An 81,791-nucleotide genomic window follows, 5' to 3' on the forward strand; every position below is an offset into this window, starting at 1 on the left:
GTTCGGCGTTGAGGAGATCCTTCGCCTCAGCCGCGGTGGCGACCCAGGCCGCCTCGTTGCCCCAGGAGCCTTCGAGGTTCGCAGCGTTGAAGATCGGCTTCGCGCCTTCGCCCACGACGATGGTGCGAGTGATGTTGAGGCGCACGACGAGTTCGCCGATCTCCGAGTGCGCGGACACCGAATCGGACCCGAGTTCGAGCATCTCGCCGAGCACGGCGAAGGTGCGACGCGGGCTGGTCTCCTCATCACCGCGGCCCATCGAGGCCAGGGTCTTCAGCGAGGCCCGCATGGATTCGGGATTCGCATTGTAGGCGTCGTTGAGCACTGTCACACCCGACGGCGAATCGATGAGCTCCATGCGCCAGCGGCTGGCCGCCGAGGAGGTCGACAGGGTGGTGACGATCGACCTGGCCGCGACGCCGCAGGCGTGGGCGATGGCGGCTGCCGCCAGAGCGTTGCCGACGTGGTGTTCGCCGATGAGCGCCAGGCGCACATCGCGGGGCTCCTCACCGGGCAGGGTGAGGGTGAATGTCGGATGACCGGAGGAATCCGTGGACACCGAGGTGCCGCGCACGACCAGGTCGTCGGCGCCGACCCATTCGGGCAGGGACTCACGCTGTGAGAACCACAAGGTGGTCACGTCCGAAGCGAGCACCTCGCGCATCGCCGACACGCGGGTGTCGTCGGCGTTGAGCACGGCAGTGGATCCGGCCGTCAGGGACTCGACGAGTTCGGCCTTCGCCCGCGCGGTGTTCTCGATCGAACCGAAGACTCCGGAGTGGGCGGTGCCCACGGCCAGCTCGACGGCGATATCGGGGCGGATGAGGCTGGTCAGATAGGCGAGGTTGCCGATCGACCGAGCCCCCATCTCGAGGACGAGGAAACGGGTGGATTCGACCGCCCGCAGAGCCGTCAGCGGGACTCCGACCTCGTTGTTGTAGGAGTTCGGCGGCCACACGGTCTCGGCTACACCTGCGAGCAGGTCCGCGGCGAGGTCCTTCACCGTGGTCTTGCCGACGGATCCGGTGATCGCGATGACGGTGAGCTCACCATCTGTGCGCAGGCCTTCGATGCTGTGCTTGGCCAGCTGGCCGAGCGCTTCGGTGGCATCGGCGACGACGACGACCGGCAGCGGTTCGTCGTCGATGGTGGGGACGGATTCGCCGATGATCAGGGCCGCTCCCGCCTCAACGGCGGCGGCGGCGAATTCGATGCCGTCAAAGCTCTCGCCTCGGCGGGCGACGTAGATATCGCCGGGTCCGACTTCTCTCGAGTCGGTCACCACACCGGCGGTCAATGGGGTCTCGGGGTCGATGCCGTACAACTCGCCGCTCAGGGCGGTTGCGATTTCGGCTGCAGTCAGTCGCTTCATATCATCTGTGAACTTTACCTGGTTGTGCGCCGCCCAGTCGCATGGACAGCGCTGAGCGTGTCCTGGCCCGGTCGTCGAAATCGATGACCGTGGTGCCCACGGTCTGGCCTGTCTCATGTCCCTTGCCCGCGATGAGCACGGTCGCCGAGGCGTCTGCTTCGGCAATCGCCTCGTCGATGGCGGCACCGCGGTCGGGGACCTCGATGATCTTTTTCACACGAGCTCGTCCCGAATCCACCTCGGCGTCGATTCCCTGCCTGATTGCAGCGCGGATCGTGTCGGGATCCTCGGTGCGCGGGTTATCGTCGGTGAGAACGATCACATCGGCTTCACGTGCCGCCGCCTGACCCATGCCGAAGCGCTTGCCGCGATCGCGGTCGCCTCCGGCGCCGAAGACGATGATGAGCTCTTCGGAGTCGGCGTGGAGCGTTGACAGCGCCTTCGCGATCGCGTCGGGAGTGTGCGAATAGTCGACGATGGCGCGCGGCAGGATATCCGGGTGGGATTCGCTCAGCGCCCGCGGACCGGAGACGTCGATGATCTCCATTCGTCCGGGCACCGTGGCCACGAAGCTGCGACCGATCGCATCGATCTCTTCGGCGCTGACGCCGGCCTCGATGAGCATCGAGGCTGCCAGGGCCGTATTCGTGACGTTGAAATCGCCGGGCAGCGGTGAGCGGAGCCGGACGCTCTCCCCGTCGTCGAGGTGGAGCACGAAGTCCGAAACGCCTGGGGTGTGTTCGATGCGCCACTGGCTGCGGTCGTCGCGTCCCAGAGTGCGCACGGGCACCTGTGCGGCCTCCGTCATCCGCTCGCCCCATTCGTCTTCGACGACGATGACGGCCCTATCGGAGAATGTGCGGGTGAACAGCTGGGCCTTGGCCTCGAAGTACTCCTCCATCGTGTTGTGGAAGTCGAGGTGGTCCTGGGAGAGGTTCGTGAACCCTGCGACGCTGAAGTGAGCCCCGTCCACGCGGTGCTGGATGAGCGCGTGGGAGGAGACCTCCATCGCACAGGTGTCGACCTCGGCCGCGCGCATCTTCTTGAACAGGGCATGCAGTTCGGGGGCCTCCGGAGTGGTGCGCACGCTGGGCACGGTGTCACCGGCGATGAGAATGGCGACCGTGCCGATGACGGCGGTGCGATGGCCCAATGCCGCGAGCATCCCGTCGGCCAGGTAGGTCGTCGTCGTCTTCCCGTTCGTTCCCGTGACTCCGATGAGCTCCGGCACCGAGGTGGTCCCGTAGACGGCGGCGGAGACGAACCCGAGCACGGCGCGGGGCGCTTCGACGATGAGAGCGGTGACACCGGCGAGCAGGTCCCGGTCCGCCTCGTCCGTGCTCAGCTCTTCGGTGATGAGCTGCCAGCCGGCGTCGTCGGTGAGGATGGCGTCGACCCCGGATCGGATCAGCTCGGGGGCGAACTTCGCACCGTGGACGTTCGCACCCGGCAGGGCGGCGTAGAGCTGACCCGGTGAGACCGCGCGCGAGTCGTGGAAGACCCCGGTGACCTCCGTCTCGGGGTCACCGTGGAGGGTGCCGGGTGCGATCGGCAGCAGCTGTGAAAAGCGCATCATTTCCATTCTCGGGCGGGCAGGTCGGGCTTCTGCGTCGACGGTGGGATCTTGAGATGCCGCATGGCGAAGCCCGCGACGTCGGAGAACACGGGGGCTGCGGCCTGTCCACCGTAGTAGCCGTTCCGAGGTCGTTGCAAAGTCACGGAGATCGCGAGTTCGGGATCTTCGGCGGGCAGGACGCCGACGAAGGAGGCGGTGTATCCGTCATAGCCTCCGCCCTCGGCTGCCGGCGCCTGCGCGGTGCCGGTCTTGCCGGCGACCCTGTAGCCGGAGACCTGGGCGGACTTTCCTGTGCCTTCGGCGACGACGCCTTCGAGCATCCGCAGGGTCTCGTCGGCGGCCTTCTTGCTCACGACGCGTTCCTTCTCTCCTGCGGGAGTGGAGATGGTGCGTCCGTTCGGGGAGATCATTCCGTCGACGAGGCGGGAGGGCACGTGGACTCCCCCGTTTGCGATGGTGGAGATGACATCGGTGGTCTGGATCGCGTTCGCGGCCACGCCCTGACCGAACATCACGGTGTACTTCGTGCGTCCGTCCCACTCCTCGTACGGATGCAGAATGCCCGAGGTCTCGGCGGGGAAGTCGATTCCCGAACTGGTGCCGAAGCCGAACTTCTTCATGTATTCGTAGCGCTGCGCCTCGGTGAGTTCCTTGCCCGCCAGCACGGTGCCGGTGTTCGAGGATTGGGCGAGGATTCCGGCGAAGGTGAGCTTCTCGTCGGGGTGTTCGTGGGAGTCGCGGAACTCCTCGTCGTTCGGTGCCTTCCACTTGTCCGGGACGGTGAACTCCTGTTCGGGAGTGACGAGACCCTGGTCGAGCAGCGCTGCGGCGGTGACCATCTTCGCGGTCGAACCGGGTTCGAACATGTCGGTGAAGATGCGCGAACCGCGGTCGGGCCCGTCGACCTTGCCCGGGGAGTTCGGGTCGACGGTGGGAGCATCCGCGGCGGTGATGATGCGTCCCGTCTTGATCTCTTTGATGACGATCGACGCGGATTCGGCTTCGTGCTTCTTCCGCTGCTCTTCGATGGCCTGCTGTGCGTAGTACTGCATCGCCGGGTCGATCGTCGTCTGCAGACCCTGCCCGTCGACAGCGTCCTTCATGTTGTTGTCGCCGAGCGGGATGATCTCTCCGCGTGCTCCGCGTTCGTACTGCTGCTGGCCGTCCTTGCCCGACAGCTGTTCGTCATAAGCCGATTCGAGACCGGCCTGAGCCGTGCCGTCGGAGCTGAGGAATCCGACGAGGTTGCCGGCGACGCCTCCGGCCGGGTACGAGCGTACCGAGTACTCCTCGGCGGAGATGCCGAGGACCTCGAGTTTCTTCACCGCGCTCCAAGTTTCCGAGGTCAGTCCCTTGGCGACGGGGTTCCAGCGTTTGTCGCCGACGAGTTTCGGATAGAGCACACCCGGATCGGTCTTCAGCGGCTTCGACAGTGCTTCGGCTGCGCCCCAGGCTCCGACGAGTTTGCCGTCGACTTCGTACTGGGCGACGTTCTGCTGATCGACGACGAGCTGGTAGCGGGAGACGCTGTCGGCGAGCACGGTGCCGTCGGCGGCCAGGATCTGTCCGCGATCGGCAGGCAGGGTCCGGGTGACGAGTCGGTTCGACAGCGCCTTCTCAGCCAGCTTCATCGAGTCCATACCCTGGATGGATACGAGGCGCACGGAGGTGATGAGGAGGACGAGGACCGACACCGCGGCGATGAAGCCCATCCGCCACCGCAGATTCGGGCCACCGCCCTTGCGCTTCTTCTTCAGTCGGGTCTTGGCTGAGCCCATAGCTGGCGTCCTCGGTCCTTGGCGTGGTCGGCGAATGTTTCGGTCAGGCCGTTCCCTGGTCCCGGTGAGCTCGGACTACTTCGGCGCCTCCTGGCTCGGAGCCGCCACGTCCTGGCTCGGGCTGCCCCCGACGACCGGGAGCTTCTCATCCGATCGTAGATTGGGTCGGATGTCATCTCGTGTATCGGCGCGCGGGCCGGGCACGACTGTGGGCTCTTTCTCACCGCTGACGTCGATTCCGGGGGCGTCGATCATCTTCCCGGTCTTCGCGTCGAGGAATTCCGGTGAGGAATCACGGACGAGGCCGAGCTCCTCGGCGGCCAGGGAGATGTTCTGCGGGGACTCGCGGTACGAGTTGTCCTCGACGAGGCGGTCTTTCTGCTCGGCCAGGGCTTCCTTCTCGCTCGTCAGCTGGTCGACCTTGTAGGAGGTGTTGGCGACGAAGATGTTGAGCAGCAGCACGGCCACGAGGGTGGCCAGCAGGATCCCCACGCACAACATGGAGAAGGGCAGACGGGACTTCGGCAGTTCTAATTTGAGCAGCCTCAGCTTCGCACCGCCCTGCTGACCACCGGCCTCTTCGAGCCGGCGAGGACGTTCGGGGAAGTTATGCTGACCAGCTCTTGCCGAGGAATTGCTCACGATCGTGCCTCCCTGATCTTCTGCACTGCCCGCAGTCGGACGCTTGCCGCCCGCGGGTTGATCTCTGCTTCTTGCTCATCAGCCATTTCGGCTCCCCGGATGATCTCGGTCAGCCAGGGCTGGTGCTCTTCGGGCACGACCGGCAGGTCCGGCGGTGCCGAGGAGGTCGTGGCCGCTCGGAAGGTCTTCTTCACGATCGTGTCCTCCAGTGACTGGTAGGACTCGATGACGGCCACTCCCCCGAGGTGCAGCGATTCCAATGCCGCCGGCAGTGCGGTGCGCAGCACCCCGAGCTCGTCGTTGACCTCGATGCGCAGGGCCTGGAAGGTGCGTTTGGCGGGATGCGACTTCTTCTTCGTCTGCGGGATCACTCGGGAGAGCATGGCCGCGAGCTGATCCGATGTCTCCCACGGGGTGTCGACCCTGTCGGTGACGATGATCTTCGCGATCTTGCCGGCGAGCTTCTCCTCGCCGTATTCGCGGAGGATGCGGCGCAGCTCGGATTCCGAGTAGGTGGCCAGCACCTTCTCGGCGGTGAGCTCCTGGGTGCGGTCCATGCGCATATCCAGTGGCGCAGGTCGGGAGTAGGAGAATCCGCGTTCGTCCTCATCGAGCTGCAGCGAGGACACTCCCAGGTCGAGCAGGATCGCGCTGATCTGTGAGATGCCGAGGTCGTCTAGGACGTCGGGCAGCTCGTCGTCGACCGCGTGGACGATATCGATGCGGTCGGCGAAGCGGGCCAGGCGTTTCGTGGCGATGTCGATGGCCTGCAGATCGCGGTCGATGCCGACGAGGTGGACATCGTCGAACGCTGTGAGGACGGCTTCGGCGTGCCCGCCCATTCCGAGTGTGCCGTCGACGACGACCGGGGTGAGCCCGGCCTCCCTGGCGGCTTCGACCCCGACGCCGATGAGTTCGACCACGCGCGTCAGGAGCACCGGTACGTGCTGAGCTGTCATTCGTGGGTCCTTCATACGGGGGTGGTCGGGGGTGCGCTGCTGGAGCCAGAACCTTGACCGCCGTGGCCCTGCCACCGGGGAAGTGTGTCAGGACGTCCGAGCTTCGGAAACGGGGAAGTTCCCCGAAACTCGAGCACGGCGGGCAAGGATCAAACCCGAGCAGAATCAGATCACTCCGGGGATCACCTCCTCTTCGCGTTCGGCGAAGGCCTGTTGAGCGCCGACGAGGTAGTCCTCCCAGGTCGGTGCATCCCAGATCTCGACCCGGTTGCCCATGCCGATCACTGCGACTTCCCGATCAAGTGATGCGTACTGCCGCAATATGTTCGGGACCGTGATGCGTCCCTGTTTGTCCGGTTGTTCCGCAGATGCCGCCGACAGGAACACACGCTGGTAATCGCGGGCTTCCTTATTCGTCTTCGGCGCGTTCTGGATTCGCGCGTGCTCGGCTTCGAACTCCGTGGTGGGGAACAGGGTGAGGCAGTTCTCCTGGCCACGGGTCAGAACGAGTCCGGGCGACAGCTCCTCGCGGAACTTTGCGGGCAGGATGAGGCGACCTTTGTCGTCGAGCTTCTGCATATGAGTGCCCAAGAACATGTCGTCTCACCCCTTTCGAAACCCATCGGCTCCGATAGCAACCACAGTACTCCACTTCCCTCCACAGATTCCAGCTCTTCTCCCCACTGATGCTCTGGATCCATTGTTTTCCCAGGTCAGATAGGTGGAGGAAAGTGGGGAAAATTTCTCAGAGGCGCGTCGCGGGAGTGTCGGACACGGGGAGAACGGAGGGTCCACCGAGGCGGTGGGCCGCCTCGGCGAAAGTATTGGAAACGGCGCAGATCCGCGAGAATCCGGGGATCACGGGCGAGACCCGCGCCGAGGTGGAGGCGAGTGGGGAGGAAAGTGGAGGGTCCGCGTGGAGGAAAGTGGGGAGGGTGGTGGGGAGTGGGATGGGGCGCCTCGGGGAGGGAGTGGGAGCGGGGAGGAGAAGGGAGTGACGAAGCTGAAAGAAACTCGTGTGGCTGGGGTGCGGGCTTTAAGGGACAATGGAGGGTATGTCGACCAGCCAAGAAGGTACACAGACCAATTCCGTGATCGGCGCCGAACACATCGAGTGGGTGCAGAATCTGACCTCGCGGGCACGCACCGCGATGAACTCGGTGCTCGAGGGCAAAGATGAGGCCGTCGGGCTCTCGCTCATCGCACTGCTCGCCGGCGGACATGTCCTCCTCGAAGACGTCCCCGGCGTCGGCAAGACCCTGTTGGCCCGTGCCATGGGCAAGGTCGTCGACGGTTCCGTGCGCCGCATCCAGTTCACTCCGGACCTGCTGCCCACCGACGTCGTGGGCGTGAACCTGTTCAACCAGGAGACTCGTCACTTCGAGTTCCGACAGGGACCGGTGTTCGCGAACATCGTCATCGCCGACGAGATCAACCGCGCGTCCCCGAAGACGCAGTCGGCGATGCTCGAGTGCATGGCCGAGGGTCAGGCGACGATCGACGGGCAGACCTATCCGATGCCCACGCCGTTCATCGTCGTCGCCACTCAGAACCCGATCGACATGGAGGGCACCTACGCTCTGCCCGAGGCGCAGCGCGACCGCTTCCTCACCCGCATCTCCCTGGGATATCCGGCGACGTCCGATGAGGTCGATCTGCTGGACAACCAGATCCAGAACGATCCCCTCGAGACCGCTGCCGCGGTGACGAACCTCGAGCAGATCACTCAGGCCCGCACCATCGTCCGCCATGTCTCCGCCAGCCGGGCGCTGCGCGAGTACATCGTGGCGATCCTCCACGCCACCCGCAACGATCAGGCGATCCTGCTCGGCAGCTCCCCGCGCGGCGGCGTCCACCTGTTGCGCGCGGCGAAGGCCCGCGCGGCCCTGTCGGGGCGCACCTTCGTCACTCCTGACGATGTGCAGGCCCTGGCCCCGTACATCCTCGCCCACCGCATCATCCCCCGCGACGGCGACGACGCGGACCTGGCTGCCGACCTCATCGGTCGGGTGCTGTCCCGCGTGCCCGTCTCGGCGAACCAGTGACCGCATGCGACTGAGCACTTCGGGCATCATCTTCGTCCTGGCCGGGGCGGCCCTGATCATCACGGCCTACCGCTTCGCCCTGCCCGGCCTGCTGCCGGCCGGTCTGCTGCTGCTCGGCCTGGTCCTGCTCTCGGCGCTGCTCATCCTGTGGGGCACCCGTCGGGTATCGATCACGATGAGCACGAACCTCCACGAGGTGGCGCTGTCTCCTTCGGGAGACCGCTACCCGCTGGCAGCCGAAGGCAAAGAGGTCGAAGTCCAGGCGCGCGTGACCAATATCGGCCAGCTCGCGATTCCCGCCGCGACGATCGATTTCACTCCGGCCGAAGGGTTCGGCGACTCCACCTCCGGTGATGTCCCGGCTCTGGCCCACGGGTCCTCGCAGACTGTGCTGACGTCGTTCACCCCGAATCGCCGTGGGGTCTCCGGGATCGACGCGGTCCTCATCACCGTGTTCGGGCCCTTCGGCCTGGTGAAGATGAAGAAGAAGGTCCACGGGGCGTTCCCCGTGGCCGTGTCCGTGCCGATCCTGCCCGCGCGCATCCCGCAGGATTCGTCGATCCGGCCCGCCCGCCTCGACGATGGCAAGGTCCGCACCGGTCATACCACCCGGGACTTCCACACACGTGAGTACGTGCCCGGCGATGACCTCCGGCATGTGCACTGGCCCTCGACGGCGAAGTCCGGCGAGCTCATGGTGCGACACGAAGCCGATGAGGAGACGCTCCATTCGCTCATCCTCATCGACCTCGTCGCCGATGCGGGCGCCGAGGAGCCGAGCGATCTCGAGATCGAGTTCCTGCTGGCCGCGGCGACCGCGGCCGGAACCGCGTTCCTCAAGGCCGACTACGAGGTCAACGTCGTCGCTCCCGGACACCAGATCAGATTCAAAGGAGCCCGCGAGATCGACAAGCTGCGTCTGCTCTCCGCCCTTGTGCGCCCGGGCAGGGTCGAACTGCCCTCGCACGACAACCCGAACCACATCGTCATCTGCTCCGTCGGCGACCAGCGCGGGCAGGAACTCGCCTCGCACTTCTCCCGCCGTGTGCCAGTGACTCTGCGCACTCTCAGCGAGATCGACGATCTGACGATGCTCGGTCTCAGCGAGGACCTGCCGGAGTCGTGGACGACGTTCGAGTCCAAGCGGTCTCGCAGCGGCACCGGTCGGGCCTCGGCCGAACCCGGACCGGGAACCGTCGGCGCCGGCAGTACATCCGCGGCTCCGGGTGGTGCGAGCTCGACTCCGCAGGGGGTGCGCCGATGAGTCTGAATACTCCTGACACACGTCCGCGCGGAGTCGATGCCGAGTCTCCGGCGAACGACTATTCAGCTCCCGCGTCGACGGGCGATGAGCGTCCGAGCACGGGGTGGCTCGAGGCGATCGTCGTCTTCGTCGCCATGGCTCTGACCGCTGTCGCCGTATCGGCAGTCTTCAAGGACTTCACCTGGGTCTCGCCCGTCCTGGTCGCCGTCGCCGTCGTCGTCATCGTCGGCGCCGTGTTCCGCACCGTTCGGGCACTGCGCTCGAGCGGAACCGCGGTCATCGCCCAGTGCGTGGCCGGCCTCATCGCGGTCTTCATCGTCTGCGCCGGGGATTCGCTGCTGCTCGGGTTCATCCCGACCGGTGAGTCCTTCGGAACGGTGATCGATCTGCTCTCCGAGGGGGTCAGCGACCTCTACGCGACCGCTCCCCCGGCGGCGAGCACACCGGGCTTCATCGCGATGCTCACAATCGCCTTCACCCTCATCACGATCCTCATCGACGGCCTCGTCTCGGACCTGAGGGCACCGAAGGTCGGCGGCGTGCTGCTGCTCGTGCTGTGGATGATCCCCGTCTACTTCGCCGCGCAGGAGGTGAAGTGGTGGCATATCGTCGCGATCCTCGCGGCGTTCCTGCTGCTCATGCTCAGCCCCTATCTGCCGGCGACCCGGTGGCGCGGAGGGATGACGGCGATCCTCGCCGGAGCTCTGGCTCTGGCGATCGGCATCGGCCTGCCCCTTCTGCTGCCCCCGGTGCCCACCCTGCCCGACCGGGCCTCGAAGGGCCAGGGCGATCTGACGGTGACGAACCCATTCCTCAACCTGCGCCAGAACCTCGGTGACCGGGATGACAAGACGCTGTTCAGCTACCAGACGACGGACGAGGACGCGGATCCGATCCGGTTGACCTCGATCGATGACTTCGACGGTGAGAACTGGGCCCCGAGCCCGTTCAGCCTCGATCCGTTCGCGATCGCCGCCGACGGCATGCCATGGCCCGCGGGGATGCCGCGGGACAAGAACTTCAAGGAGCAGACGATCAGCGTCGCCGTCGGCGACAGCTACGACCAGCAGTACCTGCCGTCTCCGTATGCTCCGCAGCAGCCGAAGGATCTGAGTCGTCGGTGGATCTTCGACGAGAAGACCTTGACGGTCGTCGGCAACGGTGAGAAGACCGGTGGACTGCAGTATTCGATGGACTACCTGTCCCCGAATCCCGACGTCGAGGATCTGCAGTCAGCGACTCCGGTGTCCGAGAGCGACTTCGAGACCGAACTCGCCGTCCCCGATTCCCTGCCGACCAGCGTGAAGGAGACCGCAGAGCGGGTCACCGCCGATGCGGACAACCAGTGGGAGGCCGCAGTCATGCTGCAGGCGTACTTCCGCGGCGGCGATTTCGAGTATTCGCTCGATGCCCCCGAACGGGCCAGCGGCGACGCGATCTCGGACTTCCTGGCCGATAAGCAGGGCTACTGCGTCCAGTTCTCCTCGGCCATGACGATCATGGCCCGGACGATGGGAATTCCGGCCCGCATCGGCGTCGGATACGCCGGCGGGGACGAATCCGAGAACGGCGTCGATGTGAGCATGCAGGATTCGCATGCCTGGCCGGAACTCTACTTCGAAGGTGCCGGCTGGGTGCGCTTCGAACCCACCCCCGGCGGTCCTGCCGGAGATCCGCCGAAGTGGACCCTCGCCGATGGCGCCGACCAGCAGGAGGACGGCGACGAGTCGGAGTCCGCGAGCCCGAGCGAAGAGCCGAGCGAATCTGCTTCGCCGACCGGTGGCTCCGAGGAACCCACCGAGGAGGAGACGAGCACTCAGGCCGCAGAGCCGGCCGGTTCAAACCTCGGCACTGTCTTCGGCATCGCAGCCATCGTGCTCGTCCTGCTGCTTCTCGCCGCACTGCCCGCGATCTGGCGTTCGATTCTGCGCTCGCGCAGAACGAAGGATCCGCAGAATCTCGAAGCGGTGTGGACAGAGGTCCGTGCTCTGGCCACCGACTACGGGCAGAGCTTGGATTCGAGTCGGACGTTGCGCTTCAACGAGCTCGTGCTCGCCGGTGCCGCCCCAGCAGCCGGTGCTGCCGGCGGTGGTGGCACCGAGGCTGCAGATGCCTCGAGCTCGACCGGTACGGATGCCGGCCCCACGGCACCAGAGATCGATCCGGACACCGGCGAACCGATCCGAAAGTCCGCCGCCGAGGCCGCAGCCGGCTCCGGTGCCACCGCACAGAACGCAGAAGCCGCCGGTTCCTCGACGTTCGATCGTTCGGATGAACGGCTGCGGCGTCTGAGCAGCCCGGCCCCATCACGTCCTTCCGAGTCGGCTCATGATGACTCTGCGCTGGGAGCGTTCGTCGATGCTCTCGAAGCTCAGCGCTACGGTGCCGCTCCCGAGTCGCTCGATGACTCGGAAGTGCAGGCGCTCGTCGACGAGGTGAGGACGGACTTGTCGGAGAGGGCCACGCCGGGCAGTCGGATCTCTGCGAAGATCTGGCCGGCCAGCCTGTTCAATCGACCGAAATGACGAGGAGCTGACGATCCAGGCCGATACCTGGCGGTCCTGGTCGATGTGCGAAGAGGCGGTCCTGCGGGGCCGCCTCTTCGCTGTCTCGCAGAGCCTGGGCCCTCCATGCGAGAGTCTGGGACCTCAGCGCCCTGCCGCGTGTTTCGCGTTCTCTCGATCGAGTGCGCGCAGGGCGAGCAGGCCGCGCACGGCGGCGATGGGCTTCACCAGCGGCTGTTCACCGAATCGGTAGTCTCCCCCGCGGACCAGTCGTCGGGCCAGGTCCGGGCGCATCTGCCACAGGTGGTCACGGGCTTTCTCGGCATGGTAGGAGTTCGAGACGATGCTGATCGTCGTGGCCGGGGTGAGCTCGCGGTCGATGATGGGGATCGCGTTGGCGATGTTCTCCCACGTCGTTGTGCTCTGCTCTTCCAGCACAGTTCGGCCGGTGAAGCCGAGTTCGTCCCGGGCGAAGCGTTCGAGGATGAGGGCCTCCGGTGTTCGTCCTGTGACGGCCCCTCCGCAGAAGATGAGGAGAGTCGACCGGGCTGCCGGATCGATCGACCGCAGACCCGCGCGGACCCTAAACCGATTGATTCCGTTCGGTCGCTGACCGCGGTTGTCATATCCGAGGACGATGATGATCTGGTCGCTGTCGGCTGCGGTCTCGTTTCTGCCTGCCGCGGTCAGGGCCCGAACGCCTGGGCTCGACCACCGAGCGCTCCGTGGTCGCCGGACACCAGAGGATTCACAGTCTCCCAGACGACGGCGGCTCGATCGCCAGTGGGCCGCCTCGGCGAAAGCGAAGACACCGGCAAAGACACCAAGGACGGAACCGGCGAGTACGCGCACCGGGATTGAAAAAGGCACCCTCATGTCGAGAGTGCCTTGATCGCCCTGAGCAGGATCATTCGCCGCGCTGGCGCTTCTCCCACCGGTCTTCCATTCGGCTCATGAAGCCGGAGTTGCCCTTGGCACCGGTCTTCGCTCCGGAGTTCCGAGAGTCCGTCTGAGTGGTGTGCACCTGGCCGGGACGGCTGAATGCCCAGTACATTCCGGCGACCATGAGGCCGAAGCCGACGACGCCGAGGGCGATCCACCAGGCGGAGCTGGAGACAAGCGAGATCGCGAGGATCGTCGCGGCCAGCCCGGCGAGTGCGATGAGGATGCCGAGGACGAAGCGCTTCGCCGAGAACCCGGGACCGGTGGCAGCGGCCTGGGTTTCCGAGATATTCCGGGCAAAACGAGGGTCTTCACTGCGCAGCTGCTTCTCAAGTTGATCCAACAGCTGCTGTTCGTGATCGGAGAGTGGCATCTCGAACCCCCGTTTCGCTTCCCGAGTCTTTCCCTCAATCATAGTCTCTGAGGGCCGAAAAAACATCTCCGGGGGTCGTCAGGAGGCGGATTCCCACGGGGTCTTCAGACTGTGCTCCCGCTCACCCGATCTCAGGCCTCGGGGCGTTTGCGCAGAAGCGAGGCCTGCGAGATCGCTTCGCTGCCGAATCGCCGCCTCACCTCGTCGAGGGCGACCTCGGCTTCACGTCCGGAATGAACTGGTTCGTCCAAGGTGGCCTGCCGTCCGGTGACGGCGAAATCGCTGAGGCCGGCGGCTCGGACTCCGAGCAGCCTGACTCCCTGGGAGCGCTGCTCGCGCAGTTTGCGCAGAGCCGGGCGCAGCGCCTCGTACATCTCCCGGGCCAGATCCGTCGGCGCCGACAGAGTCACAGACCTCGACAGAGTCGTGAAATCCCCGAGTCGGTACTTCAGTCCGAGGCTTGTGGCGACCTTTCCTTCTGCACGGACTCGGTAGGCGACCTTGTCGGCGAGGCGCAGCAGTTCGTGTTCGAGCACGGCGACGTCCCAGATGTCCTCGCCGAAGGTGTTCTCCGCACTGATCGAGTGTTCCTTGGCCTGGTGGTCGAAACCGGACGAGTCCTGACCGTGGGCAGCCCGCCACAGCTGATGGCCGTGCGCGCCGAAGACGCGTGCGGCCCAATCCTCGTCGACTGCGGCGAGGTCGCCGATGAGGCGGATTCCATAGCGGAGGAACCCCTCCTGCGTCTTCTCCCCCACCCCGGGCAGTGCTTCGATCGGCATCGGGTCGAGGAACTCCTGGGTCGCGGCCGCGGGAACGAGCAGCTGACCGTTCGGCTTCGCCCTCGTCGAGGCGAGTTTGGCCACGACTCGGCTGACGGCGATGCCGACCGAGGCGCTCAGACCGGTGCGCTCCTGGATCTGGGCGCGCAGCTGCCTGGTGATCTCCACCGGGGAGCCGAGCCGGCGCACGGCTCCGGAGACGTCGATATAGGCTTCGTCGACGCTGACCTGCCGCACATCGGGGGTGACTTCGGCGACGAGATCGAAGACTTGGCGGGAGTACGAGGAATACAGGCCGTGGGAAGGTGGGATCACCTCGGCGACGGGGCACAGGTTCATGGCCCGCGACATCGGCATCGCCGCATGCACTCCGAACTCGCGGGCTTCATAGCTGGCCGAGACGACGACTCCGCGACCACTGCGTCCGCCGACGATGACGGGGCGGCCGACGAGATGCGGGCGACTGAGCAGCTCGACGGAGACGAAGAACGAGTCCATATCGAGGTGGAGCATGGTGGCACCGGTGTCGTCCGTGCCCAGACGGCTCAGATCACCTCCGGATCGTGCCAGCTGCTTCCGACTCATCGCCTGCCCCTCGCGCTTGTTACTTTCGGCTCCGCCGAACAGTCCAGGTACTCTTGAAGCATGGTATCGCGCACCGCTGTCATGACACTGCCCATCGTTGCCGCGCTCGCTCTCGCGGGCTGCTCGGGAAACGGTGGAGACACGGCCGAATCGACCCCTTCGGCTTCTCAGGAGGCCTCTGCCTCCGCTTCCCCGGCCGAGTCCGAGACCGCCTCGGCCCGAGCATCGACCGAGGCCACAGGCTCGGACCCCGATACATCGAACGATGTGAAGGATCTGCCCGAGTACATCAAGCCGTACCCGGATTCCGAGGTGCTCTCGGCGTCGAGTGTGAAAGCTCACAACGACAAGGACAAGAAACTGCCCGAACAGGTCAGCCTCGTCGTTCGGGCGAAGGCCGATGCCAAGGACATCTTCGAGTTCTACGAGAAGGAGCTCGGCAAGGCGGACTTCGAACGCCTCGGCGATGAGGTGAAGACGAAGAGCGCCCGCGTGGTCAACTTCAAGCACAAGGACAACGACAGCGTCCTCGTCGTCACGGTCGCCGAGGACTCGGAGGACAAGGCGAATTCGATCGTGACCGTCGGCGGAAACATCGGTTCATGACCTCGCACAGATCAGGGATGACCGGCGACGCCCCTGAGCCCGCCCCGTCCACCGCGCCCGGCTCGGCCGACACCCTTCCCACCCTCGTCGACTCCCTCGACTCTCCCGAGTCCATCGCTGCCGAGGTGTCCGCCCAGCTGGAGGCCTTCCTCGCTGAGAAGGCTGCCGAGTTCGAGGCGATCTCACCCGATGCGACAGCGATCGGCGACGCACTCATCGAGTTCACCCGCGGCGGCAAGAGGATCCGTCCCGTCCTGCTGTGGTGGGGCTTCCAGCTCGCCGGCGGTGACGTCCGTGCCGGCGAGGCAGACGGGACCACAGCCGACCGGACAACCGGCGCCGCAGCCGACGTCACCGCGGGTCTGGCTCAGGCAGCCGGTTCGCTCGAGCTGCTCCACGCCGCCGCGCTCATCCATGATGATGTCATCGACAACTCGGACACCCGTCGCGGCCGGCCGGCCCTGCACCGACAGTTCGAGGCCCGTCATCAGCGCTCCGGCTTCCACGGCGACGGCGCGTCCTTCGGCGTCTCCGCGTCCATCATCATCGGCGATATCTGCCTGGCGCTGAGCGAGGAGCTCTTCGAACGTTCGCAGGAGGCCCTGGGCAACAGCCGCACGGCCCTCGAGCTGCACGGAACCGTGCGCCGAGATGTCATGGTCGGCCAGTACCTCGATGTACTCGCCGAGGTCATCCCCCTCGGCGACAACCGGATCGCCGAACGCGCATGGGAGGTCCTGAGCTATAAGTCCGCGAAGTATTCGGTCGAACAGCCGCTCCTCCTCGGCGCGGCCCTGGCCGGAGCGGATGCTCAGCAGCTGCAGGAGATCTCCGCTTTCGGTCTGCCCCTCGGACAGGCGTTCCAACTGCGCGACGATGTGCTCGGAATCGCTGGTGACCCCGAGGCCACCGGCAAGCCCGCCGGCGACGATATCCGTGAGGGCAAGCGGACCGTGCTCATCGCCGAGACCGCGGCCCGGATCTCGGCGGACCAGCTCGAAGTCCTCGCCGCGCGGTTGGGCGATCCGGATCTCAGCGACGCCGAGGTGGCCGAAAGCGTTGACATGATCACGGACTCGGGCGGACTCGCCGCCGTCGAATCCTTCATCGCGGACAAGCATGCCCACGCAGCGACGATCGTCGATACGTGGGCAGAAGCCGATGCCGGTGCAGGTTCAGCGGCAGGGCCGACCGCCTCGGCGCGGGTGCGCATCGGATCGGCCGCACAGGAGCGACTCAAGGGATTCGCGAAAGCGCTGAGCTACCGCTCCAGCTGAGGCCGGCGAGCAGGTCTGCTCCCTTCGAGGGTCCCGCGTTGACCACGTCAAACGCTGCTCACCTCAAGGGTGCTGCGCTGCTCTCCTCGAGCCCGCGCAGATCAGAACGCGAGGGCCTGGGCGCGGCGGCGCACTTCCTTCTTGTTACCCGAGCGAAGCAGGTCGATGGGTCGGCCGGGCAGAGACTCGTCATGAGTGAAGAGCCACACGATGGCTTCTTCGTAGTCGAATCCGGCGTCATAGAGGGTGTGCAGGGTGCCTTTGAGCGGTTTGACGACCTCGCCGTCGACGAAGAAGGCCAACGGAACCCGCAGAACCTTCGGATTGCCGATCTTGATTCCGCAGATGGCGCCGTCTTCGAGCAGCCTCCGCACCTGGGAGATGCCGAGCCCGGTGAGCTCTGCGATGTCGGGCAGCGGGGCCCAGTCCTGGACGAGTTCTTCGGTATTCACGCCCTCAAGCGTAGCAATATTCGGCAGAAACACCCCGCCATGCGGTGCCGAATGCTCGGGTCGGGCCCGGCTACTCGTTAGGCTGGAGACCGTAGCTTCCCCACTCGACATGAAGTCAACAGGTGACAGATGACACGACCGCGACGGCACAGGCCCGTCACCGCCGCTCCTGACATCCGCGCCGCATCGAAGGTGAATTCGACCGGTCCGATCCCAGGAGCCGAACGGGTCGACCCCGAAAACGACTCCCCCGCCGAGGTGGCCCCCACCACCGAATCCCCCGACGATCAGTCCGGTGACGGTGCCGAGGACACATCCGACCGTCGCTCCGCTGACGAGGACGCAGCCACCTCGAGCACCGGTCCACAGTGGATCTCGGGCACCGCGAGTGCCACCGTTCCCGTCACCCACGGCGGCCGCACATACAAAGTCAAGCAAGGCGACACCCTCTACGGTGTGGCCAGCAAACACGGGGTCTCAGTGCCCGCACTGGCCGAACTCAACCGCATCTCGCCGCGTCAGAACCTCCACCAGGGGCAGGTCCTGTCCCTGCCGGAGAAGAACGATCTGCCCGATGATGACCCTTCGCATGTCGTCGCCCCGGGTGACACCCTGCAGGGGATCGCGGCGCGGCACGGAATCTCGCCGGCGACCCTGCGGCAGGCCAACGCCATGGGCGATGACTCGTTCATCACGGTCGGCGAACTCCTCCTGCTGCGTCCGTCGAAGGCCCGCCCGCGTCGCACCCCGACCGAACCGCCGAGCGACGTCCCCCGCGTTGCCGCCAGCGCGCAGGTCGAGGGCATCCGCCCCTCGGTGCTCCACGCGGCGCGACTGAACAAATACACTCTGCTGCACCGCCGCCATCCGGCCCCGGCGCAGGCGAAGCTGCTCGTCGCCTCGCTGGCTGTCGAGCTTGGTGCCGATCCCGCCCTCATGCAGGCCGTCGCCGCTGCCGAATCCGGTTTCCAGCACACGACGGTCTCGGCCGGCAACGCGATCGGGATCATGCAGATCACTCCCCGATCCGGTCGCTGGGCGTCCGATATCGTCGGTCGCGGACTCGACCTGCTCGACATCGAGGACAATATCGTCGCCGGCACCGTCATCCTCGGCTGGCTCATCGAAACCGCCGAATCGGAGAACGAAGCCATCGCCGGCTACTACCAGGACCTGCGCTCGGTTCGCGCCGACGGACTGCTGCCGGAGACGAAGGCCTTCGTTCGCGCCGTCCAACTGCAGCGTGCGCGTTTGGAGGAGGCCCTGTGACCGCCCGCCGAGATCCCCTCATCGGCACGGTGCTCAATGACCGCTACCGCATCGATGCCAAGATCGCCCGCGGCGGCATGGCCATGGTCTACCGCGGCACCGACCTGCGACTCGACCGAGAGATCGCGATCAAGGTCATGCATGAGCACCTCATCTCCGATGACACCTTCGTCGAACGCTTCCGCCGGGAGGCCATCAACGCCGGTCGGCTCACCCACCCGAACCTCGTGGCCATCCACGATCAGGCGCGCGACGGCGACATCGTCTACCTCGTCATGGAATACCTGCCGTCGGTGACGCTGCGCCGCGAGCTCAAGCACCGCGGAACCTTCACTCCCAGACAGGCGATCGTCGTCCTCGATGCGATCCTCGCCGCGCTCGAGGCCGTGCACTCGACCGGTATCATCCACCGCGACCTCAAACCCGACAATGTGCTGCTGGGAACCGACGGTCAGGTCAAGCTCGCCGACTTCGGTCTGGCCCGTGCCGTGACCACAGCAACGACGACCAAGACCCTCATCGGCACGGTCGGCTATGTTGCTCCCGAACTCGTCACCCGGGCCGGAGCAGATGCCCGCACCGATCTGTACACGGTCGGCATCATGTTCTACGAGATGCTCACCGGTGCCCAGCCGTATACCGACGACGTCCCGATCCAGGTCGCCTACCGTCACGTCCACGACACGGTTCCGCCGCCGTCGGACGTCGTCACCCGCCTGAGTCCGCGCCTGGACGCGCTCGTGCTGTGGGCGACATCGAAGGACCCCGAGGACCGACCTGCCGATGCCGCCGAATTCCGCTTGGCGTTGGCGGAAGCGCGTGCGGAGATGTCCGAGGCCGAGCTCGACCTCGGAGATCCGCAGATCGCCACCGGTGAGCACTCCCCCGTGCTCACCGCGAGCATCGACCTCGGCGAGGAGGTGCCGAAGGAGAAGCGCTCCCGCACCGACGAGATCCCATATCTCGAAGGCGAAGAGGACGACACCGAGGCAGACACTGGTGCGGCCGGTCCCGACGATGCCGATGACGATGAGTCCTCCGCCGAGGCGGCTGCCGCAGAAGCTTCCCGCGACGATGCCGACGGGGTCGACAGTACCGAATCGGACGACTCTGATCCTGACGATGACGCCGACTCCGATGACTCAGGTCGTGGCGATGACGACCACACGGACCGTGCTGACGGCGCGGCCGCCGTCGCTGCGGCCGGAGTCGGAGTAGCCGGTGCCGCGGTTGCCGGTGCCGGTGCCGCCTCGGAATCCTCGGACGCAGACACGACGGGTGCGGAAGCCGCAGGCGCTGCCGCCGAGTCAGCTGATTCTGACGCTTCGGACGGTTCCGCTGATCGAGAGGACTCCGACGACGAACCGGTGTCGAAGGATTCGGATTCCGACCGCAACGATAAGGCTGCGGTGGTCGCCGGCTCTGCGGCCGCCTCGGCGGGGGCATCTCCCGTCCGACGTCGCCGACGTCGTGTCCTCACGGGACTCGTCGCCGTGGTTGCCGTGCTCGCTCTAGTCGCCTGGTTCGTGGTGGCGAACCTGCCGACACCGAAATCCATCGTTCCCGGTGAGTTGGCGGGTAAACCCGTCGGTGAAGTCACCTCGCAGCTGGAGGACAACGATCTCAAGGCTGAGCCCAAAGAGGTCTTCGACGACAAGGTTCCCGCCGGGACTGTCATCGGCACCGAACCCGTCAGTGGTGCGGAGCTGGCCCCCGACTCTTCCGTCACGGTCGTCGTGTCCAAGGGTGAGGAGAAGTTCGCGGTTCCGAAGCTCGAGGGCACGACCCGCGACGAAGCAGAGGCCGCGCTCAAGAAGGTCAACCTCGAGGTCGGCAAAGTCGAGGAGAAGTACAGCGACACTGTCGCCAAGGACTCCGTCATCTCGGCATCGCAGAAGGCCGGAACCAAGCTGTCGAAGGGCGAGAAGATCGATCTCGTCGTGTCCAAGGGCGTCGAGCCGATCCCGGTTCCCAACGTTGAGGGGCTGACCTTCGACGCCGCCTATGCGACCCTGGCCAAGCGCGGATTCCGCGTCGGCAAGGACGAGGTGTTCTCCGACGACGTGCCCAAGGGCAAGGTCGTCTCGCAGTTCCCGAAGAGCACCGAGGCAAAGCCCGCGAACTCTCTCATCATCGTCCGCGTGTCCAAGGGCAAGGAGAAGAAAGAAGACTCCGGCTCGAAGGATGACAAGAAGGACGAGAAGAGCGATTCCAAGGACAAGAAGTCTGACGACAAGAAGGACGACGACACAGACAAATAGGACTCGTCGGTCAGTCACGCCGGTCGATCAGGCACGACAGTCGGACAGGTACGACGGGTCGGTCGGGCGAAGATGATTCCCGTCGATCAGACGACAAAGCCGGGGGCTCGCAGAGATTCTGCGGAGCCCCCGGCTTTGTCAGCTGTGGCGGTTACTGGCGACGGGTGAGGTACTCGGCGACCTGGAACGCCATCTCCAGCGACTGATCGTGGTTGAGGCGCGGGTCGACGAGGGTCTCGTAGCGGCGACGCAGACCTTCGTCGTCAATCTCGGTGGCCCCGCCCATGATCTCGGTGACGTCATCGCCGGTGAGTTCGATGTGCAGTCCACCGGGGATCGTGCCTGCATCGCGGTGCGCGTTGAAGAATCCTTCGACCTCGGCCATGACGTCTTCGAAGCGGCGGGTCTTGTACCCGGTGTTCGAGGTGATCGTGTTGCCGTGCATCGGGTCGCAGACCCAGGTCACATGCGGCAGACGGTCGCCGATTCCCGACAGCAGAGCCGGCAGCGACTCACCGATCTGACCGGCACCCATGCGGGTGACGAAGGTCAGGCGGCCGGGCTCGGCGTCCGGGTCGAGTTTCTCGGCCAGGGCCAAGGCGTCATCAGCCGTGGCAGTGGGTCCGAGCTTGACGCCGATGGGGTTGCGCACCTTGGACAGGAAGTCGACATGGGCGCCGTCGATCTCGCGGGTGCGTTCGCCGATCCACAGGAAGTGTCCGGACACGTCGTAGGCTTCACCGGTGCGTGAGTCGATGCGAGTCAGTGCACGTTCGTATTCGAGCAGCAGCGCCTCGTGGGCGGCGTAGAACTCGGTGGTCTTGAGCGCATCGAAGTCGGCTCCGCAGGCATCCATGAAGCGGATGGCACGGTCGATCTCGGCAGCGGTCTGCTCGTAGCGCTGGTAGCCGGGGTTCGATGCGAGGAAACCGCGGTTCCAGTCGTGGACGAATCGCAGATCGGCGAAGCCACCCTGGGTGAACGCACGGATGAGGTTCAGTGTGGAAGCGGAGATGTGGTACGCCTTGAGCAGACGTTCCGGATCGTGGCGGCGGGATTCCTCGGTGAACTCGTAGCCGTTGACGATGTCGCCGCGGAACGACGGCAGGGTGACTCCGTCACGGGTCTCCATATCGGCCGAACGCGGCTTCGCGAACTGCCCGGCCATGCGGCCGATCTTCACCACGGGCATCGATCCACCGTAGGTCAGCACGGCCGCCATCTGCAGAACCGTCTGCACGCGGGCCCGGATCTTGTCCGCCTGGGCTCCGTCGAAGGATTCGGCGCAGTCGCCGCCCGCCAGGACGAAGGCTTCTCCGCGCGAGGCGGCGGCGATCCGCTGCTTGAGCACATCGGCTTCACCGGCGAAGACCAACGGGGGTGAGTTGCGCAGATCGGTGAGCACCTCGTCGAGCGCAGCACTGTCGAGATACGTCGGCTGCTGCTTCGGATCCATCTCTCGCCAGTCGTCGAGACCGCGCAGATTGTCGTGGCCGGCAGCGGCGATTTCTCTGTTGGACAGGACCGGATCGGTGTGGAGACTCAATGTTTCACTTTCATGGGTTTTCGGTACCGGTCTCGAAGTCCTCGGCAGAGACATTGTCGAGGAAGTCCCTGAACTGTGCGACTTCCTCTTCATCGGCCTCGGGGGCTTCGATTCCGGACTCTTCAAGCAATTGTGTTTCGACGAACACGGGGCAGCCGGCTGTCAGCGCCAGAGTCACCGCGTCCGAAGGGCGCGCGGAGATCGACTTCCCGTCATTCGTGTGCAGCTCTGCCAGGAAGATCTGACCGTCCTTGCCGGTGATCGTCACGTCCTGCAGCTCGGCCCCGTACTTCTCGAGGACGTCGAGCAGCAGAGCATGTGACATGGGGCGCGGCGGGGTCAGTCCCCGCTGCGCGATCGAGAGCGCATTGGCCTCGATCGCACCGACCCAGATCGGCAGATAGTAAGCAGGTTCGCTGGCCTTGAGCAGCAGAATCGGTTGGTTGGCGGGCATTTCGATGCGGACGCCGACAACCTCGACTTCGACTTTTGACATTATCCCCCGGTCAGGAGCGCGGACGCTGCTGGAAGATCATTCGGAACTTGCCGATCTGCACATCGGCTCCGTTCTGCAGTTCGATGGAATCGATGAGCTGACGGCCTACATAGGTGCCGTTGAGCGAACCCGTGTCGCGCAGAGTGAACCCGCTGGGAGTGCGGATGAACTCGGCATGCTTACGCGAGACCGTGACGTCATCGAGGAAGATGTCGGCATTCGGGCTTCGCCCCACCGTGACCACATCGGTGTCGAGCAGGATCTGAGAACCGGAGTCCGGTCCGGAGACGACGACGAGCAGAGCATCGGCGTCCTGCAGACCGTCGAGGTCGGGCACAGGGTGGATCTCGCCGGTGTGCGGATCCAGGATTCCCTGGAATTGCTGGCTGCCCGAATCGTTCGACGGGCCCTGTCCGCCGTTGGTCGGCGCGCCCTGCGGCTGACCCGACTGAGCCTGACCGGACTGGGGCTGACCATACTGGCCGGGGCCGGGCTGGCTGCCCCGCTGCTGGTTGGGATCGAATTGGCCGTACTGGCCGGCCCCGTTCGAACCGTACTGCTGCTGGCCGCCCTGCTGCGGATAGTTCTGCTGCTGACCTTGGCTGCCCTGAGGCTGCGCAAACTGACCGGCACCATTGGAACCGTACTGCGTCTGACCTTGGCTGCCCTGAGGCTGACCGCTCTGCTGCTGGCCGTAGTTCTGAGGCTGATACTGCGGCTGCCCCTGGCTGCCCTGACCCTGTCCGGCATACGGCTGACTCGCCGGCTGCGACGCACCATAGTTCTGTCCGCCCTGCGGGGTGCCGCCGAACTGCTGGCCGTTGCCGTACTGCTGGCCGCCCTGGGGCGTGCCGCCGTAGTTCTGTCCGCCCTGAGGCGTGCCGCCGAACTGCTGGCCGTTGCCGTACTGCTGGTCGCCCTGCGGCGTGCCGCCGTGATTCTGGCCATTGCCGTACTGCGGTGCCGGCGGGGCATCGTCGGCAGGCTGCTGACCGTAGGGAGGTGTGTTCCCCCGACCGTTCTGGTCGACCTGAGGGTTCATCCGAGTCGCCGACTCGTCAGCGCCATTGCCGTTTCCGGCCCCGAACGGGAACTTCTTCGACTGCGGGACCTGTCCGTTGTCATACCAGGGCTGCGAGGGGGTCGGACGATTCTGATCGTGGTTCTGCGACATTACGCCTCCTCGCTCTGAATGAGCTCTTTGTACGCCTCGCTGTCCATCAGCGATTCGAGCTGTGTGGGGTCACTGAGTTCGACGAGATACATCCACCCGTCTTCGAAGGGAGACGAGTTCACCGTCTCCGGTGAATCGTCGAGTGAGTCGTTGACCTCTGTGACGGTCCCCGACACAGGTGCGATCAGGTCAGAGACACTCTTCGTGCTCTCAACTTCGCCGCAGGACGCCCCTGCGGTGACCGAATCCCCGGTTTCAGGCAGGTCGACATAGACGACGTCACCCAGCTGTTCCTGGGCGAAATCAGTGATACCCACACGGACTACTGCGTTGTCTTCCGTGGTCGCAACCCACTCGTGGTCGCGCGAGTACCGCAAAGACACTGGATAATCCAGATCTGCCATGTCGACTCCTCTAGTTTGTCGGTGTACCAAGCATAGCCGCCTGGGCCACTTTCATAACAATCACGAAACGGAAATGTTACTGAGTCACCCGGTCAGGCATCTGCAGGACCCGATTCTTCGGTATCTACCTGGGATGATACCTGTTTTTCGAAGGTCACGGAACGCGGTTTTGGCAGTTGGCCTCCGATCGGTATAAGCTAGTTCTCGTTGCCCACGAGGGAGTACGGTAACGGGCTATGGCGCAGCTTGGTAGCGCGCTTCACTGGGGGTGAAGAGGTCGTGGGTTCAAATCCCGCTAGCCCGACCACCCGGGTCATCACCCGCTTTCAATAGAATGTGTCGCCACTTCGCTGAGACGAAGGAGCGGCACATTTTTCATTCCCGCACTCGTCAGGTCCGACGGACGTCCAAGCGGTTCGCGAAGACCACCGTCAGGAGGCCGACGAGCACGAGGATGCCGAGTCCCCACCGCAGTCCCCCTCCGGTGGCGACAACCCCGACCAGCGGACTGGTCCCGAGGTACCCCACCCGCATCAGCCAATTCACCAGCGTCACTCCCCCTGCACGCCCGACCCCGGGCAGACGAGCGGCCGCTCCCAGTGCTCCGGGCACGAGCGTCGCTGACCCGAATCCGAGCGCTCCCATCGAGACGAGCAGCAGAACGGGCTCCTGCGCTGCGATGACGCCGATTCCGCCGCATGCGATGAGACCGCCACCGAAACCCGCGATCCGGCCGGCCCCGAACCTCGTCACGAGCACGTCCCCGCTGAATCGTCCGAGGCATTGGCTGCCGATGACGACGCTGAAAGCGATCCCCGCCGAGGCGGCCGGAACTCCTGCGAATTCGACCGCGGCCAGCCCCGCCCAGTTGTTCGCAATGTCCTCGACCGCGGCACCGCAGATCGCGACGATCGCCAAGGGCAGCGCCGCCCAGAGGACCATCCGTTTCGAACGCCCCACGGCCCCGTCTCCGCTACGGCCCTCAGGTGCGGCATCGGAATCGGCGACCCGCCTCGGCGAGGCATAGTCTCCGATGAGGCGGTGCCCAACGATCGTGATGACCACGGCGGCGACGCCGATGAGCCCCAGCCACGCCCGCATGTCGGCACCGGAGCTGGCGGCCGCGGTTGCGGCGGCTCCGCTGAGCAGACCGCCGAGGCTCCACAGCGCATGCATCGACGACAGGATCGTGCGACCGGCCCGTTCCTGGACGGAGATGCCGACGACGTTCTGCGCGACATCGACGATGGCATCGCAGCACCCCAACAGGAGCAGGCAGATCGCCATCATCACGCCGTTGACCGACCACGCCGTCGCCGAGGCGGCCACACCGAGCATCACCGTCCCTCCGATGACGACCCGGTGGGCTCCGAATCGGGCGATGAGGGCTGCGGGCAGGGCCGAGGACAGCAGCGATCCGACGGCGAAGCAGGCGACGACGAGACCGAACTGCCAGGAACTCAGTCCGAGTCGGTCGACGAGCAGCGGATACCACGGCAGGAGGGCGGCGAAGACGGCGCCGTTGCCGGTGAAGTAGAGGCCGACCCCGGCCGCGCCCCTCACTCTGCCTTCACGACTTTCGCCGCGCGCAGGTCACGCCCTGCCTGCCCGAGGATCACGAGCGCGACCAGGACTCCGAGCAGAATCCACCACAGTGAACCGGTCATGAAGATGAGCACCATCGAGGCGAGTATCGGCACCAGGCGGCGCAGCGACCACCACACGTAGCCGCCGAAGCTCGGCATCGCCACGTTCGCCGAATCTGCGACGGACTTGACCATGAAGTTCGGTCCGTTGCCGATGTAGGTGATGGCCCCACCCATGACGGCGCCGAGCGAGACCGCGATGAGCAGCGTCTCGGGCACTCCCGCCACCTTCGGTTCGCCCGGCACCCGCGCGGCCATCTCGAAGAAGGTGACATAGGTCGGAGCATTGTCGAGCACGGAGGAGAGACCGCCGGTGAAGATGAACAGGGAGATCTCGCCCAGCGGGATCTTGTGGGCGATCTGTCCGAGGTACTGCAGGGCCGGCATCATCGTGAGGAAGATGCCGATGAAGAGCGACCCCACCTCGAGGATCGGCGTCCAGGTGAACTTGTTGAGGTTGAACCGGGCACCGCGGTCACCGACCAGGAATGACGTCACCGCGGAGACGAGCATGACGAGCTCACGCCACGGCACGAAGTCCGAGGCGCTCGCATGTCCTGTCTCGATCGCATGCATGTCGACCGAGGGGATGAACGCGACGGCCACGATGATGATCGCGAGGAACAGCAGACCGCTGGCACCGCGCAGGCCGAGTTTCGTCGCATGCTCGGCATCCTTGGCCAGCGCCTCGGCCGGCTCCTTGGCGTACATCTTCTTATCGAGTGCGAAGTAGCTGATGAGCAGCAGGGCGTTGACGAACAGCCAGTACGGCCAGAGCCCGAACGTCCACTCGAAGGGCACTCCGCGCAGCATTCCGAGGAACAGCGGCGGATCGCCCAGCGGTGTGAGCAGACCGCCGCAGTTCGCGACGATGAAGATCGTATAGATGACGGTGTGGGTGCGGTGCTTGCGGTCCTGATTCGTGTTGAGGATCGGGCGGATGAGCAGCATCGCCGCACCCGTGGTGCCGATGAATGAGGCGAGCACACCGCCGACGGCGAGGAAGATCGTATTGTTCCGCGGAGTCGCCTTGATGTCGCCGACGAGGAAGATGCCGCCCGAGGCGACGAAGAGGCTGCCGATGAGGATGATGAATTGGAAGTACTCGAGCAGCGCGTGGATGACGGTCGTCGACTCTCCGCGGAGCAGGAACCACACGGCGATCGGCACACCGAGGATGAGCGCGACGATGAGCTTGACGAGGTTGCGATCCCAGATCTTCTCCGTGGCCGGAATGAGCGGGAGCACCGCGATGCACCCGAGCAGCAGCACGAACGGAATGATGCTCCACCAGGCCACGACCATCCGGGGACTCCTTTATTCAGTGTCGACGAGCAGACTCGTCCAGTCGACGTTGACGCTGTCTTACTCTACTGAACTCGTACGGCGCACCGGACCACGGTCTGCCACACAGACGCAGCTTGCCGCATGGACACAGAGAACCGTGGGCGATGTTCGTTGAGTTCACCGAGGCGGCCGGCAGGTCGGCAGGGATGCCGTTCAGTTCGCCGAGGCGGAGGCCGATTCCTCGGTGGGGGTGTGATCCTTGCGCAGTCCGATGAGCAGACCGCCGATCGCGACGATGAAGACGAGGCCGAGCCCGACGGTCAGCCCCGGTTCGGCTTGGTAGGCCTTGGCCACCGCCTTGAAGCCGAGGAACCCGACGGTCGAATAGATGAGCGCCCACAGCGATCCGCCGACGGCGAGCGCCGGGAGGTAGCGGCGGTAGCGCATCCCCGTGGTTCCGGCAGCGAGGTTGACCACGGTCTGCAGCCCGACGGTGAGGAAGCTCAGGGCCACGACGGGTGCCCCGAAGCGGTCGATGGTGTCCTCGGCGCGGCGGTATTTGGGTCCGGCCATGATCTTCTCGACTCGGTGGAACTTGCGGATTCCCTTGCGGGCGAAACGGCCGAGGGCGAAGGTGCCGCCGGCGCGGACGACGATGATGCCGAACATGATCAGCCATGTCACTGCGATCGGAAACGACCAGTCGAGCGGATTCATCGGTGCGGCGCACTCCTCTCTCTGGGCGTTCCGCTGCGCGGACGCACTGCGGCTTCACGGATCGGTCTCGATCATCATAGCCCCGTTAGGTTAGGTTTCCCTCACAGAGCGGCCGGTCGAGACCGATCTCACCCACCGAGGCGGTGAACCGCTCAGACGAGCCCACCGTCGAGGTAGACCGAGTTGACCCGGTCCTCGATTCCACGGACGTCGGCGGTGCGCAGGTCGCCGTCCACGACGACGAGGTCGGCCAGTCCGCCCTCGCTGATTCGGCCGACCCGATCGTCATCGAGCAGGCGGGCGGCCACGGAGGTTCCGGCGGCGAGCGCCTCCGTCGTGGACAGTCCCACCTCGGCCAGCAGGCTGATCTCTTCGAGGTTCTCCCCGTGCGGTCCGACTCCGGCATCGGTGCCCAGCGCGATCGGGACTCCTGCTGCGTGGGCCCGGCCGATCGACTCCTGATGGGCGTCGACGACGCGACGGGCCTTGTCGACGACGGAGGCGGGCAGTCCGGCCCCGGCGTCGGCGGCCTTGATGACGGCCTGCGGGGCCTGCAGTGTCGGGACGAGGAAGGTGCCGTGTTCACACATGAGGTCGATGGCTTCGTCGTCGAGGTAGATGCCGTGTTCGATCGAACGCACCCCGGCGCGGACGGCGTTCTTGATTCCCGGTGCGCCCTGCGCGTGGGACATCACGTGCGCACCTTGGGCGGCCGCCTCGGCGACGATGACAGCGATCTCGGCTTCGGTGAACTGGGAGTGACGCGGATCGTCGCGTGGGGAGAGCACTCCCCCGGTCGAGCAGATCTTGATGTGGTCGGCCCCGGCTCGCAGCATTTCGCGGGTCTTCTTCTGCACCTCTTCGAGTCCGTCGGCGACGCCGGACGGCCGGCCGGGGTGAGGGGCCAGGAAAGGAGACTCCGCCCCGGAGACGAGGTGGAAGTCTCCGTGGCCACCGGTCTGGGACATGATGTTGACGGCGATCGTCAGCCGCGGACCGCGCACCACACCGGTCTCCACGGCGACCTTCGCACCGAGGTCTGTGCCTCCGGCGTCGCGCACGGTCGTGACTCCGCCGTTGAGGGTGGCTTCCATATTCTTCACGGAGTTGAAGAACTGGAGCGAGAACGGGTCGTGGAAGTTCGAGGTGGCTGCCGCGCCGCTGCTCGTGAGATGGACGTGGCAGTCGATGACTCCGGGGATGATCGTCCTCCCCGTGCAGTCCACGTAGTCGTCACCTGCGTTGTGCGAACCCTGCCCTCCTTCCGCCACCGAGGCGATCCGTCCGTCGTCAATGACGACGTCGCGGGTGCCGGGCAGGAAGCGGGTTCCGTCGAAGACCGTAGCCTGGGTGAGAACTGTGACCATGGGCGTGCTCCTCATCGTTGAAAATTATCTGGACGACCGTGGACGGTCGGCTCCTCACATCTATCACGGACGCTTGCTCTGTGACGAGAGGGACCGCTCCGCGCTGTGACGAGAGCGACCTCTCCGTGACGATCAGGGCGGTATCGAAGAGAACTGTGACTTAAGATCAGACATCGGAACCGGAATGCGCACTGTTCGCGCCCCGACCCGTGTTCACGTCCGCGACACCTTCTTGGGTTATGGTCACCGGCGGCACCGGTCAGCCCGGCGCCGATCAGCTCCCGAGCGACCCGGAAGACACGTGAGAGAATACGCACCGCAGTTCCCGTCCCCCGCATGGCCCCGTGAGGACCGCACCCTCATCGACGTCCTCCTCGAGTCGGCCGCCGCGCATCCCGATCAGCCGGCTCTCGACGACGGCACCCGGGTGCTCAGCTATTCGGAGCTCATCACCGCGATCCGCGATCTCGCACTGGAGATGGCCGAGACCGGGATCGGCCCCGGTGACAAGGTCGGCGTCCGTGTCCCTTCGGGGTCGGTGGATCTGTACCTGGCGATCCTCGCCACGCTCATGCTCGGCGCGGCCTACGTCCCCGTCGACGTCGACGATCCGGATGAGCGGGCGCGCACCGTGTTCGCCGAGGCGGCCGTGACCGGAGTGATCACCGCCGGACCGCACATCGAATCCCGCACCGACCGCGGCCCGCTCGACCGTTCCGAGCTGCGGTCTCCCACGCCCGATGACGACTGCTGGGTGATCTTCACCTCCGGGTCGACGGGCACCCCGAAGGGCGTTGCCGTCGCCCACCGTTCGGCCGCGGCCTTCGTCGACGCCGAGGCGGCCCTCTTCTGCGTCGAGGAGCCGCTGGGTCCAGGCGATCGCGTTCTCGCCGGACTGTCCGTGGCCTTCGACGCCAGCTGCGAGGAGATGTGGTTGGCATGGCGGCACGGCGCATGCCTGGTCCCGGCCCCGCGTGCACTGGTGAAGTCCGGCATGGATCTGGGGCCGTGGCTGTCGTCGCGGCAGATCACCGTCGTCTCGACCGTGCCGACCTTGGCCGCGCTGTGGCCGGCGGAGAGTCTCGACAATGTCCGCCTCCTAATCTTCGGCGGCGAGGCGTGTCCGCCCGAGCTGGGGCGCCGGCTCAGCGATGACGACCGCGAAGTGTGGAACACCTACGGTCCCACCGAGGCGACCGTCGTCGCCTGCGCCGCCATGCTCGACGGTTCCGAGCCGGTGCGCATCGGCCTGCCGCTCAAGGGCTGGGACCTGGCCGTCGTCGATGCCGAGGGCGTGCCCGTCGCCGATGGAGAGACCGGTGAGCTCATCATCGGCGGGGTCGGTCTGGCCCGCTATCTCGATCCGGCGAAGGACGCCGAGAAGTTCGCTCCCATGCCGAGCCTCGGCTGGGAGCGGGCGTACCGGTCGGGTGACCTCGTCGTCAACGATCCGGCCGGGCTGGTCTTCGTCGGTCGCGCCGACGAGCAGATCAAGCTCGGAGGCAGGCGCATCGAGCTCGGCGAGATCGATGCTGCGCTGCAGGCTCTGCCCGGTGTCGAAGGCGCTGCCGCGGCAGTGAAGAAGACCGCGGCCGGCACGGACGTCCTCATCGGCTATCTCGCCCCCGGTGCCGGTTCCGGCGAGGCCGACCTTCCCGCCTGGGAGGCCCGGCTGCGTGTCGAACTGCCGACCGCGCTCGTTCCGCGTCTGGCTCTCGTCGAGGACCTGCCCACGAAGACCTCGGGCAAGGTCGACCGCAACGCCCTGCCGTGGCCGCTCGATGACGGCGCCGAGGCCGCCGGATCCGATGAGGTCTTCGATGAGGACACGGAGTGGGTCGCCGAGCAGTGGGCCGCGGTCCTCGGTGCCCGACCCGGCAGCGATACGGACTTCTTCACCGCCGGCGGCGGTTCCCTGGGAGCAGCCCAGCTCGTGTCCCGGCTGCGCACCCGCCATCCCAGCGTCACGGTCGGCGATATCTACGCCCACCCGCGCTTCGGCGCCCTGTCCAGGCTCTGCCTCGGCGAAGAAGGGTCCGGCATCGGACCGACGGGACCCAAGCGCACGATCACACGGACTTCCCGGGGGATGCAGGCTTTCCAGGTTCTGCTCGGGATCCCGGTGCACATCCTCGGCGGGGTCCGGTGGGTGGTGCTGGCGATGCTGGCGGCCAATATCGGTGTCGGACTCGGCGCGGATCTGCCGCTGACTCCGTGGCCGGTCGTCGCCGTCCTCTTCCTCGTCTTCGTCACCGCCTGGGGGCGGATGCTCATCTCAGCCGGAGCAGCGCGTCTGCTCATGATCGGGATCCGGCCCGGGGACTATCCGCGATCGGGCTGGGTGCACAAGCGGCTGTGGCTGGCCGAGCACATCGCCGATCTTGCTGCGGCGGTATCGGTGGCGAGCGCACCGTGGGTGACCTGGTATGCGAAGCTGCTGGGCAACCGGATCGGGCCCGATGCCGATCTGCACTCGGTGCCGCCGGTGACCGGCTTCCTCACCCTCGGCGAGGGTGCGGCGGTGGAACCCGAGGTCGATCTCAAGGGCTGGTGGGTCGACGGCGATCTGCTGCGCATCGGACGAATCGACATCAGTCGCAATGCCACGATCGGTGCCCGGTCGACGCTCATGCCCGGCGCCGAGGTGGGCGTCGGGGCCCTCGTCGAAGCCGGATCCTCGGTGACCGGTCGGGTGCGGAAGAATCAGATCTACTCGGGTTCGCCGGCCGTTCGCGTCGGGAAGGCGAAGAAGTCCTGGCCTGCTCCCCCGCCCAGGCGGCGTCTGCCGTTCCTGTTCTACGCCGTGGGCTCCCAGATCAATGCGCTCCTGCCGTATCTCGCCGTGGTGCCGGGCGTCGCGCTCATGCTCGGAGTCTCCGGGGTGGAGGTCGTCGAGTCGCCCTGGCTGCTGGTCGCGTGGTCACCTGTCGTGGCCTGTCTGTGGTTCTTCACCACTGCACTGTTCATCCTCATCGCAGTGCGGATCCTGGCGATCGGCATGGAAGAGGGAGAGTTCCCCGTCCGCTCGGCGCGCGGCTACCGGGTGTGGGCGACTGAGCGGCTGCTCGACATGGCGCGGGACCTGCTGTTCCCGCTCTACGCGTCGATGCTCACCCCGTGGTGGCTGCGCTTCCTCGGTGCGAAGGTGGGGCCGGGCACTGAGATCTCGACGGTCGTCTTCGTTCCGAAGATGACGACGATCGCGGCCGGTGCCTTCCTTGCCGATGACACGATGGTTGCCAGCTACGAGCTCGGCCACGGCTGGATGCGCGCCGGCCGCGCAAAGGTCGGCAAACGTGCCTTCCTCGGCAACTCGGGAATCGCCTCCCCCGGTCGCAGGGTGCCGAAGAACTCCCTCGTGGCGGTGCTCTCTGCTGCACCGGCGAAGGCGAAGAAGGGATCGTCGTGGCTCGGTTCTCCCCCGGTGCAGCTGCGCCGCGCCGCCGTGGAATCCGACGAGTCGCTCACCTACGCTCCGACCTTCGGGGTCAAGGCCGCCCGTGCCTTCTGGGAGACGCTGCGGATCTCATCGATCATCGCCGGCGGTGTGCTCATCACCGCTGTCGTGCTCACCATCTGGTTCTTCCTCGGACTCCCGGGCGGGGTGGCCGCTCAGTCGACGACGTTCCTCGCCTCCGTGCTGCTGGCCCTGCTCACCTCGGGGATCGTGATGATGGCCGCCGGTGCCGTGGCGGCGGGACTGGCCGTGGCTGCGAAATGGATCCTCACCGGTCCGATCCGGCCCGGGGAGCATCCGCTGTGGTCGTCATTCATCTGGCGCAACGAGGTCGCCGACTGCTTCGTCGAGCTCGTGGCCGCTCCCTGGTTCGCCCGGAATGCCGTGGGCACGCCGGCGATCGTGTGGTACCTGCGGGCGATGGGGGCGAAGATCGGTCACGGCGTGTGGTGCGAGTCGTACTGGCTGCCGGAGGCCGACCTCGTCGCTCTCGGGGACAACTCGACAGTCAATCGCGGCTGTGTGGTCCAGACTCACCTGTTCCACGACCGGGTGATGAGCCTCGATACCGTTCAGCTCGATCCCGGTGCCACTTTGGGACCCAACAGCGTCATCCTCCCGGCCTCCGCCTTGGGTGAGAACTCCACTGTTGGAGCGACGTCGCTGGTCATGCGCGGCGAGTTCGTGCCGGCCCATGCCTACTTCAGCGGCAATCCTGTCATACCCTGGGTAGATGCCCCAGAACTTCCCTCACTCGAAGAAGAAGGCCGAGACGAAAACCGATCGAGCCGATCGCATGCTTGATACCTATACCCAGGGCGTCGGCAATGCGGACCTTCACATCGACCACTACGATCTCGACCTCGACTACCGGATCGGTCCGAACCGGCTCTCCGCCAGGGCGGTGCTCAAGGGACGCGTCCTCACGGACACTTCGTCGATCGTCCTCGATCTCACGGGTCTGCGCGTGACGAAGGCCAGCGTCAACGGCAAGAAGGTCCGCTTCTCCGCACGAGGGAAGAAGCTGCGGCTGACGACCCCGGTGCTGAAGAGCGACCAGCCGGTGGTCATCGACATCAGCTACACGGGCAATCCGGAACCGGCGATCGGCACCTGGGGAGACATCGGCTGGGAGGAGCTCGAAGACGGTGTGCTCGTGGCCGGTCAACCCGTCGGTGCCTCGACCTGGTTCCCGTGCAACGACCATCCCTCGAACAAATCCCAGTACAGGATCTCCGTGCTCGTCGAGTCCGAGTACACGGTGGTGTCCAATGGATCGCTGACGAAGAAGACGCGCAAGGCCGGACGGACCCGCTGGACGTATGAGTCGACGACTCCCCTGGCGACCTATTTGGCGACGGTGCAGATCGGTCGCTACAAGTACGGGCAGATTCCATTGAGCTCCGGTGCGAAGAGGTTCGACGCCGCGATGCGCGGGGCGGCGAAGGATGCCGTTGCCGGTTCCGCCAGAGATGCCCTCTCCAGCGCTGTCCGAGGAGTCGCCGGCGCCACCGACAAGGACGTGTCTGTTCACGATTCGTCGGGCAAGCGAACGAGGCACAGCCGGACCGAATCCCCTGTTCCACTCGGCGTCTATGCCGATGATCATTGGGATGTGGCAGTCGAACGCCTCGGTGTCCAACACGGAATGATGAACCTGTTCATCGACCGCTTCGGACCCTATCCGTTCGACGTCTATGACGTGGTCGTGACCGATGATGTGCTCGAGATCCCGCTCGAGTCACAGCCGCTGTCCGTGCTCGGGCCCAATCATCTGGGACCGGAGTGGGAGGCCGAACGTCTCGTCGCCCACGAGATGGCGCACCAGTGGTTCGGGAACTCGCTCACGCCGTCCCGGTGGAAGGACATCTGGCTCAACGAGGGCTTCGCCTGCTACGCGGAGTGGCTGTGGTCGGAGGAGTCCGGGCGTGCGAGTGCCGATGAGCGTGCGCGGCAGTGGTGGGAGGAGCTGTCCGCTCAGCCGCAGGACATCATGCTCGGTGATCCGGGCGGGCCGGACATGTTCGATGACCGCGTGTATAAGCGCGGTGCCCTGTGCCTGCATGCTCTGCGCCTCGAACTCGGCGATGCGGAGTTCTTCGCCGCTGTCGCCGAGTGGACGAAGCGGTACCGTCATTCGTCGGTGAGCACCGAGGAGTTCATCCGCTGCGTATCCGAGGTGGCAGAACGTGACATCGCCGAGGTGGTCCGGCCTTGGCTCGAGGAGCTGGAACTTCCGAAGCTGCCGGAGCTTCAGTAACGGCCTGGTTGCGGCTCAGCCGGGTCCGGTCTGCTGCGGACGGGGCCGACCGCACCTCAGCGCAATCGCCTCACCCGAGGGAACTGATGTGCCTCGGTAGAGTCCAGCTCCCGAAGCTGTTGCGAACTCTCCGGTGTGCCTCAGCCGAGCTTGCGGACGAGCACGTCCGAGTCGCCGTTGCGTCCGACGGACACGAATCCGTGGTCGGCGTAGAGTTTCGCCGCCCCGTTGCCGTCCTCGACGGACAGGCTGACGGCGGGAAAGCCGCTCATCCGCGCCAGTGCACAGACCGTGTCGAGAAGGGCTCCGCCGATTCCCTGCCCCTGGTGGTCGGGCAGCACTGCCATCGAGAGTTCAGGAATGTCGGCTGCGACCCAGCCGTACCCGGTGAAGGGTGCCTGATCGTCGCTCGGCGTCAGATCGGCGGCCGCTGACCCAGCGGCCGCCGACTCAGTTGCTGCCGGCTCAGTGGCTGAGTTGTCTGCGTCAGCGGACTCGTCGGTGTCGGTGCCCGCCGGTACGTCTGAACCTGAGCCAGCCCCAGACTCCGCGTCGGTCTCGGAGTCGGCCCCCGCCTCCGCATCACCCTCGGGCACGACCTCGCTGCGGACCACCTCGGTGCCGGTCTTGTCCAGGGCTGAGGCGAAGTCTCCACCCACCTTTTCGTCGGCCCTCCCGACGACGTCGTCGATATCGGCCAGGCGCACCCAGGCGAGTCCGACGATCGGTGACTGCGCATCGGCTTCGGCGTGCGCGGCGACGGCGATGTCTCCCTCGCGTCCCCAGCCGCGGTAGTAGAAGACGGCATCGCTGCGGAATCGGAGGTCCTCGAGTTCGATTCGGGGCCTGTCCATCGACCAGTTGAAGCACAGGTCGAGGAAGGGCAGGAAGGTCTCGTCATCGGTCTCGGACGGGAGCGGACGGATCCGTCCGCGCAGGGAGGCGGCGGCCGCCTCGGCGGAGTTGTTCTGCGAATCAGCGGAAGTGTTCTGCGGATCATGAGCGTCAGTGTGTGCAGCGTTCATGAGATTCCTTTCTCGACGGCGCGTTCGATCCACGCCCGGTTGCGTACTCGCCAGCCCAGTGTCAGGGCGCGGAAACCGACGAATCCGATGCAGAAGCCAGCCCAGAGCCCAGGTGCTCCCGGCCAGATGTTGATGATCGGGATGAGCAGAATCGCGTATCCGATCACAGCGACCAATTGTGCCAGAGCCAGATATTTCGCGTCCTCAGCTCCCATGAGCACTCCGTCGAGGACGAAGACAAAGCCTGCGATCGGCATGCTCAAGGCGAGGACCGGCAGGAGGGCGGCCAGTGCCGACACCACGGCCGGGTCGGAGGCGAAGGCGCGGGGGATGATTCCGGAGCCGGCGAAGAGGACGACGCCGACGACGATGCCGAAGACGATCCCCCACAGGCACAGTCGGCGATTGATGGCGGCGACCGCCTCGGTGTTCTTCGCACCCAGCTCAAGTCCGATAATCGCCTGGCCCGCAATGGCCAGCGAGTCGAGGGCGAGCGCGAGAGCGAAGAAGATGCTCTGAGCGATCTGGATCGCGGCGAGGTCCGTCGTGCCCATCGCCGTCGCCAGGAAGACGAGGATGATAAGGGCCGCACGCAGCGAGGCGTTGCGCACGAGCAGCCACCCGGAGGTCTTCGCCGAGGTGAACACGCCCGTCCAATCCGGGCGGATGCTGGCGTGGAGGCGGCGGGCTGCGCGGATGGATATGGTGAGGTAGACCGCGCACATTCCGGCCTGCGCGAGGACTGTGCCCATCGCCGATCCGGCGACTCCCATGTCGAGGCCGTAGATGAAGATGGCGTTGAGGCCGATGTTGGCGATGCAGCCGGCGGCCGCGACGATCAGCGGGGTCTTCGTGTCCTGAAGTCCGCGCAGCAGTCCGGTGGCCGCGATGACCATGAGCATGAATGGCAGCCCCCACCATGAGATCGCAAGGTAGGAGTGTGCGCCCGCAGTGATGATCGGATCCGGGTCGAAGGCCTCGATCGCTGTATTCAGCAGGGGCAGCCCGATCATGATGAGCAGGAAGGAGGTTCCCAGTGCCAGCCAGATTCCGTCGAATCCGGCCGTGATCGCGCCCGGCCGGTCCCCCGATCCCATCCGTTTCGCGACCCGCGGCGTCGTGGCATAGGCGAGGAAGATCATCAGTCCGAGCACCGTCTGCAGGATCGTCGAGGCGATCGCCAGCGATCCCAGGGCACCGGCACCGAGGTGGCCCACCATGGCCGTGTCCGTGAGCAGGAAAATGGGTTCGGCGATCAGGGCTCCGAGTGCGGGAAGGGCCAAACGGAGAATGTCTTTGTCGATCGCTGCCACGCCCCGATTCTAGCGAACCGGTTGTGCGGTGAGCCTGTCGGGAACCGGTTGTGCGGTGAGCCTGTCGCGAACCGGTGGTGCGGTGAGCCTGTCGCGAACCGGTGGTGCGGTGAGCCTGTCGCGAACCGGTGGTGCGGTGAGCCTGTCGCGATCGGTCACTGCAGGTCAGTTGTGGGTTCGAACCCGATCGCGATGTCGTGTCAGTGCCGAACTGTAGATTCAGAGGACAAACAGGTCAGTCTCGATTACTTTGAGATCGAACTGGTTTTCATAAGTCCTAATAGATTTATTGTTCTATTTGTAATCGGATTGTGACATCTGTTTATAACGACAGATCATATGATTGAGATAAGCGACCTTCCTGACGACTGACTTCCACAGAGGCGTGGAGAGGTGAGAAACCGATGAAGAACATCGGAGACAGCGACGGACAGGCATTCGGCCTGCCCACCGCTCCCCCTGCAGGGTCTGACCGTCGGGCTCTGTCCCAGTTCCGCCGTGCCCACGGACGTCGCCTGGAGATCGCCGAGGAGAATGAGCTTGTCGACCTGCTGAGCACCTATGCGCAGAGCAGCCTCGCCCAGGTCAATTCCTTTATCGCCACCAGCCATGTCGTGGCCCAGGATGTCGCCTACGCGTTGGGGCTCATGGGCACTCAGCTCGATACGGTCTACGAGTTCGCGTCTTTCACCAGAACCGCTGCACGTCACCGTCTGGCCGAGGACAAGGGAGCCGATCGTGAGTCCGACAGCGACGACTGCATCGTCGACGTTGCTGACGACGATGCCTTCTCATCGAACAGAACCTGGACCCGAAGAGAGACACGTGCATGGACGCAGGCAGTGGCCGCTGTCGAGGCCGAAACCGGCATCAAGCTCGACGCAGGCAGAGGACGGAAGAAGGACCGCGCCGCCGGTCGCCGCACTCGTCGCGTGAAGAAGCTGGCGAAGCAGCTGTTGACCGACCCTGCTCTGCTGCCTGATTTTCCCGGCTATGACCCGAAACTGACGTTCTTCACGTGGCTGCGCGGCAGCATCGAACCGACCGAGGCCGGGGTCTATTCGAGTCTCCTCGGCGCAACGACGAGCAACTCGCTCAGGCATATGACCTCGTCGATGACGTTGACCCAGGGACTTCCGAAATTCCTCAAGCGATGCCTCGACGGAGACTTCACGATCGAGCACGTCGATTGTGTTACTCGCGCATGTCGTGACCTGCACTTCGAGCACCTGCCGGAGTTCGACGACTACCTGGCGCACAGGCGCGCCGACATCACGATCGAGACGTTCAAGCGCTCGGTCGCGCTGAAAATCGCGGTGATCCAACCGGCCGAGGACACTCTGAAAAGTGTTTCACTGCGTCGTCGGGTCGACTTCAGCAGCGGCGACGATGGGACTGCGTACCTCACCCTGACAGGGCCCGCACCGGAGCTTCAGGCCTGCTTCAGAAGGCTCGACGCCTTTGCCCGGGCAGTGCATAAGAGCAATACGAGTGCGTTCTCAGGTCAGTTGAAGGCTGGAGACTGCTTTGATGAGGAGCGCACGATCTCGGCTCTCATGTTCGACATCCTCACGCGCACGCGTCCACAGCTGAAGCTGCGCATCATCAGCACGAACGACGCCGACAACTCGTCGACAAGCACCGATTTCCCTCTCGACGGCCTCTTCGCCGGACCCGACGGCACCCCAATGCACGAGGGTGAGTCCCTACTCGACTACATCGAGCGGGTATTCGACGACATGGACAAGAGCGGTTACGAATCACCGGCGCAGCCTGCGCCAGAGGGCGATTCCTTCTGCGCGACGCAAGCTGAGCCTGAGGACGACTCGTTCTGCGCGGCGACTACGACTCCGGCCGATCGTATCTTCGAATCCCAGCTGCTCGAGGCGATCCTCAGCAGCAATAGCGCCACAGACCGCGACAAGGTCGACGCGCTCTCACCTTTCATCGGATCGCGTGCCATTGGAGCTCGCCCCGAAGTTGAGGCCGCCGGAGCAAAGACAGCGGGAGCTATCGATGCTTTCGGCAATCCCATCCTTGACGTCGGCGAGCGCCGCATCAGTTTCGAGTTCCTGCTTGATATGCCGACCAGTGAGTCTTGGCTGGCAAATCAGGCAAGCACCTTCATCACCGTTCCGCTGCTGACTCTGCTCAGCCAATTCCAGTCGGAAGACGGCAACGTTTCGCCGCCTACTGCCGATCCCCCGGGCGCGCCGCCGACAAACGATCCGCCGGGTCCACCGCTGCTGAGCACCGATCCCCCGAATGCGCCACCGCCGCCCACGAGTTCCTCGGACCTGCCACCCACTTCAGAACCACCGACCGCACAGACCAACTCAAACACACCGACCGCACAGACCGACTCAAACACACCGACTACAGGACCTGACGGACCGCTGACCTCAAATGAGGTGTGCGATCTGGCGGGCATGCTTCCAGACGGGTCGCCGATTCCCGCCGACATGGCGCGGCGGGTCGCAGGGTATTCCACCACCTGGACCCGGTTACTGACCGACCCTGCGACCGGAACACCGGTCGATGCGAAAGCAACGTCCTACGCCATTCCCAACAGCGTGCGCAAAACTCTCGTCGCTCAGTTCGTGACTTGCACGTTCCCTGGATGCACTCAACCCGCCGAGGTGTCAGAGGTGGACCACATCGACCCGTTCAATCACACCGACCCGACCCAGGGTGGTCTCACTCGCTTCGGAAACCTCCATTGCCTGTGCAAAGCCCACCACATGCAGAAGACCAACGGCAGCTTCGACGTGCGGATGACCGAGCCCGGCCACCTGGAGTACGTGTTCCGGCAGGGTGTCACCGCAGAGGTCATCTCCCCGGACAACCCCATCAGCGTCGAGCATGCGCGGCTGTTCCTCGAACGGTTCGGCAGGGGCCTCTCCCGCATGGGACGAGCAGCAGCACCGGCGGAGTTGAGCACAGAAGGTCCTCTGACCCGCGAGAGCGCTCCAGCAGCCGAGCACGAGTCCGGCAGCGGTCCTGGGTCCACCGGCGGTCCTGGGTCCGGCAGCGATCTTGAGTCTGGCGCCGAGACGTCGTCTGCACAGGGCGGCGATGCACACAGCGGCGATGCAGACACCGCTGATCCCGCGCCCGGCGATCGGAAGCGAGCACGGGAATGCCCTGAACCAGCGGCGGTCGACGGATCCCCTGGCTGGAGGGAGCTCACCGCCGACGACCTCTTCGCTTTCACACCCACGCCTGCTCCGAGCAGTTCCGGCACCACATCTGGCACCGCGCGTGCAGACGAGGACAACACCGAACTGCGCAGCTGGTTCTGGGACAACGGCGAACCTCCACCGTTCTGAGACGACTCCGACAACCCCGCAATGCCCTGAGGCAGGCCCTCTCAACCTGAGAGTCGTCGCTCTCCACATCAACGGAGCACGCAGAAAGGGCCGGCGATTCTCAGTCAGAATGACCAGAGAATCGTCGGCCCTCCGTTCCTGCTGGGCTGCCGGCGGAATGCCTCAGCAGACCTCGAACAGTCCGGCTGCGCCTTGGCCGCCACCGATGCACATCGTGACGACGACGTACTTCACTCCGCGGCGACGTCCCTCGATGAGAGCGTGACCGACGAGACGAGCGCCGGTCATCCCATAAGGATGTCCGACGGAGATGCCACCGCCATCGACGTTGTATTTCTCCGGATCGATGCCAAGCCGATCACGGCAGTACAGTGCCTGCACAGCGAACGCTTCGTTGAGTTCCCACAGGCCGATGTCGTCAATCGACAGACCATGGGACTTCAGCAGCTTCGGAATGGCGAAGACGGGCCCGATGCCCATTTCGTCCGGCTCACAGCCGGCCACGGCCATACCGCGGTAGATGCCCAGCGGTTCGAGTCCGCGTCGGCTGGCCTCATCGCTCGACATGACCACCGAAGCGGAGGCTCCGTCGGAGAGCTGAGAGGCGTTGCCGGCGGTGATGCTCGGAACCTTCGACGCCACACCGGGTTCGAGCACCGGGTTGAGTCCGGCCAGGCTCTCCAGAGTCGTCGACGGGCGATTGCCCTCGTCGGCTTCGAGCAGCACATCCTGACGCGAGGTCTCCTTTGTCTCCTTGTCGACGACGACCTTCGTCGTCGGCAGAGGCACGATCTCGTCATCGAACCGTCCGGCCTCCTGAGCGGCGGCGGTACGCTGCTGCGAAGACAGGGAGTACTCGTCCTGAGCTTCTCTGCTGACGCCGTAGCGTTCGGCCACTACCTCGGCCGTGGCCAGCATCGGGTAGTAGATGCCCGGGATGCGCTCCACGAGCCACGGATCCTTGGCCCGAAACGTGTTCATCTTGTCATTCTGGACCAGCGACACCGACTCCACGCCACCGCCGACGGCGATCTCCTGGCCGTCGAAGAGGACCTGCTTCGCCGCGGTCGTAATGCCCATCAGCCCGGAAGCGCACTGCCTGTCGATCGACATGCCCGGAACCGTCACAGGAAGCCCGGCTCGCAGTGCCGCCTGCCGAGCGACATTCGTTCCTTGGCTGCCCTGCTGCAGAGCGGCACCGAAGACGACGTCCTCGACCTCACCGCCTTCCAGACCGGCGCGCTCCACAGCATGCTTGATCGCATGGCCGGCCAACTCCTGAGCCTGGGTGTCGTTGAAGGCACCACGGTAGGCCTTGCCGATCGGCGTGCGAGCCGTCGACACAATCACTGCTTCTCTCATGGGTCTCACCTTTCGAAGATGTTCGTGAACTCGTCGTGAGGACGGTGGCGATCAGTCCTTCGGACCGCCGGCGACGTAGATGACCTGACCGGAGACGAATCCGGCGCCCTCAGAGGCGAGGAACGATGCGGTGTGGGCGATGTCCTCGGGCTTGCCCGATCGCGCCACGGGAATCTGCTGGACTGAGGCTTGGACGAACTCGTCGAAGCCCATGCCTACGCGCTCGGCGGTGGCCTTGGTCATATCAGTTTCGATGAAGCCGGGAGCAATGGCATTCGCGGTGATGCCGAACTTGCCGAGCTCGATCGCCCAGGTCTTCGTGATTCCCTGGATACCGGCCTTGGCAGCGGAGTAGTTCGTCTGTCCGCGATTTCCCTGAGCCGAGGTCGACGACATCGAGATGATGCGGCCGAACTTCTCTTCGACCATGTACGACTGCACCGCCCGCGCCATGAGGAACGCTCCCCCGAGGTGGACGGAGAGAACCTTGTTGAACTCCTCGTGAGTCATTTTGAACAGGAGGTTGTCACGCAGGATCCCTGCGTTGTTGACCAGAACGGTCGGCGCGCCGAGGGTCTCGGCGACCTGCTTGACCGCAGCGTTGACCGAGTCTTCGACAGAGACATCGGCTTCGAGGCCGAGCGCTTCGCCGCCGGCTTCCTTGATGGCGGCAACGGTCTCATCGGTGGGGCCCATATCAAGAACGGCGACCTTGAGTCCGTCGGCTCCGAGTCGCTTGGCGATGGCGGCTCCGATGCCGCGGCCTCCACCTGTGACGATTGCTGTACGAGTCATGAACAAGCTCCTAAAGATGATGTTGCGTCATTGCCGTGGGGAACCGAGTGTTCGACTGCGGTTCGCGTCTGCACCGGAACCGATGTGACACAGCTCTCCCATGCAGCTAAGGCCACTGTAGACCAATTCCGTCACTGAACGATTGTTTGCTCACCTTTCAGACAGATAGCCGCTTCGAACATGTCAGCGACCCGAAACAGCTCTCGACGGTTCAGCGCGCATGTAGCCCGACCTCGCCTTATGCTCTCCAAGCCAGGTCCGATCCCGAAGATTATCGAACGTTCAAAAATCTAGCTCAAAACCATTGACTTCACCAGAGTGATTTGGAATTGTTCACATCAGTCGAAGTCCATTACGGATTGACGACGACTCTGAGAACTGTCATCGACGACGTCTCGGACACCGTATGGAGCAAACGTGTTCCAAGAGCTTTTCAAAGGAGAAAAGATGAACTCTGTCTCGCGAAGTCGCCGCCGCAGACTTTCGGCAGCCGCAATCATGGGTGCCATCGCATTGACCGCCACAGCCTGCGGAGGCGGTGGTGGCTCGGGTGAGGGCGACACGGTCGTCATCGGCTACACCGGACCGCTCAGCGGAGGCGGTGCCGCGTACGGCGAGAACGTGAAGATCGGTCTCGAAATGGCCATCGACGACCTCAACGCAGACGGCGTAGAGGTCGACGGCAATCCCGTGACTCTGGAGTTGAAGTCCCTCGACGACAAATATGCACCATCCACCGCCGCAAGCAATGCTCAACGATTAGCCGATCAGGACAAGGCCCCGGTCGTCGTCTCCCCGAACGCCGGAGCCATCAAGGCGATTCAGCAGATCAACAGCGGCAGGTCGAACTTCCTCATCTCCGCCTACACCTCTGACCCGGCAATCGTGCAGGCCGGCAACCCTCTGACGATGATGATTCCTCCGAACTTCGAGTCCTATGCCGAGGAATTCTCCGAGACTGCCATGGAGCACGGAGGCAAGAAGCTCGCTCTGCTCGGAACTCAGAGTGAGTACGGACAACAGTGGACCAAGTCGATCACGGATGCCTGGAGTGAAGCCGGCGGGAAGATCGGCGGCGACAACAGCGTCGACTACGCCACCGTGTCCGACTTTGCGGGCCCCGTCTCGAAAGCCCTGTCGGAGAAGCCCGACGCAATCTTCGTCGGCGGACCTTCCCAACCGACAGCGCTGATCATGGAAGAAGCTCGAAAGCAGGGCTTCGAGGGCAGTTTCCTCGTCATGGACCAGGCGAAACTGGATGAAATGGCCACGGTGACGAAGCTCGACAATCTCAAGAATTCGGTCGGTGTCCTGCCGGTCTCCGAATATGAGGATCCCGGTACCGAAGACTTCCTGAAGAAATTTGCTGAGAAGGCCGGAGAAAAGAAGGTTCCGACCAGTGAAACTGCCCTGAACTACCAGGGAATTGCGATCATCGCGAAGGCGATGGAAACCGCTGGGACAACCGACGACCCCGAGAAGATTCGCGAAGCCATCAGCGAGGCACTGCCTGAGGTCGATGACAAGTACAAGGTCAATGGCTTCCCCGACGAGATCACAGAACAGGGCCACCTCCTCAATCCCAACCTGGAAGCAACCTTCCTCAACGAGGACGGCAAATACACCAAGGTGCCGATCGAACAGGTATCCGACGACAAGTAATCTCCGTCAGCGGCCGTTCTGGAGGTGAGGCGCATCGGTGCGCCTCACCCGGGCCGCTCTCATGCCTGCAGAGGACCCGACAATCATGACCCTCTTCATCCAGCAACTCTTCAATGGCCTCGCGCTGGGCGGTGTCTACTGTCTCGCTGCAATCGGTCTGACATTGGTGTTCGGAGTGCTGCGCATTCCCAACCTGGCACACGGTGCGTTGTATATGCTCGGCGCCTACATCACCTACTTTTTCCTGACAACCGTCGGCGTTCCCTATATCGCCGCAATCGGCATCGCTGCGATCGTGCTGTTCGTTGTCGGAGTCGGTCTCGAGCGCCTCGTCTTCCACCCCTTGCGCAACTCCCCGCATACTCACCACATGATCGCGGCCGTCGGTGCGATGTTCTTCTTCCAAGCACTGGCTCAAGCGATCTGGGGCGCTGACTTCCGCCGCATGGACACACCGATCACCGGCGAGCTCCGCATTCTCGGCGCCGAGATCTCTGCGCAGCGGATCGTCATCATCGTCACAGCGGTGATCGTCTTGGCGCTGTTGGCGCTGTTCATCAAGCGGTCCATCCATGGCCAGACGATCGAAGCGATCGAACAGGACCGCGTCGGTGCATCGCTGGTCGGCATCAACCCGTCGATGGTATCGATGCTGACGCTGGGGCTGTCCGCCCTCCTGGCCACCATCGCGGCCGGCCTCGTCGCACCGATCAATCTCCTGTCCCCGACGATGGGCGACGCGCTCAATCTCAAGGTATTCGCAATTATCATCCTCGGTGGTCTGGGGTCGCTTCCCGGCGCCATCGTCGGCGGTTTCGCACTCGCTATCGCAGAGACGATGACGGCGACCTACATCTCCTCAGCGCTCGGAGAGGCCGTGGCATTCATCGTTCTCGTCGCTGTGCTGGCCATCAAGCCGAACGGACTGTTCACGAAGGCGGTGCAGCGATGAGCTCAATGAAGAATCCTCGAATCATCGGCACCATCGCCGTCATCATCCTGCTCGGCCTCACGCCTCTGGCGTTTGCACAGGAGAACTACGCGATGCGAGTGATCACCGTGGGCATGTGTGCGGCGATCGCTGTCTACGGCCTCAACATCATCCTCGGTTTCACGGGACAGCTGAACCTGGCCCAAGGCGGGTTCTTCGGAATCGGTGCCTATGGAGTCGGGCTGCTCACTACCGATTACGACTGGAGCTTCTGGGCGGCGTTCGTCGTGTCCGTCATCGGGACTGCGGTGATCGGCTACCTCTGCGGGCTGATTGCCCTGCGGACCAAGGATGAGTACTTCGCCATCTTCACAATGGCAATCGGCTTCATCATCTTCCTCGTCATCAGCCGCTGGGAGCCTGTCACCCATGCCCATTCCGGAGTCAACAATGTGAAATTCCCCGAAGGCGGAGGACTCATCGACTTCGAATCTCCGGTCGCGATGTTCTACCTGGTATTCGCAATCCTGCTCATCTGCGTCTACACGACCTACGCGATTCGGCGCTCCAGCGTCGGCCGCACACTGCTGACTATCAGGACGAGCGAAGACCTGGCAGATGCGATCGGTGTGCGCGTCGGATTCAGCAAACAGCTCGCATTCGCCGCGTCGGCGGTCTTCGGAGGCGTCGGCGGCGGTCTCTACGCAACTGTCGTCGGCTTCATCGGACCCGACGCGGCATCGATCGACAAGACTTTCGAATTCCTCATGTTCATTCTCGTCGGAGGCATGGGCACTGTCGCAGGTCCTCTGCTCGGAAGCATGATCGTGACATTCCTGTTCGAACTCTTCCAGGACTTCCAGGCCTATCGATTCATCGTGCTGGGTCCCATCATCGTCGCCCTCGTGATCTTCGCACCGCGGGGAATCGTCGGGTACCTCGGCGGGTTCGTCGACAGACGCAATCGACGGCGCAGGGCCGAAGTTGCCCGTGGTGCCGACGACGATCTCGATTCGACAGGTGCTTCGACCTCCGGCGGAACAGGCGACCACCACGCACGGAACGTCGCCGACGGGACCGAATCGGGTGCCGGCCGGACCGGAGGCACCCCCACTTCCGAGGAGACGAAATGACAATGCTTGAAATACGAGACCTCGGTAAGCGCTTCGGCGGGCTCGATGCGGTCAAGGACGTCAGTCTGGACGTCGAGGCAGGTCAGATCACCGCAGTCATCGGTCCCAATGGAGCAGGCAAGTCAACGCTGTTCAACCTTGTCCATGGTTTCTATCGGCCCACAGCCGGGACCATCAGCTTCAAGGGTGAGGACATCACACATTCGTCCCCACACCGGACTGTCGCCGGCGGCATTGCCCGCACATTCCAGACAACGAACCTGTTCGATGACAGCACTCTGTTGGAAAACGTCTTGGCCGGTCGAATCGTCCGTTCGAAGTCCAACGTCTTCGACGCGGTCTTCCACACGCCTCGCCATCGTCGTGAATCACGCATCAACGAAGACAAGGCGATGGAAGCTCTTGAGTTCTGCGGAGTCGTGGAATATCGGCACGATCTCGCGTCCAATGTTCCGCAGGAGGTGCAGAAGCGCACCGCAGTGGCCATGGCGCTGGCCACTGAGCCCGAGCTGCTGCTGCTCGACGAACCCGCCGGCGGCATCCCCGAAGAGGAGACCGTCGATTTCGGCAACCTCATTCGGTCGTTGCCACAGCGAGGCGTCTCCGTCCTCCTCGTCGAACACAAGATGACGATGATCATGGACCTCGCGGACACGATCCTCGTCCTCGACCATGGGCAGAAGCTGGCGCTCGGCGCACCGGCGGAGATCCAAACGAATCCGGACGTCATCCGTGCCTATCTCGGTTCGACAGCACAGGAGGAGAACTGATGCTCACGCTCGACAATGTCAGCACCGGGTACGATGCCACGAACGTTCTCCACGGGGTGAGCATCACGGCGAATCCAGGAGAGCTCACCGTGGTCCTCGGAGCGAACGGGTCAGGCAAGACGACACTCTTCAGAACCATCAGCGGACTGATGCGTGTCCGTGCCGGGTCGATCACCTATGAGGGCCGTCAGCTGCAACGAGCTCGCCCGAATGCCATCGTCAAGGCCGGTATCGCGCACTGCCCCGAAGGTCGCCATCTGTTCGGCAAGATGTCGGTGGAGAAGAACCTGCGTCTGGGGTCCTATCCTCACCGGAACAGATCGCGGACGGAAGAGGTCTACGCTGAGGTCCTCGATATGTTCCCGATCCTCAAAGAGAAGGCGAAGCAACCGGCAGGATCCCTGTCCGGCGGACAGCAGCAGATGGTCGCAATCGGACGAGCGTTGATGTCCGACCCGAGCCTGCTGATCCTGGATGAGCCGTCGATGGGCTTGGCTCCCATCGTCGTCGAGCAGGTGCTCGAGTCAGTCGCCCAGATCAATCGAAACGGCATCGGCGTCCTGCTCAGCGAGCAGAACGCGAAGGCATCACTGGCGATCGCCCACAGAGGATACGTCCTTGCGGAGGGGCGGATCGTTCTCGCTGACGATGCCTCCCGGCTGCTCGACAACCCTGAGGTGCAGGCGGCCTACCTCGGCCTCTGACGAACGGACGCCTCCCACTCGTGCAGGGAGACTGCGCAGCACAAAGATCTCGCCGAGGCGGCCCGGCCACCTCGGCGAGATGTCGTTGAGTTCATCTGTCCGGTCGTTCCGGATATCGGTCACGCACTTTCGGTCCGACAGAAACGGCCAGTGCCGTCAGAACGGCTGAGACGGCTCGTACCGTCGGAGCGGCGGACACGGTCGGTACCGTCAGCCCGGCCCGGTCAAAGCGACCAACGTTTCAGGTGTCTCACTCATCCTGGAACCGGGAGACGTCCCCGGCTCCGACGCGAGCTACCTCGGGGTACCGTCCGGTGAAGTCGATGACCGAGGTCGGCACGACTCCGGGGACACCGGATTCGATGACGATGTCGAGGTCATTGCCGAGCTGGTCGATGACATCCTCGGCGTGAGTCAGCGGATCCTCATCGCCGGGCAGCAGCAGCGTCGAGGACAGAATCGGCTCCCCCATCGCCTCGACGAGGGCGAGTGCCGTGACGTTCTGCGGAATCCGAGCGCCGACCGAATGCTTCTTCGGGTGCATCATCCGGCGCGGAACCTCCTTCGTCGCCTTCATGATGAACGTGTACGGCCCCGGCGTCATCGATTTGATGGCTCGGAAATCGGAATTGTCGACGATGACGAACTGACCCAGCTGGGCGAAGTCATGGCACATCAGCGTGAAATGGTGCTTCGAGCCGAGATGACGGATGCGGGTGATCCGCTCGATGCCTTCCTTGTTGTCCAAGGCACAGCCGAGGGCATAACAGGAATCCGTCGGATAGGCGATCAGGCCACCGTTCCTGAGTGACTCAGCAGCCTTCGCGATCAGTCGGTCCTGCGGGTTCTCCGGATGGATATTCAGTAGTGTCGCCATACTTCATGCTAACCACTCTGCCGCCACAGTGCGAGGGGTTCACGGACAACCGACCCTAAAGCGCAGGATCGCAGGACTCATCCGGCCGTAAAGTCGAGCATGACCAGGCTAAACGCCGGGCGTTCTGTCCAGGCCCGCTGGACTCGTCAGGCAGAGGTGACTGGCTTCTTCAGCCCTTTGACCAGTTCGGCTCGGCCGGTGCGCGGATCGGAGGCGAGAAGGATATTGACCCACTTGGCCCGCGGATCCGCGTCGACCAGCAGAGCCTTGATGAGCAGTGTCGCCGGCAGTGCGAGCAGCGCGCCGAGCCAACCGAGGATCCACACCCAGAACAGCAGTGACAGGAACGAGATCAGCGGAGTCACTCCCACCGACTCACCGGTGAACTTCGGCTGGATGATCGCCTGGATGACGAAGTTGAGCACGCTGTAGGCGATGACCACCCACAGGGCCGACTGCCAGCCGCTGTCGACCAGCGCCAGCAGAGCCGGTGGGATCAGGCCGATGACGAATCCGATGTTCGGGATGTAGTTCGTCAGGAATGCGAGCACTCCCCACACCCAGATGAGCGGGACGTCGATGATCGCCAGGGCGATGACATCGAGGAATGCGACGATGAGGCCGAAGACCGTGGCCACCACCCAGTAGCGGCGGACGCCACTGGCGAAGTCGCCGATCGACGCCGACAGCGAGGGCTTCACATCGAGCAGCATCGCCATCCGCTTGTCGATGCCCATCGAGTCCATCGCCACGAAGAACACCGCCATGATCACCGTGGTCAGCAGGCCCGCAACCGATGACAGGTTCGTCAGCAGCGGGTAGACGGCGTCGAGGACGGAGCGGACGTCGAAAGCCGAGAGCTGCTGTTGGATCACCGAGGAGGTCACCCCGATGTCCGACAGCAGTGCCAGAGTGCTCTGGTAGGTGGCCACGAGTTCGTTGCTGTAGCTGGGGATGAGGATGACGAGCTCGGCGACTGACCATGCCGTGAGGCCGAAGAACGCGAAGATCATGCACAGCACGAGCACGACCGAGATGCACGCCCCGATCGCCCGCGGCACCTTGATCCGGGTGAGCGCCCGCTGCACCGGGTAGACGACGATGTAGAAGTTGAGCGCGAGGAACACCGGAGCCACGATGTCCTGGAGTCCGCGGAAGAACATCAGCGCGTACGCCAGCCCTGCCAGCGTCACCGCGATCATCAGCGCTCGCGCCGGTGGCCGCGCGTGCCAGGGCCGTGCCTCGCCCGCTGCGTCGGAGTCGGCACCGGATGCTTCATCGGCCGCCGCGCCCGCCACAGTTCCAGAAGCCGTGCCCGCCGTTGGATCTGAAGTAGTGGATCCCACTGTCGCCGAGGCGGCCGAACCGGTCCGGTCCCCCGCTGAGGCGGAACTCCCGGAAGTCTCCCCCGCCGTTTGTGAGGACGGCGCAGGCTCGGCCGGGCGCGCGGCATCGCCGGCTGATCCGGCCGCACCGTCAGCGGCGCCCGACGCCTTCGCCTGCTCGTCCTCGCTCATTCAGCGTCCCCGACGCTTCTCGCGGATGCGCATCGACACCTCGATCGGGGTGCCCTTGAAGCCGAAGGTCTCGCGCAGGCGGCGGATGATGAATCGGCGGTATCCGGGATCGAGGAAGCCGGTGGTGAAGAGCACGAACTTCGGCGGACGCGACTGCGCCTGAGTGCCGAAGAGGATGCGCGGCTGCTTACCGCCGCGCACCGGGTGCGGGTTGGCTGCGACCAGCTCACCGAGGAACGCATTGAGTCGTCCCGTCGGAATGCGAGTGTCCCAGCCTTCGAGAGCGGTCTCCATCGCCGGCACGAGCTTCTCCGCATGACGTCCGGTCTTCGCCGAGATGTTCACGCGCGGTGCCCATGCCACGTGGCCGAGATCCCGTTCGATCTCCCGCTCGAGATAGAAGCGACGTTCGTCATCGAGCAGATCCCATTTGTTGAACGCCAGCACCACGGCACGTCCCGCCTCGACGGCGGTCGTGACGATGCGGACGTCCTGCTCGCTCGGGGGGTCCTGGACCTCCATGAGGACGAGGGCCACCTCGGCGCGTTCGAGCGCGGTCTGCGTGCGCAGCGCTGCATAGAAGTCGGCACCGCTGGCCTGATGGGCGCGACGGCGGATACCGGCAGTGTCGACGAAGCGCCACTGCTTCCCGCCGAGCTCGATGAGCTCGTCAACCGGGTCACGAGTGGTGCCTGCGACATTGTCGACGAGCACCCGGTCGGAGCCGATGAGCTGGTTGAGCAGGGACGATTTGCCGACGTTCGGGCGACCGACGAGGGCCACACGACGCGGTCCGCCCTCCTCGACGCGGGTGTCGACGGCCGAGACCTCAGGCAGGATCGTGAGCACTTCGTCGAGCAGGTCGGCGACTCCCCGACCGTGCAGAGCCGAAACAGTCCACGGCTGGCCGAGGCCCAAGCCCCAGAGTTCGGCGGCCATGAGCTCGCCGCGCTCGTCGTCGACCTTGTTCGCGGCGAGGAGGACCGGCTTCTTCTTCTTGCGCAGCATCTTCACGACCATCTCATCGGTCGAGGTCGGGCCGGTCGTGGCATCGACGACGAGGAGCACGGCATCGGCCATGTCCACGGCGACCTCGGACTGGATCGCGATGCGCGAGGCCATGCCCTTCGAGTCCTGGTCCCAACCGCCGGTGTCGACGAGGGTGAATTCCTTCGTGTTCCATTCCGCCCGGTAGCTCACTCGGTCACGAGTGACGCCCGGAACGTCCTCGACGACGGCTTCGCGGCGGCCGAGGATGCGGTTGACCAGCGTCGACTTGCCGACGTTGGGGCGACCGACGACGGCCAGCACCGGTGCGGCACCGAGCGCTTCGTCTTCGTCTTCATCGAAGCCGTAGGCGCGCAGCAGCGCACGGTCCTCGTCTTCGAGCTCATAGCTCTCGAGTCCGGCCTCGAGCGCGGTCGCCCGCTGCTCGGCCTCCTCGTCGCTGATGCTTTCGACTCGATCGACAAGGTCTTCGTCAGGTGTCTCGTGGAATTCGGATTCGCTCATTGTGCGTCCTTCACCAGCTGCAGCACCGTCTCGACCACCTGGTCGAAGTCGATGTCACTGGTATCGAGTGTGAACACTCCGTCGGCGGCCTCTAAGAAGCTCGTCGTGGCGGAGTCCTTGGCGTCACGGCCCGTGACGAGGTCTTGGGTGGCGGCGATCGCCTCGGCGTCGGCATTGCCGTGCACTTCCTTGGCCCGCCGGGCCACGCGGACCTCGTCGCGGGCGGTCATGAGGATGCGCACATCGGCATCGGGGGCCACCACTGTGGTGATGTCCCGCCCCTCGACGACGATGCCCTCGGGTGCGGCGGCGATATAGGCCCGCTGCATCTCGATGAGCTCCTCACGGGCGTCGATGACACCGGAGACCGTCTGCACGTTCGCCGAGACGTCCTCACCGCGGATGTCCTCGGTGACGTCGATGTCGTCGACGGAGACGAAGAATTCGTCGGGGCTGAGCGAGATCTCCAGATCCGCTCCGCGCACCTGCTCGAGCACGTCGACGGGGTCGGTGACTCCGCGGTTGAGGCACAGCCACGCCATCGCCCGGTACATCGCACCGGTGTCCAGGTACTGGCAGCCCAGTCGACGCGCCACCTCCTTGGCGGTGCTCGACTTGCCCACTCCGGACGGTCCGTCAATGGCTACGACGCTCATGCAGTTCCTTCTTTCTCGATGGCGGATTCGGGGATCTGCCATCCCTTCGACAGCAATCCGATCTCCAGCTCCTGCTGGATGGCCGGGACCACGGACACGTCGACCATGCCCAGTTTCCGACCGGAGGCGTGATCCATCCGGAAGTCCTCGACATTGACGCCGAGGTCGCCGATGTCCTTGAACAGCCGGGCCAGCATTCCGGGCGTATCCGGAACCAGGATCGTGACAACAGCATAGGTGGTCGGCGGCTGCCCGTGCTTGCCGGGAATCCGGTCGTGTCCCTCGTTGCCCAAAGCGATCGCCTTGGCGAGCAGTCCCGTCGACCCGGGCCCGAGTTCGAGGGCGCCGATGACCTCATCGAGTTCGGTGCGCAGATCGATGAGCACGGAACGGACCTCTTCGGCGTTTCCGGTCAGGATCTGCGTCCACAGACCCGGGTCCGAAGCGGCGATGCGCGTGACATCGCGCAGCCCCTGCCCGGCCAGTGAGATCTCCTCCAGCGGTGCGTGACGCAGCTGAGAGGCGACGAGGGAGGACACGATCTGCGGCACGTGCGAGACCTTCGCGACCGCGGCATCGTGGATGCGCGGATCCAGGTGGAGCACCGAGGCACCCGTATCTTCGGCCATGGCGATGACCTCGCCGAGGCGGTCGGCCGGGGTCTGCTCATCCGAGCAGATCACCCAGGGCCGGGCCGTGAACAGGTCCGACTGGGCGGCGATCGCCCCGGACTTCTCACGTCCGGCCATCGGATGGCAGCCGATATAGCGATCGAGCTGAGGTTCCGTGACCAATTCGCGCACCGCTTCGAGGAGGCGGGTCTTCACGCTGGCGACGTCGGTGACCGTGGCGTTCGGGTAGTCCTCGAGCGCCGAGGCGATGACTCGTGCGGCGACGTCGGGTGGGGTGGCCACGACGACGATGTCCGGGTGCGCGGCAGGCGATGTCGCATCATCGGCGACGGTCGGGTCGGCCGCCTCGGCGAGGGCGGCCGTCGAGTTGAGCACCTGACCAGCACCGAGATCCGCGGCGAGCTGCTGAGCCGTCGGCGAGGTGTCTTCGAGGGTCACCTGATGGCCCTTTGCGCTCAGCGCCAACCCCAGGCTGGCACCGAGCAGGCCGGTGCCGATGATGTGGACTCTCACAGACCGACGGCTTCGAACAGTGCACCGACCTCGTCGGAGCGCAGCGGGCGGATCTTGCCCTGCTTCTGCTCGTCGAGGACGATCGGTCCGAACTTCAGCCGCACGAGGCGCTCCACCGGGTGACCGATCTCTGCGAGGAGGCGGCGCACGATGCGGTTGCGGCCGGAATGGAGGGTGAGTTCGACGACGGACTTGCCCGGGGTCGAATCGACGAGCTTGAAGTCGTCGACCTTGACGAACCCGTCTTCGAGGTCGATTCCGGCCTTGAGGATCGCACCGGCATCCTTCGCCAGCTGCCCCTTGACCTTTGCGAGGTAGGTCTTCGGGATCTCGTAGCGCGGGTGGGCCAGGCGGTTGCTCAGCTCCCCGTCGTTGGTGAGCAGGATGATGCCCTCGGTCTCGGTGTCGAGACGGCCGACATGGAAGAGGCGCTCGTTGTTGTTCCGCACGTAGTCGGCCAAGCAGGGACGGCCCTCGGGGTCGCTCATGGTCGACACGACTCCCGCGGGCTTGTTGAGCACGAGGTAGACCTTCTTGGTCTGTGTCGAAATTCTCACTGTGTCCACGTACACGGACTGTGTTTCGGGGTCGATCCGGGTGCCGAGTTCGGTGACGATGGACCCGTCGACCTCGACGCGGCCATCGGCGATGAGCTGCTCACAGGCACGGCGCGATCCCAGACCCGCCTCGGCGAGCACCTTCTGCAGCCGCACACCCCCGCTGACGTGGGCGTCTGATGTCCGACCGGCTCCCGAACCACCCCGGTTGGAGGCCTGATTCGCCGTCGCTGCGCGCTGTTTTCGGCTGGGTCGGTTCTGGCGCCCGCCGGGGGCGCGGTGATCACGGTAGGGACTCATACACCCATTCTCTCAAATCAATCAGCGACTCGTGACATCTCGGCGGCCGAATCGGAGTCATCGTCGAGATCGTCGTCGAGGGCGCCGTCGATCTCGGCGAGCACTTCGGTGTCTTGGGCGCCGAGTTCGGCGACGTCGGCGTCTTCGGGCAGGTAGGGGGCGATATCGGGCAGGTCATCGATCGCGTTCATGCCCATCGTGTCGAGGAACTGCGGCGTGGTGGCGTAGAGCAGCGCCGAGGTGGACGCCTCCTTGCCGGCTTCGACGATGAGTCCGCGCAGCAGCAGAGTGCGGATGACGCCGTCGACGCTGACTCCGCGGATGGCTGCGATGCGGGGCCGGGAGATCGGCTGCCGGTAGGCGATGACTGCCAGAGTCTCGAGCGCGGCTTGGGAGAGCTTCGCGCTCTGCCCAGCCGTGAGGAAGTCTTTGACCACCTCGTGATAGTCGCCGCGGGAGAAGATGCGGAAGCCGCCGGCGACATGGCGGATCTCGAACCCGCGCTGCCGGTGGTGCTCATCCCCGTCGTAGTCGGCTTTGAGCGTCTGGATTGCTTCGAGGACGGTCTCCTCGTCGAGGCCGAGGGAGCCCGCGAGGTCTTCGGCGGTCACGGCCGAATCGGTGATCATCAGCACGGCTTCGATGCCGGCGAGGATCTCGTCATCGATCATGATTGTTCCCCTTCTTCTTCGTCTCCGCTCCAGTCGCCTTCGGTGCGCAGGTCGACTCCGTCTTCGTTCATCTCCGTGCGGTGGATGAGCAGCCGTCCCAGAGGTTCGGGCTGGTCGAAGTCGCACAGGCCGACCTTGAACAGTTCGAGCAGGGCGAGGAACCTCGCCACGACGACCAGGGTGTTCTCGGCTGTTTCGAGCAGATCCTGGAAGTCGACGTCTCCGGCGCGCAACAGGGACAGGATGTGCCCGCGCTGCTCGGACACGCTTACGAGCGGCAGGTGGATATGGTCGACGGCGACGCTCGGCGGGGTGTGGTCGCGTTGGAGCACTGTGGCGAAGACGCCGGCGAGCTCACCGGGACCGATGTTCAGCTCCAGCGGCGGCAGCACATCCTGGAACTCCGGTTCGAGGTCGACATCGCGAGGGGCCCGGATCGAGCCGGCGGCCATCGCTTCGGCCAGGTACACGGATACGGACTTGTACGCCTTGTACTGCAGCAGCCGGGCGAAGAGGAGGTCGCGCGCTTCGAGCAGTTCGAGGTCGAGGACCTCTTCACCGTCTTCGTGGGGCAGCAGACGTGCTGTCTTAAGATCGAGCAGGGTCGCGGCGACGAGGAGGAACTGGGAGATCTCGGCGAGGTTCGCCTGATCCTTCAGCTCTGTGGTGTAGGCGATGAACTCATCGGTCACCTCGGCCAGCGCGATCTCTGTGACGTCGAGGCGTCGTTTCGAGATCAGTCCGAGCAGCAGGTCGAAGGGACCGGTGAAGTTGTCCAACCGCACCTGGAACCCCTGTGCGGCGTCATTCTCGGAGGCCGTGTCATCGCCGGACACGATGTCATCGCCGGAGGCGGTCTCGGTCGGATCAGATGCCGCTTCCTCCACGTCAGCTGCAGGGTCGCTCAGGGTGCGCCTCCGCGGGCGATGAGCTCCCGGGCGAGTCGGCGGTAGGCTTCGGAGCCGGCGTGCTTCGGGGCGAAGCTCGTGATCGGTTCGGCGGCCACGGAGGCGTCGGGGAACTTCACGGTGCGGTTGATGACGGTTTCGAAGACCTTGTCGCCGAAGGCTTCGGTGACTCGCGACATGACTTCCTTCGAGTGCAGGGTCCGCGAGTCGAACATCGTGGCGAGGATTCCGTCGACCTCGAGCGAGGGATTGAGCCGATCCTGGACCTTCTCGATCGTCTCGACGAGCAGGGCGACGCCGCGCAGGGCGAAGAACTCGGTCTCGAGCGGGATCACGACACCGTGGGCGGCGGTCAGAGCATTGACGGTGAGCAGTCCCAGCGAGGGCTGGCAGTCGATGAGGATGACATCGTATTCGTCGGCGACCTTCGACAGGGCACGGGCGAGCACCTGCTCGCGGGCGACCTCGCCGACGAGCTGGACTTCGGCGGCGGAGAGGTCGATATTGGCCGGCAGGATGTCGATGTTGTCGAATTCCGTTTCGACGATGACCTCGTGCGGGTCCAGTCGCGGGTTCATCAGCAGGTTGTAAATGCTGATGTCGAGCTCATAGGGGTTGAGGCCCAGCCCGACGGACAGTGCGCCCTGCGGGTCGAAGTCGACGAGCAGCATCTTGCGTCCGTAGGCGGCCAGAGCTGCACCGAGGTTGATCGACGAGGTCGTCTTGCCGACCCCGCCCTTCTGGTTGACCATCGCGATGATGCGGGCGGGTCCGTGCGAAGCCAGGGGTGCAGGCTCCGGGAAGTCCTGGGGCTCGTTTGCGGTCCGCTGCTGGGGGATATCCAACGCCTCTTGCGTATTCATCTCTCGGATGGCCACCTTTCGTTGCTCTTCATCCAACCCTACCGCGCTCGGGGGTGCGAGGTCGCGTACACTTCCCGCAGTGTCTCCTCGGAGACTTTCGTATAGATCTGCGTCGTCGTCACCGAGGCATGGCCGAGCAGCTCCTGGACGACGCGGATGTCCGCACCGCCCTCGAGGAGGTGCGTGGCGAACGAGTGTCGGAACGTATGCGGAGACACCTCGGCGTCGATCTTCGCAGCCGTTCCGGCATCCTTGACGATCTGCCACGCCGAGACCCGGGAGAGCCTGGTTCCGCGTGCATTGAGGAACAGTGCCCCGGCCGGGGCCGAGGATCTCGCCTTCGCCGCCATCGACGGACGCACGCGTGACACCCACGCTCCCAGGGCGCGGGCGGCGTGGGATCCGAAGGGCACGATCCGCTCCTTCCCGCCCTTGCCGTAGAGCCGGACGAGCCCCGAGTCGAGGTCGAGATCGTCGAGGTCGACACCCACGGCCTCGGAGATGCGCGCTCCCGTGGCGTAGAGGAGTTCGAGCAGGGCCGCGGCCCGGATCTGCACGGGTTCCTCACCGTCGGTGGTCGCGATCATCGCTTCGATCTCGTCGAGTGCCAAGGCTTTGGGCAGCCGCAGTCCTTCCTGCGGTGGGCTGACCTCGGAAGCGGGGTCCGTGGGCGCGAGGTTCTCCCCTAGCGCGAAAGTATGGAATCGCCGCACCGCGACGAGCGCGCGTGCCCGACTCCGCGGTGCCAGGCCCGAATCGAGCAGGTGGAGCGCAAAGTTCTCCACCTTCTGTCGATCGACCTCGCCGAGGCGGCTCACCCCGTCATCGGTCAGCCAGCTTCCGTACCGGGCGAGGTCACGAGCATAGGCGTCGATCGAGTTCATCGACAGTCCGCGTTCGAACCGCAGGGAGGCGAGATAGGACTCGAAGGCGCGCCGCAGGTCTCCGGGCAGATTCTCCGGCAGGAGTTCGGCGCCGTGCCGAGCCACAGGGTCTCAGTCCTCGCCCGAGCCGACCTGTGCGGACTGCGCGTCCCCGCCACCGGAGCCGGTCGTCTCCGCCGTTGCCGAACCGGTCGTCTCGACCTGAGCACCACGGCCGAAATCGGGGCGGCCGTCGACGAGTCGCCTCGGCGCATCGACGGAACGGAACTCCACCGGTGCTCCCGCCGCTTCGGCGCGCAGCACCCGGTCGACTTGGAAGATCGCGAGCTGGGCGATCGCGTTGGTGATCCGTCCATCGGTCACGGCCGCGAGTGCGTCGTCGATGCCGACCCAGGCGTAACGGAAGCCCGCCTCTTCTTCGCCGCGTTCGTGACGGTCGGCTTCGGGAACGGAGGACAGCCCGCGGGCCAGGTAGAGACGCATCGTCTCCGAGCTGCCGCCCGGGGTCAGGCAGGAGTCGCTGAGGACGTCCCAGTGGTCGGCCGTGAGGTCGGCTTCCTCGATAAGTTCCCGCTTCGCCGCATCGAGCGGGTCCTCTCCGGGAACGTCGAGCAGACCGGCCGGGACCTCCCACAGCCTGGCCCGGACGGGGTGCCGGTACTGCTGGGCCAGCAGGATCCGCTGCTCGTCATCGACGACGGCGACACCGACGGCACCGGTGTGCGCCATGAGATCTCGGACGAGCCCGGACGCCTCGGGCAGGTCGAAGGTCTCTCTGCGGATATCCCACACTGCGCCTTCGTAGACGACCTCGGAGGAGGTGATCGGCGGAATCACCGGATCGTCCTGCAGGATCTCATCGTGCTGAGTGCTCATCGGCTGCCTCCCGAAACTCGACGGTGGTGGAACGGCGAATGCCGCCGGCGCTCTGGCCGACGGCATTCGCTGTGACGATGGACAATGGTCACTGACGCTCGAGAGCGGCGGCGACCAGACCCGCGAACAGCGGATGCGGAGAGGTCGGACGCGACTTCAGCTCAGGGTGCGCCTGAGTGGAGACGTAGAACGGGTGCGTCTCGTGCGGAAGTTCGACGAATTCGACGAGCTCACCGTTCGGTGAGGTTCCGGAGAACTCGAGCCCCGCCTCGGCGAGCTGATCCCGGTAGGTGTTGTTGACCTCGTAGCGGTGACGGTGACGCTCACTGATCGTCGTGTCACCGTACACGCCGGCCACGACGCTGCCTTCGGTGAGCTTGGCTTCGTAGGTGCCCAGGCGCATGGTGCCGCCCAGGTCGCCTTCGCCTTCGACGATCGAGAGCTGCTCGGCCATGGTCGCGATGACCGGAACTGTGGTCTCGGGGTCGAATTCGGACGACGAGGCCGCCTCGATGCCGGCGACGTTGCGTGCGTATTCGATGACCATGCACTGCAGACCCAGGCACAGGCCGAGGGTCGGAATGCCGTTGGTCCGGGTGTATTCGAGTGCGCCGAGCTTGCCTTCGATGCCGCGGATGCCGAAGCCGCCGGGCACGCAGATCGCGTCGAGGCCGGACAGCGCCGCTTCCGAGCCGGCTTCGGTGGAGCAGTCATCGGACTGGATCCACTTGATCTTGACCTTCGCGTCGTTGGCGAAGCCGCCGTGGCGCAGCGCCTCGGTGACGGAGAGGTAGGCGTCGGGCAGGTCGATGTACTTGCCGACGATGCCGATGGTGACTTCCCGGGACGGGTTGTGCACGCGTTCGAGTACCCAGTCCCACTTCGTCCAGTCGACGTCGCGGAAGGGCAGGTTGAGGTTGCGGATGACGAACACGTCGAGGCCGCCGTCGTGGAGGACCTTCGGGATGTCGTAGATGCTCGGGGCGTCGACGCAGGACACGACAGCTTCGGTCTCGACGTCGCAGGCGCCGGCGATCTTCGCGCGGATCGAATCCGGCAGCTCGCGGTCGGAGCGCAGCACGATCGCATCGGGCTGGATGCCGATGGAGCGCAGGGTGGCCACAGAGTGCTGGGTCGGCTTCGTCTTCAGCTCTCCGGAGGGTCCGAGGTAGGGCACGAGGGAGACGTGGATGAAGAACACGTTGTCCCGGCCGATGTCGTGACGGACCTGGCGGGCCGCCTCGAGGAAGGGCTGGGATTCGATATCGCCGACGGTGCCGCCGATCTCGGTGATGATGACGTCGGGGCGGTCCGCCTCGGGGCGTTCGGCCTGGGCACGCATGCGTGCCTTGATCTCATCGGTGATGTGCGGGATGACCTGGACGGTGTCGCCGAGGTACGCGCCGCGGCGCTCCTTCGCGATCACCGAAGAGTAGATCTGTCCGGTGGTCACGTTCGCTGCGCCGTCGAGGTCGTTGTCGAGGAAGCGCTCGTAATGGCCGATGTCGAGGTCGGTCTCGGCACCGTCCTCGGTGACGAAGACTTCACCGTGCTGGAAGGGGTTCATGGTGCCAGGATCCACGTTGAGGTAGGGATCCAGCTTCTGCATGGCCACGGTGAGGCCGCGCTGAGTAAGCAGATGGCCGAGGCTCGATGCCGTCAGACCCTTGCCCAACGAGGAGGCGACGCCTCCCGTGACGAAGATGTGCTTTGCCGTATGTGTGCCGCCAGGGCCAGTTCGATTCACCACGGAATTTGATTCTATCAAAGTCCGGCTCACGAATCCGAGACGGCGTCGACCTCGGCGTACAGATCGAGCAGCGTCTCCGAGATCGCCGCCCCGTTGCTCACGTCGATGACCCGCTTCTTTGCTGCCACGGCGGAGGTTCCGCGTCCGGCCGGGTCGTCGAGAAGATGATTGATCTCACGCAGCAGCGCCTCCGTGTCGTCGGCGGGAACGGCCTTCGCGGCCTCTCCCCAGATGCCGGCGCGGCGTTCGCTGCCGATGAAGACCGCGGGCTTCGACAGCTGCATGAGGTCTTCGTGGGACAGTCCCGTCATCGTCTCGCTGGCGATGACGACATCGGCGGCGGCCACGACATCGACGAGGTCTCCGGCCGGTGCCACGAGGACTCCGCGGTCGGAGAATTCGCGGGAGATCGTCGAGCGGTCCTTGCCGGTGCCGGTGAGGACGAAGACGACCTTGCGGTCGCGGCGGCGCTGGTTGATCTGGTCGGCGGCGTCGAGGACCGTCGCCAGGGCAGTGTGGTCACGCAGCGCGATGGGGCTGGCGACCATCCAGGTGCCTTCGGACAGGCCGAGTTCGCGACGGACCTCGGCACGCGGGGTGCGCACGGTGAGGTCGGCGTCGATGTCCGGGTGGACGAGTTCGGCGCGTTCGACGACCGGGACGCGGCCACCGTAGTAGTCGACGACGGGTTCGGTCGTGCCGAGCACTGCGGTGGCCGTGCGTCCGACGATCTCGGCTCCGGTCTTCTCGATGACGTTGGCGGAGTCGAAGGATTCGATGGTGGCGACGACCTTCGGATGCAGGCGGGCGGGCAGACCGGTGAAGGCCAGTCCGGCGAGCGTCGCCGCATGCAGTCCGTGCGCGTGGACGATGTCCACGTGCTGGTAGTACTTGTGAAGAGTGAAGGCGGAGCCGGGGTCAGCGGTCGTGAGTCGGCGACGGGCGGTGAGTTCGATCTCGCGGAATTCGTCGGCCAGTTCCTCAGGAACTCCGAAGGTGCCCAGCAGTGACCGGTGCGCGGCGACGGCGACCTTGAAACCGGCCCGGAGGTGACCGAGCACGGCGAGCTTCGCCACTTCGACGACGGGACCGGTGGTATCGGCGAGCACGTGCAGAATCCTCGTGTCTGCGCTTAGTGGGTTGACCTCGCCGGATTCGCTCATTTCCTCATCCTCTACTTTCGTTCGACGCTGGTTCTAGCCTACCTGGGCAGACAGGAGTTCCGTGTAAAGACCTGCGAGTTCTTCGGCGACTTCCCTCTCATCGGGAAGCTCCGCTCCGCGCGCCCGGGCATTGGCTCCGAGTTCGGCGCGGCGGGCCGGATCGACGGCGAGTTCGGCCACGGCTGCGGCGAAGGCGGCATCGTCGTCATGGTCGATCAGCATCCCCGCGTCGCCGACGAGTTCGGCGCTGCCGCCGGTGGCGGTGGCCACGATCGCCTTGCCCGAGATGAGCGCCTCCTGGAGCACGAGCGCTCGGGCCTCCCACACGCTGGTGAGCGCGTAGATGTCCGCAGCCGCCGCGAGTTCGGCGATGTCATCGCGGGGACCGAGGAAATGCAGAGCCGGAATCGCCGAGGCGGCTGCGGCGGCGTCGTGCTGAGCGCGGACGTCAGCGAGCACCTCCTCGTCGGCGGCACCGGCGACGAGGGCGACGATCTCGTCGGGGTGGTTCTCCTCGCCGAGGCGGGCGAGCCCGCGTACGAGCATCGGGTAGTTCTTCTGTTCGGCGACGCGACCGACGGCAAGGACGATGAGTGCCCCAGGATCGAAGTCGAACTCCTCGGCCAATCTCGCGCGGGTAGCGGCGGCCGCCTCGGCGGATATGTGAATCACCTCGGGTGCGGCGGCCGGGAGGAAGCGGGCGGTCTGCGCACCGAGTTCGCGGGCGCGGTCGACGAGGTCGGTGCTCGCGCCGAGGACGAGGTCGGCCCCGCGGGCGAGCATCGTCTCGACTCGGGTTTCGACTCGTCCGCGCAGCCCCTGTCCGCTGGCCTGGTTGTGAAGGCTGAGGACGAACTTCGGCTGGGTCTTCAGCGTGCGCAGGGTCAGCAGGGTGATGAGCCCGGCGCGGAAACCGTGGGCGTGGACGATCTGCGGGGAGAAGCTGCGCAGCAGTGTGCGCTGTCGGCGGATGAGGGCGGCGTCGGAGGCGCCGATTCCGGTGCCGAGTTCGAGGACGCCGAATCGGACTCCGGGCAGCAGTGAGAAGCCGAAGTGTTCGTCGGTGGCGGCCGGTCCGATGACGCCGATCTCATGTCCGGCGGCGGCGAGGTCGCGGGCGAGTGCATGCACGTGGGTGCCGACTCCCCCGGTCGAGGTGCCGATGGTGAAGACGATTCTCATGAGTCTTCCTCCCTGTCGGTGTCGCTGGTCCTGTCGGTGTCGCTGGGTCCGTGGTCTCCATTGTGCGTGCCGGGTCTGCTGTCGGTGCTTGATGCAGCCGAATTCGCCTCGGCGGCATGCACGGTCGTCTCGTCGTTGACGCCGGCCCGGTTCCGGTCGGCGAGCAGGCCGCGGACCTCTCCGAGGAAGCCGCGGTCGACGACGAGCACGATGAGTCCGAAGACGATGCAGCCGAGGAGGGCAGCGACGATTCCGGCGATGACCGCGGAGCTTGCCGAGTTGTCGAGGAGTCCCCCGAACCACTGCGAGGTCACGACTCCGGCGGTGCCTGCGACGATGGCGGCCCCGAGTGCGAGCAGCGATCGGCGTCCGACGAGGGCGAGTCCGGTGGGGCCGAGGACGCGGCGCATGTTCACGAGCAGGAACACTCCGGCGACGGTCATGCCCAGCACATATCCGCTGCAGATGCAGATGAGGGTCAATCCGGGATTGCCGTTCGAGCCGGTCACGAGGATGGCTCCGACCATCCCGACGATGACGAGGATCCACCCCGTCGTCGTGGCGGCAGCCGAATAGCGCGAGCGTTCCACCGCATAGAAGACGCGGGTGCCCCACGCCACGAAGGACCACCCGGGCACGGCCAAGGCCATGACCATGATCGCCGTGGCCATGGAGTCGAAGGGGGCAGCGGATTCGCTTTCGGCGTCGATGGCGATGAAGAAGGTCTGCAGGGGGCCCGCTGCCGAGAGCAGGACGACGGCGCCGAGTCCGCCGATGGCGATGATGAGGGCCGTCGTCGTCGAGGTCACCGACCGCATCCGCGCCCCGGCTTCCGCACGTCTGTGCTCGGTCGCCTCGGTGTCGGTGGATCGTCCCACCCAGGTCGACAAGGTCGGGAAGACCACCGTCGCCACGGTCACGGCGAGCACCGCGTAGGGCAACAGGTAGACGGCGTTGATGTAGCTGAAGAGGACGAGTGTGCCGTCCCCGCCGACGTGGTTGGCCAGGCTCAGGGTCGCGAGCACAGCGGCCTGCTGGGCGAGCAGGGCCGACATTCCGGCTCCGGCCAGGCGCAGCGCACGGCGGGCGACTCCGGGCGGGAAGGAGAAGGTGGGGCGCAGCTTCAGCCCGGTCGTGGCCATCGGCAGGGCGAGCGGCAGCGCGAGGGCTGCGACGCCGACGGTGGTGCCCCAGCCGAGCCAGCCGAGGTGGGTCTGCCAGGTATCGTCGCTGCCGCCGACGGAACTGTAGGCGATGTAGCTGCCGATGACGATGAGGCTGGAGAGCAGCGGGGCGAACGCCGGCCACAGGAACTTCCGGTGGGCCTGCAGCACTCCGGTGAGAACGGCGCCGATTCCGTAGAGGACGAGCTGCGGGGAGAACATGAGCAGCAGCTCCACGGTCGCCTGCACTCCCGCGGCGCTCGTCTTCTCATCGACGAGGATCCTCGCGATCTCCGGAGCGAACACGGCCAGCAGGATCGACAGGGGCAAGGTGACGCTGACCGCCCAGGTCAGCAGGCCGGAGGCGATGCGTCCGGCGGTCTCCCGGTCCGATCTGGCCAAGGGAACGGCGAGCAGCGGGATGACCGCTCCGGCCAGGGCGCCTCCGGCGACGACCTCGAAGAGGATGTTCGGGACCTGGTTGGCACTCTGGTAGGCGGTGCCGACGGTGCCGGCGCCGACGTTTGCCGAGAACACCAACCAGCGTAAGAAGCCGACCAAACGGGTCAGCAGGGTGATGATCGATACGAGCAGCGCCGTGGAGGCGAGGACTCGAACGAGCTTGTTCACACGACCTCGCGGCCGAACGAGTCGATCTCCCGCAGTCCCGGAGTCGATTCGATGACGGAGGTGAACGAGACCTTCTCGCTGGCCAGGGTGAGTCCGGCGAGGACAGCGAGGATGAGTCGTCGCTGTGCCGGTGTGGCGGTTTCGGCGAGGATCACGCCGATCGCCGCTCCCAGGGAATTGGCTCCGGTGTCGCCGAGCATCGAATCACCGGCGAGGTCATCGGGCCAGGCTGCGGCCGTCGCTCCCGCGATCGCTCCGGCTGGTGCCCAGGACACGCGGCGATGGTGGTCGGTGAATGCCAAGGTCAGTGCTCCGGTCTTGAGAGCCCGGCCCGGCCGCAGGTCGAGGAGGTTGAACAGGTTCGCAGAGCCCGCGATCACTCCCCCGGTGACGATGACATCCGCGGCGGCCGCGTACCAGGGCCGGTCGCTTGGCGAGTGCGTGGAGCCGAAGAGTCCGGACGGCCGGGTGCGGCTGCGCAGAATCGCGGCGGCCGCGATCGAGGCGAGCGGAATGCCGGTGACCTTGATGGCCCCGGTTGTGATCTCCCCGCGGGCAAGGGCCGACAGATGACCGCGCAGTCCTTTGGAGGATCCGGATTCGCAGAAGTCGTCGACGGCGCCGAGGCTGCCCGCCGCGGCCGTGGCCAGCAGAGTCGCCGACCGCTGCCGTGAATCTTCGATGAGCAGGCTGCCGGCCAGCAGTCCCGCCGCGACGGCAGGGCCTTCGGCGAGCGAGACGTCGTGTCCGGCGTGGTTGGTGCGCACCACGGAATCGTGGGTGCGCAGCCGTGATCTGAGCACGGCTTTCGTCGCGGCGAAGCCGGCGAGTCCGGCGACGGCGGTGCTGACGATGGAGCGGATCATTTCTCGTCTCCGTTCGAAGTGTCGTCGGACTGCTTCTCTTCGATCTTGGCCGGCAGGATGCCTTCGGCGTCCTCGGCGAATCCGAAGTGTCCGTGCTTTCCGGCTTCTCCGGAGGCCAGCGCGCGCACGGTGATGACGGGACCGGCGCCGAGGCCGAGGCCGTCGACGGTGCTGGCACGGGACTTCTCCGTCCGCAGCACGTTGACGAGTCCGTTCTGTGCCGATCCGGCGTCGCCGGCGACGACCACCGAGTTCGCTTCGGCGGTGAGCGCGGTGATGAAGTCGGTGACGAGGGTGCGGGTGCCCTTGTCGTCGGTGGCTTTCGGGCTGGGTTCGGTGTCCTCGGCCAGTGTCGAGTTCTCATCGTCGATGACGATGAACAGCGAAGTGGTCTTGTGGTCCGTGTCGGTCCGCAGACGGTCGGCTTCGACGAAGACGTCGTAGAGCTTCGCCGCCTGCTTCTCCGCATCGGCCCGGTCGTCCTCGTCTTCGAGCATCGAGGCGTCACCGGTCAGGGCGATGACGAGGGCGGCGCGGATCGCGGTCGAATCGTCCTTCGGCAGGCTCGGCACAACGGTGCGAAGCCTCTTGAGGAACTGAGTGGAATCCTCGAGGCTGAGCGTGTTCGGCACAAACGAGACGTCGCCGGCGATGGTGCCGTCGGCTTCCTTGACCCGGTTGCTGACCTCTTCGACCTGTTCGGAGTCCGCCTCGGGGGCGGCGATGATGCTCACTTCCTGCCCGTCGAGGGTGCCGTCGATGAGTTCCGGGGCCGCGGCGGTGACGAATTCGTTCTGCTTGTCGATATTGCCCTTGGCGGCGTCGAGGTCGGAGCGCAGGTTGTCGCGGTCCGAGCGCAGGGCGTCGACCTGGCTCTGCAAGGACTCCCCGATCGGTTCCTTCAGCGGTCCCGCACCGAGGACGATGCCGACGGCCAGCGCCAGGAACACCGAGACGAGGGAGACGAGGTGGTAGCGGAAATCAATCACTGGTCAGTCCTTGGATGAGGCCGGCGGAGTCGGTCGATGCTGCGGGGTCGCCGCCGAAGAGGGAGCCGATCCAGCCGAAGAGGCCGTCGAGTTGGGCGCCGATGAGGCCGAGGAAGGTCTGTCCGGCCGAGGTCGCGGTCATCGCCACACCGAGGGCGACGAGTCCGGCGATGATGAGCACGGCCAGCTGCAGGCTGGAGATGCGCTGCCGGTAGAGCAGGGAGACGCCCTTGGCGTCGATGAGCTTCGAACCCACGCGCAGTCGGGTGATGAAGGTCGAGGCCATGCCCTTGCGGCCCTTGTCGAGGAACTCCATGACGGTGTCGTGGGTGCCCACGGCGACGATGAGTTCGGCACCCTTGTCATCGGCGAGCAGCATGGCGATGTCTTCGCTCGTGCCCGAGGCCGCGAAGGCCACGCATTCGACTCCGAGGGCTTCGACCCGTTCGGTGCCAGGTGCCGTGCCGTCACGGTAGGCGTGGACGACGATCTCGGCACCCGAGGTCAGAGCGGTGTCGGACACGGAGTCCATGTCCCCGACGATCATGTCCGGTCGGTAGCCGGCTTCGATGATGGCATCGGCTCCGCCGTCGACGCCGATGAGCAGTGGTCGGTATTCGCGGATGTAGGAGGCCAGCATCGCCAGGTCCTCCTTGTAGTGGTACCCGCGGACGACGATGAGCACATGCCGGTCGGTGAACGTCGTCTTGACCTCGGGCACGACGAGTTCGGCCGAGAGCAGGTCGGAGTCCTTGCGGATGTATTCGATCGTGTTGTCGATGAAGTCCACGAGCACGGAGTTCATTCCGGCTTCGGCGGCGTGCATGTCCTCGGAGATCGTCTCGGCGGTCTGCAGGATTCCCGTGGCCACCTCGGTTTCGCCTGCGTATACGGTGGCGCCTTCGATGGAGATCTCGGCATTTTCGTCGACCGCATCGAAGATGTCGGCACCGGCGGCGTCGATGAGGGGGATGCCGGCGTCGACGATGATGCTCGGACCGAGGTTCGGGTAGCGGCCGGAGATCGACTTGTCGGCGTTGATCACCGCGGCCGGCCGGCAGGCGACGAGGGCTTCGGCGGAGATGCGGTCGATATCGGAGTGCTTGATGATGGCGATGTCGCCTGCTTGGAGGCGTTTCGTCAGATTCTTCGTGCGTCGATCCAAGCGTGCAGGAGCGGGACCGTACCGGGTCGGTGCGGTGAGGTTCTCACGGTGTCTGCGCACTTTCATGGTCCGCCCATTCTCTCATCTGCTGCCAACGCCGGCCTCCTTGACCTGCCGAGCGTTGTCGAGCAGTTCGGCCGCGTGGGCCTTCGCCGAGGCGGAGTCGTCCATGCCCGCCAACATGCGGGAGAGTTCGACGACGCGTTCTCCGTCGGTCAGTTCCTGCACGCCGGAGCGCACGGTCTCGGCGTCATCGTCCTTGACGATGGTCACGTGGGTGTCGGCCCAGGCGGCGACCTGCGGCAGGTGGGTGACGACGATGACCTGAGCACCCTGGGCGAGTTTGGCCAGCCGACGGCCGATCTCCACGGCCGCTTTTCCGCCGACCCCGGCGTCGACTTCGTCGAAGACGTAGGTGGGGATGGATTCGCTGGCGGCTCGGACGACTTCGATGGCGAGCATGACGCGGGAGAGCTCGCCGCCGCTGGCGATCTTCGCGATGTCGTCGGGGATCGAGGATTCGTGGGCGGCGAAGGTCAGCCGGACCTCGTCGGCCCCGTGGGTGGTGGGTTCGCGTTCGGAGATCTCGAAGGCCACCGTAGCTTTCGGCATCGACAGGGCGGTGAGCTCTTCGCTGACCGCTGCGGAGAATTCGTCCGCGGTGGCCTTGCGGATCTCGGTGAGCGCCGAGGCGGCCGCCTCCATGGTCTCGCGAGCTGAGTCGAGTTCGGCGTCGAGTCCGTCGAGGTCGCGGTCCTCGGCTTCGAGTTCGGCGAGTTCCGCGGCCGAGCGGGTTTCGAAGTCGAGGACTTCGGCGACGTCTTGACCGTAGGGAGCCAGGGTGCCGAGTTCCGCGCGTCGTGCTTCGGTCTCTTCCAGCGATGTTTCGCCGAGTTCGTCGAAACCGGAGAGGTAGTTCGACAGTTCCGCGGCGGAGTCGGAGAGGCGCAGCACGGCGTCGCCGAGGGCTTCGCGGATGGTGACGAGTTCCTTGTCGGAGCCTTCGACATCGGCGATCGTGCTGATGGCCTGGTGGACGAGGTCGACGGCGGCGCCGGCATCGTCGATTTCGGAACCGAGCAGCAGGTCGTGGGCGGCGCCGACGGCGCGGGTGATCTCGGCGGCGGCACCGAGTTTCGCCGACTGCGCGGCCAGGGTCTCGTCTTCGCCGGGTTCGGGGCGGACCTTGTCGATGGTCTCCAGGCAGCCGCGCAGCCACAGGATGCGCTCGCGGCGGGCGGCGGTGGAGTCTTTGATGCGGCTGACGCGGGCTTCGGTCTCGCGCCAGTTCTCGAAGGCGGCACGGTAACGATCGGCCACCTCGGCGAGAGCAGTGCCACCGGCGGCGTCGAGGAGGTGACGCTGTTGGGCGGCGCCTTTGAGGCGCAGCTGTTCGGATTGGCCGTGGAGGGTGATGAGGTCGGAGGAGATGTCGGTGAGCACGGAGATCGGCACGGTGCGGCCGCCGGCGGTGGCTCGGGCACGGCCCTTGAGCGCCACGGTGCGGGAGATGATCGCTTCGTCGTCGGCACTGCCGCCGGCATCAATGATGCGTTCGCGCACGGGTTCGGCCACATCGGTGAAGATGCCTTCGACTTCGGCTTTCTCTGCGCCTTTGCGCACGACTCCGGAGCCGACCTTGCGGCCCATGAGCAGGGACAGGGCGGAGACGAACATGGTCTTTCCCGCACCGGTCTCACCGGTGACGACGGTGAAGCCGGTGTCGAGTTCGACGGCGGCCTCGGCGATGACGCCGAGGTGGGAGATGCGCAGTTCGGAGATCATTCAGGCCTCCTTGATCGGTCCTCGCCAGCCGGAGACGGGCAGGCGGAACTTCGCAACGAGTCGGTCGGTGAAGGGGCCGGTGTGGAGGCGCGCGAGCCGGATCGGTGATTTCGAGCGGGTGGCTTCCACGCGGGCCCCGGACGGCAGTTCGAGGGCGCGGCGGCCGTCGCACCACAGCACTGCGGAGAATTCGGGGTTCATCTGGGAGATCTCCACGCCGAGGCGGGAGGTCGGGTTGACGACGAGCGGTTTGGAGAACAGGGCGTGGGCGGAGATCGGGACGAGGATGAGTGCTTCGACCTCGGGCCAGACGATGGGTCCGCCTGCGGAGAACGAGTACGCGGTCGAGCCGGTGGGGGTGGCGAGGATGACGCCGTCGCAGCCGAAGGAGGACACGGGGCGGGCGTCGACGCCGAGGACGACGTCGATCATCCGGGATTTCGAGGTCTTCTCGATGGTTACCTCGTTGAGTGCCCAGGCGTTGAAGATGTTCTCGCCTTCGTGCCACACGGACACGTCGAGCGCGAGCCGCTCCTCGACGGAATAGTCACGTTGGGAGGCGCGGTGGACCGCCTCGGCGAGGTCTTCCTTCTCACTTTCGGCGAGGAAGCCGACATGGCCCAAGTTGATGCCCATGAGCGGGGCACCGGACCCGTGGAAGCGTTCGGCGGCGCGCAGGATCGTGCCGTCGCCGCCGAGGACGATGACGAGTTCGCAGGCGTTCTTCCACTCACCGAGTTCGGAGGGGTCGATGATGACGCAGTGGTTGAGGATGGGTTCGTCGTCGACGGCCTCGGCCTGGCGGGCACGGATGCCGACGATCTCATCGGAGAGGACGACGGGGGTGACTCCGTCGTCGAGGAGGGCCTTGAACACGCTGACGGCGGCCACGGCCGACTCATCACGTTGGGGGTGCAGCAGCACCATGATGTGTCTGGTCACGACTCTCCTCTCATCATTTCGTCCAGGTGGGCGGGGATGTCTGCTTGATCGAGCCTATCGGACTGGTGATGTGTTCGGCCTGGGCGAACACGCAGGAAGTACTCTCGGTTCCCGCTGGGGCCCGGCAGCGGTGAGGGTGAGATGTCGGTGACGCGTCCGGCGTGTTCTCTCACGGCGTCGAGGACGGAGTCGATGGCGCGGCGGCGTTTCTCCCTGCTGGTGACGACGCCGTGTTTGTCCAGCGATGCTCGTGCCAGTTCGAATTGGGGTTTGACCATGAGGAGGAGTTCCCCCGTCGCGGCGGTCGCGGCCAGCAGCGGTCCGATGAGCAGGCGCAGAGAGATGAAGGAGACGTCGGCGACGACGAGGTCGACGGTCGGTACGTCGGAGTCGGTCAGTTCGCGGAGGTTGAGTCCTTCGCGGACGTGGACGCGCGGGTCGTCGCGGAGGATGGTCGCGAGTTGATCGTGGCCGACGTCGACGGCCCAGACGTGTGCGACATCGTGATGGAGGAGGACTTGGGTGAAGCCTCCGGTGGAGGCGCCTGCATCGAGGGCCGTCAGACCCTGAAGTCGGTCGGTGAGGTCGAAAGCCTCGAGCGCGCCGAGGAGTTTGTGGGCGCTGCGGGCGACCCAGGGGTCGGGTTCGGTGACGGTGACGTCGTCGGTGTCCCTCACCTCTTGGGAGGCCTTGGTCGCGGTGCGGCCGTTGACGCTGACGCGACCGGCGGCGATTTCACGGGCGGCGCGAGAGCGGGAGTTCAGCAGCCCGCGGTCGACGAGTGCCCGGTCGAGTCTGCTCACAAGGAGCCCACCTGCGCGTCGAGGTCGCCCAGCAGGGAGTTGAGACGTTCGTGCCGCTCGGCCGCCGGTGCTTCTTTGGCCTCGGCGAGGCTGGACCGCCAGGTCTCGATCGGCACGTCCCCGCTCACCGAGGCGGGTGTCGGGGCAGAAGCAGGGCCGGCTGTCGGGGTCGAGTTCGTGCCAGGAGTCGGTCCGGGTGTCGGGGTCTCGCTCATTTGTCCCCTCCGATCCGGCGGGGCAGGCGTCCTTCGGCCAGGACCGCCTCGGCGTCGGTCTCCCCCGCATCGATGGCTGCCCAGGCTCGGCGGAGTTCGGCTTCGATCCGGGCGGACTCGCCGCGGTCGGTGCCGGTGATGAGCGCTTCGAGTCCGCGCAGATTCGGCAGGATGAACGTCGGTCGACGCTCCGGGCCGGCACGCAGGGCATCGTGGATGTCGTGGATTCCGGTGAGGACGAGGGCGGTGTCGATGCCGGCGGCACAGCCGCCTGCGATATCGGTGTTGAGGCGGTCGCCGACCATGAGGGGCCGGTGCGCGCCGAGGCGGCCGGCTGCGAAGTTCATCATGTGCGGTGCAGGTTTGCCGACGATGACTGGGGCGGCGTCGGTGAGTCGGGCGATGAGATCGACGAAGGCACCGTTGCCGGGGACTTTCCCGGTTTCTGTGAGGAGGGAGAAGTCGGGGTTGCTCGCCCACCATTCGGCGCCCGAGCGGATGATGTCGCAGGTGCGGACGATCTTCGCGTAGTCGATCTCCGGGTCGAGTCCCTGTGCGACGGCGACGGGTGACGCGTCGAGTGAGTCGGTGATCTCGAGGCCCGCCTCTTCGAGTGCGACCCGCAGTCCGGTCGTGCCGAGGAGGTGGACGCGGGCGCCCGGCCCGAAACGTTCGGCTAAGCGTTCGGCGAGCACCTGCGCCGAGGTGGTCACTTCGTCCGCAGAGGCGTCGACGCCCATTCCGGTGATCTTCTCGGCGGTGGCTGCGGCCGTGCGAGTGGCGTTGTTCGTGACGTAGTTGACCGGGATCGACTGGGAGTGGAGCCAATTGATGCCGTCGACGGCGCCATCGACGGCGTGGGTGCCGTGGTAGACCACTCCGTCGAGGTCGAACAGGACGCAGTCGATGGGCGTGCCCGATGATTCGGGCAGGCGCCCATCTGCTGAGTTGTGCTGTTCAGCGGTCAGTGTCACTGCTCTCCGTCGGCCTCGGCTGCTGTTGCGTCGGGCTCGGAGCCTGCGTCGGCGTCGGCTTCTGCATCGGCGAGGATCTCGTCGAGTTCGGCTTCGATCTCATCGTCGGAGACCTTGACCGACTTCAGTTCCTTTGCCGAGACATGTGTCTTCGACTTCGGCGCTGCGGCTGGAGCCTCGGTGCCGGCCCCAGCTTCTGCTCCCTCCGCGGAAGCGTCGACAGCGTCGGATTCCGTCTGCGGTGTCTTAGCTTCGGGCTCGCTGGCCGAGCCTACTTCGGCTTCGGCCGTCTCAGCGGTTTCAGCGTCGGCAGCCTCAGGGTCGTCCTCGACTTCTTCGACTGTTTCGATTTCAACGCCGGCGTTGAGGTCGGGCTCTTCGTCGCCGAACAGGGTGCCGGTCGCCTTGGCCGTCCGGCGGGAGAGCTCTTCGTACTTGTCGGCGAGTTCCGTTTCGCCGTCGATGCGCAGCACCTCGGCGTAGGCGGCCATGAGACGGACCAGTCCGCCGCCGGGCTTCTGGGTGAAGTCCTCGGCTTCGATGAGTCGGCGCGCACCGGCGATGTCGTCGAGGTCGGACTTGGCGCCGGCCGCGACGATGACGAGTTCGGTGCGGGTATCGTTGTCGAGGTCGAGCTCTTCTGCGTTCTTCAGCAGCTCGATGGCCTTCTCGGGCTTGCCGCGACCGCGTTCGGCGTCGGCGATCAGCGCGATGTTGTCATTCGAACCGGAGATGCGGCGATGGGTGCGCAGTTCGCGGACGGCTTCGTCATAGTTCTCCACGTAGTACGCGGCGATGCCGAGTGCTTCGCGGACGACGGCGACACGACCGGCGCGGGCCATAGCGGCCTTGGCGTGTTCGTGGGCGCGTTCCGGGTCGAGGTCGAGCAGCCCGCCTGCGGCGACGAGGTGCTTGGCGACCATGTCGGCGTTCTCTTTGTCGAGGGAACGCAGCTGTGACGAGATCTCTTTGTCGAGTTCACGGCCGGTGACGCCCTCGGGAATCTCGGGTTCCTGAATGCGCGGACGGCGGGCACGCTGTTCGCGTGCGTAGTCGCCGGTGTCGGTCTTGCGGGATGCACGGCGATCGTTGTCGTTGCGACCGTAGCCGCCGCGGCCTCCGCGGTTGTCATCCCGTCGGTTTCCGCGGTAGCCGCCCCGGTGATCGTCACCATCACGACGATCCCGGTTGAAGCCGCCTCGGCGGTCGTCATCGTTCCGACGATTGCCCTGGTAGCCACCGCGGCGGTCGTCGTTGTTGCGACGATTACCTTGGTACCCACCTCGGCGGTCATCTCTCTCACGACGATCTCGATTGAATCCGCCACGACGATCATCATCGTTGCGGCGGTTCTGACCATAGCCGCCTCGGCGATCATCGTCGTTACGACGATTGCCCTGGTAGCCACCGCGACGGTCGTCATCGCGACGATCTCGATTGAATCCGCCACGGCGATCGTCATCACGGCGATTCCGGTTGAAGCCACCATGACGATCGTCATCACGGCGATTCCGGTTGAAGCCACCATGACGATCATCGTCATTCCTGCGGTTCTGACCGTATCCTCGGCGATCGTCGTCGTTGCGACGGTTGCCCTGGTAGCCAGCCCGACGGTCGTCGTCGTTGCGACGACTACCTTGGTACCCACCCCGGCGGTCATCACCGTTACGGCGATCTCGGTTGAATCCGCCTCGGCGATCATCGTCGTTGCGACGATTGCCCTGGTAGCCGCCTCGGCGGTCGGACTGGCGTGGCCCGCGACCGTCCCGGTTGTCCGGTCGACGGTTGCGATTGTTGTCGCGATCTGAGCGGTGACCGCCATCTGCGCGGCGGTTGTCCTGGCTGTCTCGCGAATCCCCTTGGGCCACGATTCTCCCTATGATGTCTTTTCGGTGTTCCGCTCTATTCTAGTCCACTCACCGCTTCGTCGCCGTGTGGGCGGGGACACGTCAGCACCTCGATTCCCCTCAGCACCGTGCCCGTTGTTCTGTGGGTCAACGCCCAGGTCACCGCCTCAGCGCTCTGTTAGAATCAAGGCGAATCCAGTGGAACGGCCGACGGCAATCGAAGAGGTTCGGCGGCAGCGGATGTCCGCGCCGCCTCGACACCAGGGGACGAATGACACCTGACGTGGAAGCTCATTGTGCGGATGACGGATGTCTCCGCGATTCCACGATCAGAATTTCCGGCCCCGTTGCCTGCATGTCCCCCATTGCGGTTAGTGCCTGCCTGTCCCCCAGGGCCGCCGCCGTCCCCCGCCATGTGATGACCAAGATCACCTGCCGGTGTGACCAGCATCATCGGATTGCGCATTCGGCCCCTGATTTCGCCTATTGTGATTGCCGGAAGCATGTGAATGAATGCCGCCGGAGCACTTCGCATCGCCAGTCGAACGGCAGTTCTGCGGCAGTCCGGAAACTCCCCGACATCTCAGGCTCCACGGCAGCGACTGCGCGCTCGGCCCTTCAGATCGCACAACCATTCACCCGCTAGGAATAGGAGAAATCGTGCCAAACACACTCTTCATCGACGGACAGTGGGTTTCAGCCGTCAACGGTGGAACCCGAAAGATCCATAACCCGGCCGACGGCAGCTTCGTCGCCGAGGTGGACGAAGCCAGCCCTGAGGATACCGAGCTGGCGATCAAGGCCGCTCGCCGTGCCTTCGACTCCGGTGTCTGGTCCTCCGTGCCCGCCAGCGAACGCGGCGACCTGCTGCTGAAGTTCGCCTCCGCTCTGCGTGAGCGCAAGGACGAATTCGCGCGTGCCGAGTCCCTCGACACCGGCAAGCGCTTCGTCGAATCGCAGATCGACATGGACGACATCGCAAACTGCTTCGACTACTTCGGCAAGCTCGCCGCCAACGATGCCGGCCGCGTCGTCGACGCCGGCACCGACACCGTTGCATCGAAGATCGTGCACGAGCCCGTCGGCGTCTGCGCGCTCATCACCCCGTGGAACTACCCGCTGCTGCAGGCCGCGTGGAAGATCGCCCCGGCCATCGCCGCCGGCAACACCTTCATCCTCAAGCCTGCCGAACTCACCCCGCACACGGCGATCCTCACCATGCAGGTGCTCGAAGAGCTCGGTCTGCCAGCTGGAGTCGGCAACCTCATCCTCGGTGCGGGTGCCGATGCCGGTGCTCCGCTTTCGACGCATGAGGACATCGACATGGTCTCGTTCACCGGTGGACTCGTCACCGGTCGACTGCTGTTCCGCAACGCCGCCGACTCGATCAAGAAGATCGCCCTAGAGCTCGGCGGCAAGAACCCGAACGTCATCTTCGCCGATGCCGACTTCGATGCAGCTCTGGACAATGCGCTCAACGGCGCCTTCGTCCACTCCGGTCAGGTGTGCTCGGCCGGTGCCCGACTCATCGTCGAAGAATCCATCGCCGAGGAATTCGTCAACCGCCTCGTCGAGCGTGCCGAGCAGATCCGCCTCGGCGGTCCCTTCGATGAGAACGCCGAGACCGGTCCCCTGATCTCCGCAGCACACCGCGATAAGGTGCACGCCTATGTGGAGAAGGGCATCGCCGAAGGTGCGCGTCTGCGCTGCGGCGGCAAGTTCGGCGAAGGTGACCTGGAGAACGGGTTCTACTACCTGCCGACCGTGCTCGACCAGGTCAAGCGCGGAATGTCCGTCGTCTCCGATGAGGCCTTCGGTCCTGTCGTCACCGTCGAGACCTTCTCCACTGTCGATGAGGCTGTCGAGATCGCCAATGACACCTACTACGGTCTGGCCGGAGCAGTGTGGAGCCAGGATGCGGGCAAGACCCAGCTGGTCGCTCAGCGTCTACGCCATGGCACCATCTGGATCAACGACTTCCACCCCTACCTGCCGCAGGCCGAATGGGGCGGTTACAAGCAGTCCGGCTTCGGTCGCGAGCTCGGCCCCACTGGTCTGGCCGAATACCAGGAAGCCAAGCACATCTACCAGAACCTCGAGCCGGCAGTCACCGGCTGGTTCCCCGATCACACCAAGTGATCCGCCGCAGCCTGCAGACGAATACCGCAGTTTAAGGAGAGATGAACAGTGAAGACTACTCATAGCTTTGATTACGTCGTCGTCGGCGGCGGCTCCGCCGGCGCAGCGGTCGCGGCCCGACTGAGCGAGGACCCCGAAGTCACCGTCGGACTGCTCGAAGCCGGACCCACCGACACGGATAAGGACGTCGTCCTTGAGCTCAACCGCTGGATGGAGCTCCTCGAATCCGGCTACGACTGGGACTACCCGATCGAAGAGCAGGAGAACGGCAACTCGTACATGCGCCACGCCCGGGCCAAGGTGCTCGGCGGCTGCTCCTCCCACAACTCATGCATCGCATTCTGGGCTCCGCGCGAGGATCTCGACGAGTGGGAAGAGAAGCACGGCGCAGCCGGATGGGGTTCGAAGGACACCTTCGGCCTGTACAAGAAGCTCGAGAACAATGAGCTGCCCGGTGACCACCACGGCCATGACGGCCCCGTCCGTCTGATGAATGTGCCCCCGGTCGATCCCTGTGGTGTTGCGCTCCTCGACGCCTGTGAGCAGGCCGGCATCCCCCGTGTGCAGTTCAACGAGGGTCAGACCGTCATCAACGGTGCGAACTTCTTCCAGGTCAACCGCAAGGACGACGGCACCCGGTCATCCTCCTCGGTGTCCTACCTCCACCCGATCCTCGACCGTGAGAACCTCACGATCCTCACCGACACTCAGGCCAAGGAGCTCGAGTTCGACGAGGACGACAACTGCACGGCTGTGCTCGTGGTCAACAATGCCTTCGGCAAGACCAACCGGATCGAGGCGAAGAAGGAAGTCATCGTCTCCTCCGGCGCGATCAACACCCCGCAGCTGCTCATGCTCTCGGGCATCGGCCCGAAGGCCCACCTCGCCGAGGTCGGCATCGAAGCTCGCGTGGATTCGCCGGGAGTCGGCGAGCACCTGGGCGATCATCCGGAGGGCGTCATCTCGTGGGAGGCCAAGAAGCCGATGGTCGAGGATTCCACCCAGTGGTGGGAGATCGGCATCTTCTCCCCCACCGAGGACGGGCTCGACCGTCCGGACCTGATGATGCACTACGGTTCGGTGCCCTTCGATATGCACACCCTGCGGCAGGGCTACAAGACCTCGGAGAACTCCTTCTGCCTCACTCCGAATGTCACTCATGCGAAGTCGCGCGGCACCGTGCGCCTGCGCTCGAAGGACTTCCGTGACAAGCCGAAGGTCGACCCCCGATACTTCACCGATCCGGAAGGCCATGACATGCGCGTCATGGTCGCCGGCATCAAGAAGGCCCGCGAGATCATCGCCCAGGACGCCATGTCCGAGTGGGCCGGCGAAGAGCTGTTCCCCGGCAAGGACGTCCAGACCGACGAGCAGATCGCCGACTACATCACCCGCACCCACAACACCGTCTACCACCCGGTCGGCACGGCTCGCATGGGTGCTCCTGATGACGAGATGTCGCCGCTGGATCCGCAGCTGCGGGTCAAGGGTGTCAACCGTCTGCGCGTCGTCGATGCCTCGGCGATGCCGGAGATCACCACGGTCAACCCGAACATCACCGTGATGATGATGGGTGAGAAGTGCGCGGAGATGATCAAGAACGGTCAGTGATCTGACCCGATCGTCTGAATTCCCGATCACCGAGGCGGCCCTGTGCTGACTCAATGACCAGAGTGGGAACTTCGGCCCAGACCCGAAACGAAGGGGGCGCTGCGATCGCAGCGCCCCCTTCGTCATGCCCGAGCTCGGTCAACCGCCTCAGTCGGTGCCAGCGTCCCCGCCCTTACCTTGACCGTGGCTGGTCGCACGGCTGCCAGTGCGGGTGGCCAGCGTCCCCTCACGGCGTCCCTTCTTCTCGCGAGGGATTTCGACATAGGGGTCACGGAACTTCGGTGCCGGTTCGACCGCTTCGGGTTCGGTGACGACTTCCTCATCATCGTCGTATTCGTGACCGAACTGTTCGTCTCCGCCCTGTCGGCGTTCGACCTCCTCGGGTGGCAGGACCTTCTTCCAACGGCGCATGCGCACCCGCGGCAGAACGCCCGCATCCTCGCGCAGGGCTCGCATGAGAGCGTAGATCTGGAAGTAGGCGATGATGAAGAACGGCAGCCCGACGAGGATGATCGTCGACTGCAGCGCTTCGAGCCCTCCCGAGCCGGAGAACACGAGCAGTGCCGCCGTGACGACGGCGACGGCAAGGGCCCAGAAGATGCGCTGCGGCAGCGGGTTGAAGTCCTCATGGCCGTTGTTCATCGTGTCCACCACGAGAGCCGCGGAGTCGACCGAGGTGACGAAGAAGATCACCACGAGGACGATCGCGATCACCGACACAGGTCCGGCCAGCGGGTAGTGGTCGAGGAACGCGAACAGCGCTCCCGGGATGTCTCCCTGGTCGACGACTCGGTCGACCAGTCCTCCGCCTTGGTTGAGCTCGATGTCGAATGAGGCGTAGCCGAAGATGCCGAACCACAGGATCGAGAAGGCGGAGGGGATGGCGAGTACGCCGATGACGAACTGGCGGATGGTGCGTCCGCGGGAGATGCGGGCGATGAAGATGCCGACGAACGGCGACCAGGTGATCGTCCACGCCCAATAGAAGACCGTCCAGGTGTTCTGCCAGCCGGTGTTGGCGAATGTGTCGTTCCACAGCGCGAGTTCGGGCAGCTGTTGGATGTAGGTGCCGAGGGATTCGAAAACGCCCTTGGCCATGAACAGGGTCGGGCCGAAGACGACGATGAAGACGAGCAGCAGCACAGCCACGACGATGTTGAGGTTCGACAGGACCTTGATGCCTTTGTCGAGGCCCAGCGAGACCGAGATCGTGGCGAGTCCGCAGACGACGCCGATGATGATCAGCTGCCACAGAGCGTTCTCGGGGATGCCGATGACCTGGGCGAGACCGCCGTTGATCTGCAGCGTACCCAGACCGATCGAAACGGCGATGCCGAAGACGGTGCCGATGATGGCGACGACATCGATTGTCTTGCCGATGGGACCGTGGATCTTCTCACCGAGGATGGGCTGGAAGATCGAGCTCACGCGCGGCGGCAGGTTCCTCTTGTGGATGAAGTAGGCGAAGCACAGCGCGGGCAGGGTGAAGATCGCCCAGGTGTGCAGGGTGAAGTGATAGTACGTGAAGTTCATGGCATCTACCGCGGCGGCAGGCGTGCCCGGTTCGATGCCGAGGGAAGCACGCGGTGGATCGCCGAAGTGGCTGACGGGTTCGGCAACGCCCCAGAACATGAGGATCGAGCCGATGCCGGCGGCGAAGAGCATGGCGAACCAGGCGCCGTTGGAATGCTCCGGCGGTTCGTCGTCAGGGCCGAGTTTCGCTCGCCCGTAGCGGGAGGCGGCGATGTAGATGAGGAACGCGACGAAGACGGTGACGCCGAGGATGTAGAACCAGCCGAGGTTCGTCAGCAGCCAATCCGAGGCGACCGAGACGCCTGCGTCGAGCTGATCGGTGAAGAAGATCGTCCCGAGGACGAAGATGATGATCACGGCCGCTGAGGAGAAGAAGATGGCCGGGTTGGTGCGGAGTCGAAGTGCGTCGTGCAGCTTATCGAGCATAGGGTGCCTTCCTTAGGATCTTGCCGTACACACTACAGAAGCATCAATCGATTTCAACGCAACCGCTTGTCACGAATACGTCTCACTGCGCTCGAGCGAGAACCCGCGCGGAGGCGGCCTTCCCATGCGAAGCACGATCGCTTGCAGTGCCCGGAGGTCCGAGACCAACGAGACGGTGCCCGAACCGTGGGTGGTTCGGGCACCGTCTCATCTGACTCAGGCCGACGATGTGTCAGTGCCTCGGAGCTTCGGGGTCCCCTCCGTCATCGAGCGGATCCACCCTCCGATCGCCGCGAGCGTATGGGTCTTGAGTGCCGCGTTGGTCGACTCGAGGATCGTACTCCTCGGCCAGCGGTTCCTCGGTTCGCTGGACCGGTTCGTCTGGCCGCCGCCCGGTCTCCGATGCGGTTTCGTCGCGACGGTGCTCAGTCTGGTGGTTCGTCGACATCCCATGAGCCCCAGCCGCCCCAGCGGAACCCGAGTTGTCTGCACGACGAGCGTCACCGGCACCACGAGGTGTATCCGGGTCCAGTTCGTCGGCATGTTTCAACCTGCGGTCGTGCTCGATCCGTTCGGCTTTCACAGCTTCTTCGCGTTTCGCAGCCTGAGAATCCAGCTGCTCGGCCTGTGCCGCCTGACGATCAGCTTCAGCAGCTCGAGCATCGGCTTCGGCTTTTGCGCGCTTTGCCTCTGCTCTCTGCTTTTCGACTTCGGCTTCTCGAGCACGAACATCATGTTCGGATTCGGCAGCCTCCTGCCGAATCTGCGCGGCCTCTTGCCGCTGGTGTTCGCGCTTCTTCGCTGCCGCCTTGCGGCTGACTGCGATGATGATCCCGACGATGATCAGGACCACGACGATGGCGACGACGATCCAGATGATGGTTGATGCGTTCATGCGGTCTCTCCCTTGCTGTCTATTCGGATGTCGCTATTCACTTGCATCCGACCCAGCGGACAGTTTCATCGTGACATGCAAAACATCTATCGACAAGCATTTGGACTTCAGAGGGAGTTCGCGCGTCCACCTATCCGGAGGGATCTGTCCGGTGGGCCACCGGCTTGATGGCCGTCATTTGACCGCTGGTCGCAACGTCAGATCGGGTTGCCGCGTTCCATCAGTTCCATAACGATCCATTTGGCGAGGACTTCAGGATCGACCGTGAGCATATGCGGGAGGCGCAGGGTCCGCCTCCGGTCAGGCGTGGCCGGAGTTCTGATGCTCACGTCGATATAGGAGCTGACGTTCACCTTGGTGATGTGGACTTCGAGAATACGGGCCCATGGCACGCCGCCTTCGGGGAATCCGTCCACGGCAGCCCACAGACCGAAGTTGTTGACGATCACCTGTGGTGCGGGCGGAGAGGAACGGCGCAACCCGAGAAAACCGGCAGGGTTCCGCAGAAACTGTTTCGCCCGGTTGAACCCGATCGCGACCTCACCGTCGCGAGCAAGCTCGGTTCTGAGAGCGTCAATTGTCTTCGTCTCCATCCCATCCCCTCCTCCCCTAATTACTACCTGACGGGGGTACTGCTACCTGGCGCGGGGTTGCTGGGCCGCCGTCAGGTAGCAACAAGCACCAGCAATCACACCCACACGCGAAAGCACCAGTACGTGAATACAGTAATGGCCCCACCCAACACAGTTGGACGAGGCCACCACCCTTAAAAAATATTGCGGCAGTCACTTACTCTCCCACAACCACCAAGTTGCAGTACCATCAGCGCGAATGGGCTTAGCTACCGGGATCGGAACGGTTAACCGGGCGTTTCCCCACCAC

The 81,791-nt window shown here is 65.1% G+C and carries 67 protein-coding genes, 1 tRNA gene and 1 rRNA gene (1 of these 69 cut by a window edge); 20 read left to right on the top strand and 49 right to left on the bottom strand.

Translation table 11 applies throughout. From position 1 onward, the window contains the following. From HK353_RS04660 to mraZ, 6 genes are all read right to left on the bottom strand, one after another. A protein-coding gene (locus HK353_RS04660) for a UDP-N-acetylmuramoyl-tripeptide--D-alanyl-D-alanine ligase (RefSeq protein WP_173153001.1) crosses the window boundary here: on the bottom strand, positions 1–1,372 show its 5' portion. Its footprint begins 95 nt before the window's first position; 1,372 of the gene's 1,467 nt are visible here — the first part of the coding sequence; its start codon is at positions 1,370–1,372; its stop codon lies beyond the left edge, outside the window. Position 1,373: 1 nt separating this feature from the next. After that, positions 1,374–2,945 (bottom strand): UDP-N-acetylmuramoyl-L-alanyl-D-glutamate--2,6-diaminopimelate ligase, encoded by a 1,572-nt coding sequence (locus HK353_RS04665; protein WP_245395769.1) that lies wholly within the window; start codon positions 2,943–2,945, stop codon positions 1,374–1,376. Continuing rightward, a complete protein-coding gene (locus HK353_RS04670) occupies positions 2,945–4,726 on the bottom strand; it encodes a peptidoglycan D,D-transpeptidase FtsI family protein (protein ID WP_173153007.1) in 1,782 nt (593 codons plus the stop codon). Before HK353_RS04670 ends, HK353_RS04665 begins: the two co-directional genes overlap by 1 nt. 75 nt (positions 4,727–4,801) lie before the next feature. Further along, complete coding sequence (ftsL, locus tag HK353_RS04675) at positions 4,802–5,368, bottom strand: cell division protein FtsL (protein WP_173153014.1); 567 nt, start codon at positions 5,366–5,368, stop codon at positions 4,802–4,804. Continuing rightward, positions 5,365–6,327 carry a 16S rRNA (cytosine(1402)-N(4))-methyltransferase RsmH gene (rsmH, locus tag HK353_RS04680; RefSeq protein WP_173153017.1) on the bottom strand — a complete coding sequence of 321 codons (963 nt, stop codon included), beginning with the start codon at positions 6,325–6,327 and terminating at the stop codon, positions 5,365–5,367. The genes ftsL and rsmH overlap by 4 nt, the downstream gene beginning before the upstream one ends. 165 nt (positions 6,328–6,492) lie before the next feature. Then, positions 6,493–6,924, bottom strand: a complete 432-nt coding sequence (gene mraZ, locus HK353_RS04685; RefSeq protein ID WP_025777975.1) for a division/cell wall cluster transcriptional repressor MraZ — start codon at positions 6,922–6,924, stop codon at positions 6,493–6,495. 458 nt (positions 6,925–7,382) lie between these two features. On the opposite strand from mraZ, the gene HK353_RS04690 reads away from it, so the two are divergent. From HK353_RS04690 to HK353_RS04700, 3 genes are read left to right on the top strand one after another with little or no spacing between them, the layout of a single operon-like run. Continuing rightward, positions 7,383–8,372, top strand: coding sequence for an AAA family ATPase (locus tag HK353_RS04690; RefSeq protein ID WP_173153020.1), 990 nt, complete (start codon positions 7,383–7,385; stop codon positions 8,370–8,372). 4 nt (positions 8,373–8,376) lie between these two features. Beyond that, entirely contained in the window at positions 8,377–9,636 is a 1,260-nt protein-coding gene (locus HK353_RS04695; RefSeq protein ID WP_173153023.1) for a DUF58 domain-containing protein, read from the top strand. Beyond that, on the top strand, positions 9,633–12,161 hold the full coding sequence (locus HK353_RS04700) for a transglutaminase TgpA family protein (protein WP_173153026.1): 2,529 nt from the start codon (positions 9,633–9,635) through the stop codon (positions 12,159–12,161). The genes HK353_RS04695 and HK353_RS04700 overlap by 4 nt, the downstream gene beginning before the upstream one ends. Before the next feature lie 123 nt (positions 12,162–12,284). Here the strand turns inward: HK353_RS04700 and HK353_RS04705 are convergent, their stop codons facing one another. The 3 genes from HK353_RS04705 to dinB all read right to left on the bottom strand — a co-directional run bounded on the left by HK353_RS04705 (position 12,285) and on the right by dinB (position 14,822). After that, entirely contained in the window at positions 12,285–13,016 is a 732-nt protein-coding gene (locus tag HK353_RS04705; protein WP_173153029.1) for a YdcF family protein, read from the bottom strand. Positions 13,017–13,047: 31 nt separating this feature from the next. Then, positions 13,048–13,455 (bottom strand): DUF3040 domain-containing protein, encoded by a 408-nt coding sequence (locus HK353_RS04710; RefSeq protein ID WP_173153032.1) that lies wholly within the window; start codon positions 13,453–13,455, stop codon positions 13,048–13,050. Positions 13,456–13,586: 131 nt separating this feature from the next. Beyond that, positions 13,587–14,822 (bottom strand): DNA polymerase IV, encoded by a 1,236-nt coding sequence (dinB, locus tag HK353_RS04715; RefSeq protein ID WP_173153049.1) that lies wholly within the window; start codon positions 14,820–14,822, stop codon positions 13,587–13,589. Between the two features lie 60 nt (positions 14,823–14,882). Here dinB and HK353_RS04720 point away from each other — a divergent pair, with 60 nt between their 5' ends. After that, positions 14,883–15,428 carry a hypothetical protein gene (locus tag HK353_RS04720; protein WP_245395770.1) on the top strand — a complete coding sequence of 182 codons (546 nt, stop codon included), beginning with the start codon at positions 14,883–14,885 and terminating at the stop codon, positions 15,426–15,428. Continuing rightward, complete coding sequence (locus HK353_RS04725; protein WP_245395771.1) at positions 15,425–16,705, top strand: polyprenyl synthetase family protein; 1,281 nt, start codon at positions 15,425–15,427, stop codon at positions 16,703–16,705. The genes HK353_RS04720 and HK353_RS04725 overlap by 4 nt, the downstream gene beginning before the upstream one ends. 101 nt (positions 16,706–16,806) lie before the next feature. On the opposite strand, the gene HK353_RS04730 is transcribed toward HK353_RS04725, so the two are convergent. Then, positions 16,807–17,157, bottom strand: coding sequence for an Rv2175c family DNA-binding protein (locus HK353_RS04730; protein WP_101546273.1), 351 nt, complete (start codon positions 17,155–17,157; stop codon positions 16,807–16,809). 129 nt (positions 17,158–17,286) lie between these two features. Here HK353_RS04730 and HK353_RS04735 point away from each other — a divergent pair, with 129 nt between their 5' ends. Next, on the top strand, positions 17,287–18,426 hold the full coding sequence (locus tag HK353_RS04735; protein ID WP_173153052.1) for a lytic transglycosylase: 1,140 nt from the start codon (positions 17,287–17,289) through the stop codon (positions 18,424–18,426). Beyond that, entirely contained in the window at positions 18,423–20,687 is a 2,265-nt protein-coding gene (locus HK353_RS17410) for a protein kinase domain-containing protein (protein ID WP_173153055.1), read from the top strand. Before HK353_RS04735 ends, HK353_RS17410 begins: the two co-directional genes overlap by 4 nt. A gap of 151 nt (positions 20,688–20,838) precedes the next feature. Here the strand turns inward: HK353_RS17410 and HK353_RS04745 are convergent, their stop codons facing one another. Genes HK353_RS04745 through gcvH form a run of 4 tightly spaced genes read right to left on the bottom strand, consistent with a single transcriptional unit; the run spans position 20,839 to position 24,307 of the window. Next, complete coding sequence (locus HK353_RS04745) at positions 20,839–22,233, bottom strand: class II 3-deoxy-7-phosphoheptulonate synthase (RefSeq protein ID WP_173153058.1); 1,395 nt, start codon at positions 22,231–22,233, stop codon at positions 20,839–20,841. Between the two features lie 10 nt (positions 22,234–22,243). After that, positions 22,244–22,729: a bifunctional nuclease family protein gene (locus tag HK353_RS04750; protein WP_173153061.1), complete on the bottom strand. Its 486-nt coding sequence runs from the start codon at positions 22,727–22,729 to the stop codon at positions 22,244–22,246. 10 nt (positions 22,730–22,739) lie between these two features. Further along, positions 22,740–23,903, bottom strand: a complete 1,164-nt coding sequence (locus HK353_RS17540) for an FHA domain-containing protein (RefSeq protein WP_173153064.1) — start codon at positions 23,901–23,903, stop codon at positions 22,740–22,742. Next, positions 23,903–24,307, bottom strand: coding sequence for a glycine cleavage system protein GcvH (gene gcvH, locus HK353_RS04760; RefSeq protein WP_173153067.1), 405 nt, complete (start codon positions 24,305–24,307; stop codon positions 23,903–23,905). The genes HK353_RS17540 and gcvH overlap by 1 nt, the downstream gene beginning before the upstream one ends. 230 nt (positions 24,308–24,537) lie before the next feature. Between gcvH and HK353_RS04765 the strand changes: the two genes are divergently transcribed. Continuing rightward, a tRNA-Pro gene (locus HK353_RS04765) sits at positions 24,538–24,614 on the top strand. 83 nt (positions 24,615–24,697) lie between these two features. On the opposite strand, the gene HK353_RS04770 is transcribed toward HK353_RS04765, so the two are convergent. The 4 genes from HK353_RS04770 to HK353_RS04785 all read right to left on the bottom strand — a co-directional run bounded on the left by HK353_RS04770 (position 24,698) and on the right by HK353_RS04785 (position 29,324). After that, positions 24,698–25,870, bottom strand: coding sequence for an MFS transporter (locus HK353_RS04770; RefSeq protein ID WP_173153070.1), 1,173 nt, complete (start codon positions 25,868–25,870; stop codon positions 24,698–24,700). Beyond that, positions 25,867–27,258, bottom strand: a complete 1,392-nt coding sequence (locus HK353_RS04775) for a sodium:proton antiporter (protein WP_173153073.1) — start codon at positions 27,256–27,258, stop codon at positions 25,867–25,869. Before HK353_RS04775 ends, HK353_RS04770 begins: the two co-directional genes overlap by 4 nt. Positions 27,259–27,453: 195 nt before the next feature. Further along, positions 27,454–27,957: a DedA family protein gene (locus HK353_RS04780; RefSeq protein ID WP_173153075.1), complete on the bottom strand. Its 504-nt coding sequence runs from the start codon at positions 27,955–27,957 to the stop codon at positions 27,454–27,456. A gap of 152 nt (positions 27,958–28,109) precedes the next feature. Next, the gene (locus tag HK353_RS04785) at positions 28,110–29,324 is read right to left on the bottom strand and encodes a metal-dependent hydrolase family protein (protein WP_173153086.1); all 1,215 of its coding nucleotides are present in this window, start codon (positions 29,322–29,324) and stop codon (positions 28,110–28,112) included. 301 nt (positions 29,325–29,625) lie between these two features. Between HK353_RS04785 and HK353_RS04790 the strand changes: the two genes are divergently transcribed. Both HK353_RS04790 and HK353_RS16925 read left to right on the top strand, forming a co-directional pair. Then, entirely contained in the window at positions 29,626–33,585 is a 3,960-nt protein-coding gene (locus HK353_RS04790) for a Pls/PosA family non-ribosomal peptide synthetase (protein ID WP_173153089.1), read from the top strand. Next, complete coding sequence (locus HK353_RS16925) at positions 33,515–35,041, top strand: M1 family metallopeptidase (RefSeq protein WP_425350536.1); 1,527 nt, start codon at positions 33,515–33,517, stop codon at positions 35,039–35,041. The genes HK353_RS04790 and HK353_RS16925 overlap by 71 nt, the downstream gene beginning before the upstream one ends. A 140-nt stretch (positions 35,042–35,181) precedes the next feature. Here HK353_RS16925 and HK353_RS04805 read toward each other — a convergent pair whose 3' ends face one another. Further along, entirely contained in the window at positions 35,182–36,066 is an 885-nt protein-coding gene (locus HK353_RS04805) for a GNAT family N-acetyltransferase (protein WP_173153092.1), read from the bottom strand. Next, positions 36,063–37,379, bottom strand: coding sequence for an MATE family efflux transporter (locus tag HK353_RS04810; RefSeq protein WP_173153095.1), 1,317 nt, complete (start codon positions 37,377–37,379; stop codon positions 36,063–36,065). The genes HK353_RS04805 and HK353_RS04810 overlap by 4 nt, the downstream gene beginning before the upstream one ends. A 404-nt stretch (positions 37,380–37,783) precedes the next feature. Between HK353_RS04810 and HK353_RS04815 the strand changes: the two genes are divergently transcribed. Further along, positions 37,784–40,708: an HNH endonuclease signature motif containing protein gene (locus HK353_RS04815; protein ID WP_173153098.1), complete on the top strand. Its 2,925-nt coding sequence runs from the start codon at positions 37,784–37,786 to the stop codon at positions 40,706–40,708. A gap of 162 nt (positions 40,709–40,870) precedes the next feature. Here the strand turns inward: HK353_RS04815 and HK353_RS04820 are convergent, their stop codons facing one another. Both HK353_RS04820 and HK353_RS04825 read right to left on the bottom strand, forming a co-directional pair. Continuing rightward, positions 40,871–42,070 carry an acetyl-CoA C-acyltransferase gene (locus tag HK353_RS04820; protein ID WP_173153101.1) on the bottom strand — a complete coding sequence of 400 codons (1,200 nt, stop codon included), beginning with the start codon at positions 42,068–42,070 and terminating at the stop codon, positions 40,871–40,873. Between the two features lie 51 nt (positions 42,071–42,121). Next, positions 42,122–42,865 (bottom strand): SDR family oxidoreductase, encoded by a 744-nt coding sequence (locus tag HK353_RS04825; protein WP_173153104.1) that lies wholly within the window; start codon positions 42,863–42,865, stop codon positions 42,122–42,124. A gap of 447 nt (positions 42,866–43,312) precedes the next feature. On the opposite strand from HK353_RS04825, the gene HK353_RS04830 reads away from it, so the two are divergent. The 5 genes from HK353_RS04830 (at position 43,313) to HK353_RS04850 (ending at position 48,065) form a co-directional block, all read left to right on the top strand. Beyond that, positions 43,313–44,527 carry an ABC transporter substrate-binding protein gene (locus tag HK353_RS04830; RefSeq protein ID WP_173153107.1) on the top strand — a complete coding sequence of 405 codons (1,215 nt, stop codon included), beginning with the start codon at positions 43,313–43,315 and terminating at the stop codon, positions 44,525–44,527. 85 nt (positions 44,528–44,612) lie between these two features. Further along, positions 44,613–45,479: a branched-chain amino acid ABC transporter permease gene (locus HK353_RS04835; RefSeq protein WP_173153110.1), complete on the top strand. Its 867-nt coding sequence runs from the start codon at positions 44,613–44,615 to the stop codon at positions 45,477–45,479. 5 nt (positions 45,480–45,484) lie between these two features. After that, the gene (locus tag HK353_RS04840) at positions 45,485–46,591 is read left to right on the top strand and encodes a branched-chain amino acid ABC transporter permease (RefSeq protein ID WP_245395772.1); all 1,107 of its coding nucleotides are present in this window, start codon (positions 45,485–45,487) and stop codon (positions 46,589–46,591) included. Between the two features lie 2 nt (positions 46,592–46,593). Next, positions 46,594–47,361: an ABC transporter ATP-binding protein gene (locus HK353_RS04845; RefSeq protein WP_173153116.1), complete on the top strand. Its 768-nt coding sequence runs from the start codon at positions 46,594–46,596 to the stop codon at positions 47,359–47,361. Continuing rightward, the gene (locus HK353_RS04850) at positions 47,361–48,065 is read left to right on the top strand and encodes an ABC transporter ATP-binding protein (RefSeq protein ID WP_139908273.1); all 705 of its coding nucleotides are present in this window, start codon (positions 47,361–47,363) and stop codon (positions 48,063–48,065) included. The genes HK353_RS04845 and HK353_RS04850 overlap by 1 nt, the downstream gene beginning before the upstream one ends. 250 nt (positions 48,066–48,315) lie before the next feature. Here HK353_RS04850 and HK353_RS04855 read toward each other — a convergent pair whose 3' ends face one another. From HK353_RS04855 to HK353_RS04965, 24 genes are all read right to left on the bottom strand, one after another. Then, positions 48,316–48,942 (bottom strand): L-threonylcarbamoyladenylate synthase, encoded by a 627-nt coding sequence (locus tag HK353_RS04855; RefSeq protein WP_173153119.1) that lies wholly within the window; start codon positions 48,940–48,942, stop codon positions 48,316–48,318. A gap of 146 nt (positions 48,943–49,088) precedes the next feature. Further along, positions 49,089–50,459: an AI-2E family transporter gene (locus HK353_RS04860; protein ID WP_245395773.1), complete on the bottom strand. Its 1,371-nt coding sequence runs from the start codon at positions 50,457–50,459 to the stop codon at positions 49,089–49,091. Then, on the bottom strand, positions 50,460–51,971 hold the full coding sequence (gene der / locus HK353_RS04865; RefSeq protein WP_173153121.1) for a ribosome biogenesis GTPase Der: 1,512 nt from the start codon (positions 51,969–51,971) through the stop codon (positions 50,460–50,462). Continuing rightward, positions 51,968–52,627 (bottom strand): (d)CMP kinase, encoded by a 660-nt coding sequence (gene cmk / locus HK353_RS04870; protein WP_173153124.1) that lies wholly within the window; start codon positions 52,625–52,627, stop codon positions 51,968–51,970. The genes der and cmk overlap by 4 nt, the downstream gene beginning before the upstream one ends. After that, positions 52,624–53,772, bottom strand: a complete 1,149-nt coding sequence (locus HK353_RS04875; RefSeq protein WP_173153127.1) for a prephenate dehydrogenase — start codon at positions 53,770–53,772, stop codon at positions 52,624–52,626. The genes cmk and HK353_RS04875 overlap by 4 nt, the downstream gene beginning before the upstream one ends. Continuing rightward, positions 53,769–54,629 (bottom strand): pseudouridine synthase, encoded by an 861-nt coding sequence (locus HK353_RS04880; protein ID WP_173153130.1) that lies wholly within the window; start codon positions 54,627–54,629, stop codon positions 53,769–53,771. Before HK353_RS04880 ends, HK353_RS04875 begins: the two co-directional genes overlap by 4 nt. A 17-nt stretch (positions 54,630–54,646) precedes the next feature. After that, positions 54,647–55,300, bottom strand: coding sequence for an SMC-Scp complex subunit ScpB (scpB, locus tag HK353_RS04885; protein ID WP_173153133.1), 654 nt, complete (start codon positions 55,298–55,300; stop codon positions 54,647–54,649). Further along, on the bottom strand, positions 55,297–56,187 hold the full coding sequence (locus tag HK353_RS04890) for a segregation and condensation protein A (RefSeq protein ID WP_342589818.1): 891 nt from the start codon (positions 56,185–56,187) through the stop codon (positions 55,297–55,299). Before HK353_RS04890 ends, scpB begins: the two co-directional genes overlap by 4 nt. 17 nt (positions 56,188–56,204) lie before the next feature. After that, positions 56,205–57,071 (bottom strand): ParA family protein, encoded by an 867-nt coding sequence (locus HK353_RS04895; RefSeq protein ID WP_173153136.1) that lies wholly within the window; start codon positions 57,069–57,071, stop codon positions 56,205–56,207. 38 nt (positions 57,072–57,109) lie between these two features. Next, positions 57,110–58,060: a site-specific tyrosine recombinase XerD gene (gene xerD, locus HK353_RS04900; protein WP_173153139.1), complete on the bottom strand. Its 951-nt coding sequence runs from the start codon at positions 58,058–58,060 to the stop codon at positions 57,110–57,112. Positions 58,061–58,066: 6 nt separating this feature from the next. Next, positions 58,067–58,831 carry an NUDIX domain-containing protein gene (locus tag HK353_RS04905; protein WP_173153142.1) on the bottom strand — a complete coding sequence of 255 codons (765 nt, stop codon included), beginning with the start codon at positions 58,829–58,831 and terminating at the stop codon, positions 58,067–58,069. Positions 58,832–58,919: 88 nt separating this feature from the next. Then, positions 58,920–60,581 (bottom strand): CTP synthase, encoded by a 1,662-nt coding sequence (locus HK353_RS04910; protein ID WP_173153145.1) that lies wholly within the window; start codon positions 60,579–60,581, stop codon positions 58,920–58,922. A 26-nt stretch (positions 60,582–60,607) separates the two neighbouring features. Beyond that, on the bottom strand, positions 60,608–61,744 hold the full coding sequence (locus HK353_RS04915; protein WP_173153148.1) for a glycosyltransferase: 1,137 nt from the start codon (positions 61,742–61,744) through the stop codon (positions 60,608–60,610). A gap of 33 nt (positions 61,745–61,777) precedes the next feature. Then, a complete protein-coding gene (locus HK353_RS04920; RefSeq protein ID WP_173153151.1) occupies positions 61,778–62,926 on the bottom strand; it encodes a glycosyltransferase family 4 protein in 1,149 nt (382 codons plus the stop codon). Next, positions 62,923–64,719, bottom strand: coding sequence for a lipid II flippase MurJ (murJ, locus tag HK353_RS04925; protein ID WP_173153154.1), 1,797 nt, complete (start codon positions 64,717–64,719; stop codon positions 62,923–62,925). Before murJ ends, HK353_RS04920 begins: the two co-directional genes overlap by 4 nt. Beyond that, positions 64,716–65,585, bottom strand: a complete 870-nt coding sequence (locus tag HK353_RS04930) for a hypothetical protein (RefSeq protein ID WP_173153157.1) — start codon at positions 65,583–65,585, stop codon at positions 64,716–64,718. The genes murJ and HK353_RS04930 overlap by 4 nt, the downstream gene beginning before the upstream one ends. Beyond that, positions 65,582–66,574, bottom strand: coding sequence for a copper transporter (locus HK353_RS04935; RefSeq protein ID WP_173153160.1), 993 nt, complete (start codon positions 66,572–66,574; stop codon positions 65,582–65,584). The genes HK353_RS04930 and HK353_RS04935 overlap by 4 nt, the downstream gene beginning before the upstream one ends. Beyond that, positions 66,567–67,805, bottom strand: a complete 1,239-nt coding sequence (gene steA / locus HK353_RS04940) for a putative cytokinetic ring protein SteA (protein WP_173153163.1) — start codon at positions 67,803–67,805, stop codon at positions 66,567–66,569. The genes HK353_RS04935 and steA overlap by 8 nt, the downstream gene beginning before the upstream one ends. A gap of 15 nt (positions 67,806–67,820) precedes the next feature. After that, a complete protein-coding gene (gene recN / locus HK353_RS04945; protein ID WP_173153166.1) occupies positions 67,821–69,524 on the bottom strand; it encodes a DNA repair protein RecN in 1,704 nt (567 codons plus the stop codon). Continuing rightward, entirely contained in the window at positions 69,525–70,466 is a 942-nt protein-coding gene (locus HK353_RS04950) for an NAD kinase (protein WP_180345671.1), read from the bottom strand. Beyond that, complete coding sequence (locus HK353_RS04955) at positions 70,463–71,269, bottom strand: TlyA family RNA methyltransferase (protein ID WP_342589819.1); 807 nt, start codon at positions 71,267–71,269, stop codon at positions 70,463–70,465. The genes HK353_RS04950 and HK353_RS04955 overlap by 4 nt, the downstream gene beginning before the upstream one ends. Beyond that, on the bottom strand, positions 71,266–71,484 hold the full coding sequence (locus HK353_RS16930; protein WP_245395774.1) for a hypothetical protein: 219 nt from the start codon (positions 71,482–71,484) through the stop codon (positions 71,266–71,268). The genes HK353_RS04955 and HK353_RS16930 overlap by 4 nt, the downstream gene beginning before the upstream one ends. Further along, positions 71,481–72,458, bottom strand: coding sequence for an HAD-IIA family hydrolase (locus HK353_RS04960; protein WP_342589820.1), 978 nt, complete (start codon positions 72,456–72,458; stop codon positions 71,481–71,483). The genes HK353_RS16930 and HK353_RS04960 overlap by 4 nt, the downstream gene beginning before the upstream one ends. Beyond that, on the bottom strand, positions 72,455–73,381 hold the full coding sequence (locus HK353_RS04965) for a hypothetical protein (protein ID WP_245395775.1): 927 nt from the start codon (positions 73,379–73,381) through the stop codon (positions 72,455–72,457). The genes HK353_RS04960 and HK353_RS04965 overlap by 4 nt, the downstream gene beginning before the upstream one ends. A gap of 237 nt (positions 73,382–73,618) precedes the next feature. Here HK353_RS04965 and HK353_RS04970 point away from each other — a divergent pair, with 237 nt between their 5' ends. From HK353_RS04970 to HK353_RS04980, 3 genes are all read left to right on the top strand, one after another. Continuing rightward, the gene (locus HK353_RS04970; protein ID WP_173153171.1) at positions 73,619–74,266 is read left to right on the top strand and encodes a hypothetical protein; all 648 of its coding nucleotides are present in this window, start codon (positions 73,619–73,621) and stop codon (positions 74,264–74,266) included. 699 nt (positions 74,267–74,965) lie between these two features. Beyond that, positions 74,966–76,444 carry an aldehyde dehydrogenase family protein gene (locus HK353_RS04975; protein ID WP_173153174.1) on the top strand — a complete coding sequence of 493 codons (1,479 nt, stop codon included), beginning with the start codon at positions 74,966–74,968 and terminating at the stop codon, positions 76,442–76,444. Positions 76,445–76,492: 48 nt separating this feature from the next. Next, positions 76,493–78,055, top strand: coding sequence for a GMC oxidoreductase (locus HK353_RS04980; protein WP_173153177.1), 1,563 nt, complete (start codon positions 76,493–76,495; stop codon positions 78,053–78,055). Between the two features lie 147 nt (positions 78,056–78,202). Here HK353_RS04980 and HK353_RS04985 read toward each other — a convergent pair whose 3' ends face one another. Continuing rightward, positions 78,203–80,014, bottom strand: a complete 1,812-nt coding sequence (locus HK353_RS04985; protein WP_173153180.1) for a BCCT family transporter — start codon at positions 80,012–80,014, stop codon at positions 78,203–78,205. A gap of 559 nt (positions 80,015–80,573) precedes the next feature. Between HK353_RS04985 and HK353_RS04990 the strand changes: the two genes are divergently transcribed. Continuing rightward, the gene (locus HK353_RS04990) at positions 80,574–80,900 is read left to right on the top strand and encodes a hypothetical protein (protein WP_173153183.1); all 327 of its coding nucleotides are present in this window, start codon (positions 80,574–80,576) and stop codon (positions 80,898–80,900) included. Between the two features lie 206 nt (positions 80,901–81,106). On the opposite strand, the gene HK353_RS04995 is transcribed toward HK353_RS04990, so the two are convergent. Next, entirely contained in the window at positions 81,107–81,502 is a 396-nt protein-coding gene (locus tag HK353_RS04995) for a hypothetical protein (protein ID WP_173153186.1), read from the bottom strand. Between the two features lie 183 nt (positions 81,503–81,685). Continuing rightward, a 5S ribosomal RNA gene (gene rrf, locus HK353_RS05000) occupies positions 81,686–81,791 on the bottom strand; the annotation flags it as partial.

This window comes from Brevibacterium permense (assembly GCF_013280495.1).
GTDB lineage: Bacteria > Actinomycetota > Actinomycetes > Actinomycetales > Brevibacteriaceae > Brevibacterium > Brevibacterium permense.

Coding starts and splice junctions, on each gene's coding strand:
- HK353_RS04665 (WP_245395769.1), bottom strand. CDS start 2,945: ATGCGCTTTTCACAGCTGCTGCCGATCGCACCCGGCACCCTCCACGGT.
- HK353_RS04670 (WP_173153007.1), bottom strand. CDS start 4,726: ATGGGCTCAGCCAAGACCCGACTGAAGAAGAAGCGCAAGGGCGGTGGC.
- rsmH (WP_173153017.1), bottom strand. CDS start 6,327: ATGACAGCTCAGCACGTACCGGTGCTCCTGACGCGCGTGGTCGAACTC.
- mraZ (WP_025777975.1), bottom strand. CDS start 6,924: ATGTTCTTGGGCACTCATATGCAGAAGCTCGACGACAAAGGTCGCCTC.
- HK353_RS04690 (WP_173153020.1), top strand. CDS start 7,383: ATGTCGACCAGCCAAGAAGGTACACAGACCAATTCCGTGATCGGCGCC.
- HK353_RS04695 (WP_173153023.1), top strand. CDS start 8,377: ATGCGACTGAGCACTTCGGGCATCATCTTCGTCCTGGCCGGGGCGGCC.
- HK353_RS04700 (WP_173153026.1), top strand. CDS start 9,633: ATGAGTCTGAATACTCCTGACACACGTCCGCGCGGAGTCGATGCCGAG.
- HK353_RS04705 (WP_173153029.1), bottom strand. CDS start 13,016: ATGAGGGTGCCTTTTTCAATCCCGGTGCGCGTACTCGCCGGTTCCGTC.
- HK353_RS04710 (WP_173153032.1), bottom strand. CDS start 13,455: ATGCCACTCTCCGATCACGAACAGCAGCTGTTGGATCAACTTGAGAAG.
- dinB (WP_173153049.1), bottom strand. CDS start 14,822: ATGAGTCGGAAGCAGCTGGCACGATCCGGAGGTGATCTGAGCCGTCTG.
- HK353_RS04720 (WP_245395770.1), top strand. CDS start 14,883: ATGGTATCGCGCACCGCTGTCATGACACTGCCCATCGTTGCCGCGCTC.
- HK353_RS04725 (WP_245395771.1), top strand. CDS start 15,425: ATGACCTCGCACAGATCAGGGATGACCGGCGACGCCCCTGAGCCCGCC.
- HK353_RS04735 (WP_173153052.1), top strand. CDS start 17,287: ATGACACGACCGCGACGGCACAGGCCCGTCACCGCCGCTCCTGACATC.
- HK353_RS04750 (WP_173153061.1), bottom strand. CDS start 22,729: ATGTCAAAAGTCGAAGTCGAGGTTGTCGGCGTCCGCATCGAAATGCCC.
- HK353_RS17540 (WP_173153064.1), bottom strand. CDS start 23,903: ATGTCGCAGAACCACGATCAGAATCGTCCGACCCCCTCGCAGCCCTGG.
- gcvH (WP_173153067.1), bottom strand. CDS start 24,307: ATGGCAGATCTGGATTATCCAGTGTCTTTGCGGTACTCGCGCGACCAC.
- HK353_RS04775 (WP_173153073.1), bottom strand. CDS start 27,258: ATGGTCGTGGCCTGGTGGAGCATCATTCCGTTCGTGCTGCTGCTCGGG.
- HK353_RS04780 (WP_173153075.1), bottom strand. CDS start 27,957: ATGAATCCGCTCGACTGGTCGTTTCCGATCGCAGTGACATGGCTGATC.
- HK353_RS04785 (WP_173153086.1), bottom strand. CDS start 29,324: ATGGTCACAGTTCTCACCCAGGCTACGGTCTTCGACGGAACCCGCTTC.
- HK353_RS16925 (WP_425350536.1), top strand. CDS start 33,515: ATGCCCCAGAACTTCCCTCACTCGAAGAAGAAGGCCGAGACGAAAACC.
- HK353_RS04805 (WP_173153092.1), bottom strand. CDS start 36,066: ATGAACGCTGCACACACTGACGCTCATGATCCGCAGAACACTTCCGCT.
- HK353_RS04815 (WP_173153098.1), top strand. CDS start 37,784: ATGAAGAACATCGGAGACAGCGACGGACAGGCATTCGGCCTGCCCACC.
- HK353_RS04820 (WP_173153101.1), bottom strand. CDS start 42,070: ATGAGAGAAGCAGTGATTGTGTCGACGGCTCGCACGCCGATCGGCAAG.
- HK353_RS04825 (WP_173153104.1), bottom strand. CDS start 42,865: ATGACTCGTACAGCAATCGTCACAGGTGGAGGCCGCGGCATCGGAGCC.
- HK353_RS04830 (WP_173153107.1), top strand. CDS start 43,313: ATGAACTCTGTCTCGCGAAGTCGCCGCCGCAGACTTTCGGCAGCCGCA.
- HK353_RS04835 (WP_173153110.1), top strand. CDS start 44,613: ATGACCCTCTTCATCCAGCAACTCTTCAATGGCCTCGCGCTGGGCGGT.
- HK353_RS04840 (WP_245395772.1), top strand. CDS start 45,485: ATGAAGAATCCTCGAATCATCGGCACCATCGCCGTCATCATCCTGCTC.
- HK353_RS04845 (WP_173153116.1), top strand. CDS start 46,594: ATGCTTGAAATACGAGACCTCGGTAAGCGCTTCGGCGGGCTCGATGCG.
- HK353_RS04850 (WP_139908273.1), top strand. CDS start 47,361: ATGCTCACGCTCGACAATGTCAGCACCGGGTACGATGCCACGAACGTT.
- HK353_RS04855 (WP_173153119.1), bottom strand. CDS start 48,942: ATGGCGACACTACTGAATATCCATCCGGAGAACCCGCAGGACCGACTG.
- HK353_RS04860 (WP_245395773.1), bottom strand. CDS start 50,459: ATGAGCGAGGACGAGCAGGCGAAGGCGTCGGGCGCCGCTGACGGTGCG.
- der (WP_173153121.1), bottom strand. CDS start 51,971: ATGAGCGAATCCGAATTCCACGAGACACCTGACGAAGACCTTGTCGAT.
- cmk (WP_173153124.1), bottom strand. CDS start 52,627: ATGAGCGTCGTAGCCATTGACGGACCGTCCGGAGTGGGCAAGTCGAGC.
- HK353_RS04880 (WP_173153130.1), bottom strand. CDS start 54,629: ATGAGTCCCTACCGTGATCACCGCGCCCCCGGCGGGCGCCAGAACCGA.
- scpB (WP_173153133.1), bottom strand. CDS start 55,300: ATGATCGATGACGAGATCCTCGCCGGCATCGAAGCCGTGCTGATGATC.
- HK353_RS04895 (WP_173153136.1), bottom strand. CDS start 57,071: ATGAATACGCAAGAGGCGTTGGATATCCCCCAGCAGCGGACCGCAAAC.
- HK353_RS04905 (WP_173153142.1), bottom strand. CDS start 58,831: ATGAGCACTCAGCACGATGAGATCCTGCAGGACGATCCGGTGATTCCG.
- HK353_RS04915 (WP_173153148.1), bottom strand. CDS start 61,744: ATGAGCGAATCCGGCGAGGTCAACCCACTAAGCGCAGACACGAGGATT.
- HK353_RS04920 (WP_173153151.1), bottom strand. CDS start 62,926: ATGAGAATCGTCTTCACCATCGGCACCTCGACCGGGGGAGTCGGCACC.
- HK353_RS04930 (WP_173153157.1), bottom strand. CDS start 65,585: ATGATCCGCTCCATCGTCAGCACCGCCGTCGCCGGACTCGCCGGCTTC.
- steA (WP_173153163.1), bottom strand. CDS start 67,805: ATGAAAGTGCGCAGACACCGTGAGAACCTCACCGCACCGACCCGGTAC.
- recN (WP_173153166.1), bottom strand. CDS start 69,524: ATGATCTCCGAACTGCGCATCTCCCACCTCGGCGTCATCGCCGAGGCC.
- HK353_RS16930 (WP_245395774.1), bottom strand. CDS start 71,484: ATGAGCGAGACCCCGACACCCGGACCGACTCCTGGCACGAACTCGACC.
- HK353_RS04965 (WP_245395775.1), bottom strand. CDS start 73,381: ATGGTCGCCAAGCACCTCGTCGCCGCAGGCGGGCTGCTCGACCTCGAC.
- HK353_RS04985 (WP_173153180.1), bottom strand. CDS start 80,014: ATGCTCGATAAGCTGCACGACGCACTTCGACTCCGCACCAACCCGGCC.
- HK353_RS04995 (WP_173153186.1), bottom strand. CDS start 81,502: ATGGAGACGAAGACAATTGACGCTCTCAGAACCGAGCTTGCTCGCGAC.